Annotated in this window: 104 protein-coding genes, 1 tRNA gene and 1 pseudogene; 51 read left to right on the plus strand and 55 right to left on the minus strand. The window is 70.2% G+C overall.

Annotated elements, in window-relative coordinates; genetic code table 11:
* Positions 1 to 105: 105 nt before the first annotated feature.
* The 4 genes from RTL41_RS02920 to RTL41_RS02935 form a co-directional block, all read right to left on the minus strand.
* Positions 106 to 195: transfer RNA gene (locus RTL41_RS02920), tRNA-Ser, on the minus strand.
* Positions 196 to 296: 101 nt separating this feature from the next.
* Positions 297 to 737 carry a PaaI family thioesterase gene (locus tag RTL41_RS02925; RefSeq protein ID WP_312161150.1) on the minus strand — a complete coding sequence of 147 codons (441 nt, stop codon included), beginning with the start codon at positions 735 to 737 and terminating at the stop codon, positions 297 to 299.
* An 11-nt stretch (positions 738 to 748) separates the two neighbouring features.
* Positions 749 to 1,231, minus strand: a complete 483-nt coding sequence (gene rraA / locus RTL41_RS02930; protein ID WP_312161152.1) for a ribonuclease E activity regulator RraA — start codon at positions 1,229 to 1,231, stop codon at positions 749 to 751.
* Positions 1,228 to 2,775, minus strand: a complete 1,548-nt coding sequence (locus RTL41_RS02935) for a class I adenylate-forming enzyme family protein (protein ID WP_312161154.1) — start codon at positions 2,773 to 2,775, stop codon at positions 1,228 to 1,230. The genes rraA and RTL41_RS02935 overlap by 4 nt, the downstream gene beginning before the upstream one ends.
* Before the next feature lie 190 nt (positions 2,776 to 2,965).
* Between RTL41_RS02935 and RTL41_RS02940 the strand changes: the two genes are divergently transcribed.
* The 3 genes from RTL41_RS02940 (at position 2,966) to RTL41_RS02950 (ending at position 6,273) form a co-directional block, all read left to right on the plus strand.
* Positions 2,966 to 4,441 carry an AMP-binding protein gene (locus tag RTL41_RS02940; protein WP_312161156.1) on the plus strand — a complete coding sequence of 492 codons (1,476 nt, stop codon included), beginning with the start codon at positions 2,966 to 2,968 and terminating at the stop codon, positions 4,439 to 4,441.
* A gap of 228 nt (positions 4,442 to 4,669) precedes the next feature.
* Positions 4,670 to 5,854, plus strand: a complete 1,185-nt coding sequence (locus RTL41_RS02945; RefSeq protein WP_312161158.1) for a thiolase domain-containing protein — start codon at positions 4,670 to 4,672, stop codon at positions 5,852 to 5,854.
* A 2-nt stretch (positions 5,855 to 5,856) separates the two neighbouring features.
* A complete protein-coding gene (locus RTL41_RS02950; RefSeq protein ID WP_312161161.1) occupies positions 5,857 to 6,273 on the plus strand; it encodes a Zn-ribbon domain-containing OB-fold protein in 417 nt (138 codons plus the stop codon).
* A gap of 234 nt (positions 6,274 to 6,507) precedes the next feature.
* Here RTL41_RS02950 and RTL41_RS02955 read toward each other — a convergent pair whose 3' ends face one another.
* Together RTL41_RS02955 and RTL41_RS02960 are read right to left on the minus strand one after the other, a co-directional pair.
* Complete coding sequence (locus tag RTL41_RS02955; protein ID WP_312161163.1) at positions 6,508 to 7,044, minus strand: hypothetical protein; 537 nt, start codon at positions 7,042 to 7,044, stop codon at positions 6,508 to 6,510.
* Positions 7,044 to 8,258: a CoA transferase gene (locus RTL41_RS02960; protein WP_312161164.1), complete on the minus strand. Its 1,215-nt coding sequence runs from the start codon at positions 8,256 to 8,258 to the stop codon at positions 7,044 to 7,046. The genes RTL41_RS02955 and RTL41_RS02960 overlap by 1 nt, the downstream gene beginning before the upstream one ends.
* A 74-nt stretch (positions 8,259 to 8,332) precedes the next feature.
* Here RTL41_RS02960 and RTL41_RS02965 point away from each other — a divergent pair, with 74 nt between their 5' ends.
* Both RTL41_RS02965 and RTL41_RS02970 read left to right on the plus strand, forming a co-directional pair.
* Positions 8,333 to 9,499, plus strand: a complete 1,167-nt coding sequence (locus RTL41_RS02965; RefSeq protein ID WP_312161166.1) for an acyl-CoA dehydrogenase family protein — start codon at positions 8,333 to 8,335, stop codon at positions 9,497 to 9,499.
* Positions 9,496 to 10,278, plus strand: a complete 783-nt coding sequence (locus tag RTL41_RS02970) for an enoyl-CoA hydratase/isomerase family protein (protein ID WP_312161168.1) — start codon at positions 9,496 to 9,498, stop codon at positions 10,276 to 10,278. The genes RTL41_RS02965 and RTL41_RS02970 overlap by 4 nt, the downstream gene beginning before the upstream one ends.
* Before the next feature lie 83 nt (positions 10,279 to 10,361).
* On the opposite strand, the gene eda is transcribed toward RTL41_RS02970, so the two are convergent.
* From eda to pgl, 4 genes are read right to left on the minus strand one after another with little or no spacing between them, the layout of a single operon-like run.
* The gene (gene eda, locus RTL41_RS02975) at positions 10,362 to 10,976 is read right to left on the minus strand and encodes a bifunctional 4-hydroxy-2-oxoglutarate aldolase/2-dehydro-3-deoxy-phosphogluconate aldolase (RefSeq protein WP_312161170.1); all 615 of its coding nucleotides are present in this window, start codon (positions 10,974 to 10,976) and stop codon (positions 10,362 to 10,364) included.
* Entirely contained in the window at positions 10,973 to 11,950 is a 978-nt protein-coding gene (glk, locus tag RTL41_RS02980; RefSeq protein ID WP_312161173.1) for a glucokinase, read from the minus strand. Before glk ends, eda begins: the two co-directional genes overlap by 4 nt.
* Positions 11,947 to 13,761 (minus strand): phosphogluconate dehydratase, encoded by a 1,815-nt coding sequence (edd, locus tag RTL41_RS02985; protein ID WP_409418301.1) that lies wholly within the window; start codon positions 13,759 to 13,761, stop codon positions 11,947 to 11,949. Before edd ends, glk begins: the two co-directional genes overlap by 4 nt.
* 28 nt (positions 13,762 to 13,789) lie before the next feature.
* Positions 13,790 to 14,467, minus strand: a complete 678-nt coding sequence (gene pgl / locus RTL41_RS02990; RefSeq protein WP_312161178.1) for a 6-phosphogluconolactonase — start codon at positions 14,465 to 14,467, stop codon at positions 13,790 to 13,792.
* A gap of 173 nt (positions 14,468 to 14,640) precedes the next feature.
* Here pgl and RTL41_RS02995 point away from each other — a divergent pair, with 173 nt between their 5' ends.
* The 3 genes from RTL41_RS02995 (at position 14,641) to RTL41_RS03005 (ending at position 18,694) form a co-directional block, all read left to right on the plus strand.
* Positions 14,641 to 15,708, plus strand: a complete 1,068-nt coding sequence (locus RTL41_RS02995; RefSeq protein WP_312161180.1) for a glycosyltransferase family 4 protein — start codon at positions 14,641 to 14,643, stop codon at positions 15,706 to 15,708.
* Positions 15,709 to 15,719: 11 nt separating this feature from the next.
* A complete protein-coding gene (locus tag RTL41_RS03000) occupies positions 15,720 to 17,870 on the plus strand; it encodes an amylo-alpha-1,6-glucosidase (RefSeq protein WP_312161182.1) in 2,151 nt (716 codons plus the stop codon).
* A 65-nt stretch (positions 17,871 to 17,935) separates the two neighbouring features.
* Positions 17,936 to 18,694, plus strand: coding sequence for a carbon-nitrogen hydrolase family protein (locus RTL41_RS03005; protein ID WP_312161184.1), 759 nt, complete (start codon positions 17,936 to 17,938; stop codon positions 18,692 to 18,694).
* Positions 18,695 to 18,962: 268 nt separating this feature from the next.
* On the opposite strand, the gene pyk is transcribed toward RTL41_RS03005, so the two are convergent.
* On the minus strand, positions 18,963 to 20,381 hold the full coding sequence (gene pyk / locus RTL41_RS03010) for a pyruvate kinase (protein ID WP_312161186.1): 1,419 nt from the start codon (positions 20,379 to 20,381) through the stop codon (positions 18,963 to 18,965).
* Between the two features lie 123 nt (positions 20,382 to 20,504).
* Here pyk and RTL41_RS03015 point away from each other — a divergent pair, with 123 nt between their 5' ends.
* The gene (locus tag RTL41_RS03015; protein ID WP_312161188.1) at positions 20,505 to 22,301 is read left to right on the plus strand and encodes a glycoside hydrolase family 15 protein; all 1,797 of its coding nucleotides are present in this window, start codon (positions 20,505 to 20,507) and stop codon (positions 22,299 to 22,301) included.
* Between the two features lie 46 nt (positions 22,302 to 22,347).
* Positions 22,348 to 22,536: a DUF5961 family protein gene (locus RTL41_RS03020; RefSeq protein WP_312161190.1), complete on the plus strand. Its 189-nt coding sequence runs from the start codon at positions 22,348 to 22,350 to the stop codon at positions 22,534 to 22,536.
* Here the strand turns inward: RTL41_RS03020 and zwf are convergent.
* On the minus strand, positions 22,533 to 24,002 hold the full coding sequence (gene zwf, locus RTL41_RS03025; protein ID WP_312161191.1) for a glucose-6-phosphate dehydrogenase: 1,470 nt from the start codon (positions 24,000 to 24,002) through the stop codon (positions 22,533 to 22,535). The two genes, RTL41_RS03020 and zwf, sit on opposite strands and share 4 nt — an antisense overlap.
* A gap of 177 nt (positions 24,003 to 24,179) precedes the next feature.
* Here zwf and otsB point away from each other — a divergent pair, with 177 nt between their 5' ends.
* From otsB to RTL41_RS03045, 4 genes and pseudogenes are all read left to right on the plus strand, one after another.
* A complete protein-coding gene (gene otsB / locus RTL41_RS03030; RefSeq protein ID WP_312161194.1) occupies positions 24,180 to 24,932 on the plus strand; it encodes a trehalose-phosphatase in 753 nt (250 codons plus the stop codon).
* Positions 24,929 to 26,296, plus strand: a pseudogene (gene otsA, locus RTL41_RS03035) (alpha,alpha-trehalose-phosphate synthase (UDP-forming)); the annotation flags it as partial. The gene otsB and the pseudogene otsA, both read left to right, overlap by 4 nt.
* A 43-nt stretch (positions 26,297 to 26,339) precedes the next feature.
* On the plus strand, positions 26,340 to 28,910 hold the full coding sequence (gene ligD / locus RTL41_RS03040; RefSeq protein WP_312161196.1) for a DNA ligase D: 2,571 nt from the start codon (positions 26,340 to 26,342) through the stop codon (positions 28,908 to 28,910).
* A gap of 112 nt (positions 28,911 to 29,022) precedes the next feature.
* Positions 29,023 to 29,433, plus strand: coding sequence for an RcnB family protein (locus tag RTL41_RS03045; protein ID WP_312161199.1), 411 nt, complete (start codon positions 29,023 to 29,025; stop codon positions 29,431 to 29,433).
* A 4-nt stretch (positions 29,434 to 29,437) separates the two neighbouring features.
* On the opposite strand, the gene RTL41_RS03050 is transcribed toward RTL41_RS03045, so the two are convergent.
* Together RTL41_RS03050 and RTL41_RS03055 are read right to left on the minus strand one after the other, a co-directional pair.
* Positions 29,438 to 30,295, minus strand: coding sequence for a Ku protein (locus tag RTL41_RS03050; protein ID WP_312161201.1), 858 nt, complete (start codon positions 30,293 to 30,295; stop codon positions 29,438 to 29,440).
* Positions 30,296 to 30,343: 48 nt separating this feature from the next.
* Positions 30,344 to 31,834: a carboxylesterase family protein gene (locus RTL41_RS03055; protein ID WP_312161203.1), complete on the minus strand. Its 1,491-nt coding sequence runs from the start codon at positions 31,832 to 31,834 to the stop codon at positions 30,344 to 30,346.
* Between the two features lie 130 nt (positions 31,835 to 31,964).
* On the opposite strand from RTL41_RS03055, the gene RTL41_RS03060 reads away from it, so the two are divergent.
* The 3 genes from RTL41_RS03060 to RTL41_RS03070 are packed head-to-tail and all read left to right on the plus strand — an operon-like array spanning position 31,965 to position 37,415.
* The gene (locus RTL41_RS03060) at positions 31,965 to 32,741 is read left to right on the plus strand and encodes a protein imuA (protein ID WP_312161205.1); all 777 of its coding nucleotides are present in this window, start codon (positions 31,965 to 31,967) and stop codon (positions 32,739 to 32,741) included.
* Positions 32,665 to 34,206: a DUF6504 family protein gene (locus tag RTL41_RS03065; protein ID WP_409418296.1), complete on the plus strand. Its 1,542-nt coding sequence runs from the start codon at positions 32,665 to 32,667 to the stop codon at positions 34,204 to 34,206. Before RTL41_RS03060 ends, RTL41_RS03065 begins: the two co-directional genes overlap by 77 nt.
* Positions 34,203 to 37,415 (plus strand): error-prone DNA polymerase, encoded by a 3,213-nt coding sequence (locus RTL41_RS03070; protein WP_312161208.1) that lies wholly within the window; start codon positions 34,203 to 34,205, stop codon positions 37,413 to 37,415. Before RTL41_RS03065 ends, RTL41_RS03070 begins: the two co-directional genes overlap by 4 nt.
* Positions 37,416 to 37,421: 6 nt before the next feature.
* Here RTL41_RS03070 and RTL41_RS03075 read toward each other — a convergent pair whose 3' ends face one another.
* The 5 genes from RTL41_RS03075 to RTL41_RS03095 form a co-directional block, all read right to left on the minus strand.
* Positions 37,422 to 37,805 carry an MmcQ/YjbR family DNA-binding protein gene (locus RTL41_RS03075; protein ID WP_312161210.1) on the minus strand — a complete coding sequence of 128 codons (384 nt, stop codon included), beginning with the start codon at positions 37,803 to 37,805 and terminating at the stop codon, positions 37,422 to 37,424.
* A gap of 94 nt (positions 37,806 to 37,899) precedes the next feature.
* Positions 37,900 to 39,480: a phosphoglycerate dehydrogenase gene (serA, locus tag RTL41_RS03080; RefSeq protein ID WP_312161369.1), complete on the minus strand. Its 1,581-nt coding sequence runs from the start codon at positions 39,478 to 39,480 to the stop codon at positions 37,900 to 37,902.
* 78 nt (positions 39,481 to 39,558) lie between these two features.
* On the minus strand, positions 39,559 to 40,728 hold the full coding sequence (locus RTL41_RS03085) for a phosphoserine transaminase (RefSeq protein ID WP_312161211.1): 1,170 nt from the start codon (positions 40,726 to 40,728) through the stop codon (positions 39,559 to 39,561).
* A gap of 132 nt (positions 40,729 to 40,860) precedes the next feature.
* Positions 40,861 to 41,286, minus strand: coding sequence for a hypothetical protein (locus RTL41_RS03090; protein ID WP_312161212.1), 426 nt, complete (start codon positions 41,284 to 41,286; stop codon positions 40,861 to 40,863).
* Positions 41,287 to 41,351: 65 nt separating this feature from the next.
* Positions 41,352 to 41,687: a hypothetical protein gene (locus tag RTL41_RS03095; protein WP_312161214.1), complete on the minus strand. Its 336-nt coding sequence runs from the start codon at positions 41,685 to 41,687 to the stop codon at positions 41,352 to 41,354.
* Positions 41,688 to 41,901: 214 nt separating this feature from the next.
* Here RTL41_RS03095 and RTL41_RS03100 point away from each other — a divergent pair, with 214 nt between their 5' ends.
* The 3 genes from RTL41_RS03100 to RTL41_RS03110 all read left to right on the plus strand — a co-directional run bounded on the left by RTL41_RS03100 (position 41,902) and on the right by RTL41_RS03110 (position 44,806).
* Positions 41,902 to 43,803: an ATP-binding protein gene (locus RTL41_RS03100; protein WP_312161216.1), complete on the plus strand. Its 1,902-nt coding sequence runs from the start codon at positions 41,902 to 41,904 to the stop codon at positions 43,801 to 43,803.
* A 110-nt stretch (positions 43,804 to 43,913) separates the two neighbouring features.
* Complete coding sequence (locus RTL41_RS03105; protein WP_312161217.1) at positions 43,914 to 44,270, plus strand: hypothetical protein; 357 nt, start codon at positions 43,914 to 43,916, stop codon at positions 44,268 to 44,270.
* Positions 44,271 to 44,362: 92 nt separating this feature from the next.
* Entirely contained in the window at positions 44,363 to 44,806 is a 444-nt protein-coding gene (locus RTL41_RS03110; protein WP_312161219.1) for a GNAT family N-acetyltransferase, read from the plus strand.
* On the opposite strand, the gene RTL41_RS03115 is transcribed toward RTL41_RS03110, so the two are convergent.
* Both RTL41_RS03115 and thiD read right to left on the minus strand, forming a co-directional pair.
* Positions 44,803 to 45,378: a nucleotidyltransferase family protein gene (locus RTL41_RS03115; protein ID WP_312161221.1), complete on the minus strand. Its 576-nt coding sequence runs from the start codon at positions 45,376 to 45,378 to the stop codon at positions 44,803 to 44,805. The two genes, RTL41_RS03110 and RTL41_RS03115, sit on opposite strands and share 4 nt — an antisense overlap.
* Positions 45,375 to 46,178: a bifunctional hydroxymethylpyrimidine kinase/phosphomethylpyrimidine kinase gene (gene thiD / locus RTL41_RS03120; RefSeq protein WP_312161223.1), complete on the minus strand. Its 804-nt coding sequence runs from the start codon at positions 46,176 to 46,178 to the stop codon at positions 45,375 to 45,377. The genes RTL41_RS03115 and thiD overlap by 4 nt, the downstream gene beginning before the upstream one ends.
* A gap of 100 nt (positions 46,179 to 46,278) precedes the next feature.
* Between thiD and RTL41_RS03125 the strand changes: the two genes are divergently transcribed.
* On the plus strand, positions 46,279 to 47,013 hold the full coding sequence (locus RTL41_RS03125) for an SDR family oxidoreductase (protein ID WP_312161225.1): 735 nt from the start codon (positions 46,279 to 46,281) through the stop codon (positions 47,011 to 47,013).
* On the opposite strand, the gene folP is transcribed toward RTL41_RS03125, so the two are convergent.
* The 3 genes from folP to rpsU all read right to left on the minus strand — a co-directional run bounded on the left by folP (position 47,010) and on the right by rpsU (position 50,203).
* Entirely contained in the window at positions 47,010 to 47,822 is an 813-nt protein-coding gene (gene folP / locus RTL41_RS03130) for a dihydropteroate synthase (RefSeq protein WP_312161227.1), read from the minus strand. The two genes, RTL41_RS03125 and folP, sit on opposite strands and share 4 nt — an antisense overlap.
* 85 nt (positions 47,823 to 47,907) lie before the next feature.
* A complete protein-coding gene (gene ftsH / locus RTL41_RS03135) occupies positions 47,908 to 49,788 on the minus strand; it encodes an ATP-dependent zinc metalloprotease FtsH (protein WP_312161229.1) in 1,881 nt (626 codons plus the stop codon).
* A gap of 181 nt (positions 49,789 to 49,969) precedes the next feature.
* A complete protein-coding gene (gene rpsU / locus RTL41_RS03140) occupies positions 49,970 to 50,203 on the minus strand; it encodes a 30S ribosomal protein S21 (protein ID WP_111275467.1) in 234 nt (77 codons plus the stop codon).
* A gap of 179 nt (positions 50,204 to 50,382) precedes the next feature.
* Between rpsU and RTL41_RS03145 the strand changes: the two genes are divergently transcribed.
* The gene (locus RTL41_RS03145; RefSeq protein WP_312161231.1) at positions 50,383 to 51,015 is read left to right on the plus strand and encodes a COQ9 family protein; all 633 of its coding nucleotides are present in this window, start codon (positions 50,383 to 50,385) and stop codon (positions 51,013 to 51,015) included.
* Between the two features lie 35 nt (positions 51,016 to 51,050).
* On the opposite strand, the gene RTL41_RS03150 is transcribed toward RTL41_RS03145, so the two are convergent.
* The 4 genes from RTL41_RS03150 to RTL41_RS03165 form a co-directional block, all read right to left on the minus strand.
* Positions 51,051 to 52,262 carry a pentapeptide repeat-containing protein gene (locus RTL41_RS03150; RefSeq protein WP_312161233.1) on the minus strand — a complete coding sequence of 404 codons (1,212 nt, stop codon included), beginning with the start codon at positions 52,260 to 52,262 and terminating at the stop codon, positions 51,051 to 51,053.
* A gap of 439 nt (positions 52,263 to 52,701) precedes the next feature.
* Positions 52,702 to 53,385 carry a CHAP domain-containing protein gene (locus RTL41_RS03155; RefSeq protein WP_312161235.1) on the minus strand — a complete coding sequence of 228 codons (684 nt, stop codon included), beginning with the start codon at positions 53,383 to 53,385 and terminating at the stop codon, positions 52,702 to 52,704.
* A 67-nt stretch (positions 53,386 to 53,452) separates the two neighbouring features.
* Entirely contained in the window at positions 53,453 to 54,553 is a 1,101-nt protein-coding gene (locus tag RTL41_RS03160) for an acyltransferase (protein ID WP_312161237.1), read from the minus strand.
* 317 nt (positions 54,554 to 54,870) lie between these two features.
* Positions 54,871 to 55,284, minus strand: coding sequence for a VOC family protein (locus RTL41_RS03165; RefSeq protein WP_312161239.1), 414 nt, complete (start codon positions 55,282 to 55,284; stop codon positions 54,871 to 54,873).
* Positions 55,285 to 55,357: 73 nt separating this feature from the next.
* Here RTL41_RS03165 and RTL41_RS03170 point away from each other — a divergent pair, with 73 nt between their 5' ends.
* Together RTL41_RS03170 and RTL41_RS03175 are read left to right on the plus strand one after the other, a co-directional pair.
* Entirely contained in the window at positions 55,358 to 55,936 is a 579-nt protein-coding gene (locus tag RTL41_RS03170; RefSeq protein WP_312161241.1) for a TetR/AcrR family transcriptional regulator, read from the plus strand.
* A gap of 61 nt (positions 55,937 to 55,997) precedes the next feature.
* Positions 55,998 to 56,804, plus strand: coding sequence for a TerC family protein (locus RTL41_RS03175; protein WP_312161243.1), 807 nt, complete (start codon positions 55,998 to 56,000; stop codon positions 56,802 to 56,804).
* Positions 56,805 to 56,905: 101 nt separating this feature from the next.
* On the opposite strand, the gene RTL41_RS03180 is transcribed toward RTL41_RS03175, so the two are convergent.
* On the minus strand, positions 56,906 to 59,068 hold the full coding sequence (locus RTL41_RS03180; protein WP_312161245.1) for a primosomal protein N': 2,163 nt from the start codon (positions 59,066 to 59,068) through the stop codon (positions 56,906 to 56,908).
* A gap of 78 nt (positions 59,069 to 59,146) precedes the next feature.
* Here RTL41_RS03180 and fsa point away from each other — a divergent pair, with 78 nt between their 5' ends.
* Genes fsa through RTL41_RS03195 form a run of 3 tightly spaced genes read left to right on the plus strand, consistent with a single transcriptional unit; the run spans position 59,147 to position 61,410 of the window.
* Complete coding sequence (gene fsa, locus RTL41_RS03185; RefSeq protein ID WP_312161247.1) at positions 59,147 to 59,800, plus strand: fructose-6-phosphate aldolase; 654 nt, start codon at positions 59,147 to 59,149, stop codon at positions 59,798 to 59,800.
* An 18-nt stretch (positions 59,801 to 59,818) separates the two neighbouring features.
* On the plus strand, positions 59,819 to 60,496 hold the full coding sequence (locus tag RTL41_RS03190) for a DUF484 family protein (RefSeq protein WP_312161248.1): 678 nt from the start codon (positions 59,819 to 59,821) through the stop codon (positions 60,494 to 60,496).
* Positions 60,481 to 61,410, plus strand: coding sequence for a tyrosine recombinase XerC (locus tag RTL41_RS03195; protein WP_312161250.1), 930 nt, complete (start codon positions 60,481 to 60,483; stop codon positions 61,408 to 61,410). The genes RTL41_RS03190 and RTL41_RS03195 overlap by 16 nt, the downstream gene beginning before the upstream one ends.
* A 418-nt stretch (positions 61,411 to 61,828) precedes the next feature.
* On the opposite strand, the gene RTL41_RS03200 is transcribed toward RTL41_RS03195, so the two are convergent.
* The 6 genes from RTL41_RS03200 to sucC all read right to left on the minus strand — a co-directional run bounded on the left by RTL41_RS03200 (position 61,829) and on the right by sucC (position 70,153).
* The gene (locus tag RTL41_RS03200) at positions 61,829 to 62,245 is read right to left on the minus strand and encodes a GNAT family N-acetyltransferase (protein ID WP_312161253.1); all 417 of its coding nucleotides are present in this window, start codon (positions 62,243 to 62,245) and stop codon (positions 61,829 to 61,831) included.
* Positions 62,245 to 63,705 carry a dihydrolipoyl dehydrogenase gene (gene lpdA / locus RTL41_RS03205; RefSeq protein WP_312161374.1) on the minus strand — a complete coding sequence of 487 codons (1,461 nt, stop codon included), beginning with the start codon at positions 63,703 to 63,705 and terminating at the stop codon, positions 62,245 to 62,247. Before lpdA ends, RTL41_RS03200 begins: the two co-directional genes overlap by 1 nt.
* A 23-nt stretch (positions 63,706 to 63,728) precedes the next feature.
* On the minus strand, positions 63,729 to 64,946 hold the full coding sequence (gene odhB, locus RTL41_RS03210; protein WP_312161254.1) for a 2-oxoglutarate dehydrogenase complex dihydrolipoyllysine-residue succinyltransferase: 1,218 nt from the start codon (positions 64,944 to 64,946) through the stop codon (positions 63,729 to 63,731).
* Positions 64,947 to 65,007: 61 nt separating this feature from the next.
* Positions 65,008 to 67,962 (minus strand): 2-oxoglutarate dehydrogenase E1 component, encoded by a 2,955-nt coding sequence (locus RTL41_RS03215; RefSeq protein ID WP_312161256.1) that lies wholly within the window; start codon positions 67,960 to 67,962, stop codon positions 65,008 to 65,010.
* 113 nt (positions 67,963 to 68,075) lie between these two features.
* Positions 68,076 to 68,954 (minus strand): succinate--CoA ligase subunit alpha, encoded by an 879-nt coding sequence (gene sucD / locus RTL41_RS03220; RefSeq protein ID WP_312161257.1) that lies wholly within the window; start codon positions 68,952 to 68,954, stop codon positions 68,076 to 68,078.
* On the minus strand, positions 68,954 to 70,153 hold the full coding sequence (gene sucC, locus RTL41_RS03225) for an ADP-forming succinate--CoA ligase subunit beta (protein WP_312161259.1): 1,200 nt from the start codon (positions 70,151 to 70,153) through the stop codon (positions 68,954 to 68,956). The genes sucD and sucC overlap by 1 nt, the downstream gene beginning before the upstream one ends.
* 237 nt (positions 70,154 to 70,390) lie before the next feature.
* Between sucC and RTL41_RS03230 the strand changes: the two genes are divergently transcribed.
* Complete coding sequence (locus tag RTL41_RS03230) at positions 70,391 to 71,164, plus strand: LytTR family DNA-binding domain-containing protein (RefSeq protein WP_312161261.1); 774 nt, start codon at positions 70,391 to 70,393, stop codon at positions 71,162 to 71,164.
* Here the strand turns inward: RTL41_RS03230 and RTL41_RS03235 are convergent.
* Complete coding sequence (locus RTL41_RS03235) at positions 71,161 to 71,697, minus strand: GNAT family N-acetyltransferase (RefSeq protein WP_312161263.1); 537 nt, start codon at positions 71,695 to 71,697, stop codon at positions 71,161 to 71,163. The genes RTL41_RS03230 and RTL41_RS03235 overlap by 4 nt on opposite strands.
* A gap of 77 nt (positions 71,698 to 71,774) precedes the next feature.
* Here RTL41_RS03235 and RTL41_RS03240 point away from each other — a divergent pair, with 77 nt between their 5' ends.
* Complete coding sequence (locus RTL41_RS03240; protein ID WP_312161265.1) at positions 71,775 to 72,482, plus strand: lysozyme inhibitor LprI family protein; 708 nt, start codon at positions 71,775 to 71,777, stop codon at positions 72,480 to 72,482.
* A 73-nt stretch (positions 72,483 to 72,555) separates the two neighbouring features.
* On the opposite strand, the gene RTL41_RS03245 is transcribed toward RTL41_RS03240, so the two are convergent.
* Positions 72,556 to 73,542, minus strand: coding sequence for a malate dehydrogenase (locus RTL41_RS03245; RefSeq protein WP_312161267.1), 987 nt, complete (start codon positions 73,540 to 73,542; stop codon positions 72,556 to 72,558).
* Positions 73,543 to 73,650: 108 nt separating this feature from the next.
* Here RTL41_RS03245 and RTL41_RS03250 point away from each other — a divergent pair, with 108 nt between their 5' ends.
* On the plus strand, positions 73,651 to 74,058 hold the full coding sequence (locus RTL41_RS03250; protein WP_312161268.1) for an HIT domain-containing protein: 408 nt from the start codon (positions 73,651 to 73,653) through the stop codon (positions 74,056 to 74,058).
* Here the strand turns inward: RTL41_RS03250 and RTL41_RS03255 are convergent.
* A complete protein-coding gene (locus RTL41_RS03255; protein WP_312161269.1) occupies positions 74,055 to 74,777 on the minus strand; it encodes a hypothetical protein in 723 nt (240 codons plus the stop codon). The genes RTL41_RS03250 and RTL41_RS03255 overlap by 4 nt on opposite strands.
* Before the next feature lie 8 nt (positions 74,778 to 74,785).
* A complete protein-coding gene (locus RTL41_RS03260; protein ID WP_312161271.1) occupies positions 74,786 to 75,637 on the minus strand; it encodes a CoA ester lyase in 852 nt (283 codons plus the stop codon).
* 57 nt (positions 75,638 to 75,694) lie between these two features.
* Here RTL41_RS03260 and RTL41_RS03265 point away from each other — a divergent pair, with 57 nt between their 5' ends.
* Positions 75,695 to 76,078, plus strand: a complete 384-nt coding sequence (locus tag RTL41_RS03265; protein WP_312161273.1) for a DUF2237 domain-containing protein — start codon at positions 75,695 to 75,697, stop codon at positions 76,076 to 76,078.
* Positions 76,079 to 76,229: 151 nt separating this feature from the next.
* Here the strand turns inward: RTL41_RS03265 and thpR are convergent, their stop codons facing one another.
* Entirely contained in the window at positions 76,230 to 76,766 is a 537-nt protein-coding gene (gene thpR, locus RTL41_RS03270; protein WP_312161275.1) for an RNA 2',3'-cyclic phosphodiesterase, read from the minus strand.
* A 129-nt stretch (positions 76,767 to 76,895) separates the two neighbouring features.
* Here thpR and RTL41_RS03275 point away from each other — a divergent pair, with 129 nt between their 5' ends.
* Positions 76,896 to 77,645, plus strand: coding sequence for a Bax inhibitor-1/YccA family protein (locus tag RTL41_RS03275; RefSeq protein ID WP_312161276.1), 750 nt, complete (start codon positions 76,896 to 76,898; stop codon positions 77,643 to 77,645).
* Between the two features lie 233 nt (positions 77,646 to 77,878).
* Here the strand turns inward: RTL41_RS03275 and RTL41_RS03280 are convergent, their stop codons facing one another.
* From RTL41_RS03280 to acnA, 3 genes are all read right to left on the minus strand, one after another.
* Positions 77,879 to 78,214, minus strand: coding sequence for a DUF2794 domain-containing protein (locus RTL41_RS03280; RefSeq protein WP_312161376.1), 336 nt, complete (start codon positions 78,212 to 78,214; stop codon positions 77,879 to 77,881).
* Between the two features lie 334 nt (positions 78,215 to 78,548).
* Positions 78,549 to 79,241, minus strand: coding sequence for a DUF1223 domain-containing protein (locus tag RTL41_RS03285; RefSeq protein ID WP_312161277.1), 693 nt, complete (start codon positions 79,239 to 79,241; stop codon positions 78,549 to 78,551).
* Positions 79,242 to 79,413: 172 nt separating this feature from the next.
* Positions 79,414 to 82,104, minus strand: coding sequence for an aconitate hydratase AcnA (gene acnA, locus RTL41_RS03290; RefSeq protein ID WP_312161279.1), 2,691 nt, complete (start codon positions 82,102 to 82,104; stop codon positions 79,414 to 79,416).
* A 210-nt stretch (positions 82,105 to 82,314) separates the two neighbouring features.
* On the opposite strand from acnA, the gene ccmA reads away from it, so the two are divergent.
* The 8 genes from ccmA (at position 82,315) to RTL41_RS03330 (ending at position 86,628) form a co-directional block, all read left to right on the plus strand.
* The gene (gene ccmA / locus RTL41_RS03295; protein ID WP_312161280.1) at positions 82,315 to 82,926 is read left to right on the plus strand and encodes a heme ABC exporter ATP-binding protein CcmA; all 612 of its coding nucleotides are present in this window, start codon (positions 82,315 to 82,317) and stop codon (positions 82,924 to 82,926) included.
* The gene (gene ccmB, locus RTL41_RS03300; RefSeq protein WP_312161282.1) at positions 82,923 to 83,588 is read left to right on the plus strand and encodes a heme exporter protein CcmB; all 666 of its coding nucleotides are present in this window, start codon (positions 82,923 to 82,925) and stop codon (positions 83,586 to 83,588) included. The genes ccmA and ccmB overlap by 4 nt, the downstream gene beginning before the upstream one ends.
* A gap of 225 nt (positions 83,589 to 83,813) precedes the next feature.
* Entirely contained in the window at positions 83,814 to 84,314 is a 501-nt protein-coding gene (locus tag RTL41_RS03305) for a Spy/CpxP family protein refolding chaperone (protein ID WP_312161284.1), read from the plus strand.
* Between the two features lie 26 nt (positions 84,315 to 84,340).
* On the plus strand, positions 84,341 to 84,931 hold the full coding sequence (locus tag RTL41_RS03310; RefSeq protein WP_312161286.1) for a hypothetical protein: 591 nt from the start codon (positions 84,341 to 84,343) through the stop codon (positions 84,929 to 84,931).
* Between the two features lie 38 nt (positions 84,932 to 84,969).
* Positions 84,970 to 85,656: a heme ABC transporter permease CcmC gene (gene ccmC / locus RTL41_RS03315; RefSeq protein ID WP_409418297.1), complete on the plus strand. Its 687-nt coding sequence runs from the start codon at positions 84,970 to 84,972 to the stop codon at positions 85,654 to 85,656.
* Between the two features lie 4 nt (positions 85,657 to 85,660).
* Positions 85,661 to 85,804 (plus strand): heme exporter protein CcmD, encoded by a 144-nt coding sequence (ccmD, locus tag RTL41_RS03320; RefSeq protein ID WP_312161291.1) that lies wholly within the window; start codon positions 85,661 to 85,663, stop codon positions 85,802 to 85,804.
* The gene (locus RTL41_RS03325) at positions 85,801 to 86,319 is read left to right on the plus strand and encodes a DsbE family thiol:disulfide interchange protein (protein WP_312161294.1); all 519 of its coding nucleotides are present in this window, start codon (positions 85,801 to 85,803) and stop codon (positions 86,317 to 86,319) included. Before ccmD ends, RTL41_RS03325 begins: the two co-directional genes overlap by 4 nt.
* 63 nt (positions 86,320 to 86,382) lie before the next feature.
* Positions 86,383 to 86,628, plus strand: a complete 246-nt coding sequence (locus tag RTL41_RS03330; protein WP_312161296.1) for a hypothetical protein — start codon at positions 86,383 to 86,385, stop codon at positions 86,626 to 86,628.
* 9 nt (positions 86,629 to 86,637) lie between these two features.
* On the opposite strand, the gene RTL41_RS03335 is transcribed toward RTL41_RS03330, so the two are convergent.
* The 3 genes from RTL41_RS03335 to ftsY all read right to left on the minus strand — a co-directional run bounded on the left by RTL41_RS03335 (position 86,638) and on the right by ftsY (position 88,857).
* A complete protein-coding gene (locus tag RTL41_RS03335; RefSeq protein ID WP_312161298.1) occupies positions 86,638 to 87,219 on the minus strand; it encodes a MarR family transcriptional regulator in 582 nt (193 codons plus the stop codon).
* A gap of 121 nt (positions 87,220 to 87,340) precedes the next feature.
* Positions 87,341 to 87,925, minus strand: coding sequence for an inner membrane-spanning protein YciB (locus tag RTL41_RS03340; RefSeq protein ID WP_312161301.1), 585 nt, complete (start codon positions 87,923 to 87,925; stop codon positions 87,341 to 87,343).
* Positions 87,922 to 88,857: a signal recognition particle-docking protein FtsY gene (gene ftsY / locus RTL41_RS03345; protein WP_312161303.1), complete on the minus strand. Its 936-nt coding sequence runs from the start codon at positions 88,855 to 88,857 to the stop codon at positions 87,922 to 87,924. The genes RTL41_RS03340 and ftsY overlap by 4 nt, the downstream gene beginning before the upstream one ends.
* Before the next feature lie 47 nt (positions 88,858 to 88,904).
* On the opposite strand from ftsY, the gene RTL41_RS03350 reads away from it, so the two are divergent.
* A complete protein-coding gene (locus RTL41_RS03350) occupies positions 88,905 to 89,531 on the plus strand; it encodes a trimeric intracellular cation channel family protein (protein WP_312161305.1) in 627 nt (208 codons plus the stop codon).
* 150 nt (positions 89,532 to 89,681) lie between these two features.
* On the opposite strand, the gene mtaB is transcribed toward RTL41_RS03350, so the two are convergent.
* Together mtaB and dapF are read right to left on the minus strand one after the other, a co-directional pair.
* The gene (gene mtaB, locus RTL41_RS03355; protein WP_312161307.1) at positions 89,682 to 90,998 is read right to left on the minus strand and encodes a tRNA (N(6)-L-threonylcarbamoyladenosine(37)-C(2))-methylthiotransferase MtaB; all 1,317 of its coding nucleotides are present in this window, start codon (positions 90,996 to 90,998) and stop codon (positions 89,682 to 89,684) included.
* On the minus strand, positions 90,995 to 91,822 hold the full coding sequence (dapF, locus tag RTL41_RS03360) for a diaminopimelate epimerase (RefSeq protein ID WP_312161309.1): 828 nt from the start codon (positions 91,820 to 91,822) through the stop codon (positions 90,995 to 90,997). The genes mtaB and dapF overlap by 4 nt, the downstream gene beginning before the upstream one ends.
* A 136-nt stretch (positions 91,823 to 91,958) precedes the next feature.
* Between dapF and RTL41_RS03365 the strand changes: the two genes are divergently transcribed.
* The gene (locus tag RTL41_RS03365; protein ID WP_312161310.1) at positions 91,959 to 93,965 is read left to right on the plus strand and encodes a prolyl oligopeptidase family serine peptidase; all 2,007 of its coding nucleotides are present in this window, start codon (positions 91,959 to 91,961) and stop codon (positions 93,963 to 93,965) included.
* Between the two features lie 56 nt (positions 93,966 to 94,021).
* Here RTL41_RS03365 and RTL41_RS03370 read toward each other — a convergent pair whose 3' ends face one another.
* Positions 94,022 to 96,235: a TonB-dependent receptor gene (locus RTL41_RS03370; RefSeq protein WP_312161311.1), complete on the minus strand. Its 2,214-nt coding sequence runs from the start codon at positions 96,233 to 96,235 to the stop codon at positions 94,022 to 94,024.
* Between the two features lie 122 nt (positions 96,236 to 96,357).
* Here RTL41_RS03370 and RTL41_RS03375 point away from each other — a divergent pair, with 122 nt between their 5' ends.
* Positions 96,358 to 97,431, plus strand: coding sequence for a phytase (locus tag RTL41_RS03375; RefSeq protein ID WP_312161313.1), 1,074 nt, complete (start codon positions 96,358 to 96,360; stop codon positions 97,429 to 97,431).
* 28 nt (positions 97,432 to 97,459) lie between these two features.
* On the opposite strand, the gene RTL41_RS03380 is transcribed toward RTL41_RS03375, so the two are convergent.
* The 3 genes from RTL41_RS03380 to RTL41_RS03390 all read right to left on the minus strand — a co-directional run bounded on the left by RTL41_RS03380 (position 97,460) and on the right by RTL41_RS03390 (position 99,329).
* Positions 97,460 to 97,747: a DUF2218 domain-containing protein gene (locus tag RTL41_RS03380; RefSeq protein WP_312161315.1), complete on the minus strand. Its 288-nt coding sequence runs from the start codon at positions 97,745 to 97,747 to the stop codon at positions 97,460 to 97,462.
* A 14-nt stretch (positions 97,748 to 97,761) separates the two neighbouring features.
* A complete protein-coding gene (locus tag RTL41_RS03385) occupies positions 97,762 to 98,343 on the minus strand; it encodes a PadR family transcriptional regulator (RefSeq protein WP_312161316.1) in 582 nt (193 codons plus the stop codon).
* Positions 98,344 to 98,429: 86 nt separating this feature from the next.
* Positions 98,430 to 99,329: a hydrogen peroxide-inducible genes activator gene (locus tag RTL41_RS03390; protein ID WP_312161318.1), complete on the minus strand. Its 900-nt coding sequence runs from the start codon at positions 99,327 to 99,329 to the stop codon at positions 98,430 to 98,432.
* Positions 99,330 to 99,450: 121 nt separating this feature from the next.
* Here RTL41_RS03390 and RTL41_RS03395 point away from each other — a divergent pair, with 121 nt between their 5' ends.
* From RTL41_RS03395 to RTL41_RS03405, 3 genes are all read left to right on the plus strand, one after another.
* A complete protein-coding gene (locus RTL41_RS03395) occupies positions 99,451 to 100,005 on the plus strand; it encodes a peroxiredoxin (RefSeq protein ID WP_267233706.1) in 555 nt (184 codons plus the stop codon).
* 187 nt (positions 100,006 to 100,192) lie between these two features.
* Positions 100,193 to 100,729 (plus strand): carboxymuconolactone decarboxylase family protein, encoded by a 537-nt coding sequence (locus RTL41_RS03400; RefSeq protein WP_312161321.1) that lies wholly within the window; start codon positions 100,193 to 100,195, stop codon positions 100,727 to 100,729.
* Between the two features lie 85 nt (positions 100,730 to 100,814).
* Positions 100,815 to 101,399, plus strand: a complete 585-nt coding sequence (locus RTL41_RS03405) for an NUDIX domain-containing protein (RefSeq protein ID WP_312161323.1) — start codon at positions 100,815 to 100,817, stop codon at positions 101,397 to 101,399.
* Positions 101,400 to 101,411: 12 nt separating this feature from the next.
* On the opposite strand, the gene RTL41_RS03410 is transcribed toward RTL41_RS03405, so the two are convergent.
* A complete protein-coding gene (locus tag RTL41_RS03410; RefSeq protein ID WP_312161325.1) occupies positions 101,412 to 102,863 on the minus strand; it encodes a PLP-dependent aminotransferase family protein in 1,452 nt (483 codons plus the stop codon).
* A 97-nt stretch (positions 102,864 to 102,960) separates the two neighbouring features.
* Here RTL41_RS03410 and RTL41_RS03415 point away from each other — a divergent pair, with 97 nt between their 5' ends.
* Positions 102,961 to 103,656 (plus strand): pyridoxamine 5'-phosphate oxidase family protein, encoded by a 696-nt coding sequence (locus tag RTL41_RS03415; protein ID WP_312161327.1) that lies wholly within the window; start codon positions 102,961 to 102,963, stop codon positions 103,654 to 103,656.
* A 3-nt stretch (positions 103,657 to 103,659) separates the two neighbouring features.
* Here the strand turns inward: RTL41_RS03415 and RTL41_RS03420 are convergent, their stop codons facing one another.
* Positions 103,660 to 104,184, minus strand: a complete 525-nt coding sequence (locus tag RTL41_RS03420) for an ATPase (RefSeq protein WP_312161328.1) — start codon at positions 104,182 to 104,184, stop codon at positions 103,660 to 103,662.
* Positions 104,185 to 104,197: 13 nt separating this feature from the next.
* The gene (locus RTL41_RS03425) at positions 104,198 to 105,049 is read right to left on the minus strand and encodes an aspartate/glutamate racemase family protein (protein WP_312161379.1); all 852 of its coding nucleotides are present in this window, start codon (positions 105,047 to 105,049) and stop codon (positions 104,198 to 104,200) included.
* Between the two features lie 222 nt (positions 105,050 to 105,271).
* Between RTL41_RS03425 and RTL41_RS03430 the strand changes: the two genes are divergently transcribed.
* The 4 genes from RTL41_RS03430 to RTL41_RS03445 all read left to right on the plus strand — a co-directional run bounded on the left by RTL41_RS03430 (position 105,272) and on the right by RTL41_RS03445 (position 109,507).
* On the plus strand, positions 105,272 to 105,535 hold the full coding sequence (locus RTL41_RS03430) for a hypothetical protein (protein WP_312161330.1): 264 nt from the start codon (positions 105,272 to 105,274) through the stop codon (positions 105,533 to 105,535).
* Between the two features lie 14 nt (positions 105,536 to 105,549).
* Positions 105,550 to 106,209, plus strand: a complete 660-nt coding sequence (locus RTL41_RS03435) for a TetR/AcrR family transcriptional regulator (RefSeq protein ID WP_312161333.1) — start codon at positions 105,550 to 105,552, stop codon at positions 106,207 to 106,209.
* 84 nt (positions 106,210 to 106,293) lie between these two features.
* The gene (locus RTL41_RS03440) at positions 106,294 to 108,414 is read left to right on the plus strand and encodes a M3 family metallopeptidase (RefSeq protein WP_312161335.1); all 2,121 of its coding nucleotides are present in this window, start codon (positions 106,294 to 106,296) and stop codon (positions 108,412 to 108,414) included.
* A gap of 433 nt (positions 108,415 to 108,847) precedes the next feature.
* Positions 108,848 to 109,507 (plus strand): glycine zipper 2TM domain-containing protein, encoded by a 660-nt coding sequence (locus RTL41_RS03445; RefSeq protein WP_312161336.1) that lies wholly within the window; start codon positions 108,848 to 108,850, stop codon positions 109,505 to 109,507.
* Positions 109,508 to 109,567 lie beyond the last annotated feature (60 nt).

A 109,567-nucleotide genomic window follows, 5' to 3' on the forward strand; every position in this document is an offset into this window, starting at 1 on the left:
GCGGCTGGAGAACGGCGAACCGAGAGGGAAGGTCTTAGCTAAGCGCCTGAAGTTACGCTGCTATTTGGGCGGCTAACGAACCGCGCGGCATCCACGCATTATGCATGGCGGAGAGGGTGGGATTCGAACCCACGGTACCCGTAAAGGTACGCCGCATTTCGAGTGCGGTGCTTTCGACCACTCAGCCACCTCTCCGGAGACGTCGTTCGGGCCTCGAAGAAAGAGAACCCGCTGAGCGCGAGGCGCGGAACCTACTCATCCGGCCTGCCGAGATCAAGCGGGCGTTTTGCGATCTTTCAACGCGGGTAGAGGATCATCTGCGTGCAGCGGAAAAGCGCGATGGCCTTGCCGGTCTGCGCGTGGGTCGCGACGGCGTCCCAGACCTGGGTCATGCGGCCGCCATGGACCAGCCTGGCTTCGCAGGTCACGCTCTCGCCCGCCTTGGCCGTGCCGAGGAAATTGCTCTTCAGCTCGATGGTGGTGAAGCCGCTCGCGCCGTCCGGCAACGAGATCCGGCAGCCGTAGCCGGCGGCCGAATCCAGCAGGGCGATGACGCTGGCCGCGTGCATGAAGCCGTTGGGCGCCATGTGCTTCTGCTCGACCCTCACCTGGCTGCGCAGATAGCCCTCGCGCGCCTCCAGCACCTCCAGCCCCAGCTCGCCCGGCAGGAAGCCCTGCTGCATCGTGTTGAGGTCTTCCGGCGTGCGGGCGTCCAGGTTGGTGAAGGCGTCGGCCATGGAAGGCTCCCCTACTCCTCGTCGGCCGGCAGGACGGCGATCCCGTCCTCGTCGGCGTACAGCATGTCTCCGGGCACGAAGACCACGCCGCCGAACGCCACCGGGGTGTCGACCACCCCTTCGCCGCGCTTGACGCTGCGCATGGGGTTGGTCCCCAGCGCCTTGATCCCGATGTCGAGGGTCCCCAGCACCACGGCGTCACGCACCGCGCCGAAGACCACGACGCCGGCCCAGCCGTTCTTGACCCCGTCGGCGGCCAGCATGTCGCCGACCAGCGCCCGGTGCAGCGAGCCGCCGCCGTCGACCACCAGCACGCAGCCCTCGCCCGGTTCGGCCAGGGTGGCCTTCACCAGCGAGTTGTCCTCGTGGCAGCGGACCGTGCGGATCGGCCCGGCGAAGGCGGCCTTGCCGCCGAGGTCGCGGAACTGGGTCTCGCAGACCTCGATGGTTCCCTCATGTTCGTCGCAGAGGTCGGCGACCGAGATCTGGCTCACGCGAGCGCCTTTCCCTTGTAGCCGTCGCGCAGTTCGCGCTTCAGCACCTTGCCGATATGGCTGCGCGGCAGGCTCTCGACCAGGATCAGGTCGGCCAGCCGCTGGGTCTTGCCGAGCTTGGCGTTGACCCATTCGCGCAGGGTCTCGGCCTCGACGCCCTGGCCGGGCTTCAGCGCCACGAACGCCACCGGCGTCTCGCCCCACTTGTCCGACGCCACCCCGACCACGGCGGCCTCCAGCACCGCCTCGTGCAGCACGATCTCGGCCTCGAGGTCGGAGGGATAGATGTTGAAGCCGCCCGAGATGATCATGTCCTTCTTGCGGTCCATGAGCGTCAGGAAGCCGTCCTCGTCGAACCGGCCGACGTCGCCGGTGCGGATGTAGCGCAGGCCCTCGGGGCTGTACCACTCGGCCTCGGAGGTCTTGCCCGGCTGGTTGTGGTAGCCGACCATCATCGCGCCCGAGCGGCCGACGACCTCGCCGATCTGCCCTTGCGCCACCTCGACCCCGTCCTCGCCGATCAGCCGGATGTCGTGGCCCGGCAGCGGCCGTCCGACCGTGTGCAGCTTGTCCGGATGCTCGTGGGCCAGCAGGCCGCAGGAGCCGCCGCCCTCGGTCATGCCGTAGTACTCGATCAGCCCGCCCGGCCAGCGCTTGAGCACGTCGGCCTTGATCTCCGGCGAGAACGGCGCGCTGGTCGAGAACTTCATCACGTAGGACGACAGGTCGTAGCTGTCGAAGTCGGGCCGCTCCATCAGCCGGCGGTACTGCACCGGCACCAGCATGGCGTGGGTGGCGCGGTGCTTCTCCGACAGCTTCAGGAACTGCTCGGCGTCGAACTTGGGCATCAGCACCGCCGTGCCGCCGTTGGAGATGGTCGGCAGGTAGGAGACCAGGGTGGTGTTCGAATAGAGCGGCGTCGAGATCATGGTCACCGCCTGGGCCGGATAGACCCCGCGGCGGATCTGGCCCCAGCGCATGCGGTGCGGCTGGACGATGCCCTTGGGCGCGCCGGTCGTGCCCGACGAATAGATGATGTTGAAGCCCTGGTCGGGCTCGACCTCGACCGGCTCAGGCTTGCTCCCCTTGGGGGCCAGCCAGGCCTCGAAGGCGACGCCGGCGTCCGAACCGTCCAGCGCCACGCGCTTGGCGGCGATCTGGTCGGCCACGCCCTCCAGTTGCCTGGAGACCCCGGCGTCGAGGAAGAACACCTTGGCCCCGGAGTCGTTGAGCATCATCACCAGGCTTTCCGGCGTCGACGACGGGGCCAGGGGCGCGACGATCGCGCCGGCCCGCAGGATGCCGAAGAAGGTCGCGCCGTACTCGACCGAGGTCGTCGCGCAGACCGCCGCCACCTCGGCCTTGCCGACCCCGTCGCGCTGGAGGGCGACCGCGATGCGGTCCATCAGCTCGTCCAGCTCGGCATAGGAGATGGTCCGCTGGGCGTCGACGAGGGCCGGCTTGTCCTTCAGCTCGACCGCCTGCGCGCGGATGACGTCGGCCAGGGTTCCGAATTCCTGGGTCAGCAGTTCTTCCACGGACATCGCCGTCTCCCTCTCAAACACTTGTACGAACCCCTAAAGCCCGAAACGGCGACATCCGCAATCGGCGCTTGCGTCACGAGGCTTCCGCAAAGGAAACTATCGGCGCCGGCCATCGCATTGCGGCGCGGCACGCATTCTTCGCTCAACGGGCCGTCAGAGCCCGATCCATTTCCAGGGGACGGAACCGACCATGTCCGATGAGATGATTTCGCTCGGCGCCAAGCTGAAGCTGCTGGCGCAGCTCAAGCCCGACGCCCCCGCCGTGAGCTGCGGCGACGTCACGCTGACCTACGACCAGTTTCACAGGCTCTCCAACCGCGCCGCCCGCGGCCTGGCCGCCAAGGGCGTGAAGTTCGGCGACCTGGTCACCCTGGGCCTGCCCAACTCCACCGATTTCGCCGTCGCCTGCTGGGCGATCTGGAAGCTGGGCGCGACGCCGCAGCCGATCTCCTTCCGCCTGCCCAAGGGCGAGCTGGAGGCGATCATGGAGCTGGCCAACACGCCGGTCGTGATCGCGCAGTTCGACCACCAGATCGACCGGCCGCTGCTGTCGATCCCCGACCTGCTGGCCCTGTCGGACGACGACGGCGACCTGCCCGACGTGACCGCGCCGGTCTCCAAGGCCCCGACCAGCGGCGGCTCCACCGGCCGGCCCAAGCTGATCCTGTCGGGCCAGCCGGGCGAGACCACCAGGGACATCCCCGAGGTCGGCGGCTGGCGGCTCAAGCCCTCGTCCGTCGCCCTGCTGCCGGCGCCGCTCTACCACAACGCCGGCTTCGGCATGATGATGTCGGCCTTCAGCGTCGGCTGCCACATGGTGCTGCTGCCGCGCTTCGACGCCGAGGCGACCCTGGCCGCGATCGAGAAGCACAAGGCCACCTGGGTCTATCTCGTCCCCACCATGATGAACCGCATCTGGCATCTGCCCGAGGAGGTGCGCGGCAAGTACGACCTCTCCTCGCTGGAGACGCTCTGGCACCTGGCCGCGCCCTGCCCGGCCTGGCTCAAGGAGGCGTTCATCCACTGGGTCGGGCCCGAGACGGTGATGGAGCTCTATGCCGGCACCGAGGCCCAGGCCGTCACCACCATCTCCGGCGCCGAGTGGCTGGAGCACCGCGGCTCGGTCGGCAAGGTCACGGTCGGCGAGATGGTCGCCGTCGGCGAGGACGGATCGTTCCTGCCCCCGCGCGAGGTCGGCGAGATCTACATGCGCCGGCCCGAGGGCGCCCCGCCGTCCTACAAGTACATCGGCGCCACGGCCAAGGTGCTCCCCGGCGGCTGGGAGAGCCTGGGCGACATCGGCTGGTTCGACGAGGACGGCTATCTCTACCTGGCCGACCGCCGCACCGACATGATCCTGGTCGGCGGCTCCAACGTCTATCCGGCCGAGATCGAGGCGGCGCTGGAGGAGCATCCCGACGTGCAGTCCTGCGCGGTGATCGGCTTCCCCGACGACGACCTGGGCGCCAAGATCCACGCCATCGTCCAGACCAAGGGCGCGCGCGACGAGGCCTCGCTGCGCGCGCACCTGGCGGCCAGGCTGGTCACCTACAAGCAGCCGCGCAGCTACGAGTTCGTCGACGAACCCCTGCGCGACGACGCCGGCAAGGTCCGCCGCACCGCCCTGCGCGACGAGCGCCTGGCGGCGATGAAGCAGCCGGCCTAGCCGCTTGGCCGGTGTCGTCCCGCAAGCCGCGCAGCGGCTGTCCGGGGCCCATGAACACCAGATCGCGCAAGCTATGGGCGAGGCCGCGCCGCGTCCTGCACCGCGGCGCGAATGGGTCCCGGTCCTGCTTCGCAAACCGGGATGACGCCTCGGGCTTCCGAGGTTGCCGCCCATGCTGCGCTGCGATAAGCCACATCCATTCTTCAAAGATAATTTCCGGGGAAACGCATGACCATAAAAGGCAAGGCCTACATCATGGGGGCGTACGAGCATCCGCTCCGCGACGCGCCCGACAAGTCCACGCCGCAACTCCACGCCGAATGCGCCAAGGGCGCGCTGGAGGATGCGGGCCTGACCAAGGACGACATCGACGGCTATTTCTGCGCCGGCGACGCCCCCGGCTTCGGCGCCATGTCGATGATCGACTACATGGGCCTGCGCAACGTCCGCCACATGGACTCCACCGAGACCGGCGGCTCGTCCTACCTGCTGCATGTCGGCCACGCGGCCCAGGCGATCGCCGAGGGCAAGTGCAAGGTGGCCCTGGTCACCCTCGCCGGCCGTCCGCGCCAGAACAAGTTCTTCGGCGGCGGCGCCGGCAAGCCCGGCCAGTTGACCGACGGCCCGCCCGAGGCCGGCTATGAGAACATCTACGGCGGCTCGACCCACAACACCTACGGCATGTGCGCCATGCGCCACATGTACGAGTACGGCACCACCAGCGAGCAGCTCGCCTGGATCAAGGTCGCCGCCAGCCACCACGCCCAGTACAACCCCAACGCCTTCCTCAAGGACGTCGTGACGGTCGAGCAGGTGGTGAACTCGCGGATGATCTCCGACCCGCTGCACCTGCTGGACTGCTGCGTCGTCACCGACGGCGGCGGCGCCCTGATCGTCACCAGCCCCGAGATCGCGAAAAGCCTCAACCGTCCGAAGGTCAAGGTGATGGGCGCCGGCGAGTCGCCCAAGGGCCCGCAGGGCGGCCGCGGCCTCGACCTGACCCATTCGGGCGCGGTCTGGTCCGGCCCGATCGCCTTCGAAGAAGCCGGCGTCACGCCCGCCGACATCAAGTACGCCTCGATCTACGACAGCTTCACCATCACGGTGCTGATGCAGCTCGAGGACCTCGGCTTCTGCGAGAAGGGCCAGGGCGGCAAGTTCGTCGCCGACGGCAACCTGATCTCGGGCGTCGGCAAGCTGCCCTTCAACACCGACGGCGGCGGGCTCTGCAACAACCACCCGACCAACCGCGGCGGCATCACCAAGGTCATCGAGGCGGTGCGCCAGCTCCGCGGCGAGGCCCACCCCAAGGTGCAGGTGCCGGGCTGCGACATCGCGCTGGCCCACGGCACGGGCGGCTCGCTCGGCACGCGCCACGGCGCGGCGACCCTCATCATGGAACGGGAGGCCTAAGAATGACCGACGTCCAAGACCGCCCCGCCCTCATGACCCGCCAGATCCCGGCCCCGGCCGTGACGATCGAGAGCAAGCCCTTCTGGGACGCCGCCGCCGAAGGCCGCTTCCTGATCAAGCGCTGCAACGATTGCGGCCAGGCCCACTGGTATCCGCGCGCCCTCTGCCCGTTCTGCTTCTCGGACAAGACCGTCTGGGAAGAGAGCCCCGGCGAAGGCGTGATCTACACCTACAGCGTCATGCACCGCTCGCCGTCCGGCCCCTACGCCATCGGCTACGTGACCCTGAACGAGGGCCCCGCCGTGCTGACCAACTTCGTCGACGTGGCGCCCGACGGGCTCTCCATCGGCCAGAAGGTCAAGGTGAAGTTCCAGCCGACCGAGAACGGCCCGCCGGTCCCGGTGTTCTCGCCGGTCTAGGGGCCGACAATCCCTCCCCCTCGCGGGGAGGGTAATCGCATACGGAGGGCGCTTTTTTCCTCCCCCATTCATGGGGGAGGGGGACCGGCGCAGCCGGTGGAGGGGGCGGCGGCTGGCAATGAGCTTGCGGCTCGCCCCCTCCACCACGCTGGCGCGTGGTCCCCCTCCCCCGCTTCGCAGGGGAGGAAAGGAGCATCCTTCCATATGCGATCCTCCCTCCCGTTCATGGGGATCCTAGGCGCCCAGCCGCCCCGCCAGCCCCTCCGCCTCGCGCGGATGGCGCAGGCGGTGGACCTGCAGGTGCGCGAACCTCGGGTCCAGGGTCCGCGCCCCGTATTCCGCCCGCCGCCGCGCCCAGGTGTCCCAGGCCCAGCGGATCGGGTGGTCCTTCTTCAGCCACATCCGCCAGTCCTCGCGGTTGCCGGTGCCGGGCCACAGCTCGGTGCGGTCGACCGCCCGCAGCACCGAGCGCCTGATCACCCGCGGCATGATCACGCTGCGCTCGTAGTCGAGCCAGACCAGGTGCGTGGCCCGGCCCCAGACCAGGTCGCGGACGAGGCCGTAGTTGCCGTCGCTGACCCAGGCGTCCTGGCCGACCGCCTCGCTCACCCGGCGCACGAACTCGTCCGGATCGTGGGTGTTGAGGTCCTTCCAGCCGGCCTGCCAGTTGATGGCGTCCAGCTCGATATGCGGCAGGCTGAGGGTCGCGGCCAGCCGCCGCGCCAGGGTCGACTTCCCCGACCCCGAACTGCCGACGACCGCGATACGCATCAGGCCTCCTGAGACACCTCCGCCAGCACCTCGTCGGTGTGCTCGCCCAGCCGCGGCGGGTGCCTGCGGATGTTCGACGGCGTCCCGGCGAACTTCACCGGCGGCTTCATCGCCACATAGGTCCCGGCCTGCGGATGGTCGTACTTCTCGAAGAAGCCGACCGCCTTCAGGTGCGGGTCCTCGGGCAGGTCGTCCAGCCGGTTGGTCCGCGTCACCGGGATCGACAGCGGCTTGAGCAGGTCCAGCCACTCGTCGGTGGTCTTGGTCACCGTCACCGTCTCGACCAGGGCGTAGAGTTCGTGGATGTGCTTGCCGCGCTCCAGGCCCTGGAAGCGCGGATCCTTGCCGAAGGTGTCGCCCCAGCCGGCGACGTCGAAGAAGATGTCCCACTGCTTGTCGGTATAGGGCAGCAGGCCGATGTAGCCGTCCTTGGTCTGGAAGGGCTTGCGGTGCGGATTGACCACTCGCTGATAGCCCCACTGTCCGGTCGGCGGGTCGAAGGCGTGGTCGTAGAGGTGCTCGACCAGGTTGAAGCTGGTCACGCATTCCAGCATCGGCACCTCGATGAACTGGCCCTCGCCGGTCCGCTCGCGGCTCAGCAGGCCCGCGGTGATCGCCTGGCACATGAACAGGCCCGAGACCTTGTCGGCGATCAGGCTCGGCAGGATGCGCGGCGTCGGATTCCCATCGGTGCGCGGCAGCACGTCGGCCAGGCCCGAGGCCGACTGGATCAGGTCGTCATAGGCCGGCTCGCCCGCATAGGGCCCCTCCGAGCCGTAGCCGGCGGCGTGCACATAGACCACGTCCGGCCGCAGCGCCTTGACCTCCTCGTAGGACAGGCCCAGCCGCTTTAGCCCCTCGTAGCGGATCGAGGTGGCGAACACGTCGCAGCTCCTGATCAACGCCTCCAGGCTTCTGCGCGACTTCGGGTCGGCCAGGTTGAACACCACCGAGCGCTTGTTGCGGTTGATGGTCAGGAAGATCGGCCCCAGGTCGCGCGGCCAGTCCTTCGGCGTGTGGCCGGGCCAGCGCATGATGTCGCCGCCGCCGGCGCCGCGGCCCGAACCCGGGTCCTCCAGCTTGATCACTTCGGCGCCCTGGTCGCCCAGCATCTGGGTCGCATAGGCCCCGAACACCACGCTGGTCAGGTCGAGGATGCGGATGCCCTTCAGCGGTCCCGTGGCTTCGCTCGCCAGCTGCTTTACTTCCGCCACGTCAGGCCTCCCCTCTGCAAACCGCCTCGTTATGATTGGGGCCGAACATCGCGCATTGACGCGGGGGAGGGCTAGTGGACTTCGCGCTTTCCGACGAACACAGGATGCTGAAGGAACTGGTCGCCCGGTTCGTTCGCGACGAGCTCATGCCGCTGGAGGCCGGGGTCCTGGCCCGCGAGGCGGACGGCGAGGGCCTGGGCATCGGCGCGGCCGAGCACGCCCGGCTCGACGAGGTCTCCAGGTCGCTCGGCCTCTGGGGGCTGGACGCGCCCGAGGACGTCGGCGGCGTCGACCTGCCGGCCGTGGCCATGGTCGGGGTCAACGAGGAGCTGGGCAGGACCATCACGCCCTACACCCTGCCGCCGGACAGCCCGAACCTGCGCATGCTGGCCGCCACCGTGAACGAGCGCCAGCGCGAGGCCTACCTGGCCCCCTATGTCCGCGGCGAGACGATCAGCGCCATCGGCATCTCCGAACCGGGCGCCGGCGCCGATCCCGCCGGCATGCTCACCCGCGCCGACCGCGACGGCGAGGACTGGGTGATCAACGGCCGGAAGACCTGGATCAGCCGGGCCGCGGAAGCCGACTTCACCATCCTGATGGCGGTGACCGACAGGGAGAAGGGCGCCCGCGGCGGCATGTCCGCCTTCCTGGTCGACAAGGGGACACCCGGCTTCAACGTCCTGCGCAGGATCCCGATGATCGGCGGCCAGGCGACCTACGAGGTGGCGCTGGAGGACTGCCGGGTCGAGGGCTGGAAACTGCTCGGCGAGGAGGGGAACGGCTTCGCCCCCATGCAGCTTCGCCTGGGCACGCGCCGCATCGAGATGGCGTCGTGGTCGATCGGCATGGCCCAGCGGGCGCTGGACATGATCTGCGAGTACGCGCCCCAGCGGAAGACCTTCGGCCTGCCGCTCAGCGAGCGCCAGGCGATCCAGTGGTGGGTGGCCGACGCCGCCACCCGTATCCACGCCGCCCGGCTGATGACCTACGACTGCGCCTGGAAACTGGACCAGGGCCGCGACGTGCGGGTGGAAATCTCGATGATCAAGGCCTACGCCACCGAAATGGCCTGGGAGGTCGTCGACCGCGCGATGCAGACCTTCGGGGCCATGGGCATGACCAAGGAGCTGCCGCTGCAACTGATGGCCAGCCGCCTGCGCACCATGCGAATTTACGACGGCCCCACCGAAGTCCACAAATGGGTGGTGGCCCGCAACCTGATGGGATCGAGACGATGAAGACCGCTTACGGCGACCACCTGACGCTCACCACCGAAGGCCACGTGGCCACGGTGGTCATCGATCGTCCGCCGAACAACCACGTCTCGGTCGACCTGATGCGCGACCTCGCCGACGCCCTGGAGGCGCTGGACCGCGACAACCATGTGCGCGCCATCGTCCTGGCCTCGGCCGGCAGGGCGTTCTGCGCCGGGGCCGACCTCGTCTCGCCGACCGGCATCGGCGGATCGGGCATGAGCGGCATCGACCATCTCTATGACCAGGCCGTGCGGCTGTTCGCCGTCGAGACCCCGATCGTCGCCGCCGTCCAGGGCGCCGCGGTCGGCGCGGGCCTGGGCCTGGCCCTGGTCGCCGACTTCCGCGTCGTCGCGCCCGAGGCGCGGTTCTCGGCCAACTTCGTCAAGCTGGGCTTCCATCCCGGCTTCGGCCTGACCCACACCCTGCCGCGCCTGATCGGCGTGCAGCGCGCCAACCTGATGTTCCTGACCGGCCGCCGCATCAAGGGCGAGGAGGCCCTGGCCTGGGGCCTGGCCGACGAACTGGTCCCGCTGCACGAGCTGCTGCCGGCCGCCCAGGCGCTGGCCGCCGAGATCGCCGAGAACGCCCCCCTGGCGGTGATCGCCACCCGCAAGACCCTGCGCAGCGACCTCGCCGCCGCCGTCCGCGCCCAGACCGCCCACGAGCACGCCGAACAGACCATCCTGCGCGCCACCGAAGACTTCGCCGAAGGCGTCCGCGCCGTCCAGGAACGCCGCCCGGGCGTGTTCAAGGGGCGCTGATCCGCCACCGAGCGTCATCCCGGTTTGCGCAGCAAGACCAGGATGACGCCGTCAGTCGCTCCCCAGGAAGGGAGGACCCGATCCTACTTCCCCAGCGCCGAGGCCGCGCGCGCCAGCTCGGTGATCCGGCCCCAGTCGCCGGCCCGGACCGCGTCGGCCGGGGCCACCCAGCTACCGCCGACGCAGATCACGTTGGGCAGGGCCAGGTAGTCGGGCGCGTTGTTCGCGTCGACCCCGCCGGTCGGGCAGAAGGTCGCCTGCGGGAACGGGCTGGCGAAGGCCTTCAGCGCCCCTACCCCGCCGACCACATTGGCCGGGAACAGCTTGAAGTGGGTGAAGCCCGCGCGCAGGCCGCTCATCAGTTCGGTGGCGGTGGCCACGCCCGGCAGCAGCGGCAGCGGCCCGTCGACGCCCTCGCCCTCGATCAGGCCGGGGCTGACCCCGAACCGGGCGCCGGCGTCCGCCGCCGCCTGCCGCGCCTGGGTGGTGGTGATGGTGCCGGCGCCGACCACCGCGTCCTCGACCTCGCCGGCGATCCGGCGGATGCAGTCCAGGGCCGCCGGCGTGCGCAGGGTGACCTCCAGCGCATGGAGCCCGCCGGCCGTCAGCGCCCTGGCCAGCGGCACGGCGTGGGCCTCGTCCTCGATGATCAGGACCGGCACCACCGGGGCGAGCTTGAGGATCTCGGCGAGGGTCAAAGCAGGCTTCCTTCCAGTTGCTCGAGCACGCGCGCGGCCCCGACCAGGGCCGCATAGGGATGCACGATCAGATAGGTGGGGATGTCGCGGGTGTAGTCGGACAGCCGGCCCTTGTCCTCGAACCGGCGGCGGAAGCCCCCCGACGCCAGCCGGTCGGCCAGCCGCGGGGCGATGCCGCCCGAGACATAGACCCCGCCGCGGGCGCCGCAGGTCAGGGCGAGGTCGCCGGCCACGGAGCCGAGCATCTCGCAGAAGCGCTCGAGGGTCTCCTCGGCCAGCAGGTCGTCGCCCTTCTGGCCGGCCGCCAGCACCGCCTTCTCGTCCGTCAGGTCGGCGGCGACGCCGCGCACGTCGGCCAGGCCGCGATAAAGCGCATAGAGCCCCGGCCCCGACAGCAGCCGCTCGATCGAGACCCGGCCGTGAGTCCGCCGCAGCGAAGCCCAGATCGCCGCCTCGACCCCGTCATAGGGCGCGAAGGCCGCGTGGCCGCCCTCGCTGGCCACGGCGATGTCGCCGCGGTCGGTGCGCACCACCATCGAGACGCCGAAGCCCGTGCCGGCCCCCAGCACCAGCATCGGCGCGCCCTGCGCCCCGCGCATCGCCGGACCGATCGTGCGCAGGTCGTCGGGGTCCAGCACCGGCGCGGCCAGGGCCTGGGCGGCGAAGTCGTTGATCAGCCGGGCCGAGTGGAACTCGAACGTGCCGATCAGCTCGCCCTCGGACACCCGCCAGTCGAGGTTGGTGAACTCGATCTCGCCGTCGACCACCGGGCCGGCCACGGCGATCGCCGCCGTGTGCAGCTTCTGGCGGCCGACCGTGGTCTCGAGGTACTCGCCGATCACCTCGGTCAGCGCCCCGTACTCGGCGGCCGGATAGGTCTTCGGATTGCGGATGCGGCCGGTGGAATCGACCACGGCGAGGCGGGCGTTGGTGCCGCCGATGTCGCCGACCAGGCCGGTGTAGATGGTCTTCACGCAACATCTCCGAAAAGGGCGCCGCCGCCCTGCTCCGCGGGCGCGGCGGCCCGGCGCATCCAGCCGAACAGCTCGCGGCCATAGCCGAATCCGGGCTGGGCGACGCTCAGCTTCTCCCGCGCCGCGAACTGCGCCGGGTCGAGCTTGATCTCCAGCGTCCCGGCATGGGCGTCCAGCCGAATCACGTCGCCCTCGCGCACCTGCGACAGCGGGCCGCCGTGGGCCGCCTCGGGGCTGACGTGGATCGCCGCCGGCACCTTGCCCGAGGCGCCGCTCATCCGCCCGTCGGTGACCAGCGCGACCTTGAAGCCCTTGTCCTGCAGCACGCCCAGCACCGGGGTCAGGCTGTGCAGCTCGGGCATGCCGTTGGCGCTCGGGCCCTGGAAGCGGACCACCGCGATGAAGTCGCGGTTGAGCTCCCCGCGCTTGTGCGCCTCCAGCAGGTCGTCCTGGTCCTCGAACACCAGGGCCGGCGCCTCGACCACCAGGTTGGCCTCCTTGACCGCCGAGGTCTTGATCACCGCGCGGCCAAGCGGGCCGGTCAGCAGCCGGATGCCGCCCTCCGCCTGGAACGGGTCGGAGGCGGGGCGCAGGATGTCGAGGTTGAGGCTCTCCCTGGCGCCCTCGCGCCAGACCAGCTTGCCGTCCTCCAGGAACGGCTCGGTCTGGTAGTGGCGCAGGCCCGCGCCGGCCACCGTCACCACGTCCTCGTGCGCCAGGCCCGCGTCCAGCAGTTCGCGCACCACGAAGGCCATGCCGCCGGCGGCGTGGAAGGCGTTCACGTCCTCGCTGCCGTTCGGATAGACCCGGGCCAGCAGCGGCGTGACCTTGGAAAGCTCGTCGAAGTCCGACCAGTCGACCACGATGCCCGCCGCCCGCGCCATGGCGACGATGTGCAGGGTGTGGTTGGTCGAGCCGCCGGTGGCCAGCAGCCCGGCGATGGCGTTGACGATCGCCTTCTCGTCGACCACCTGGGCCATCGGCGTATAGGCGTTGGTTCCGCGGCCGATCTCGATGGCCCGCCGGGGCGCGGCCGCCACCAGGGCGTCGCGCAGCGGGGTGTTGGGATGCACGAAGGCCGAGCCCGGCAGGTGCAGCCCCATCATCTCCATCATCATCTGGTTGGAGTTGGCGGTGCCGTAGAAGGTGCAGGTGCCGGGCCCGTGATAGGACTTCATCTCGCTGTCGAGCAGTTCGTCGCGGGTCGCCTTGCCCTCGGCGAACAGGCCGCGCACCCGCGCCTTCTCGGCGTTGGACAGGCCCGAGGTCATCGGGCCGGCGGGCACGAAGATGGTCGGCAGGTGGCCGAAGGCCAGGGCCCCGATCACCAGCCCCGGCACGATCTTGTCGCAGACCCCCAGCATCAGGGCGCCGTCGAAGGCGTCATGGGTCAGGGCCACGCCCGTGGCCATGGCGATCACGTCGCGCGAGAACAGCGACAGCTCCATGCCGGGCCGTCCCTGGGTGACGCCGTCGCACATGGCCGGCACCCCGCCGGCGAACTGGGCGGTGCCGCCGACCTCCTCGGCCGCGGCCTTGATGATGGCGGGAAAACGCTCCAGCGGCTGGTGGGCGCTGAGCATGTCGTTATAGGCCGAGACGATGGCGATGTTCGGCGCGCTCGGATTGCGCATCCGCTGCTTCACCCCGTCCGGCTCGGCCGCGAAGGCGTGGGCCCAGTTGGCGCAGGACAGCTTGGCCCGGCCCGGGCCGTCGTGCTGGGCCGCCTCGATCCGCCGCAGATAGTCCGCGCGGGACTGGCGGCTGCGCTCGACGATGCGGGCGGTGACGGCGGCAGTGACGGGATGCAACGCGACAGGCATGTGACTCGCTCCGACTCTATTGAAGGGTCCAGAGAACGCGCACCGGCGCTTTAGCCTGTTCCAGCAGCGCGTGCACGGGCAGACCGTTCCCCTTCTCCACGATGTCGCGCTTCTTCGCGCCGGAGATCAGCACCAGGATCAGCCGGGCTTGCAGGAGGGCCGGCATGGTCATGGTCACCCGCGCGAGCGGCGGCGAGCCGACCCCGGCGGGTATTCCCAGGCAGAAGCGCGTTCCGGCCGGATCCATGCCCAGATCCAGCACCGGCGATCCGGGAATCAGCGAGGCGACGTGTCCGTCCTCGCCCATGCCCAGAAGCATGACGTCATAGGGCGCCATCGCGCGCACGTCAGCCTCCACCTTGTCGGCGGCCTCCTCGACGCTGGCGGCCTCGACGCTGATCGGCACGAACCGCGCCGCCGCGGCCGCGCCGGTCAGCAGCCGCTCGCGCACCAGCCGCGCGTTGGAATCGGGCGAGGTGATCGGCACGAAGCGGTCGTCCGACAGGGTGACGGCGACGCGGCTCCAGTCCAGGGCGGTCTGCGCCAGCAGGTCGTAGACCGGCGCGGGCGAGCGTCCGCCGGTGCCGACCAGGCTGGCGGCGCCGCGCTCGGCCAGGGCCTGGCCCAAAGCCTGGGCGGTCGCCTCGGCGGCGGCCCGGGCCAGGTCGGCCGGTGTTGCATAGCTCTCGATCATTCCCCGCCCTTAACGCAGCACCGCGCCGAACGCGCCAAGGATTCGCGCGCCGGGCGACGAAAAGCGGCCCTCGACCGGAACCAGACCGGCCGGTCGCGAGCTTCCCCTGCGGCCACATCGGCGCGTCCAGGCGCCGCGCACAGCCGCTCGTTCCACAGACAGGAGGCCGCGCCATGAGGATCGCTCAAGTTCCACCGCTTTATGAGGCCGTGCCGCCCCGCTTCTATGGTGGAACCGAGCGGGTGGTGTCCCACCTCACCGACGCCCTGGTCGAGCTTGGCCATCACGTCACCCTGTTCGCCAGCGCCGAGGCCCAGACCCGCGCCCATCTGGTCAAGGTGCGCGACCAGGCCATCCGGCTCGATCCGGTGCTGCTGAAGTCGGACCTGGCCGCCCACATGTCGATGCTGTGGGACGTGCGCCGCCGCGCCCACGAGTTCGACGTCATCCACTTCCACACCGACATGATCCACTTCCCGTTCTTCGAGGACCTGGCGGGCAAGACCCTCACCACCCTGCACGGGCGGCTGGACCTCAAGGACCTGCCCGGCGCCTACTGGCGCTGGCAGCAGTTCCCGCTGGTCTCGATCTCCGATTCCCAGCGCGCGCCGCTGGCCTTCGCCAACTGGGCCGGCACCGTGCATCACGGCATGCAGGCCGACATCTACAAGCCGAGCTACGAGCCGGGCGACTACCTGGCCTTCCTCGGCCGGATCTCGCCGGAGAAGCGCCCCGACCGGGCCATCGCCCTGGCCAAGCGGACCGGCATCCCGCTGAAGATCGCCGCCAAGGTCGACGCCGCCGACCTCCGCTACTTCCAGGAGAAGATCGAGCCGCTGCTGATCGGCCAGAAGCTGGTCGAGTTCGTCGGCGAGATCGGCGACGACCAGAAGTCCGCCTTCCTGGGCGGGGCGCGGGCGCTGCTGTTCCCGATCGACTGGCCCGAGCCCTTCGGACTGGTGATGATCGAGGCCATGGCCTGCGGCACGCCGGTGATCGCCTATGGCTGTGGCTCGGTGCCCGAGGTGGTCGAGGAGGGCCTGACCGGATTCATCGTCAGCAACGACGACGAGGCGGCCTGCGCCATCGGCAGGATCCCCAGCTTGAACCGCCGCAGCGTAAGGCGCAGATTCGACGAGCGTTTCTCGGGCGTAGCCATGGCCAGGCGCTATCTGGAGCTCTATTCCGGCCTGGTCGGCGCCCGCCCCGAACGCGGCGTCGCATTGGCGGCGAACGCCTGAGGTAAGGGCTCATGGACGATCTCGCGCCGGCCCCCGATGCGGCGATCGAAACCGGCGACACCGGCGAACCGCGGGTTCCGCATCGGCTGTTCGCGCTGAAGGACAAGGACACCTTCGTGGTCGCCGACGCCTTCGGCGACATCCAGGGCGCGGGCGACGGGCTGTTCCACAACGACACCCGCATCCTCTCGCACTTCCGCCTGCTGCTGGGCGGACGCCCGCCCTCGCTGCTGTCGGCGGCGATCGCCCAGGACAACGTCTTCTTCACCTCGCACGGCGCCAACCAGGCCCTGCCCTATCCCGGCGGCCCGGTCGGCCCGCCCGGCGTGCTGCACGTCGAGCGCAAGCGGTTCCTCTGGGAGGAGCGGCTCTACGAGCGCATCTGCTGCGTCAACTACAGCCGCGACGTGGTGCTGATCCCGCTGTCGATCGAGTTCGGCGCCGACTTCCGCGACATGTTCGAGGTCCGCGGCCTGCACCGCGAGCGCCGCGGCCGCCTGCACCCGCCGACCACCGACGGCCGCAGCGTGCGCTTCCGCTATGACGGCCTCGACAAGGTCGAACGCACCAGCCTGATCTCGTTCTCCGACCCGCCGGCCCGCATCAACGGCCAGCGCGCCGACTACATGTACTCCCTCCAGCCCGAGGGCCGGCTGGAGCTCTACATGGAGATCGGCGCCTCCAGCGCCCCAACGCCCGACCGCCATCGCTTCCGCTACGCCGCCGCCCGCGCCCGCTGGGACATGCGGGCCCGCCGCCGCCACGGCGCGCGGATCAAGAGCTCGGGCCGGCTGTTCAACGAGTGGCTGGAGAAGTCGCGCGCCGACCTGGCCCTGCTGACCACCCGCATGGAGACCGGCCCCTATCCCTATGCGGGCATTCCCTGGTTCTCCACCGCCTTCGGGCGCGACGCGGTGATCACCGCCTGGCAGATCCTCTGGTTCGACCCGTCCCTGGCGCGCGGGGTGCTGACCTACCTGGCCGCGCACCAGGCCGAGGAGGTGTCGGCCTTCCGCGACTCCGCCCCCGGCAAGATCATGCACGAGACCCGCAAGGGCGAGATGCCGGCCTTGGGCGAGGTGCCCTTCGCCCGCTACTACGGCGGGGTCGACACCACGCCGCTGTTCGTCGCCCTGGCCGGCGCCTATGCCGAGCGGACCGGCGACCTGGCGCTGATCGACGACCTGTGGCCGGCCCTCACCGGCGCCATCCGCTGGATCGAGCAGTTCGGCGACGCCGACGGCGACGGCCTGATCGACTACAAGCGCGGCCAGGATTCCGGCCTCGCCAACCAGGGCTGGAAGGACAGCGAGGACAGCGTCTTCCACGCCGACGGCCGCTTCCCCGACGGCCCCATCGCCCTGGTCGAGGTGCAGGGCTACGCCTTCGCCGCCTACCGGGCCATGGCCAAGCTGGCGCATCATCGCGGCGACCAGGACCACGCCGCCCGCTGGGCCGCCCGCGCCGAACAGATCCGCGAGGCCGTCGAGCGCCGGTTCTGGATGGACGACCATCAGTTCTACGGCATCGCCATCGACGGCAAGGGCGACCTCTGCCGGGTGCTGACCAGCAATCCGGGCCACCTGCTGTTCTCGGGCCTGCCCAGCCCGGCCCGCGGCTGCAAGGTGGCGCAGCGGCTGATGTCGGCCGACTTCGACAGCGGCTGGGGCGTGCGGACCCTGGCCACCGGCGAGCCGCGCTTCAACCCGATGAGCTATCACAACGGCTCGGTCTGGCCGCACGACACCGCCATGTGCGCCATGGGCCTGGCCAATTACGGCGAGCGCGAGGGGGTGGTCAGCCTGACCTCGGGCCTGTTTGAGACCGCCAACACCTTCGAGATGCGGCTGCCCGAACTGTTCTGCGGCTTCCCCCGCATGGCCGGCGAGCCGCCCGTCGCCTATCCGGTCGCCTGCCTGCCCCAGGCCTGGGCGGCGGGGTCGGTGTTCATGGCGCTGCAGGCGGTGCTGGGGGTCTCGATCGACGGCTGGAACCGCGAGGTCCGGGTCGCCGAGCCGCGCCTGCCGATCGGCATCGACCGCATCGAGATCGACGGCCTGCGCATCGGCGAGGACAAGGTCGACCTGCTGTTCGAACGCACCGGCCGCCGCATCGACGTCCAGGGCCGCAGCCACACCGGCATTCCGGTGCGCGTGCGTTAGGCGGCCCGCCGCCCCCGAGCACCGGCTCGGATGGCCAAACCGTCCCGACGGCCTAACCTGATGTGATGACCGACTCAGGCCGGACCGTTCGGATCGCAGCCGCCCAGACGCCCGAGTTCCGCGAGGACGTGGCCGGGGCGCTCGCCTGGCTGGCCAAGGTCGCCGGCGAAGCGCGGGCCGCGGGCGCCCGGCTGCTGTGCTTCCCCGAGGGCTTCCTGCAGGGCTATCTGACGGAGGAACGGGCCGCCCGGCGCCAGGCGCTCGATCTGTCCTCGCCGCAGTTCGCCGCGCTGCTGGCGCAGCTCCCGAAGGACGCCCCGATGATCGTCGCCGGCCTTATCGAGGCCCAGGGGGACGACCTCTACAACACCGCCGTCGTCTTGCACGACCGCGCCCTGGTCGGGCGCTATCGCAAGAGACATCTGCTGGCGCGGGAGCGCTGCTTTCGACCTGGCGGCGACGTCCACACCTTCGATGTCGACGGTCTGCGGTTCGGGGTGAACATCTGCTTCGACACCAACTTCGCCGACGCCGCCATGAGCGTGGCGCGCCAGGGGGCCTCGCTGCTGCTCTGCCCGGCCAACAACATGCTTCCCAGGCCGGCCGCGTCCGAATGGAAGGACAGGCACAATGCGGTGCGCGGCGAGCGCTGCCGCGAGACCGGCCTCTGGCTGATGTCGGCGGACGTGACCGGCGCGCGCGACGGCTGCGTCGCCTGGGGGCCGACGGCCGTCCTCAACCCGGCGGGCGAGGTGGCGGCGCAGGCGCCGCTCGACGCCCCCGGCCTGCTCGTCTTCGACCTGCCGGCGCCCGGGCCTGCCTAGGGCGCCTTCCGCCGAAGCTCCCCCAGCGGGGAGCATCTGGATTCCGCAGCCCTTTCCTCCCCTGCGCAGCGGGGGAGGAAAAGAGATGGCTTCCTTCTCCCCATTCGTCATGGCCGGGCCGGCAGGTCCCGGCCATCCATAGACGCCGAGGTCCGCCCGCAATCCCAGGCGCGTATGGATCCCCGGCACGCCTACGCGGCCGGGGATGACGATCCTAAGATAGCGCCACATGCGATCCACCCTCCCCAAGAAGCAAAGCAGGCGAGGATCAGCGCCGCGGGGCGTGGGCGATGCGCAGGATGTTGGCCGCGCCGGGCGAGCCCATCGGCAGGCCGGCCAGGATGATCACCCGCTGGTTGGGCTGGGCCAGGCCGATGCTCATCGCTTCGTCGACGGCGACGCGCGCCAGTTCCTCCGGGTCGCTGAGCTGCGGCACGACCCGCGGCTCCACGCCCCAGACCAGGGCCAGGCGGCGCGCGGCCTTCAGGTCCGGCGTCAGGGCCAGGGTCGGCTGCAGCGGACGCTCGCGCGCCAGGCGCAGGGCGGTGCGGCCGGTGGTGGTGAAGGCGGCGATGCAGGCGGTCGAGGCGGTCTCGGCCGCGCGGCTGGCGGCGGCGACCAGGGCGTCGGCGTCGGCGTCCTCGACCGGGTATTCCGCGCGCATCAGCTCGGGCCAGCGCGGGTCCTGCTCCACCCGGGTCAGGATGCGGTTCATGATCGTCACCGCCTCGACGGGGTATTCGCCGGCCGCGGTCTCGGCCGAGAGCATCACCGCGTCGGCCCCCTCATAGACCGCGCCGGCCACGTCGGAGGCCTCGGCCCGGGTCGGGGTCGGCGCGTGGATCATCGATTCCAGCATCTGGGTGGCGACGATCACCGGGATGCCGCGGGTGCGGGCCGCGCGGACCAGCGCCTTCTGGACCACCGGCACGTCCTCGGGATTGAGCTCGACCCCCAGGTCGCCGCGCGCCACCATCACCCCGTCGCAGAGGTCGAGGATCTCGTCCAGCGCCTCGATGGCGGCGGGCTTTTCGATCTTGGCCAGCACCGCGGCGCGGCCCTGGACGATCTGGCGCAGCTCGGCCATGTCCGAGGCGCGCTGCACGAAGCTGAGCGCCACCCAGTCGACGTTCTGCTGGAGCGCGAAGGCCAGGTCCTCGCGGTCCTTGGCGGTCAGGGCCGGGATCGGGATGGCGTGGCCCGGCAGGTTCAGGCCCTTGTGGTTGGAGAGCGCGTCGCCCGACAGCACCTCGGTCTCGGCGAAGCCCGGGCCGTTGCTGCGCACCCGCAGCCGCACCTTGCCGTCGTCCAGCAGGATGTCCGAACCCGGGCGCAGCACGCTGAACACCTCGGCCAGCGGCACCCCGACCCGGCTGGCGTCGCCCGGCTCGTCCGAGACGTCGAGCCGGAAGCTCTGGCCGACCTTCAGCCGCACCGCGCGGTCGGCGAACTCGCCCAGCCGGATCTTCGGGCCCTGCAGGTCGGCCAGCACCGCCAGCGGCCGGCCGACGGCCGCTTCGGCGGCGCGGACGTTGGCGATGGTCCGGGCGTGGTCCTCATGGCCGCCGTGGCTGAAGTTCACCCGGAACACGTCGGCGCCGGCGATCGCCAGTTGGACGACCTTGCCGGCCTCGCGGCTGGCGGGGCCGAGGGTCGCGACAATGCGGGCGCGGCGGGCGCGGATCATCGGGCCTCCATCTGTTGAGCGGCGAGGGCGCACTATGGCCCAAGCCGGCGGCGAGGGGAGTCTTTCCTTGCGCTGGAGGCCGAATGGGCACGAACCTGGAAGCCCCTCGCGAATTCCTGACGAATGACCCAGACACTCGACCTCTTCCCGATCGGCAATTGCGCGGCCAGCGGCCTCATCGACCGGGCCGGGCGCCTGGTGTGGGCCTGCGCCCCGCGGGTCGACGGCGACCCGATGTTCTGCGCCCTGCTGGGCGAGGATCCGGCCACGAACCCTGACGCGCATGGGTTTTGGGACATCGAGGTCGAGAACCAGGCGCAGGTGGTCCAGGGCTATCTGCGCAACACCCCGATCCTCTCGACCCAGATCACCGACGCCGACGGGGCGGTGGCGCAGGTCATCGACTTCTGCCCGCGCTATCGGCAGTTCGGCAGGATATTCCGCCCCCTTGCCGTTATCCGCCTGGTGCGTCCGCTGGTCGGCACGCCCAAGATCAGGATCCGCGCCAGGCCCATGGTCAATTGGGGCGAGCGCCCCGCCGATCGCACCACCGGCTCCAACCACATCCGCTTCGTCGGCGGCGCCACCACCCTGCGCCTGACCACCGACGCCCCCGTCTCCCACATCGCCGCCGAACGCCTGTTCCGCCTGGAAAAGCCGGTGACCATGTTCCTCGGCCCCGACGAAGGCTTCGACGCCGACATCGCCGCGACCTGCGAGCGGATGCTGAGCGAAACCACCGCCTACTGGCGCGGCTGGGTGCGCACCCTGGCCGTGCCGCTGGAGTGGCAGGAGGCGGTGATCCGCGCGGCCATCACCCTCAAGCTCTGCGCCCACGAGGAGACCGGCGCCATCGTCGCGGCCCTGACCACCTCGATCCCCGAGCACGCCGAGAGCGGCCGCAACTGGGACTACCGCTACTGCTGGCTGCGCGACGCCTACTACGTGGTCCAGGCCCTGAACCGGCTGGGCGCGACGGACATGCTGGAGAACTATCTCGGCTACCTGCGCAACCTGGTCGACCACACCCGCGGCGGCCACGTCCAGCCCCTCTACGGCGTGGGCATGGAGCCCTCGCTGACCGAGCACTTCGCCGAGCACCTGCCCGGCTATCGCGGCATGGGCCCGGTGCGGATCGGCAACCAGGCGCACGAGCACCTGCAGCACGACGTCTACGGCCAGATCATCCTGTCGACCGTCCAGGCGTTCTTCGACGAGCGGCTGCTGCGCCCGGCCACGGTCGACGACTTCCACGCGCTCGAACCGGTCGGCGAGCGGGCGTTCGAGATGCACGACAAGCCCGACGCCAGCCTCTGGGAATTCCGCGGCCGCGAGAGCATCCACACCTATTCGGCGGTGATGTGCTGGGCCGCCTGCGACCGGCTGGGCAACGCCGCGGCCAAGCTCGGCCTGGCCGACCGCGCCGACTACTGGAACGCCCGCGCCGCCCAAGTCCGCGCCACCCTGGAGTCCCGCGCCTGGAACGCCAAGCTCGGCCGCTTCGCCGCCACCTTCGAGGGCGACGAGCTGGACGCCAGCCTGCTGCAACTGGTCGACGTGCGCTTCGTCAGCCCCGAAGATCCCCGCATGGCCGCCACCATCGCCGCGGTCGAGAAGGGCCTGCGCCGCGGCCCCTACATGCTGCGCTACGCCATCCCCGACGACTTCGGCGAGCCGAAGACGGCGTTCAACTTCTGCACCTTCTGGCTCATCGAGGCGCTGCATCTCTCCGGCCGCGCCGAGGAGGCCCGGCAACTGTTCGAGGAGATGCTGCAACGGCGCACGGCGGCCGGCCTGCTGTCGGAGGACATCGCCTTCGACGGCGCCGAGCTATGGGGCAACTACCCGCAGACCTACTCCCTGGTCGGGCTGATCAACTGTGCGACGATGTTGTCGCGGCCCTGGGCGTCCGTCCGCTAGCCGAATCAGCCGATGATCATGGGGCGACGCTGAAAAGGGCGGCCCCATGTTTCACGCCACAGAAACCCTGCACCGCTTCGAGGCCCGCGCCGCGGGCGGCGCGACCTACGAGATCATCGGCGCCAGCTTCGAGGACGCGGCGCTGGAGTTCGCCGACCTGGTCCATGAAGGCGAGGTCGAGCTGACCGATTGCGAAAGCGGCGAGCGCCGCCGCTTCCACGTCGACATCGCCTAGTCGTACCAGGCGCGGCCCGAACGCTCGATCAGGGCGAAGGCGCCGGCCGGGCCCCAGCTACCGGCCGCGTAGGGCTTGGGCGCCATCGAGGATTCGCGCCAGGCGTCGGCGACGCCGTCGATCCACTCCCAGGCGCGCTCGACCTCGTCGCGGCGGACGAACAGCGTGCTGTTGTTCTGGATGACGTCGAGGATCAGCCGCTCATAGGCGATGCGGCGGCGCGAGTTCGGTCCCGAATAGGCCTTGGCCAGCGACAGCGACAGCGGCAGCGACTGCAGGCGCATGCCGCGCTCCGACAGGCCCGGCGCCTTGTTCATCAGCAGCAGCTCGATGTCCTCGTCCGGCTGCAGGTCGATGACCAGCCGGTTGGCGGCCAGGTCGGCCTTGGCCGCGCCCTCGAAGATCGAGTGCGGCACCGGCTTGAACTGGATGGCGATCTGGGTGCGCCGCTCGGGCAGCCGCTTGCCGGTGCGCAGGAAGAACGGCACGCCGGCCCAGCGCCAGTTGTCGATGTCGGCGCGCAGGGCGACGAAGGTCTCGGTTCCGGTCGGCTGGCCGCGCTCGGCCTCGTAGCCCGAGGTGGCCTGGCCGGCGACGACGCCGGGCGTGTACTGGCCGCGGACGCTGACCGTCTGCACCTCGGCGCGGGTCACCGGGCGCAGCGAGCGCAGCACCTTGACCTTCTCGTTGCGGACGCTGTCCGGCTCCATGTCCGACGGCGGCTCCATGGCCACCAGGCAGAGCAACTGGAGCATGTGGTTCTGCACCATGTCGCGCAGCGCGCCGTACTCGTCGTAGTACGGCCAGCGGTCGCCGACGCCCTCGGTCTCGGCCACGGTGATCTGCACGTGGTCGATGGTCAGGTTGTTCCAGAGCGGCTCGAACAGGGTGTTGGCGAAGCGCAGGGCCAGCAGGTTCTGGACCGTCTCCTTGCCCAGGTAGTGGTCGATACGGAAGATGCTGTCCTCGGGGAAGACCTCGGCCACCGCGCCGTTGATCACCTTGGAGCTTTCGAGGTCGCGGCCGATCGGCTTCTCCAGCACGATGCGGGTGCCGGGCCCGGCCAGGCCCGCGCCGGCCAGGGCCGCGCAGACGCGGCCATAGATGCTGGGCGACAGGGCCAGGTAGTAGATCGGGGTCCTGGCCTCGCCGATGGCGGCCTTCAGCTCGGCGGCGCCGGCCGGCGTGGTCGCATCGGCGCCCACATACTGCAGCCGCTTCTCGAAGCGCGCCCAGACCGTGGGCTCCAGCCCGCCGCCGCCGACGCGGGCGGCGACCGCCTCGCGGATCTGGTCGACGAAGGCCTCGCGGGACATCTCGGCGCGGGCGGTGGCGATGATCCCGAAACCCTCGGCCAGGAAGCCGTCGGCGTCGAGATTGTAGAGGGACGGGAAGAGCATTTTCTGGGCGAGATCGCCCGTTCCGCCGAAGAGCACGATCACGTCGGCGAGGGGCTGCTCCGCCATCAGATGTCACCTTTTCGCGAGTAAACGTCTTCGTGTGCGCATAGCGGTGTTCGCACGTGCGACGTCAAGTCCTTCTGACAGGCGTCCGCCCGCCGAGGGGCGGATTTTCGACGGCTTCGGCGCCGGATCGAACAGCCCGGTGGGGCGTTGTCGTTCGGCGGTGGGGCGAAGGCGCGCATGAGTATCGACGAACTGAGCATTGGATTGGATCGACCCCCGACGCGGCTGGCGCTGGAGGGCGCGGCCCTGTTCCTGGACCTGGACGGAACCCTGGCGCCGATCGCCGAGCGCCCCGAGGACGTGGTTCCCGATCGCCGCCGCAACGACCTGCTGAGCCAGCTCGCCGTGCGGATGCATGGACGGCTGGCCGTCGTCAGCGGCCGCTCGCTGGACGACATCGACCGCATCCTGGAGCGCCGGGTCGGCTGCGTGGCGGCGATCCACGGCCTGGTGCGCCGCGACGCCCGCGGCGTGGTCGGCGAGGCGCCGCCGCACCCGGGCCTGGCCTCGGCCCGTGCGACCTTGAGCGACTTCGCCGCCGGCGACCCGCGCCTGCTGATCGAGGACAAGTCCCTGAGCCTGACCCTGCACTACCGGCAGGCGCCCGACCGCGCGCAGGAGGCGATCGACCTGGCCGAGCGGCTGGCCACGGTCACCGGCCTGACCCTGCAGCCCGGCGACATGGTCGTCGAGCTTCGCACCCCCGGCGCCAGCAAGGGCGACGCCATCCGCGCCTTCATGACCGAAGCGCCGTTCAGGGGCGCGCAGCCGATCTTCCTGGGCGACGACCTCACCGACGAGCACGGCTTCTTCGCCGTGCGGCAGCTCGGCGGCTACGGCGTCCTGGTCGGCCCGCAGCGGCGCACCACCGCCATCTACCGCATGGACGGCGTCGAGGACGCGCTCTCCTGGCTGGAGGCCGCGCAATGAGCCGCCTGATCGTCGTCTCCAATCGCGTGACCCCGCCCGCCGGCAAGGGCGAGGAGACGGTCGGCGGCCTGGCCATGGCCCTGGCCGCGGCGCTGCGCGAGTATTCCGGCCTCTGGTTCGGCTGGAGCGGCAAGACCACCCCGGAGTTCACCGGCCAGCTCAACCTGCAGCGGGTCGAGGGGGTGACGGTCGCCACCGTCGACCTCGAGGAGACCGACCTCCACGAGTACTACAACGGCTACGCCAACAAGACGCTGTGGCCGCTGTTCCATTACCGCCAGGACCTGACCGCCTACGACCGCTCGTTCGACGAGGGCTATCAGCGGGTCAACCGGCGCTTCGCCGAGACCCTGGCCCCGCTGATCGAGCCGGACGACCTGATCTGGGTGCACGACTACCACCTGATCCCGCTGGCCCGGGAACTGCGCGAGCTGGGGGTGAAGAACCGGATCGGCTTCTTCCTGCACATCCCCTGGCCGGCGCACCAGTTGCTGACCACCCTGCCGCGCCATCGCCAGTTGGTGGAGGCGCTGTTCGCCTATGACCTCGTAGGCTTCCAGACGCCGGAATACCGCCAGGCCTTCGAGGAGTACGTGCTCAACGAGGCGCGCGGCGTGCTGACGGGGGAAGGCCAGTTGCGGGCCTTCGGCCGCGCGGTGGCGGTGGACGCCTTTCCGATCGGCATCGACGCCGGCGACTTCGCCGAACTGACCCAGAGCGCCACGGCGCGGCGCACCTATGACGTGATGACCGCCCACACCGCGTTCCGGAAGATGGTCATCGGGGTGGACCGCCTCGACTATTCCAAGGGCGTGGAGGAGCGCTTCCTCGGCTTCGAGCGGCTGCTGGCCACCCATCCCGACCTGCGCCGCGAAGTGCTGTTCCTGCAGATCGCGCCGATCAGCCGCGAAGGGGTCGAGGCCTATCGCGAGATCCGCGCCCGGCTGGACGCCCTGTCGGGCCGCATCAACGGCGAGTATGCCGACATCGACTGGAACCCGGTCCGCTACGTGAACCGCAACTACCGGCGCGACGAGCTGGCCGGCATCTACCGGGCCGCCAAGGTCGCCCTGGTCACCCCCTTGCGCGACGGCATGAACCTGGTGGCCAAGGAATTCGTCGCCGCCCAGGACCCGGCCGATCCCGGCGTGCTGGTGCTGTCGCGGTTCGCCGGCGCGGCCAACCAGCTCAAGAGCGCCCTGATCGTCAATCCCAACAGCCCCGAGGACATCGCCGAGGCTTTGCACCAGGCGCTGTCCATGGACCTGATGGAGCGAATCGAGCGCTGGCGCGCTCTCTTCGACAACGTCCAGCGCGAGGACGTCACCGCCTGGCGCGACGCCTTCGTGCACGCGCTCGCCGCCACGCGGGGACCGGACCGCGCACGCAGCGCCGAGGGACCGTTCTATGGCGAACAAGCTCGCCCGCTATCAGTCCATGCGGGACTTCTCCCGGACGGCCGAGCCCAGCGGCCGGGAGACGGTCAAGCCGGCGACGCACCTGCGCTACGTGATCCAGAAGCACGCGGCGACGCGGCTGCACTACGACTTCCGCCTGGAACTGGACGGGGTCTTCAAATCCTGGGCGGTGACGAAGGGCCCCTCCCTAGACCCCCACGAACGTAGGCTGGCCGTCGAGGTCGAGGACCATCCCCTCGACTATGGCGACTTCGAGGGCACGATTCCCAAGGACCAGTACGGCGGCGGCAGCGTCATGCTGTGGGACCGCGGCTACTGGGCGCCCGAGCCCGGGACCGATCCGCACAAGGGCCTGGAGAAGGGCGACCTGAAGATCGTGCTGGAGGGCGAACGCCTGCACGGCGGCTTCGTCCTGGTGCGGATGAAGCGCGACCGCAACGGCGGCGAGCGGAACAACTGGCTGCTGATCAAGCACCGCGACCAGTTCGCCCGCGAGGGCGACGACGACGCCCTGCTGAAGGAGAACAACGCCTCCGTGGCCTCGGGCCGGACCATGGCCGACATCGCCGCCGGCAAGGGCAAGGCGCCGACCCCGTTCATCACCACCGCCAAGGGCAAGGCGGACGGCGTCTGGCAGTCCAAGCCCCGCGACCGCGACAAGGCCGAGAAGGCCCCCGCCCCCAAGCGCGCCGTGAAGGCCGCCGCAGCGCCGGACTTCATCGAGCCGCAGCTCTGCCGGTCGGTGGATCGCCCGCCCCCCGGAAGCGGCTGGGCGCACGAGGTCAAGTTCGACGGCTACCGCCTGCAGGTCCGCGTCGAAGGCGGCCGCGTCACAATCCGCACCCGCAAGGGCCTGGACTGGACCGAGCGCTTCGCCGGCGTCGCGCAAGCCGCCGCGAAACTGCCCGACTGCATTCTCGACGGCGAGGCCGTGGCCTTGAACGGCGACGCGCCCAGCTTCTCGGCCTTGCAGGCGGCGCTGTCGGAGGGGCGCAGCGAGAAGCTGGTCTATTTCGCCTTCGACCTGCTGTTCGCAGGCGGCGAGGACCTGCGCGACCTGCCGCTGAGCGAGCGCAAGGCGAGGCTGAAGGCACTGCTCGGCGGGAACGACGCTCGCCTGCGCTATGTCGAGCACTTCGACGCCTCCGGCGAGGCGGTCTGGCGCTCGGCCCAGCGGCTGGAGCTGGAGGGCGTCGTCTCCAAGCGGCTGGCCGCGCCCTACCGCTCCGGGCGAAGCGAGACCTGGACAAAGGCCAAGCTGCGCGCCGGCGAGGAGGTGGTGATCGGCGGCTGGACCGGCAAGAAGGGCCGCCTGCGCTCCCTGCTGGTCGGCGTCCATCGCGACGGCGCCCTGGCCTATGCCGGGCGGGTCGGCACGGGGTTGGGCGGCGAGGTGGTTCGCATCCTGCTGCCGCGGCTGGAAGCCCTGGCCACCAGCCGGAACCCGTTCACCGGCCCGGACGCGCCGCGCAAGGAAGGCGACGTCAACTGGGCCCGGCCCGAACTGGTGGCCGAGATCGAATTCGCCGGCTTCACCGACGGCGGCAATGTCCGGCAAGGTGCGTTCAAGGGCCTGCGCGAGGACAAGCCCGCCAGCGAAGTGACGGGCCAGGATCTCATCGCCGCGCCCAGGGCCGGCCAGCCGACACAGGCGAGGAAACGCATGGGCGACCCCACCGTGATGGGCGTGACCATCTCCAGTCCCGACAAGGTTCTCTGGCCCGGTTCGTCCGACAGCGCCGAACCGGTGACCAAGCTGGACCTGGCGACCTATCTGGAGGCGGTCGGCCCGTGGATGATGCCCCACATCGAGGACCGGCCCTGTTCGATCATCCGCATGCCCGACGGCCTGGGCGGCGAGCAGTTCTTTCAGCGGCATGCGGGCAAGGGCGCCTCGCCGCTGATCTCGGAGATCGAGGTGTCCGGGGCCGCCTATCTGCAGGTCGACCGCATCGAGGCGCTGGCCGCGCTGGCCCAGATCGGCGCGGCCGAATATCACCCCTCGAACTGCCGCCCCCACGCGCCCGAGACCCCGGGCCGGCTGGTCTTCGACCTCGACCCCGGCCCGGACGTGGATTTCGACGCCGTGGTCGCCGCCGCCCGGGACGTGCGCGACCGGCTGGAGGAGCTCGGCCTGATCGCCTTCTGCAGGACCACCGGCGGCAAGGGCCTGCATGTGGTGACGCCGCTGGCGCCGCCGAAGGGAGACCTCGACTGGCCGACGGCCAAGGCCTTCGCCAGGCGGCTGTGCGAGCGCATGGCCGCCGACGAACCCGATCGCTACGTGGCCAACATGGCCAAGAAGCTGCGCCAGGGGCGGATCTTCCTGGACTATCTGCGCAACGACCGGCTCTCCACCGCCGTGGCCCCGCTCTCGCCGCGGGCCCGCGAGGGGGCGACGGTCTCGTTCCCGCTCACCTGGAGCCAGGTCCGCGCCGGCCTCGATCCGCATCGCTATACGATCCGCACCGCGCCGGGGCTGCTGGCCAAGACCAGCGCCTGGGCCGACTACGCGCAGAGCGAACGGCCGCTGGAGACCGCAATCAAGCGTCTGGCCTGACACATCGCGCCACAGCGCCGCCGTGAAGATGAACCTGAGCCGACCAGGACGGTTCAGGTCAGGCTCAAGCGCGGCCCCTCATGATGGCTCTCAGTTCGATAGGAGAGAACTCATGAGAAAGTTTCTGACCGCCGCCGTCGCCCTGTCCGTCCTGGCCAGCGCGGGCGTCGCCTCCGCCCAGCCGTACCGCGGCGACGACCGCCGCGACCACGCCGAGCGCCACTATGACCGGCGCATGGACAAGGCCGAGCGCAAGTACGATCGCAACGTGCGCAAGGCCGAGCACAGGTATCGCGCCGCCGCCTACCACCGCCCGCCGGGCTACCAGTACCGCTACTGGAACCGCGGCGACCGGCTGCCGCCGGCCTACCGGGCCGAGCGCTACCGGATCGCCAACTACAGCTACTACCGCCTGCCCCCGCCACCGCGCGGCTACTACTACACCCGCGTCGACAACGACGTGGTGCTGACCGCCGCGGCCACCGGCCTCATCGCCTCGGTGATCGTGGGGATGTTCCAGTAGGCCCTCAGGACGCCCGCTTCCGGGCGGGCGTCTTGCGCGGGGCGGCCTTCCCGCCGCCGCCGCGGGGCTCGCTCTTGCGCCGTGGCCCGCCCTCCCCGAGGCTGCGGCGCAGAGCTTCCATGAGGTCGATGACTTCGGCCTCCTGCGGTTCGGGCGCCGGGGCCGTGGCCCCATGGCTGGCCTCCTTCTCGGCGATCAGCTTGCGCAGCGCCTCCTCGTAGCGGTCGGTGAACTCGCTGGGGTCGAAGGGGCCTTCGAGCTGCTCGATGATCTTCTCGGCGATGGCCACCATCTTCGGGTCGGCCTTGACGTCCGGGATGCGGCCGAAGAACTCCGCCGGGTCGCGCACCTCGTTGTTGTTGCGCAGGGTGTAGGCGAGGATGCCCTGGTCCCGCGGCTCCAGCGCCATCAGCCGCTCGCGCTGGTGCATCACCACCCTGGCCAGGGCCAGCTTGCCCGCCCCCTCCATCGCCTCGCGGATCACCCCGAAGGCCTCGGCCGCCATGTCGCCGTCGGGGGTCAGGAAATAGGGGTCGTTCCAGTAGAGCCGGTCGATCTCGGCCGCGTCGACGAAGCGCTCGATGTCGATGGTGCGCGTCGTCTCCAGCCGGACGTTCCGGATCTCCTCGTCGGTGACCACGACGTAGCGGCCCTTCTCGATCTCGTAGCCCTTGACGATGTCGGCCCGGTCGACCGGCCCGGTTTCCGGGTCCGTGGGGATCATGCGGATGCGGTTGTGCGTCTCCTTGTGCAGCATGTTGAAGGAGACGTCGGCGCTGCGCGAGGTCGCCGTGTAGAGCGCCACGGGGCAACTGACGAGCGACAGGCGCAGATACCCCTGCCAGGTGGGACGCGCGGCCATGATCGGACTCCCCTGCGGCCAGAGTCTGAGAACGCCGGGCCCGGCGATTCAGTTCTCGGGCAGGGCCAGGCCAGGCAGGACCAGCGCCTGCTGGGCGTCGAGCTGGGGTTTGCGGAAGCCGGCGCGCAGGCCGCTCTGCGCCCCGAACTCCACCAGTTCGTCGCGGGCCCGATCATAGGCCGGCCAGGCGATGTCGCACTTCGGCGCGCCGGTCCTGGCGAAGGCGACCCAGCAGCCGTGCATCAGGCCGGCCATCGCCCGGTCGTCGGCGGCGACCATGCTCTCGGGCGTGCGGCGGCCCCAGTACTCGAACACGTACTGGATCTCGGCGGCGTGGGCGGCGGTGGTCACGCCCAGCGGCCGGAACCGCGAACCGACATAGGAGAAGTGATAGAGCCAGGCCGGCTTTCCGCCCGCCGCCTGCGCCGCCAGCCAGCGGGCCGGGGCGACCATGTAACGGTCGCCGAAGGCCGCGCGGACCAGGGCCTCGTCGCCCTTCGCCGCTTCGTCGGGATAGGCCGCCTTCACCGACCCCGGAATGGCCGCGGCCATCGTGTCGGCGTCCGGCAGGCGGCGCCCGAGCAGCGAGTCCTCGCCGGAATTGGCCCCGACGATCAGCGGCACGTCGGCCGCGCGGCCGGCGGCGAAGGCCTGGGCCGGCGTCTCCTTGAGCCAGCGCCCGTCGACGAACGGGCCGTAGTCGGCCTGCGCGCCCTCGTCGGCGAGCGCCTGGGCCGGCAGGGCGCGCAGTTGCGCCAGGTCCGTCGCGCCCAGCTTGCTGGCCAGGGCCGCGCCCTCGGCCTCCTTCGCAGCCAGGGTGACGGGACGGCTCCAGCCGCCGCCCGACTGCACGGCGGCCTTGTGGAACAGGCCCCTGGCGCCGGGCGCGGCCAGGATGGCGAGCGTGCTGGCCCCGCCGGCGCTCTCGCCGAAGACCGTGACATTGGCCGGATCGCCCCCGAAGGCGGCGATGTTGCGCTTCACCCATTGCAGGGCCGCGACCTGGTCCATCAGGCCGTAATTGCCGCCCTGGTCCTTTCCCAGGGCCGGATGGGCGAAATAGCCGAGCGGGCCCAGCCGGTAGTTGATCGCCACCAGCACCACCCCGTCGCGGGCGAAGTTCTGGCCGTCATAGATCCAGCCCGCGCCGGTCTTGTGGCCGCCGCCGTGCAGCCAGACCATCACCGGCGCCTTCTTCGCCTCGAGCGGCGCGAAGACGTTGAGCTGCAGGCAGTCCTCGCTGACCGGCCCGTTGGCGCTGCCCTCGTTGGGCGAGCCGTCGGCGTTCATCTTCTGAGGGCAGGAGGGCCCGTTCTGATCGGCGTCGCGCTCGCCTTTCCAGGCGAGGGGCCTTTTCGGCGGCGCCCAGCGCAGCTCGCCGACCGGCGGGGCGGCGTAGGGGACGTTGCGGAAGATCCTGGCCCGGTCGGTCTGCGCGCCGACCAGCACGCCGCTCTCGACCTTGACCCTGGGCGCGTCGGCGTGGGCGGCGCCCGCCAGCGCCAGGCTTCCCATTATGATCGCAGCCAGACGCAGCATGGCGTTCCCCCTCGAGCGGCGCAGGAGGATTCGGCGGACGCGGCCCCAGGTCAAGCTCGGCGCCACCATGAGGTGCTTGACTCTTTCATCGCCAAAACTAGAACAAAAGCAGAACTTGGAGACGAGGAGCATGGTGCCCGATGGCCGCCTGGCGGCGCTCAAGGCCAAGATCGCCGCCATCGAGGCCGGCGGGCGGGCGAACTGCCCGTCCCTGCCGTTCGGCGCCGCCGCCCTGGACGACTGCCTGCCGGGGCGCGGCCTGCCGCTCGGCCAATGGCACGAGTTCGCCGGTCCCGGGATGGAGACGGAACTTGGCGCCTGCCCGGCCGCCTTCGCCGCCCTGGCCGCGGCCCCGCTCGCGCGGCGGGGCGAAGCGGTCTGGATCCTGCGGCGCGACGACCTGTTCGCCCCGGGCCTGGCCGGCCTCGGCTTCCCGATCGAACGCCTCATCCAGGTCTGCGCCCGCGACGAGACCGAGGCCCTGGCGGCGGCCGAGGACGCCTTGGCCACCCAGGGCGTCGCCGCGGTCTTCGCCGAGGTCGAGAGCGTCGACCTCACCGCCGGACGACGGCTGCAACTCGCCTGCGAAAGACATGGGGCCACCGGCTTCGTGATCCGCCGCCGGCCCTATGGCGGCCAGGCCCGCAAGGAGGCCTCGGGCTCGGCCGCCGCCACCCGCTGGAAGATCTCCCCCGCGGCCAGCGAGCCGGAACCCGGGGAATTCGGGCTGGGCCCGCCGCGCTGGCGGGTCGAACTGGAGCGCTGCCGGGGCGGCCGGACCGGCGGCTGGCTCATGGAGGCTGAGGCCGCATACACCTGGGAGGCCGAACATGGCCCGCATCCTCTGCGCCTGGTCGCCGAACTGGGCGATCGCCAACTGGCGCCGGCGCAACGCCTCGCAAGCTGAGACGCTGTTTGGCGGCGATCCCCGTCCCTTCGCCCTGATCGAGACCGTCAAGGGCGCGCGGCGGCTGGCGGCGGTGGACAAGGCCGGCCGGACGCTGGGCCTGTTCGCCGGCCAGAAGGCGACGGACGCCATGGCCCTGGTCCCGAACCTGGTCACCGCCGAGAGCGAGCCGGAGGCCGACGCCGCGGCCCTGGTCGCCCTGGCCGACTGGTCGGTGCGCTTCTCCCACGCCGTGGCCGAGGATCCGCCGGACGGGCTGTTCCTGGACATCAGCGGCGTCGCCCATCTGTGGGGCGGCGAGGCGGAGCTGATGGCCGACTACCGCGCGCGGCTGGCGGCCAACGGCGTCTTCGTCCGCTGCGCGATCGCCGACACGCCCGGCGCGGCCTGGGCTCTGGCCCACCACGGCAAGGGGGCCGAGATCATCGCCCCGCCGAACGGCCAGGCCGACATGCTGGCCTATCTGCCGCCCGCCGCCCTGCGCCTGGAGCCGACCGCCGCGGGCCAGATGGAGCGGCTGGGCCTGCGCTTGCTGTTCCAGATCCTGGGCCTGCCGCGCGCGCCCCTGGCCCGGCGGTTCGGCCAGCAGACCCTGGTGCGGATCGACCAGGCCATGGGGCGGGCGGAGGAGGCCCTGACCTATCGCCGCCCGCCCCATCCCTGGTTCGCGCGCCTGGCCTTCTTCGAGCCGATCAGCGCCCTGGAGGACCTGCAAAGGGTCGCCTTCGACGTCGCCGCCAAGCTGTGCGAGCGCCTGGAACGGGAGGGCCAGGGGGCGCGCCGCTTCCGCATCGCCTTCCACCGGGTCGACGGACGCGCCCTGCCGCTCGAGGTCGGCCTGGCCCTGGCCGCCCGCGATCCCGCCCGGATCGCCAGGCTGTTCGCCCCCAAGCTGGAGGCCATCGACCCCGGTTTCGGCATCGACGTGGTCACCCTGGAGGCCGAAGCCGTGGAGCCGGTCTCCGGCCGCCAGATCCGCCTGGACGCGCGGGCCGAGCCGGCGCGGGAGGATGGCCTGGTTCCCCTGGTCGACCGCCTGACCAACCGCCTGGGCGAAACGCGGATCTGGAAGAGCACGCCGGTGGCGACCCACGTGCCGGAACTCTCGGCCCGGCCCGGCGCGCCTCTGGGCTCCACCGGGCAGGGCTGGAACCCGGAGGCCCCGCGGCCGCTGCGCCTGTTTCGCCAGCCCGAGCCGCTGGACCTGGTCATGGCCCTCACCCCCGACGACCCGCCGCGCCAGTTCCAGTGGCGCAAGCGCCTGCACCGCGTCGCCCGCGCCGAGGGTCCCGAGCGCATCGGCGAGGAATGGTGGCGCGGCGACATCGACGCGGTCAGCGTCGGTCACCTCCGCGACTACTACCGGGTCGAGGACCAGGACGGCGTCCGCTTCTGGGTCTACCGCGAAGGCCTCTACGAAGACGGCGTCCCGGCCCGCTGGTGGCTGCACGGGGTGTTCGGATGACCCGCTACGCCGAACTCCAGACCACCACCAACTTCTCGTTCCTGCGCGGCGCCTCGCATCCGGACGAACTGGTCAGCACGGCGGCCATGCTGGGGCTCGAGGCGATCGGCATCTGCGACCGCAATTCCCTGGCCGGGGTGGTGCGGGCCTGGTCGCAGGTCAAGTTCCTCAAGGAGAACAAAGGTCCGGAGGTCCGCGCCCTGACCGGTTGCCGGCTGGATTTCTCGGACGGGTCGCCTTCGCTTCTCTGCTACCCCTCCGACCGGGAGGCCTATGGCCGCCTGACGCGCCTGCTGACCGTCGGCCAGCTCCGGGCGGAAAAGGGCGCGTGCGAACTCCGCTGGGACGATTTCCTCGATCATGCTGAGGGCCAGCTTGCGCTGGTGGTTCCGCCGGATCGATTGGACGAGCGGTTCGAGGCGGACCTGAAGCGGATCGCCGGCGAGTTGCGCGGCGATGTCTGGCTGGCGGCGACCCGCGGTTACGGCCCTCGGGATCTGCACCGGCTCTCCCGGCTGGCCGTCTTGGCCGAGCGCTCCGGCGCGCGCCTGGTCGCCACCAACGACGTCCTCTATCACGGTCCAGAACGGCGGCCCCTGCAGGACGTGGTCACCTGCATCCGCGAAACCTGCACCATCCACGAAGCGGGCCTGCGGCTGGAAGCCAACGCCGAACGTCACCTGAAGTCGCCCGCCGAGATGGCGCGGCTGTTCGCGCGTTTCCCCGGCGCGGTCGAACGCACGGTGGAGATCGCCGACCGCGTGAAGTTCGACCTCTCCCAGCTTCACTACGAATATCCGGACGAGCCGGTGCCCCCCGGCAAGACTGCGATCCAGCACCTAAGCAAACTGGCCTGGGACGGCGCCAAGACGCGCTATCCGGGCGGGGCGCCGGAAGAGGTGAAGGATCTGCTCCGGATGGAGCTGAGGCTCATCAAGAAGCTGAATTATCCGAACTACTTCCTGACCGTGCACGACATCGTGGTGGAGGCGCGACGGCTAGGCATTCTCTGCCAGGGACGCGGCTCGGCGGCCAATTCCGTCGTCTGCTTCTGCCTGCACGTCACCGCGGTGGACCCGACCAAGCCCGGTCAGGAACTGCTGTTTTCGCGCTTCATCTCGGACGAGCGGCGCGAGCCTCCCGACATCGATGTCGATTTCGAGCACGCGCGCCGCGAGGAGGTGATGCAGTACGTCTACAAGCGCTATGGGCGCGAGCGCGCAGCCATCGTGGCGACGGTGATTCACTATCGCCCCCGTATGGCGATCCGTCAGGTCGGCAAGGCGCTGGGCCTGACCGAGGACATCACCGCCGCCCTGGCGGGCACCATTTGGGGAAGCTGGGGCGACGAGGTGCCGGACAACTATATCGTCCAGGCCGGGCTCGATCCGGAGAACGCCGAGATTCGTCGGGCGGTGAAACTGGCGACGGAACTGCTTCGCTTCCCGCGCCACCTGTCCCAGCACGTCGGCGGCTATGTGCTGACCAAGCGGCGGCTGGACGAGACCGTGCCGATCGGCAACGCCGCCATGAAGGACCGCACCTTCATCGAGTGGGACAAGAACGACATCGACGCGCTGCGCCTGATGAAGGTCGACGTGCTGGCGCTGGGGATGCTGACGGCGCTCAAGAAGAGCTTCGATATGATCCCCGAGAGCGCGCTCGGGAAAAAGGTCACCGATGTCGCTGACCTGCCCCAGGAGGATGCTGAGGTCTACGAGATGCTCAGCCGGGCGGACTCGATCGGCGTCTTCCAGGTCGAGAGCCGAGCGCAGATGTCGATGCTGCCGCGCCTGAAGCCCCAGACGTTCTACGATCTGGTGATCGAGGTTGCGATCGTAAGGCCGGGGCCCATCCAGGGGGACATGGTCCATCCCTATCTGCGTCGACGTGAGAAGAAGGAAGAGGTCGACTATCCTTCGCCCAAGGCGCCGCACGACAAGGATGAACTCAAGGGCATTCTCAAAAAGACCCTCGGCGTGCCGCTCTTCCAGGAGCAGGCCATGCGCCTGGCGATCACGGCGGCCGATTTCAGCGACGCCGACGCCAACAAGCTGCGGCGGTCCATGGCGACCTTCAAGAACCTGGGCAATGTCACGGACTTCAAGGCGAAGTTCGTCGGCGGAATGGTCGAGCGCGGCTATGACGAGGCGTTCGCCGAGCGCTGCTTCAAGCAGATCGAGGGCTTCGGGTCCTATGGCTTTCCGGAGAGCCATGCGATCAGCTTCGCCCTGCTGGTCTACGCCTCGGCCTGGGTGAAATGGCATTGGCCCGACGCCTTCCTGGCCTCGCTGCTCAACAGCCAGCCGATGGGGTTCTATCAGCCGGCGCAACTGGTGCGCGACGCACGCGAGCATGGGGTGGAGGTGCGCGGGCCCGACGTGCTGGCCAGCGACTGGGACTGCACGCTGGAAACAGCGACCGCGCCGGGACGGCTGCGGGCCGTGCGCCTGGGCCTGCGCCAGGTGAAGGGTTTCAATAAGGACGAAGCCGATCGCCTGGTCGCCGCGCGCGCGGCCGGCGTGCGCTCGGTGGAGGATTTCGCGGTCCAGGCCGGGCTCTCCCGCCGCTCGCTGGAACTGCTGGCCGAGGCCGACGCCTTCGCCCCCCTTAGTCTGACCCGCCGCCAGGCGCTCTGGGCGGTGAAGGGGCTGGCCGACGAGACCGGCAGCCTGAAGACCGCGCCGCTGCTGGCGGCCATGGGCGTCAAGGAACACCAGGTCGAGTTGCCGCTGATGAACCTGCCCCAGGAGGTGCAGGAGGACTACCGCACCACCAGCCTGTCGCTGCGCGCCCACCCGGTCAGCTTCTTCCGCGAGAGCCTGGACAGCCTGGGGGCGGTGAAGGCCCGCGAGCTGATGAAGATGGGCGACCGGCGACTGGTCACGGTCGGCGGGCTGGTGCTGGTGCGCCAGCGGCCGGGCACGGCCAAGGGCGTCACCTTCCTGACCCTGGAGGACGAAACCGGCGTGGCCAATATCGTGGTCTGGCAGGACGCCTTCACCGCCAACCGGCGCCTGGTGATGACCTCGTCCTTCCTGGTGGTCCACGGCCAGATCCAGAGCGAGAGCAACGTCGTCCACGTGGTCGCCCGGCGGTTCACCGACCTCTCGCACCGGCTGGCGGAAATGAAGGACGAGGACGGCCCCGCCCCGCGCATCCGCAACAAGGTCGCCGGCGGCCTGATCCGCAGCCGCGACTTCCACTGAGCCCGGCTAAGGCGGCCCCTCCCCCATCAGCCGGCTCAGCCTCTTGGGCGCGATGGCGACATAGCTCTGCCGCAGCCAGGCCTTCAGCGTGTCGAGTTCGGCGAGGATGTCGTCCTCTGGGCCGAAGTCGGCGATGACCCAGTCGTGCTGCTTGTACCAGCCCTTGGCCGGCCGCACGAAGGGCAGGTGCGCGACCATCTCGGCGGAGATCGGCAGCTTGACGGTGATGGTGAGGGCGTCCACCGGCTGGGCCTTGTCGCCGAAAATGGCGAACGTCTTGCCGTTCACGTTCAGCGCGCGCGTCGGCGTCCAGCCCGGAGCTTCTTCCGCGCCCGGCAGGGTGAGGCCATAGGCCGTCAGCTCGGCTTCGGCTTGCTGGTGGGGGGTCATGGCGCCTCCGCAAGGGAGGCAGCGTGCGCGCGGCGCCGGCCGCGGGCAAGAGCCGCCCCTCGCCGGCCATGACCGGCGAGGGGCGCTCCGGAGCTTAGAACCGCAGGGTGCGGGCTTCCTTGACGTGCGGCAGGGCGCGGATCTTGGTCACCAGGTCGTCGCCCGGATCCTGGTCGACGCCGACCAGGGCGATGGCGTCCTCGCCGGCCGAGACGCGGCCGAGGTTGAAGGTGGCGATGTTCACCTCCGCCTGCGCCAGCAGCGCGCCCAGGGCGCCGATGAAGCCCGGCTTATCCTGGTTGTTGACGTAGAGCATGGTCGGCGCGAACGGGGCGTCCAGGTCCATGCCCTTGACCTCGATCACGCGCGGCGCGCCGGCCATCACCGTGCCGGCGAACGAACGCTTGCCCAGCGCCGTGGTGACGGTGATCCGCACCAGGCTGTCATAGATCGGCGAGTCGTCCTGCTTGCTCTCCGAGACGGTGATGCCGCGGTCCTTGGCCACGGCCGGGGCCGAGACCATGTTCACCTCGGCCAGCATCGGGCGCAGCACGCCGGCCAGGGCGGCGGCGGTCAGCGGGCGGGTGTTGAGGTTGGCGACCTCGCCCTCGTAGGCGATGTCCACGGCCTTGACCTCGACGTCGACCATCTGGCCGGCGAAGGCGCCCAGGCGCTCGGCCAGGGCCACGAACGGCTTCAGCTTCGGGGCTTCGTCGGCGGTGACCGACGGGCTGTTGAGGGCGTTGGAGACCGCGCCGGTGAGCAGGTAGTCGCTCATCTGCTCGGCCACCTGCAGGGCGACGTTCTCCTGGGCTTCCAGGGTCGAGGCGCCCAGGTGCGGGGTGGCGATGAAGTTCTCCGCGCCGAACAGCACGTTCTCCTTGGCCGGCTCCTCGACGAACACGTCGAAGGCCGCGCCGCCGATGTGGCCCTCGTCCAGGCCCTTGCGCAGGGCCGCCTCGTCGACCAGGCCGCCGCGGGCGCAGTTGACGATCAGCACGCCCTTCTTGGTCTTGGCCAGGTTCTCGGCCGACAGGATGTTGCGGGTCTTCTCGGTCAGCGGGGTGTGCAGGGTGATGACGTCGGCGCGGGCCAGCAGCTCGTCCAGCTCGACCTTCTCGACGCCGATCTCGACGGCGCGCTCAGCCGACAGGAAGGGGTCGTAGGCGACGACCTTCATCTTCAGGCCGTTGGCGCGGTCGGCGACGATGCCGCCGATGTTGCCGGCCCCGATCAGGCCCAGGGTCTTGGCGTAGAGTTCCACGCCCATGAAGCGATTCTTCTCCCACTTGCCGGCCTGGGTCGAGACGTCGGCGGCGGGGAGCTGGCGGGCCAGGGCGAACATCATGGCGATGGCGTGCTCGGCGGTGGTGATCGAGTTGCCGAACGGGGTGTTCATCACCACGATCCCCTTGGAGGTCGCGGCGGGGATGTCGACATTGTCCACGCCGATGCCGGCGCGGCCGATGACCTTCAGGTTGCCGGCGGCGGCGATGACGTCCTTGTCGGCCTTGGTGGCCGAGCGGACGGCCAGGCCGTCATAGTCGTTGATGATCTTGAGCAGCTCTTCCTTCGACAGGCCGGTCTTCACGTCGGCGTTGACGCCGCGCTGCTTGAAGATCTCGATGGCGGCCGGGCTCAGTTTGTCGGCGATCAGGACGCGGGGCATGGGAATTTCCTTGCGGATAAGGGGATAGGCGTCCTCGGCTCCACGCGGTTTGCGGGCGTGGAGTCGCGAGGACGCGATAAGGGCTTAGGCGGCTTGGAGCTGCTCGAGGGTCGAGGCGAAGGCCCAGTCGAGCCAGGGCGTGAGCGCCTCCAGGTCGGAGGTCTCCACCGTGGCGCCGCACCAGATCCGAAGACCGGCCGGGGCGTCGCGATAGCCGCCGATGTCCAGGGCCGCGCCTTCCTTTTCCAGCACCGAGGCCAGCTTCTTGGCGAAGTCGGCCTGGGCGTCCGCGCTCAGGGCGGTGATGCGCGGATCGACGACCTTCAGGCAGACCGAGGTGTTCGAGCGGGTCGCGGGGTCCGCGGCCAGGAAGTCCACCCAGTCGGTCTTCTCGACCCAGGCGGCCAGGGCCGCCAGGTTGGCGTCGGCGCGGCGCTGCATCTCGGCCAGGCCGCCGATCTGGGCGCCCCACTTCAGGGCGTCGATGGCGTCTTCCACGCAGAGCATCGAGGGCGTGTTGATGGTCGCGCCTTCGAAGATGTCCTTGGCCAGCTTGCCGGCCTTGGTCATGCGGAACAGCTTGGGCATCGGCCAGGCCGGGACGTAGCTCTCCAGCCGCTCGACCGCGCGGGGCGACAGGATCAGGATCCCGTGCGCGCCCTCGCCGCCCAGCGCCTTCTGCCAGGAGAAGGTCACGACATCGAGCTTGGCCCAGTCGAGGTCCTGGGCGAAGGCGGCGCTGGTGGCGTCGCAGATGGTGACGCCTTCACGGTCGGCGGCGATGAAGTCGGCGTTCGGGACGCGGACGCCCGAGGTGGTGCCGTTCCAGGTGAAGACCAGGTCGGCGTCCTTGCGGACCTTGGTCAGGTCGGGCAGCTCGCCATAGGGCGCGTCCAGCACCTCGGCCGGCAGCTTGAGCTGCTTGGTCACGTCGGTGACCCAGTCCTTGCCGAAGCTCTCGAAGGCCAGCAGTTGCACCGGGCGGGCGCCCAGCATCGACCACATCGCCATTTCCACGGCGCCGGTGTCCGATCCGGGCACGATGCCGATCAGGAAGTCGTCCGGAACCTCCAGCACCTGGCGGGTGCGGTCGATCGCTTCCTGCAGGCGCGCCTTGCCCAGCTTGGAGCGGTGCGAGCGGCCGAGGACGGCGTTCTGGAGATTTCCGGGGGTCCAGCCGGGGCGCTTGGCGCACGGGCCGGAAGAAAACTCGGGGCGAGCCGGGCGCATGGCCGGCTTGGCGAGGGTCGTCATATCGATGTCTCCCATCCTTACAGATGAGCAGCACCCCGTTGGGGGGGTGTGGCCCGCGGCGGAGAAACCCGAGATCGCGGCGCAGCGCAAGCGAAAGTTTTCGAAATCGGATTTCGCGGCCGGCGGACGCGCCTAGGCGGACCGGCTAAGCCTCTGGCGCCAGCCGACGATCGAACCGACCAGCAGGCAGATGACGATCCCCAGGAAATTCAAGTTGTTGATCCAGGCGTAGAGGACGTCGACCGGCCGCGAGGTGACCATGTAGAAGGCGTGCAGGCTGAACTGTACGGCGTAGAGCAGCATCACCCCGCCCAGCCAGAAGCTGGCGAAGCTGACGGTGATGACGAGAAGGCAGATGGCGGTCAGGCCGTCCAGGGTCAGGCGCGCGAGGGCCTGCGCCGATTCCGGCAGCAGCAATCCGCTCAGGATGGACAGCAGGACGTTGGCGCCGACGACGGCACCGCCGATGCGCTCGGCTGGGCCGCCCTTCCAGAGGGCGAGAAGCGAGATCCCCAGGGTTAGGGCGATCAGGCCAAGAACGATCGGTGATGTCGGCATAGCACTGCGCCCCTAACTCGCATTAGGGGCGCAGCACCAGTTAATCTATTGCAACCAAACTCGGCTCAGCCGACCTGACGCATGACCGTGGAGGTCTCGCGCTTGCGCATTTCCGGCTTGTCCATGTAGCCAAGCTTGGTGCGGATGCCGAGGCGAAGCTGGGCTTCCGCCAGCTCGCTGTGCGCACCGACCATGGCGCTCCGGGCTTCTCCCAGGGCCTTGATGGCTTCCACCATCTTCACCTGCACTTCGTCGGCGAAGACGAGCGAGGCGTTAACTTCCGAGCGGGCCTTCAGCAGATCCGCCAGCAGTTCCGTGGCTTCGACCATGGCTTGGTCAACCGCCGCTTCCGTCGAGAACAACTTGGTCGCGACACGCTGCGCGACAAACGCCTTTTCCATGGGGAACCCCTCCGAGGAAATTAACCAACTCCGTCAAGGTAAACCGGAGGTTAAATTCTACCTAGGAGATTCATGTTCCGTTAACCACGATTTTATCGCTCGACGGTTGTGATCGTGTCTTTGGCGCCACAGTTCGCGCCTGGCGCGAGGCTCCTGGAAGCGAACCGTTAGGAGAATTCGCCTAAATCGGGAGCTCGGATGAAGCTTGGGCTCCATGACTGACCAGCCTCGCACCAACGGTTCCCGGCCGCAGATGACCTTCCACGCGCGCGTGGCGGGGGTGGCCCTGATCACGACCGTCGTGGTGCTGGTCGCCGCGTGCCTGACCTTCATGCTCCAGCAATGGGCCGTGGCCCGCGAGCAGAACCACCAGGCCCACCGCGCCCTGTCGGAGGTCGTCGCCCGCGCCGCCGGCCCGGCCCTGGCCGTTAAGGATTTAGACCGCGCAAGGGTCTCCATTGCTACGCTCGACAGCGACGGCAGCGTCGCCCAGGCGATCCTGAAGGATGACGCCGGGCGCTCGGTCGCCGCCTTCCGGCGGCCGGCGCCGGCCGCCTCGCAGACCTACGAGGTCATTCGCACCCCGGTGGTCGCCGACGGGCGCCGGGTCGGCGAACTGACCCTGACCTTCGAGACCCCGGCGCTCACCGCGCTGCTGCCGCAGTTCGTGGCCCTGACCCTGGCCCTGCTGTTCGGCGGCATCGGCGTGGCGCTGTTCCTGGCCCGCGGACTCGCCTCTCGGGTGATTGCGCCCGTGCTTAAACTGTCCGAGGCGATGCGCGGCGTCGCCGCCAGCGGCCGCTTCACGCCCGTCGAGGTTGAAGCCGACGACGCCCTGTTCCGCAGTCTGACCGACAGCTTCAACCACCTATTGGCGAAGCTCGACGAACGCGAGCAGGCCCTGCAGCGCACCCTGCGCGAGCTGGTCGAGGCGCGCGACGCGGCCAACGCCGCCAACGTGCTGAAGTCGCAGTTCCTGGCCAATATGAGCCACGAGATCCGCACGCCGCTGAACGGCGTCCTGGCCATGGCCGAGGTCATGTCGATGGGCGAGCTGGGCCCCGTCCAGCGCGAGCGCCTGGACGTGATCCGCCAGTCCGGCGGCCTGCTGCTGGCGGTCCTGAACGACGTGCTGGACCTGTCGAAGATCGAGGCCGGCAAGCTGGCCCTGCTGGTCGACGACTTCGACCTGGAGGCGGCCATCGCCCCGACCCGCGACTCCTTCTCGGTGATCGCCCAGGGCAAGGGGCTCGACTTCTCGGTCGAGGTTTCCGAGGCGGCCCGCGGCGCCTGGCGCGGCGACGCCGACCGCATCCGCCAGATCGTCGGCAACCTGCTGTCCAACGCCGTGAAGTTCACGCTCCAGGGCGAAGTCGGGGCGCGGTTCGACATCAGTCCGCAGACCGGCGCCCTGCGGCTGGTGGTGCGCGACACCGGGGTCGGCATCGCCACCGAGAAGCAGGCCAGCCTGTTCGAGAAGTTCACCCAGGCCGACAACTCCGCCACGCGCCGCTTCGGCGGCACGGGCCTGGGCCTGGCCATCTGCCGCGAGCTGACCCAGATGATGGGCGGCGTGATCAGCGTCGAAAGCCGCGAGAGCCAGGGTTCGATGTTCACCGTCGAGCTGCCGCTGGAACGCGGCGAGCTGGCCGTCGAGGCCGCCCCCGCCCCGCAGCCCGCCGAGGAAACCGACGAGGGGGCGCTGCGCCTGCTGGCGGCCGAGGACAACCCGACCAACCAGCAGGTCCTGGCCGCGGTCATGGGCTCGCTGGGCATCGAGATCGACATCGTCGCCAACGGCCGCGCCGCGTTCGAGGCTTGGCGCGACGGGTCCTACGACCTGATCCTCATGGACATCCAGATGCCGGTCATGGACGGCATCGATTCCGCGCGCGCCATCCGCGCCGCCGAACGCGAGACCGAGCGTCCCCGCACCCCGATCGTCGCCCTCACCGCCAATGCGCTGTCGCACCAGGTCGAGGAATACCTGGCCGCCGGCATGGACGGCCACGTGGCCAAGCCGATCGAGATCGCCAAGCTCTATGACGCCATCAGCCGCGCCCTGACCGAGGCCGCGGCCGGCAGCGCGAGCGCCGGCGCGACCGCCGCCGCCTAAGCCGAACCTGAACGCCAGGCAACGGCGGCCTCAGGACCGTTTCAGGTCGGCCATGGTCATCTTGGCTCAACGTCGCTCTCCCGCGACGCGGATGTCCAAGGAGGACCGTCATGAAAAAGCTCGTTCTGGCCCTGGCCGCGGCGTCCGCCCTGGCCGCCGTCGCCGCACCCGCCGCCGCCCAGCCCCATGGCGGCCGCTACGATCGCCACGAGCGCTACGACCGCGCCGACCAGCTTATGTGGCGGATCGAGCAGGCCGAGCGCCGCGGGGCCCTCAACGCCGGCGCCGCGTCCTGGCTGCGCCGCGAGGTGAGCAACACCCAACGCCTGGCCTGGCGCTATGGCCGCGACGGCTTCAGCCAGTGGGAGCGCCAGGACATCGACCGCCGCTACGACCAGTTGGCGCGCCGGGTCGACCGCGACGACCGCCGCTACGGATACGGCTACGGCAACGGCTACCGCCGCTGAGGCGGCGGTAGCGGGCGGAAAGGGGCGGTTCTCCGGAGCCGCCCCTTTTCTCATGCGCCCGGCCGCGCCAGACTGCCGGGGCGGAGGGCGGCATGGCGCATGAGATCACCCACGAGGACGGCCGGGTCGTCAGCGACGACCCGGCGCGGTTCGATCTTCGCCGCGCCCATGGCTGGATCTCCACCGAAAGCTATTGGGGCCAGGGCATTCCGTTCGAGACCTTCGAACGCGCGGTGACGGGCAGCCTGACGATCGGCCTCTATGACCCGGGCGGCCGGATGGCGGCCATGGCCCGGGTGGTCACGGACCGGGCGACCTTCGGCTGGATCTGCGACGTCTTCGTCGACCAGTCCCGGCGCGGCGAGGGCTTGGGCAAGCGGCTGATGGCCTTCATCAAGAGCCATCCGGACCTGCAGGGCTTGCGCCGCATGCACCTGGCCACCCGCGACGCCCACGGGCTCTACGGCCGGTTCGGCTTTTCCCCGCTCACCGGCGTGGACCGCTGGATGGAGATCCGCGGCCCCGGCTACCTCTAGGCGCCCAGGATCGCCAGCTCGGGCCAGCGCCGCTGCGCGGCCTGGGCGGTGCGCAGGAAGCCGCCCGTCGCGCGGCTGGGATTGGGCCGCAGCCGCATGGCGAACAGGTCCTCCAGGCCGAACGGCGCGTGGATGGTCAGCGCATCGTCCGGCTCCAGCCGCACCCCGACCGCGAACACCGTCGAGGTGAACCGCGACAGCGCCTGGGAACTGGAAGTCAGGGGCTCGTAGGGCTCGCCGAACTTCTGCTCGAACCACAGGTGCACCCGCGCCTGGTTGCGCACCTCGACCATCTCCCTGAACGGCGGCTCGAACATCGCGGCGACCTGGCGGATCACCACGTCCTCGGCCTCGTAGGAGGTGTCGGATGCGTCGAAATAGCCAAGGTCGTAGTCCTTGATCCCATAGTCGGGATCGCGGCCGGTCAGGTGGTTCAGCACCGGCTGGTAGACGGCGCCGGAGAACACCAGCCAGTCGGGCAGGGCCAGCCCCCGCACCGTGGTCAGCACATGCATCAGGCTGGGCGTCGCGCGGACGACGGCCTCCAGCCGACGGGTCAGCTCGCCGCTCATTTCGCCGCCCGCAGCGGCCAGCCGTGATCGAGCGGGCCATGGCCGGCGCCGAGGCCCGGCGCGGCGCGCATCGCCTCGTGCACATAGGCCCAGGCCCGCGCCACCGCCTGCGTCAGCGGCAGGCCCTGGGCCAGGCCCGTCGCGCAGGCCGAGGCCAGGGTGCAGCCGGTGCCATGGGTGTGGCGGGTGTGCAGGCGCTCGCCCTCGTAGGTCGTCTCGCCGTCCGGGGTCAGCAGCAGGTCGGTCACCGTCTCGCCGGGGACATGGCCGCCCTTCATCAGCACCGCGCGGGCGCCCAGCTTCAGCAGCGCCTCGCCCGCCCGCCGCTGGTCATCGAGGCTCTCCACGGCCAGGCCGGTCAGCGCCTGGGCCTCGGGGGCGTTGGGGGTCAGCAGGCCCGCGCGCGGGATCAGCAGCACGCGCACGGCGTCCACCGCCTCGGGCGCCAGCAGGTTGGAGCCGCCCTTGGCGACCATGACCGGGTCGACCACCGCCGGAACCGGCGCGCCGCCCAGGATGCGGGCCACGGTCTCGACCATGGCCACGTCGCCCAGCATGCCGGTCTTCACCGCATCGGCGCCGATGTCGTCCAGCACGGCGCGGGCCTGGGCCTCGACCACCTGCGGCGGGATCGGATGGACGCCGGTGACGCCCAACGTGTTCTGGACGGTGACGGCGGTGATCGCGGTCGCCGCATAGCCGCCCAGCATCGTCACGGTCTTGATGTCGGCCTGGATTCCCGCTCCGCCGCCGGAGTCGGAACCGGCGATGATCAGCACTCGGCCCAGTGTCTTGCCCATGCCTTGGAGGTAGCGCGCCGCCGCGCCAAATGCATCGGGATTTACGCAGCCATCCACTGCGGCGCTTCTCGCGGGCGGGGAGCCTGCTAACCTGGACCGCATGAAAGTCGCCCTCGTCACCGGAGCCGGATCCGGGATCGGCCGCGCCAGCGCGCTCGCCCTCAGTGAAGCCGGATACGCCGTCGTCCTGGTCGGACGCCGCGCCGACCGGCTGGAGGAAACCGCCGCGGCGGCGGCCGGCGAGACCCTGGTCCAGGCCGCCGACATCGCCGACGAAGCCCAGGTGGAGGCGCTGTTCGCCGCGACGCGCGAAAGGTTCGGGCGGCTCGACCTGCTGTTCAACAACGCCGGAGCCGGGGCGGGCGGCCGGCTGGAGGACCTGTCGCTGGACGCCTGGCGCAAGGTCGTGGACGTCAACCTGACCGGCGCCTTCCTCTGCACCCGCGAGGCCTTCAGGCTGATGAAGGCGCAGGCGCCGCGCGGCGGGCGGATCATCAACAACGGCTCGATCTCGGCCCACGCGCCGCGGCCCTATTCCGTCGCCTACACCGCCACCAAGCATGCGATCACCGGCCTGACCCGCTCGACCTCGCTGGAGGGCCGCGCCTACGACATCGCCTGCGGCCAGATCGACATCGGCAACGCCGCCACCGAGATGACCCAGGCCATGGCCAAGGGCGTGCCCCAGGCGGACGGCTCCTTCGCGCCCGAGCCGCTGATGGACGTCAAGGCCGTGGCCGACGCGGTGGTGTTCATGGCCGGCCTGCCGCTGGACGCCAACGTCCAGTTCATGACCGTCATGGCGACCAAGATGCCGTTCATCGGCCGCGGCTAGCGCGCGGCCGCGATCGCGCCCCAGACCTTCAGCGCCTGCACGGTCTCGGCGACGTCGTGGACCCGCAGGATGCCGGCCCCCTTCTCCACCCCGGCCAGCGCCGCGGCCAGGGAGCCGGCCAGGCGTCCGTCCAGGGCCGCCCCGCCCACGGGGTCGAGGGCGGCGATGAAGCGCTTGCGGCTCACCCCCAGCAGCACCGGGAAGCCCAGCGCCGCGACCTCGCCCAGGCGGGCGATCAGGGCCAGGTTGTGCTCGGGCCGCTTGCCGAAGCCGATGCCCGGATCGAGGACGATCCTGTCGCGCGCGACGCCGGCGGCCAGCGCCGCCTGCGCCCGCGCGGCCAGGAAGGCGCAGACCTCGCCGACCACGTCGTCATAGTGCGGGCTGGCCTGCATGGTGCGCGGCTCGCCCTGCATGTGCATCAGCACCACCTGGCAGCCCAGCTCGGCGGCGACCGCCGGGGCGTCGGGCGCAAAGCCGAGGGCGGCGACGTCGTTCCAGATGTCGGCCCCGGCGGCGATCGCGGCGCGGGCGACCTGCGGCTTCATGGTGTCGATCGAGATGGCGATGTCGCTCTCGGCCCGGATCGCCGCGATCAGCGGAACCGCGCGGGCGATCTCCGCCTCGGCCGGGACCGGGTCGGAGCCGGGCCTGGTGGACTCCGCCCCGATGTCGAGGATGTCCGCGCCCTCGGCGATCAGCCGCCGGGCGTGGGCCAGGGCCGCGTCGGGCGCCAGGAACCGCCCGCCGTCGGAGAAGCTGTCGGGCGTGACGTTCACGATTCCCATGACCTTCACCTGGCCGGGCATGGACGGAACTCCTCTGGCGCAAACAGCAAGACGCCCTCCTGGCGCGGGGCCGGGAGGGCGTCAAGTTGGTCGGTCGCGGGCCGCCTCAGGCCGGCTCGGGCCGGGGCGGCGAGATCGGCACCGCCACCGAGGGGCCCGAGGGCCGCCGGGCGTCGGCGTCGTCGCGCACCGGGGGCACCCCCTTCAGCGCGTTGATGATCTCGTCGCCGCTCAGGGTCTCGTATTCGAGCAGCGCCTTGGCCAGGGTGTGCAGGTCGTCGATCTTCTCGGTCAGGATCCGGCGGGCCTCGTCGAAGCCGCCCTGGACCAGACGCTTCACCTCGGCGTCGATCAGGTTGGCGGTCTCTTCCGAGACCGACTGGGTGCGCGACACCGAGTGGCCGAGGAAGACCTCGTCCTGGTTTTCGCCGTAGGACACCACGCCGAGCTTGTCGGAGAAGCCCCACTTGGTGACCATGGCGCGGGCCAGCTTGGTCGCCTGATCGATGTCGGACGAGGCGCCCGAGGTGATCTTGTCCTTGCCGAAGATCAGCTCCTCGGCGATCCGGCCGCCCATCAATACGGCCAGACGCGAGGTCATCTGCTCATAGGTCATCGAGAGCTGGTCGCGTTCCGGAAGCTGCATGACCATGCCCAGGGCTCGGCCGCGCGGGATGATCGTGGCCTTGTGCACCGGGTCGGTGGCCGGGACGTTGAGCACCACCAGGGCGTGGCCGCCCTCGTGATACGCGGTCAGGCGCTTTTCGTCCTCGGTCATGGCCATGGACTTGCGCTCGGCGCCCATCATGACCTTGTCCTTGGCGTCCTCGAAGTCGCGCTGGGTGACCATGCGGCGGTTCTTGCGCGCGGCCGTCAGGGCCGCTTCGTTGACCAGGTTGGCCAGGTCCGCGCCGGAGAAGCCCGGGGTGCCGCGGGCGATGGTCTTGACCTCGACGTCGGCGGCCAGGGGCACGTTCTTCATGTGGACGCGCAGGATGCGTTCGCGGCCGCCGATGTCCGGGTTCGGCACCACGACCTGGCGGTCGAAGCGGCCGGGACGCAGCAGGGCCGGGTCCAGGACGTCGGGGCGGTTGGTCGAGGCGATGACGATGATCGCTTCCGACGGGTCGAAGCCGTCCATCTCGACCAGCAACTGGTTGAGGGTCTGCTCGCGCTCGTCGTTGCCGCCGCCCAGGCCCGCGCCGCGATGGCGGCCGACGGCGTCGATTTCGTCGATGAAGATGATGCAGGGGCTGTTCTTCTTGGCCTGCTCGAACATGTCGCGCACGCGGCTGGCGCCGACGCCGACGAACATTTCGACGAAGTCGGAACCGGAGATGTAGAAGAACGGCACGCCGGCCTCGCCCGCGACGGCGCGGCCCAGCAGGGTCTTACCGGTGCCGGGAGGGCCGACCATCAGGGCGCCCTTCGGGATCTTGCCTCCCAGGCGCTGGAACTTCTGCGGGTCCTTCAGGAAGTCGACGATCTCCGTCAGCTCTTCCTTGGCCTCGTCGACGCCGGCGACGTCGTCGAAGGTGACGCGGTTCTTGTTCTCGGTCAGCATCTTGGCCTTGGACTTGCCAAAGCCCATGGCGCCGCGGGCGCCGCCCTGCATCTGACGCATGAAGAAGATCCACACGCCGATCAGCAGCAGGATCGGCAGGCTGTTCAGGAACAGGCCCAGCAGGCCGCCGCCGGCCGACTTCACGTTGATGTCGGCGCCGCCGGATTCGAGGCGCTTGATCAGGTCGTCCTGATTGTTCGGGGTCAGCGCCGTGAACGACTTGCCGCTCGTATCTTTGACCTCGATCGCCGTGCCGCGGAAGGTGGCGGCCTTCACTTCGCCGGAGTTCACCTTGCTCAGCAGTTGCGAGTAGGAGATCTGCCCCGAAGCGCCGGCCGCCTGGCTGCCGCCGGTCATCATGCTGTAGAGGCCGATAAGAACGACGACGATGACGCCCCAGATGGCGAGATTACGCAGGTTCATGACACGCCTTCGTGAAAAGTGTCTCTCAAAGTCCACAATAGGTGGGACTGGCCTGCGGCACTAGCAAGCCTCGTGCCGCGCGACGGAACATCGCGGTTCGGTGAACAGGCTTCAGCCAGACATGCAAAGGGCCGCGCAGTCGCCCGCGCGGCCCCCAACATCAGGCTCAAAGCCTTGATTCTTAACGGCTCGGCTTCTTCGGCGCGGCGATCAGGCCTTCGCGCTGAGCGCGCTTGCGGGCCAGCTTGCGCGCGCGGCGCACGGCTTCGGCCTTCTGGCGAGCGCGCTTCTCGCTCGGCTTCTCATAGTGCACGTGCCGCTTCATTTCGCGGAACGAGCCCTCGCGCTGCATCTTCTTCTTCAGCGCCTTGAGGGCCTGATCGACGTTGTTGTCGCGGACGAAAATCTGAACCAGAGGTCTCTCTCCTATTACCCGTTCCCGCTCGGCCCTCCCGACATCGGGCGGCGGCGAACGGACAAAAGCCTAGCAACCCGCAGGCGCACGACCCTCGGGTTAGAGCGCGGCGGGATAGCAGAAGCGGCGGGCGATGTCCACGGCGGACAGGCGGAAAAACGATCGCTAAGATGCCCCGCATGGCGAATGTAGATGATTGGGCGCAGGACGCCGAACGGCAGGTTTTGGACGCCGCCTTGCAGATTGCCGCCGATCGCGGCTGGACCTGGCCGACGGTGAAGGCCGCCGGCGCGGCCGCCGGGCTGTCGGCGGCGGACGTCGAGCTGCTGCTGCCGCACGGCCCGCGCGACCTCGCCGCCTTGCTGGCAAGGCGTCACGACGCCCTGACCCTGGCCGCCCTGCCCGACCCCGCGGGCTTGAAGATCCGCGAGCGCATCCGCCTGGCGGCCCTGACCCGGATCGACGTCGCGGCCCAGGACGAGGCCGCCGTCCGGCGATGGGCAGGTTTCCTGGCGTTGCCGATGCACCTGCCGCTGGCGCTGCGGCTGCTGTGGGACAGCGCCGACCAGCTATGGCGCTGGGCCGGCGACACCGCCACCGACGAGAACCACTATTCCAAGCGCGCCATCCTCGCGGGCGTCCTGGCCAGCGCCCTGGCCATCCGGCTCTCGTCCGGCCGCGACGCGGCCGTCGCCTTCGTCGAGGCCCGGATCGAGAACGTCATGGCCTTCGAGAAGTGGAAGGCCGGCCTCAAGCCCGCCCAACTGCTGTCCGACGTGGCCGGCGCCCTGGGCAGGATGCGCTACGGCTGAGGCCCCCTCCCCGCTACGCAGGGGAGGAAAAGGTTCTAAATCTCCAGCTCGGCCTCGCTGAGGACGCAGCCTTCGAGCTTGGCGTCGGAGAGGTCGGCTTCCAGGAAGCGGGCGCGCAGGGCGAAGGCGCGGCGCAGGTCGGCCGCTCGCAGGTTGGCGCGGGAGAGGTCGGCGCGCACGAAGCGGCCCTGGCCGATCTCCAGCGGCCCCAGCATCGCCCCGCGCAGGTCGGCCCGCGTGAGCTGGGCCTCGATCAGCCGCGCGCCGCGCAGGTCGGCCATCCGCAGGTTCGCCCCGCGCAGGTCGCAGCGCGACAGGTCCGCGCCCTGCAGCTCGACGCCCTCGAGGTTCATGCCGAACAGGATCGAGCCTGGCGCAATGAGGCCGGTAAGCTTGGCGCGCTTGAGGGACGCCACCGGCCGGAAGTCGATCGCCGAGAGCCGCGCGGCCGCGCCGTTGCGGCCGGCGCTCTGGCAATAGGCCTCGTGCGCGGCCAGCACCTGGGCGAGCGGGCGCTCGTCCACATAGACCACGGCCGGCGGCGCGCGCAGCACGTCGGAGAGGTCGGCGCCCTCGACGGTGGCGAAGCTGAAGTCGACGCGGATCAGGATCGCGCGCCGCAGCGAGGCGCCCGAGAGGTCGGCGCCGGCCACCTGGGCCCCGGTGAGGTCGGCGCCGTCCAGCCGGGCCTTGATCAGCCGCGCCCCGCCGAGCTGGGCGTCGGTGAGGTTGGCGTCGGTGAAGTCGGTGGCCAGGGCCGAGGCGCCGGTCATCTGGGCGCCGGTCAGGTCGGCCCCGGTCAGCACCGCGAAGTTCAGCTCGCCCGGCCCGCCGGCATGGTCGAGGTAGCGGAAGCCCTCGGTGCGGTCCTGCAGGGCGATGCGGCCCTCGCGCAGGTCGCAGCCGGCCAGATTGGCCCCCGCCAGGTTGGCCCCGCGCAGCGAGGCGCCGCGCAGGTCGGCCTTGGAGAGGTTGGCGCGCCGCAGGTCGGTGTCGCGCAGGTCGGCGCCGAACAGGATGGCGCGTTCGAGCTTCACCCCGGCCATCATCGCGCCCGAGAGCCGCGCGCCGGTCAGGTCGGCGTCGCTGAGGTCCAGCCCCTCGAGCTTGAAGCAGGACAGGTCCGCATAGGCGAGGTTCGCCCGCCGCCCGCCGGTCCGGCGGGCGAGATAGCGGCGATGGGCCTCCAGGACGCGCTTGAGCGCCTGGGGTTCCAGCGGCCGATAGAGGTTGGCGACTGCGGACATGCACACCAGCGTAAGTTGAAGCTGGCAGGATCGCGCAACGCGCTTAAGGAACGGTTGCCCGATTGTGATTTCGTCGGGGCGATTTCTGGGCGAGACCGGCGATCTACAGCCAACCCATCCGCCTGAAACAGATAAACGGGGTAATCCCCACGATAACCATAAATAGAATAGCCAATGTATACCCGATAGAACCATGTAATTCGGGCGGCGCGCCGAAGTTCATCCAGGGATAGACGCGACCAGGGACGGCTGCTGGAAGACGACAACCGCCGCCGGGCAGGACTTGTTGAAGACGTCCTCGCCGTGAGCGGAGGGCGATCGCAGATGGCTTTCCTCTCCCCTTGCGGGAGAAGACGGCGCCGCGAAGCGGGGGCTCTCAGGCGCGACGTCGCTCGCCTGACACCTTCTCCCGCAAGGGGAGAAGGACGGGGGCCGCGCCTCAGTTGGACTCGGCCGGGGGGGTCATCTGGGTGGCGGCCTGGATCAGGGCGGCGATCCGGTCGGTGGAGTCGGCGGCCTGGCTCAGCATCTGCAGCGGGCCGGCGCCCGGGCGGACGACCGAGGCGACCTGGCTGGCCGCGCCCTGGGCCACGGCGATGGCGGTGTTCTGGGCGTCGTTGAGGCGGTTGCTGGCCATGCGGACGGCGTTGGCGTCCTGATAGATGAAGCCGTGGGTCGGATAGGTCGACGAGCCGAGATCGCGCACCGGGTCGTACCAGACCTTGACCTGCGACCAGTCGCCGGCCGGCGAGACGTCGATGACGGTGACGTCCTTTTCGATCTGCCCGCGCGTGCCGCCGATGCGCGACCAGTTGGCGTGGGTGATCTGGATGACGCGGTCGGTGAGCACCTGGCTGACCACGGCGACGTGGCCCAGGCGCATGTTGCCCGTGGGCTTGAAGCAGAGGACCGCGCCCGCCTTGGGGCTGAAGCCGGTTTCGTACTTGCCGACCGCCTGACGCCACCAGGTCCAGGCGTCGCCATAGATCTGGACGCCGGAAATCAGCCGCGCGAACGGCACGCACTGCCAATAGGTGTCGGCCATCGCACCGGAGATCGGGGCAAAGAACATAACCGCCGCGGCGGCCAGGGAGCCGATCACGGCCCTCGGTCGTTTAAGCATGCTACGGGTACTCCCCCACGCGAACGGCGTAAGGGGTAACCATCCTATGGCCCGATGAAAAGAGTCTTTACGCGCCTGCGGTGGAAGGTCGCCGAGCCTTCCAGGCGGCGGCCCACAGCTTCATGCGGGACCGGGCAGGTCTTTCGATGAGATGATATGACGCAGCCGCCAGTGGAACCACGCCGGCCAGGAAAACTAACCACAGCCAGAGGGGCAGGCGCTCGTCGCTAAGCTCAAATAGTTTGTCGGCGGCGTTCACGAATACAATCTTCCATGGCACGCAAACCATGTAGACCGAGTAGCTGATCTCGCCCAGATAAACGAGCTGTGCGTTACCAAATGTTTCAGACCCTGTTTGCGCCATGCGCGCCAGGAAGAAGATCATCGCACCCAGCCCGATCACAATTACGGCATCTGGAGCGGCGATCGCCGCCGAAATGAGCACGGCGAGGGTGGAAACGGCGGCCCCGGCCAGGGCCACGCGGCGATTCTGCGAGGGCCGGGCGCGCCAGAGGGCGTGCAGGGCGCAGCCATAGGCGAAGCAGGGCACGATCCGCAGCGCCCCCCACTGGATGGTCGCCTGGGTGAGCGGGAAACCGGCCAGGTGCTGGAAGACGGCGTAGAGCCCGGCCAGGAAGCCGATCGCCAGGCCGAGCGCGACCAGCGGCCGGTTCTTCAGCGCCAGGGCGGCCCAGGCGAACAGCGGGAAGGACAGGTAGGCGAACCACTCGGCCGAGATCGACCAGGACGGATGGTTGAAGGCCGCCTGCGGGGCCAGGCCCCAGGCCTGGAGCAGCAGCAGGTTGGCCGGCAGGGATTCCCAGGAGAGGATGTTGGCGTCGACGCCCAGGCCCGCCGCCTGCGCCCCCAGCGCCAGGGCGATCATGGCGACCAGGGTGGCCAGGTGCAGCGGGTAGACCCGCGCCAGCCGGTTCCAGAGGAACGGCCCGTAGCGAAAGCGCCCCTCCTCCAGGCTGGTCCGGTAGACGTGGCAGAGGATGAAGCCCGAGAGGACGAAGAACAGCTCCACCCCGAGGTAGCCCTTCTGCACGAACAGCGGGATCGCCGCCTCGAGGTCCAGCTTGGGCCAGTAGTGGAACAGCACCACCCAGAAGGCGGCGAAGAACCGCAGCGAGGTGAGCTGGCGGATGTTCGAGGCGTCGTTCATCGCGGCTTCGTCCCGTTCCGGCGCCGTTCTCGGGCCAAGGTCGGGGCGGAGCATGGGCCGGCAAGCCTGACCATTCGGTTACGGGGGCGGCCGCATATGGCCCGGGCTCCCTTTCCTCCCCTGCGTCAGCGGGGGAGGGGGACCGCCCGAAGGGTGGTGGAGGGGGCGAGCGGCTTGCTCGGTGGGCGGGGCCGCCCCCTCCACCGGCTGCGCCGGTCCCCCTCCCCCATGAATGGGGGAGGAAAAATACGGCGACCGAGCCTTGCCGAAGACCCCCGGGGGGAGCGCGCTCGTCCTTCTGCCCTTGCGGGAGAAGGCTAGGCGGCCCCGGTCATGTAGCGGTCCCAGTAGCCTTCCGCCGGCTCGACCTGTTCGACGACGTCGACCCAGAGGCCGGAGGGGTCGAAGAAGCCGAAGCGCAGTTGGCCGAACGGCTCCTGGGCCAGGGCGTAGTCGACGCGCAGGCCGGCGGCCCGGAAGGTCTCGTAGGCCAGGGTCGCGTCCTCGACCTGCAGCTCGAAGCACATGCCCTTGCCGGAAAACGCCTCCGGCCCCGGCGGGGCGGAGGGGTGGCTCGGGTGCATGAAGGCCAGGCTGGCGCCCTCGGCGGCCAGCAGGATGAACCAGTCGGCCTCGAAGGCGACCTCGAAGCCCAGGCAGGCGACCCAGAGGTCGCGGCACTCGCGCAGCCGGGGGGTGACGATGATGGGATAGCGGTCGACGAACTTCATGGCGTTTGCCCTTGATCAGTCCTGGCCGCGAGTTAAGATACAGACAGTCTGTATGTCAAACAGGAAATCGCCGATGGGCGTGAAGGCGGAAAAGGCGATGGCCACCCGGGCCCGGCTGCTGGCCGCGGCGCGCGAGCTGTTCGCGACCCAGGGCTATGCGGCGACCGGCACCGAGGCGATCCTGGCGGCGGCCGGGGTGACGCGCGGGGCGCTCTATCACCACTTCGCCGACAAGCAGGCGCTGTTCGCCCAGGTCTGCGAGGACCTGCACGGCGAGGCCGAGCGGGTGATCGAGACCGACGCCGATGCGCAGGGGTCGGCCTTCGACGGGCTGATCGCCGGCTGCCTGGGCTTCCTCGACTTCATGGCCGCCCCCGACGTGCGCCGCATCCTGATCCTGGACGCCCCCAGCGTGCTGGGCTGGGAGGCCTGGAACGAGATGGACCGGCGCCATGGGTTCGGGCTGCTGATCGAGGGCGTGGAGGCCGCCGTGGCCGAGGGCTCGCTGCGCGGCGACCCGCAGATGCTGGCGGTGATGATCAACGGGGCGCTGAACTATGGCGTGGTCTGGGCCGGCCAGTCGGAGACGCCGGAGGCGCTGGCGCGGCTGAAATCGAGCTTCGTCGAGATGGCGGGCCGCTTGCGGCGCTGAAACGCCACCTTATCTGTCGCGGTTGGCTCGATAGAATTTCCACCCGACCGAAAGGACCCCGATGGACACCCTGATGACCCTGGCTGCTGATCCGGCCGTGTGGGCGGCGCTGATCACGCTCATCGTCATGGAGGTCGTCCTGGGGATCGACAACCTCGTCTTCATATCGATCCTGTCGAACAAGCTGCCGCCGGAGCACCGCACCAAGGCCCGCCGCGTGGGGATCGGCCTGGCGCTGGTCATGCGGCTGGCGCTGCTCTCCACCCTGGCCTTCATCGTCGGCCTGACCGCGCCGGTGTTCGAGCTGCCCTGGCAAGGGGCGCTGGACGAGCACGGCAAGCCGGCCTGGGAGATGGTGTTCTCGTGGCGCGACCTGATCCTGATCGTGGGTGGCCTGTTCCTGGTCTGGAAGGCGACCACCGAGATCCACCACTCGGTCGACCCGACCCCGAACGACGACGTGTTCGACACCAAGACCGCGGCGGCCAAGAACTTCGGCGCGGCCATCGTGCAGATCATCATGCTGGACCTGGTGTTCTCGATCGACTCGATCCTGACCGCCGTGGGCATGACCGAGCACCTGCCGGTGATGGTGATCGCGGTGATCGTGGCGGTGGCGGTGATGATGATCGCCGCCGACCCGCTGGCCGACTTCATCCACAACAACCCGACCGTGGTGATGCTGGCCCTGGGCTTCCTGCTGATGATCGGCGCGGTGCTGATCGCCGACGGCTTCGGCGTGCACGTGCCCAAGGGCTACATCTATGCGGCCATGGCGTTCTCGGGCCTGGTCGAGGGGCTGAACATGTGGAGCCGCAACGCCGCCAAGAAGCGCGCGGCCTTGGGCCAGGACGCCACCAAGCACTAGGCTGGGCCGCCGAGGCTCCCCCTCTCCCCGGGGGGAGCCTCGGCGAAGCCGTCTCGATGCTGCGCATCGAGCCGCCTCCCCCAGGAGGGGAGGACCTATCTTCAGAGAAAGCTGTAGGGATCGACGTCGATGGCCACCCGGATCGCGCCGGGCGGGCGCACGCGGGCGCGCCAGGTGGCGAGGTAGGCCGAGAGGTCGACATTGCGGTCGGCGCGGATCAGGAAGCGCTTGCGCCGCCGGCCGCGCACCAGGCTGAGCGGGGCGTCGGCGGGGCCGTAGACCTCCACCCCCTCGGCGTTGGGCGCGACCTTGGCCATCTCGCGGGCGAAGGCCTCCAGGGCCGCGGCGTCGGGGCCGGAGACCACGATCGCCCCCAGCCGCCCGAACGGCGGCAGCTTCATGATCTCGCGCTCGGCCATCTCGGCCTCGACGAAGGCGTCGCGGTCCTGGGCCTTCAGCGCCTGCATCACCGAATGCTCGGGGGCGTAGGTCTGCAGCAGGGCGCGGCCGGGACGCTCGCGCCGCCCGGCCCGGCCGGTGGCCTGGGCCAGGAGCTGGTAGGTGCGCTCGGCCGCGCGCAGGTCGCCGCCGCGCAGGCCAAGGTCGGCGTCGACCACCCCGACCAGGGTCAGCTTGGGGAAGTTGTGGCCCTTGGCGGCGGCCTGGGTGGCGACCAGGATGTCGATCTCGCCCTGGGCCATGGAGTCGACCAGGCGGCGGGCCTCCTTGGCGTCCCAGACGGTGTCGGACGAGAACACCGCCACGCGTGCGCCTGGGAACAGGTGACGGGCCTCCTCCTCCACCCGCTCGACCCCCGGGCCGATGGAGGTCAGGCTGTCCCTGGCCCCGCAGTGCGGGCACTTGTCGGGCTTGACCATCGAAAAGCCGGTCAGGTGGCAGACCAGGCGGCCGCTGTAGCGGTGCTCGACCAGCCAGGAGTCGGTGTCGGGCGAGGTCAGCTTCTCGCCGCAGGCCTTGCAGAGCACCAGCGGGGCGTAGCCGCGACGGTTGAGGAACAGCAGGGTCTGCTCGCCGGCGGCCAGCGTTTCGCCCATGGCGTCGACCAGCGGCGGCGAGAGCCAGCGGCCGGGCGGCGGCGGGGTGTCCTTCAGGTCGATCAGGGTGATGTCCGGCAGTTGCGCGGTCCCGTGGCGGCTGGTCAGCTTCAGCCAGCGGTAGCGGCCGGTCTCGGCGTTGCGCAGGGTCTCCAGCGAGGGGGTGGCCGAGGCCAGGACCACGGCCGCGCCCTCGATCTTGCCGCGCATCACCGAGAGGTCGCGGGCCTGGTAGATGAAGCCCTCGTCCTGCTTGTAGGAGCCGTCGTGCTCCTCGTCGACGACGATGAGGCCGAGCCGGGCGAAGGGCAGGAACAGGGCCGAGCGGGCGCCGATGACGATGCGGGCGCGGCCGGTGGCGACGGCGTCCCAGACCCGGCGGCGCATCGGCGGGGCGACGTCGGAGTGCCATTCGGCCGGTTCGACGCCGAAGCGCTCCACGAACCTGGCGATCACCGCCTGGGTCAGGGCGATCTCGGGCAGCATGACCAGCACCTGGGCGGCCGGGTCGCGGGCCAGGGCGGCGGCGGCGGCCTCCAGATAGACCTCGGTCTTGCCCGAGCCGGTGACCCCGTCGAGCAGGGCGACGTTGAAGCCGCCCTCGCCGACCATCCCGACCAGGGCCTGGGCGGCGGCGGCCTGGCTGGGGTTCAGCGCATGGCCGGCGCGGGCGAGGTCGGGCTCGGGAAAGCTAGCCTCGGCCTCGATCAGCCGCAGGGCCAGGGCGCCCTCGTCGACCAGGCCCTTGACGACGCCGGCCGAGACCCCGGCGGCGCGGGCGAGGTCGGCCGGGGCCTGCGGCCCGGCGGCGGCGGCCTGCAGCACCTTGAGGCGCGCGGGCGTGGCGCGGGCGGGCAGGACGCCGGTGGCCTCCAGCACCTTCTCGGGCCGGGCCTTGGGCGCGCGGGCGCCGCGGATGGCGATGGCCAGCGGCTGGCCCGGCGCGTCGACCGAATAGCGCGCCGCCCACTGCACGAACTCGATCGCGCCCGGCGGCAGCGGCGGGGAGTCGAGCTTGCTGTCCAGGAGCTTGAGCGGCCGGTTGCCGCCGGCGGCCTCGCGCAGGGCGACCACCACGCCGCGCAGCAGCCGCGGCCCCAGCGGCGCGGCCACCTGGTCGCCGACGACGAGCTCCATCCCCTCCGGCTCGGCGTAGTCGAACGCCTCGGGCAGGGGCATGGGCAGGAGGACGGAGGCGATGCGGCTCATGGCCCGGTCCACATAGGCTGGTCCGAGAGGGCTGCAACCGGTAAAGAGCGCGCGAAACCCCGCGCCAGAAGGTCACCCATGCAGCTCTTTCTCGACACCACCGACATCGGCCTGCTCAAGGAGCTCACCGCCACCGGCCTGGTGGACGGGGTGACCACCAACCCCACGCTGATCGCCAAGTCCGGACGGCCCATGCTGGAGGTCATCGCCGAGATTTGCGAGCTCGTCGAGGGGCCGGTCAGCGCCGAGGTCGCCGCGACCACCGCCGAGGGCATGCTGGCCGAGGGCGCCAGGCTCTCGCAGATCGCCCCGAACGTGGTGGTGAAGGTCCCGCTGACCCGCGAGGGCCTGATCGCCACCGCCGAGTTCGCGGTGCAGGGCATCGCGACGAACGTCACGCTCTGCTTCTCGGCCGCCCAGGCCCTGCTCGCCGCCAAGGCCGGCGCCAGCTACATCTCGCCGTTCATCGGCCGCCTGGACGACTACGGCGCCGAGGGCATGGGCCTGATCCAGGAGATCCGGGCGATCTACGACAACTACGGCTTCGACACCGAGATCCTGGCCGCCTCGATCCGCACCCCGGCCCACGTCACCGCCGCAGCCCTGGCCGGGGCCGACTGCGCGACCATTCCGCCCACGGTCTTCGCCGACCTCTTCAAGCACCCGTTAACCGAAAAGGGTCTTGAACAGTTCCTCAGCGACTGGGCCAAGACGGGCCAGTCCATCCTGTAGAACGCTGGGGGCGGGCATATGGAAGGCGGGGCGAAGGCGAAGGAACACGGTCTGGAGCCCCGCGAAGTCCGCGCCTTCCTGGCCGACAATCCCGACTTCCTGCGCGGCGACACCGCGCTGCTGGCCGAGCTCGGCCTGCGCGCCGACGCCGCCAACGTGATCGACTTCGGCCCCGCGGCCCTGGCCCGCGTGCACGAGGCCCACAAGCGCGAATCGAGCGCGCGCAAGCACCTGGAAGCCACCGCCCGCGCCAACTTCGCCGCCCAGGCCCAGACCCACGGCGCGGTCGTGGACATGCTGGAATCGCGCAACCACGCCGACCTGGCCCGCCGGGTCGACGAGCTGGCCCAGTTGCGCTTCGGCCTGGTCAGCGGCGTGGTCGCCCTGGAAGGGCCCGAGCGCACCCCGGCCGGCTGGCGGATGCTGGTCGACGGCCAGATCGACATGATCATCGGCCACGACCGCGTGGCGCTGATGGGCTTCGAGCCCGTCGCGCTGGGCCTGTTCGGCGAGCGTGCGCCGCAGGTCCGCTCGATGGCCATGGTCCGCATGGCGATCTGGGAGCCCTCGCGCGAGGGCCTGCTGGCCTTCGGCTCGGCCGACGAGCACGGCTTCACCGAAGACATGGGCGCCGAACTGGTCGCCTTCCTCGCCCGCGTGGTCGAGCGGACGGCGGAGCGGTGGCCGGTCCTGTGACCAGCGCCCGCCAGGCTCTGGCCCAATGGCTGGAGCACCTGGCCAAGGAACGCCGCGCCTCGCCGCGCACGGTCGAGGCCTACGCCTTCGCCGGCGGCCGCTACATCAGCTTCCTCGAACGCCATCGCGGCGAGGCCCTGAGCCTCTCCGACATGGGGACCCTGGCCGCCAGCGAGATCCGCGCCTGGCTGGCGCACCTGCGCCAGGGCGACCACCCGCTGTCGCCGCGCTCGCTGTCGCAGTCGCTGTCGGCGATCCGCACCTTCCACCGCTTCCTCGACCGGCGGCTGGACACCCCTAACGCCGCCATCGCCCTGGTGCGTGGACCCCGCGTCGTCCCCTCCGCCCCGCGCCCGGTCAGCGAGGACCAGGCCGTCGGCCTGATCGCCGAGCCGGCCTTCGACCCCGATCGCGACGACTGGGAGGTCAGCCGCGACCAGGCGGTGCTGACCCTGCTCTACGGCTGCGGCCTGCGCATCTCCGAGGCGCTGTCGCTGAAGCGCTCGGACGCGCCGGTCCCCGAGACGCTGCGCATCCTCGGCAAGGGCGGCAAGACCCGGATCGTGCCGGTGCTGCCGGCGGTGCGGGAGGCGGTCGACGCCTATCTGGCCGACCTGCCGTTCGGGCTGGAGCCCGACGCGCCGCTGTTCCGCGCCAAGCGCGGCGGCCCCTTAAGCCCGCGCCACGTGCAGGCGACGGTGCAGAAGCTGCGCGGGCGCCTGGGCCTGCCCGACAGCGCCACGCCGCACGCCCTGCGCCACTCGTTCGCCACCCACCTGCTGGGGGCCGGCGCGGACCTGCGCTCGATCCAGGAACTGCTGGGCCACGCCTCGCTCTCGACGACGCAGCGCTACACCGAGGTCGACGCGGCCTCCCTGCTCAGCGCCTACGCCAAGGCGCATCCGCACGCTTGAGGGACGGAGCCCGCCACCCTCGCCTGACGATCAGGCCTCCGCCTTCACCAGCGACGGCAGGCGGTCGGCCAGGCCGGATGTGGCGAGGCGGCGCCTGTTCCTTGAACTCAGGCGCGAATGGGTCCCGGTCTTGCTTCGCAAACCGGGATGACACCTGTTTTTTCCTCCGGTGGCGTTTGGCGCAAGCTGCTCGGCGGATTTTGAAACACCAAGACCACGAAGGACACGAAGAGCACGAAGGCGCCGTGGGGGTGGATGGCGTGGCGCGAGGGGTGGAGCGCGCCTTTGGCGCCGTGCTTCCCGTGTCATCCCGGAAAGCCCGGAGGGCTTGTCCGGGACCCATTCGCGCCGGGCCCGACGAATGAGGCTCGGCCCCGCCGCAAAAGCTCAACGGACTTGATGACAATTGGCGTTGCGCTCAGCGGCTCATCCGCAGCCAGGTGAAGGGCGCGCCGGGGTCGCGGCCGATGTCGACGATGCGGAAGCCTTCGCGCAGGTAGAAGTCCAGGGCGCGCAGGTTGGGCGACTGGCACTTGAGCGACAGCGGCCCGTCGGCCAGGGCCGCGACGTGGTCGAGCAGCGCCTTGCCGACGCCTTCGCCGCGGGTCTCGACATAGAGGGAATGCAGGAAATTGCCGGGCCGGTGGAAGCCGGCGATCCCCAGCAGGCGATCACCGTCCCTGGCCAGATAGACCTCTTCCTCCTGGGCGTGGCCCAGGAAGTCGGCGGCCTGATGCTGCTGCGGCGGCGTCCAGGTGAAGGTCTCGCGCAGGACGCGCTCGTAAAGCGCCGCGCAGGCCGCGATCTCCGAGGCCTGCGCGCGCCTTATGATCATCAGGCCTGCATGGTCCAGCCTTCGACGCCCATGGCGGCCTGGCGGCCGGCTTCCGAGCGGGTCGGGTGCGGGTGGCAGACGCGGGCGATGTCCTCGCTGGCGGCCTTGAAGGCCATGGCCACGCAGTATTCGCCGATCATCTCGCCGGCCTGCGGGCCGACGATGTGGACGCCGAGGATCTCGTCGGTCCTGGCGTCGGCCAGCACCTTGGCGAAGCCTTCGGTCTCATGGTTGATCTTGGCGCGGCTGTTGGCGCTGAACGGGAACTTGCCGACCTTGTAGGCGACGCCCGCCTCCTTGAGCTGCTCCTCGGTCTGCCCGACCCAGGCCACTTCCGGGTAGGTGTAGACCACGCTGGGGACCAGGTTGTAGTCCACGTGGCCGTACTTGCCGGCGATGGTCTCGATGCAGGCGACCGAGTCCTCCTCGGCCTTGTGGGCCAGCATCGGGCCGTGGATGGCGTCGCCGATGGCCCAGACGCCCGGCGCCGAGGTCTTGAAGTGGTCGGTCTCGATGAAGCCGCGCTTGTCCGGGGTGATCCCGACGTTCTCCAGGCCCAGCCCCTCGGTGTAGGGACGCCGGCCGATGGCGACCAGCACGTAGTCGGCTTCCAAGGTCTCGGCGTCGCCGCCGGCCACCGGCTCCACGGTGAGCGAGACGCCCTTCTTGGAGGCGGTCGCGCCGGTGACCTTGGCGCCCAGCTTGAACTCCACGCCCTGCTTGGTCAGCGAGCGCTGGAAGGTCTTGGCGGTCTCGGCGTCCATGCCCGGCGTGATGCGGTCGAGGAACTCGACGACGGTGACCTTCGAACCCAGGCGGCGCCACACCGAGCCGAGCTCCAGCCCGATGATGCCGGCGCCGATGACGATCAGGCTCTTGGGAACTTCCGGCAGCGACAGGGCGCCGGTGGAGTCGACGATGCGTTCCTGGTCGATGGTCACGCCCGGCAGCGGGGTCGGTTCGGAGCCGGTGGCGATGACGATGTTCCTGGCTTCCAGGGTGGTGACCGAGCCGTCCTCGGCGGTGACCTCGACCTTGCCGGCCGCGACGATCTTGCCCGCGCCCTTCACCCAGTCGACCTTGTTCTTCTTGAACAGGAACTCGATGCCCTTGGTCAGGGCGGTCACCGAGTCGGCCTTCTGCTTCATCATCTGCACGAGGTTCAGCTTGGGCTTCACCTCGATGCCGAGGGTGGCGAACTCGCCGCCGGCGGCCTCATAGAGTTCCGAGGCGTGCAGCAGCGCCTTGGACGGCATGCAGCCGACGTTCAGGCAGGTGCCGCCGAGGGTGACGCGCTTTTCCACCACGGCGGCCTTCAGGCCGAGCTGGCCCGCGCGGATGCCGGCGTTGTAGCCGCCAGGGCCGCCGCCGATGATGATGACGTCGTATTGAGCCATTGCTCTCTTCCAGTCCTTAGCAAAACGGCGAGGCGTGAAAGCCCCGCCGCCATGAAATGCGATCTACTGCCCGTCCCGGGCGGAGCTTAGACGTCCAGCAGCAGGCGCTGCGGATCTTCGATGGCTTCCTTGACGCGGACCAGGAAGGTCACCGCGCCCTGGCCGTCGACGATGCGGTGGTCGTAGCTGAGCGCCAGGTACATCATCGGGCGGATCACCACCTGGCCGTTCACGGCCATCGGGCGTTCCTGGATCTTGTGCATGCCCAGGATGCCCGATTGCGGGGCGTTGAGGATCGGGGTCGACATCAGCGAACCGTAGACGCCGCCGTTCGAGATCGTGAACGTGCCGCCCTGCAGGTCTTCCAGGGCGAGCTGGCCGTCGCGGGCCTTCTTGCCCAGGGCGCCGATGCCCTTTTCGATGCCGGCCAGCGACAGGGCGTCGGCGTCGCGCAGCACCGGAACCACCAGGCCCTTGTCGGTGCCGACGGCGACGCCGATGTCGTAGTGGTTCTTGTAGATGACGTCCGTGCCGTCGATCTCGGCGTTGACGTCCGGCACGTGCTTGAGGCCGTGGATCACCGCCTTCACGAAGAAGCTCATGAAGCCGAGCTTCACGCCGTGGCTCTTCTCGAAGCCGTCCTTGTACTGGTTGCGCAGGGCCATGACCGCGCTCATGTCGACCTCGTTGAAGGTCGTCAGCATGGCCGCGGCGTTCTGGGCTTCCTTCAGGCGGCGCGCGATGGTCTGGCGCAGGCGGGTCATGCGGACCCGCTCCTCGCGCTCGTGGATCTCACGCGGCGCGGCCGGGGCGGCGGGGGCCGCCGGGGCGTTGGCGCGGGCTTCCAGAGCGGCCAGGGCGTCGCCCTTGGTCACGCGGCCGCCCTTGCCCGAACCGGCGATCGAACCGGCGTCGAGGCTGTTTTCGGCGACGATGCGCTGGGCCGAGGGGGCCAGCGGCGCGGCGGCGGCCGGGGCGGCGGCGGGCGCAGGGGCCGGCGCCGGCGCCGGGGCGGGCTTGGGCGCTTCGGCCTTGGGAGCCGGGGCGGCGGCCGGGGCCGAGGCCGCGGCGCCTTCGGCCAGGCGGCCGAGCACGGCCCCCGGCTCGACGGTCGCGCCTTCTTCGGCGGCGATGAATTCGAGCACGCCGTCCGCGGGGGCGGCGACCTCGAGGCTCACCTTGTCCGTTTCCAGTTCGACCAGGATCTCGTCCTTCCGAACGGCGTCGCCCGCCTTCTTCGTCCAGCGCGCGACCGTCGCCTCGGTGACGGACTCGCCCAGGGCGGGGGTCATGATGTCGGCCATTGGAAGTACCTGTCTCTCTTTTCGCTCTGTTCTTTTTTGGAAGTCTGTCGGCTCGCGGACCTTAAGCGAAGGCGTCCGCGAGGAAGTTCTGCAGTTCGCGCATGTGGCGGCTCATCAGGCCCGCGGCGGTGGAGGCCGAGGCCGGCCGGCCGACATAGCGGGCGCGCTTGGCCTTGATCTTCAGGCGCTCGAGGGTCAGCTCCAGCCACGGGTCGACGAAGGTCCAGCCGCCCATGTTCTTCGGCTCTTCCTGGCACCAGACCAGCTCAGCGTTCGGGAAGCGCGACAGTTCCGCCGACAGCGACTTCACCGGCCACGGATAGAACTGCTCCAGGCGCATGATGTAGACGTCGTCGACGCCCTTCTCCTCGCGCGCGTCCAGCAGGTCGTAATAGACCTTGCCCGAGCACAGCACGACGCGGCGGATCTTGTCCGGTTCGACCAGCTTGACCGAGGTGCCGACGCCGCGTTCGGCGTCGTCGTGCAGCACGCGGTGGAACGACGAGCCCTCGGCCATGTCGGCCAGGCTGGAGGTCGCCTTCTTATGGCGCAGCAGCGACTTGGGGGTCATCACGATCAGCGGCTTGCGGAACTCGCGGCGCTGCTGGCGGCGCAGGGCGTGGAAGTAGTTGGCCGGGGTCGAGCAGTTGACCACCTGCATGTTGTCTTCGGCGCAGAGCTGCAGGAAGCGCTCGAGGCGGGCCGAGGAGTGCTCGGGACCCTGGCCCTCGTAGCCGTGCGGCAGCAGCATGACCAGGCCGCTCATCCGCAGCCACTTGCGTTCGCCCGAGGAGATGAACTGGTCGATGACCACCTGGGCGCCGTTGGCAAAGTCGCCGAACTGGGCCTCCCACAGGGTCAGGGTCTTGGGGTCGGCCAGCGAGAAGCCGTACTCGAAGCCCAGCACCGCCTCTTCCGACAGGGCCGAGTCGATGACCTCGAAGTGGGCCTGGCCCGGGCGCAGGTGCGAGAGCGGGGTGTAGTGCTCCTCGGTCTTCTGGTCGATCAGGTCGCAGTGGCGCTGCACGAAGGTGCCGCGCACGCTGTCCTGGCCGGCCAGGCGGACGGGGAAGCCTTCGTCGAGCAGGCTGGCGAAGGCCAGGTGCTCGCCGGTCGCCCAGTCGAGGCCCTGGCCGGCCTCGATGGCGGCGCGGCGGTTCTCGATGGCGCGGCGGACGGTCTTGTGGACGTCCAGGCGCTCGGGGATGGCGGTGATCTTCTGGCCGAGCTCGACCAGCTTCTGCATCGGCACGCTGGTGTCGCCGCGGCGGTCGTCGCCCTCGGGCAGGGCCAGGCCCGCCCACTTGCCGTCCAGCCAGTCGGCCTTGTTGGCCTTGTAGGTCTTGCCGGACTCGAACTCGGCGTCGAGGAAGGCGTCGAATTCCGACACCCAGCCGGCGACTTCGTCCTGCGTGGCCACGCCCTCGGCGATCAGCTTGCGGGCGTAGAGCTCGCGGGTCGGCGGGTGCTCCTTGATCTTGGCGTACATCAAGGGCGAGGTCATCGTCGGGTCGTCGCCCTCGTTGTGACCGAACCGCCGGTAGCAGAACATGTCGATGACGACGTCCTTGCCGAACTGCTGGCGGAACTCGATGGCCACCTTGGCCACGAAGGTCACGGCTTCGGGGTCGTCGCCGTTCACGTGGAAGATCGGCGCCTCGACCATCAGCGCCACGTCCGAGGGATAGGGCGAGGAGCGGCTGTACTGCGGCGCCGTCGTGAACCCGATCTGGTTGTTGACGATGAAGTGGATGGCCCCGCCGGTGCGGTAGCCCTTGGTGCCCGAGATCGCGAAGCACTCGGCGACCACGCCCTGGCCGGCGAACGCGGCGTCGCCGTGCATCAGCAGCGGCAGCACGTGGTTGCGGCCGGAGTCCGGGGCTTCGCGCAGGGTGAAGGCCTGCTTGGCGCGCGCCTTGCCCAGCACCACCGGGTTGACGATCTCCAGGTGCGAGGGGTTGGCGGTCAGCGACAGGTGGACGCTGTTGCCGTCGAACGCGCGGTCCGACGAGGCGCCCATGTGGTACTTCACGTCGCCCGAGCCCTCGATGTCCGAGGGCACCGACGAGCCGCCCTGGAACTCGTGGAAGATCACGTGATAGGGCTTGGCCATCACGGCGGCCAGCACGTTGAGGCGGCCGCGGTGGGGCATGCCCACGACGATGTCGCGCACGCCCAGGGCGCCGCCGCGCTTGATGATCTGCTCCAGCGCCGGGACCATGGCCTCGCCGCCGTCCAGGCCGAAGCGCTTGGTGCCGGGATAGCGCTTGTGCAGGAAGCGCTCGAAGCCTTCGGCCTCGATCAGCTTCTTGAGGATGGCGATCTTGCCTTCCTTGGTGAAGTTGATCTCCTTGTCGCGGCCCTCGATGCGCTCCTGCAGCCAGGCCTTCTGGGCCGGGTCGGAGATGTGCATGTACTGCACGCCGATGTCGGCGCAGTAGGTGCGCTTGAGGATCGCCAGGATCTCGCGGATCGTGCCGGTCTCGAGGCCGAGCACGAAGTCGAGGAAGATCGGGCGGTCGTAGTCGGCCTCGGTGAAGCCGTAGGTGGCCGGGTCGAGCTCGGAGGCGTCGCCATCCGGAACCGTGATCCCCAGCGGGTCGAGATTGGCGCGCAGGTGGCCGCGCATCCGGTAGGCGCGGATCATCATGATCGCGCGCAGGGAGTCGAGGGTGGCGGCGCGGACCGATTCCGGGGAGGCGCTGGGGGCGGCGCGCTCGGCCACCTTGGCGCCGACCTTGGCCTCGACCGCCGGCCAGAGGCCATCGATGGCCGAGAGCCAGTCGGGACGGGCGGCCGGGGCGCCCGGCTTGGTCCAGGCCCGCTTGCCGGCGGCGGCCTTCACCTCGTCGGCGCGGTCGTTCAGCGAGGCGAAGAACGCCTGCCACGAGGCGTCGACCGAGGCGGGGTCGGCCGCCCATCTCGCATAGAGATCCTCCACGAAGGCGGCGTTGCCGCCGTAGAGGAAGGAGGTCTCCGCGAGAACCTCGTTGATCAGACTGCCGTCGTCCGCCATGTCGTCCGTTTTCCCGGGGTCCGTCGCGCGGACTTCAGGAAGAAGGAGCCGAGCGCGGACCGCCCATACTACTTAGGTTGTCGCCGAGCGCCTTCCAGGCGCCCGGCTCGCCGTCAGGCGCCTTTCAGCACCTGCAGAAGTGTTTCGCCCAGCGCCGCCGGCGACGGGGAGACGCGGATGCCCGCGGCTTCCATCGCAGCGATCTTGTCTTCCGCACCGCCCTTGCCGCCGGAGATGATCGCGCCGGCGTGGCCCATGCGGCGGCCCGGAGGCGCCGTACGACCCGCAATGAAGCCCACCATAGGCTTCTTGATCGGCGAATTTTTGATGAATTCCGCGGCGTCTTCTTCGGCCGAGCCGCCGATTTCGCCGATCATGATGATGGATTCCGTTTCCGGGTCCTTCAGGAACATGTCGAGGACGTCGATGAACTCGGTGCCCTTGACCGGGTCGCCGCCGATGCCGACCGCCGTCGTCTGGCCAAGGCCGACATTGGTGGTCTGGAACACCGCCTCGTAGGTCAGGGTGCCGGAGCGCGAGACCACGCCGACCGAGCCCTTCTTGAAGATGTTGCCCGGCATGATGCCGATCTTGCAGGCTTCCGGGGTCAGGACGCCGGGGCAGTTCGGGCCGATCAGGCGCGACTTCGAGCCGGCCAGCGCCTTCTTCACCTTGATCATGTCGACCACCGGGATGCCTTCGGTGATGCAGATGATCAGCGGGATCTCGGCGTCGATGGCTTCCAGGATCGAGTCGGCCGCGAAGGGCGGCGGGACGTAGATCACGCTGGCGTCGGCGCCGGTCTGCTTGACCGCCTCGCCCACGGTGTCGAACACCGGCAGGCCGATGTGGGTCTGGCCGCCCTTGCCGGGGGTCACGCCGCCGACCATCCTGGTGCCGTAGGCGATGGCCTGCTCGGTGTGGAAGGTGCCCTGGGCGCCGGTGATGCCCTGGCAGATGACGCGGGTGTCTTTACCGACGAGGATGGACATCAGTTCGCCTCCCGCACGGCTTTGACAATCTTTTCAGCGCCGTCCGAAAGGTCGTTCGCCGCGATCACGTTCAGACCGCTTTCGTTGATGATCTGCTTGCCGAGCTCGGCGTTGGTGCCTTCGAGGCGAACCACCAGCGGAACCGTCAGGCCGACCTGCTTCACCGCGTTGACCACGCCGTTGGCGAGGATGTCGCAGCGGGCGATGCCGCCGAAGATGTTGACCAGGATTCCCTTCACGTTCGGGTCGGCCATGATGATCTTGAAGGCCGCGGTCACCTTGGGCTCGTCGGCGCCGCCGCCGACGTCCAGGAAGTTGGCCGGCTCGGCCCCGTAGAGCTTGATGATGTCCATGGTCGCCATGGCCAGGCCCGCGCCGTTGACCATGCAGCCGATCTCGCCGTCGAGGGCGATGTAGCTGAGGTCGAACTTCGAGGCCTCGATCTCCTTCGGGTCCTCTTCGCTCTCGTCGCGCAGGGCGACGATGTCCGGGTGACGGAACAGGGCGTTCGAGTCGAAGCTGACCTTGGCGTCCAGCACCCGCAGGTGATCGTCGGCGGTGACGATCAGCGGGTTGATCTCCAGCATGCTCATGTCCTTGGCGAGGAACGCCGTGTAGAGCTGCGACAGGAGCGTGGCCGCCTCCTTGGCCAGGCCGCCGCTCAGGCCCAGCGCCTTGGAGAGCGCGCGGGCGTGGTGCGGGAAGACGCCGGTGGCTGGGTCGATGGAGAAGGTGATGATCTTCTCGGGGGTCGAGTGGGCGACCTCCTCGATGTCCATGCCGCCTTCGGTGGAGGCGACGACCGAAACCCGGCTCGTCTCGCGGTCCACCAGCAGGGACAGGTAGAATTCCTTGGCGATCGCCGCGCCTTCTTCGATGTAGAGGCGGTTGACCTGTTTGCCCTTGGGGCCGGTCTGGTGGGTCACCAGCACGCGGCCGAGCATCTCCTCGGCGTTGGCCTTGACCTCGTCGACCGACTTGACGACGCGCACGCCGCCCTTGGCGTCGGGACCGAGGCCCTCGAAGCGGCCCTTGCCGCGTCCGCCGGCGTGGATCTGGGACTTCACGACGAAGACCGGACCACCGAGGTCCTGGGCGGCCTTGACCGCTTCGTCGACGGAGAAGGCGGCATAGCCGCGCGGGACCGCCACGCCGAACTCGGAGAGGACGGACTTGGCTTGATGCTCGTGGATGTTCATGAGGCCGCGTAACGCGTGATCGGGAAACCCGCCGGGCTCGGCGGACGGCCGGGGTTATAGGCGCCAAGCATCAATGTGGCAACCGCGCCAGCCCAAGAAAACCGCGGATTTTCGTCTACTGTATACAATCGTGACGCCGGCGTCATTGAAGAAAGACCAATCACAACAATCCCCAACCTAGATAGACGCCGCGCAGCGCCGCTTCCGCATCCGCGCCAATCATGTTTTCTCGCAATCATGCGATCGGCGAAGGCGAAGTGGTTCGACTACGGCCCCATGGGCGGGCTGGCCGGATGGCGGCGCGGCTTCGCCATCGCGGCCGTCGCGGCGGTGTTCCTGGCGGTCTCGGGCGCCTTCGGCATGGGCCGGCTGAGCCTCATGGAGCGACTGGCCTATTGGGTGGGCCTGCTGAGCGCCGGTACGGTCTGGGGCGGGCTGATGTCGCGCTTCGCGTTCCCGGGCGGCGACGCGAACGCCCGCCCGTGGCTGCGCACCCTGCTCTACGCCCTGGTGATCGCCGGCCCGATCACCCTGCTGGTCTGGGCGGTGAACAGCCGTCTGCTCCATGCGCCGATCCCGGCCCGGGCCCTGGCCTCGCTGTTCGTCAGCGTGGCGCTGGTCACGCTGGTGATGACCGCGGTCAACGTGCTGGCCGCCCGCGCCCGCGCCGAGGCCCTGGCCGCCCCGGCCGCGCCGCCGCCGCGGTTCCTGGAGCGCCTGCCGCTGAAGCTGCGCGGGGCCGAGGTCTGGGCGGTGGAGGCCGAGGACCATTACCTGCGCCTGCACACCTCCAAGGGGCAGGACCTGATCCTGCTGCGCCTGGCCGACGCGGTGGCCGAGCTGGAAGGGATCGAGGGCGCGCAGGTGCACCGCTCCTGGTGGGTGGCGCGCGAGGCCATCGCCGACGCCCGCCGCGGCGACGGGCGTGCCACCCTGACCCTGAAGGACGGCTCGCAGGTTCCGGTCAGCCGCACCTACGCCAGGCTGCTGCGCGACCGCGGCTGGATCTAGGACCGCCGCGCCCGCCACTGGTCGCGGGTCTGGCCCCAGACGTCGACGCTCTCGCTGATCGGCGGCGGCAGCAGCGCGTGGCGCAGGATCGAGGAGCCGAGCTTGCGCGCCACGCCCTGGGAATTGGTGTTGCCCGGGTCGATGCAGTGGATGACCTCGGTCCAGCCCAGGTGGTCGAACGCCCAGTCGATGGCCGCCGCCGCGCCCTCGGGCGCATAGCCCTTGCCCCAGAACTCGCGGGCGATCCCCCAGCCGACCTCGGTCCCGGGCCAGCCCTCCGGCTGCCAGGGGCCCAGCCGGCCGACCCAGCGGCCGCTGTCCTTCTCGATCACCGAGAACATCCCGAAGCCGCGCACCACCCAGGAGCCGGCCATGGTGCACATCATGCGCCAGGCGGTTTCGCGCGGCTGCGGCCCGCCCAGGAAGCGCGAGGCCTCTTCGTCGGCCGAGAAGGCGGCCCAGGGTTCGAAATCCTCGCCCGAGGTGGGGCGCAGGATCAGGCGGGCGGTTTGCAGGGTCGGTCCAAGGCTCATGGCGCGACCATCGTCCGGTTTTCGAGGCCGCGCCAGCGGTTCAGCCGCTGTTCAGGCCGCGACGCTAGGGTCGGGGCATGGATCACGATGGCGAACCGCCCCTGACCCTGGAGCCGCGCGAGCCCGCGCCCGCGCCGCGCCGCCTGGGCCGCAAGGCGCTGCTGGGCGGCGTCGCCGCCGCCTGCGTGCTGGGGCTGGGGCTTGGCCTGCTGGCCCGCCCGCAACTGATCACCGGCGGCGCCAGGCCCGCGCCCATGCAGCCGGCCGCACAGGCGCCCGAGCGGCAGATGGACATCGTCATGGCCGATCCGGCCCCGGAGCCGCGCCCGCCGCTGGACACCCTGCCCCCGGACTTGGCCCCAGACCTGGCCGGCCAGCCGCCGCCCGCGCCCCTGCCGCCGCCGGCCCCGATCGCCCGGCCGGCGCCACAGGCCCCGATCGCGCCGGAAGCGCCCTGGGCGCCGGAGCCCCCGGTCGCCCTCGACTCCGCCTGGCGCGAGCCGATCCGCGCCGAGCGCCCCAGCTTCGATTGCCGCCAGGCCCAGTCGCTGGCCGAGGAGATGGTTTGCGCCGACGCGGTGCTGGCGGCCGCCGACCGCCACATGGCCAGGGCCTACCGGCGGGCCGAGCAGTCAGGCGCGCCCTATGAGCAACTGCGGGCCGACCAGGACGCCTGGCTGGCCTATCGCGAGGAGGCGGCGCTGCGCTCGCCGCGCGCGGTGGCGATCGCCTACGACCGCCGCATCGCCGAGCTGGAGGCCATCGCCCAGGGCCGCCGGCGATAGCCCAAAAAGGCCGCCGCCGCCTTCCTCCCCTGCTTCAGCGGAGGAGGAAGACGAGGGGCTTATGCGGAAATGCTTAGCCCAGCATGTCCTTCACGGTGTCGCGTTCGCTGATCAGCTCGTCGTTGGTGATGGCGATCTTGGACTTGGCGAAGTCGTCCATCTCGTAGGAGGTGATCACGTCGTAGCCGGTGGCGGTGGTCTTCACCGGCATGCCGGCCCAGACGCCTTCGGCGAAGCCGTAGCGGCCCTCGCTGGCGATGGCGACCGAGTGGACGGCGCCGACGGTGGTCAGGTCGCGCACATGGTCGATCAGGGCGTTGGCGGCCGAGGCGGCCGAGGACAGGCCACGGGCCTCGATGATCGCCGCGCCGCGCTTGCCGACGGTCGGCAGGTAGTCGTTCTTCAGCCAGGCTTCGTCGCCGATGACCTCGGCGGCCGGCTTGCCGCCGATCTTGGCGTGGGTGAAGTCGGCGAACATGGTCGGGCTGTGGTTGCCGTAGATGAACAGCTCGCTGACCTCGTTGATCGAAACGCCGGCCTTCTTGGCCAGTTGGGCGCGGCCGCGGTTCTCGTCCAGGCGCACCATGGCGGTGAAGCGGTCGGCGGTCAGGCGCTTGGCCTGGGCGGCGGCGATCATGACGTTGGTGTTGCAGGGGTTGCCGACCACGGCGACGCGGGCGTCGTCAGCGGCGACGGCGTCGATGGCCTTGCCCTGGGCGATGAAGATCTTGCCGTTGTCCTTCAGCAGGTCGGCGCGCTCCATGCCCGGACCGCGCGGCTTGGAGCCGACCAGCAGGTTCCAGTTCGCGTCCTTGAAGGCGACGTTGGCGTCGTCGGTCAGCACCATGTCCTGGAGCAGCGGGAAGGCGCAGTCTTCCAGCTCCATGGCCACGCCCTTCAGCGCCTTCTGGGCGCCTTCGGTCGGGATTTCGAGCAGTTGCAGGATGACCGGCTGGTCCTTGCCCAGCATCTCGCCCGAGGCGATGCGGAAGAGGAGGGCGTAACCGATATTGCCGGCGGCGCCGGTGACAGCGACGCGGATCGGCTTCTTCGTGGTCATGGAACTGTCCCGTTGGTTGCAGTGCGAAATCCGCGCGCGGTCTAGACCCGCAAAAGCGTTGCGGCAAGCGCAAGTGACAGGGCCGGGCGCGGCGTCTACCTAGCGGGCATGTTCGAAATCGACCCGGCCTTCCTGGCCACCTCCCACGCCCTGGGCGATCTGCGCCTCAGCCACGCGCGCCTGCAGGACGATGCGCGCTATCCCTGGATCGTGCTGATCCCGCGCGTTTCGGCCGCACGCGAGCTGGAGGATCTGGCCCGCGGGGACCTGGCCGCGCTCACCGACGAGATCCTGGCGGCGGGCCGCGCGGTGCGGGCGCTGGGCGCGCAGGTCGACAAGCTGAACGTCGGGGCGCTGGGCAACGTCACGCCGCAACTGCACGTCCACGTGATCGGCCGCCGGGTCGGCGACCCCGCCTGGCCCGGGCCGGTCTGGGGCCACAGCGCCGCGGAAGCCTATGGCGCGGGCGAGTTGGCGCAGAGACTGGCGGCGGCGAAGGCGGCCCTTGGCCTTTAGTCCCGGCGCAGGGTCACGGACGTGCGCTCGCGGCCCTCGATCAGCTCGCCCGACCATTGGCCGGCCCCGGCGGAGGTCAGGGCGATGCTGACCAGGCCGGCGCCCGGCCGCGGATAGAAGCTGGCGGTGACCTGCGAGCCGGTCCGCTGGATGTCGGCCAGGAAGCCGGAGGAGTCGCGCGCGCCGCGCCGACGCGGATCGCGCCAGGCGCCCTCGAGCACGCCGTTGCCCTTGTCGACCAGCAGCAGCGAATAGAGCGGTTCGCCGGCGCGCGAGCGCAGCATCCAGGCGCCGTCCAGCGGCCCCTGCATCCCCTGGGCCGAGGCGAAGGACGAGCGCAGGCGGCTCTCATAGCCGAGCTCGACGGCGTTGAGCGGCGCCTCGGGGGTCTTGTCGTACTCGTCGATGGTCACCGGCGCGGTCAGCAGCGGCCGGCGCGGCGCAGGCGGCGTATAGGCCGGCGGCGGAGTGTAGGCCGGCGGGGGCGGGGAATAGGGGAAGGCCGGGGCGGCGGCCGGCGGCGAGGCCGGCGCGCTGGCTGGATAGGACGTGGGCGTCGGCGCGGGCTGCGGCGCGGGCGCGGCGCCGAGCGTCTCGGCCGTTTCCTCGTCGACCTGGTCGAGGATGGAGCCGATCGGATCGACGACGTCCTGCGCCTGGGCGGCGGACGCGGCGGCCAGGGCCAGAAGGCCGATCGAAGACCTCAGAAGATAGTTCAAATCACGCCTCACGCCGCGGCGATGGCGTCGGCTACGGCGATCACCCGCCGCGCCTGCGCCAGGTGCAACCGCTCAACCATGCGCCCCTCGACTTTAAGAACACCCTTACCGGCGTTTTCCGGCGAATCGAAGGCTGCAACCACCACCCGCGACCATGCGACCTCCTCCGCCGACGGACTGAAGGCGGCGTTGGCGATTTCCACCTGCCGCGGATGGATCAGGGTCTTGCCGTCGAAGCCGAACTCCACCCCCTGAGCGCACTGGGCCGCCAGGCCGGCGTCGTCCTCGATCTCGTTGAACACCCCGTCCAGCACGCTCAGGCCGTGGGCGCGGCCGGCCGCCACGATCAGCGACAGCGGCCCGGCCAGGGCGGCGCGCTCGACGGTCAGGCGGCAGCGCATCTCCTTGGCCAGGTCGTTGGTCCCGACCACCAGGGCGCCCAGCCCCGCCCCCGCGCCGGCGATCTCGCCCAGGGCGAACAGGGCCGCGCAGGTCTCGACCATGGCCCACAGCGCCACGCCGCCGGCCTCGACGGCGCCGTAGGCCCGCACGTCATGGGCGCTGGACACCTTGGGAGCCAGGATCGCGTCGGGGCGCGCGTCGATGGCCGCGGCCAGGTCCTCCAGGCCCCAGGGGGTGTCCAGGCCGTTGACCCTGATCACCACCTCGCGCCGGCCGAAACCGCCGGCCTTCACCGCGGCGACCGCCTGGTCGCGGGCCAGGTCCTTGGCGTCGGGGGCGACCGCGTCCTCCAGGTCCAGGATCACCACGTCGCAGGGCAGATCGCGGGCCTTTTCGATCGCGCGGGCGTTGGCGGCGGGCATGTAGAGGGCGCTGCGGCGCGGACGGGCGACGATCAAGACCTGCGGGCTCCGGCGGGATGGCTATGGCCCAGTCATAAGGGTTAGGATGGCGCCATGACCACCCGCTACGACGCCGGCGCCAAGAACGTGTTGGGAGGCGAGCTTCTCGTGTGCTCGCTCGACCCCGTGACCGGATTCTTCCGCAACGGCTGTTGCGAGACCGGGCCGCACGATCTTGGCCTGCACACGGTCTGCGCGGTGATGACGGCGGAGTTCCTGGCCTACTCGAAGATGATCGGCAACGACCTGTCGACGCCGATGCCGGAGTACGGGTTCGAGGGCCTCAAGCCCGGCGACCGCTGGTGCCTCTGCGCCCCGCGCTGGAAGGAGGCGCTGGACGCCGGCGCCGCGCCGCAGGTGGTGCTGGAGGCGACCCACGAGGAGACCCTGGCGATCGTCCCCCTCGGCGTCCTCAAGGACCACGCGGTCGAGGCCTAGGAGCGTCCATGGATGTCATCCCGGTTTCGGCGCAGCCGAAGACCGGGACCCATTCGCGCCGGGCCTGGCGAATGAGGCGCGGCCCCGCCGCAAAAGCTCAACGGACTTGATGACACTTGAGGAGATGTTTCCGGATCTCGCCCGCTCGATCTCAGTAGAGCGGATACTCCCGCTCGGCCCAGTACCAGGAGCCCTGGTCCGACTGCCAACTGGAATAGAGCCCGAAGCTGGTCACCCGGAAGGGCTCGCTGCGCAGCAGGTTGTTCTCCTGGATCCAGGCCGCGACCTCGGCGGGGTTGGGCCGGCGCAGATAGGCCAGGGTGACGTGGGGCTTGTAGGCGCGGGTGTCGGGCTTGAGGCCGGCGCGGCGGGCGGCCACCTCGCAGGCGCGGGCCAGGCGGCGCAGGCCCTCGTTCTCCTCGACCCCAGCCCAGACCGCATGGATGTCGGCCCCCTCGCCGAACGCCCCGACCCCTTGCAGGGACAGCTCCAGCGGCCCGCCGCCGACGGTGGTGAGCTCGGCGTCGAGGTCGGCGGCGACGTTCTCGGCCACGTCGCCGATGAACCTCAGGGTGATGTGGAACGCCTCCGGCGGGCGCCAGCGCGCGCCGGGCAGGCGGTCCTGGCGGGCGACGAGGTCGGCGCCGATGTCCTCGGGAATGGCGAGCGCGGCGAAGAGACGGATCATGGGAAGACTGCCTGGGGTGTGACCTGCTGACGCAATCGTAATCGGCAAAGCCTTGCACGGAAGGGCCTGGACCACGATATTCGGCAATGCGCGCCCACCTGGGGCGTTTCTAATAGGGCCTTGTCACTGATGAGCGACTTCAACCGCGGCTACGCGCGCACGGTCCCCGCAGATCGCGCCGACATGTCGGTGGACGCGGGTCTGCGCAGTTTCATGCTCGGCGTCTACAACAAGGTGGCGCTGGGACTTCTGCTCTCCGCCGCTCTGGCATTCCTGACCGGATCGTTCCCGCCGGTGCGCGACCTGATGTTCACCGTCGCCGCCAATGGCCGGGTCGGCTACACGCCGCTCGGCATGATCGTGGCCTTCGCGCCGCTGGCGGTGATGCTGTTCGGCGCGTTTGCGATGCGCAACCCCACCCCCCGCTCGGCGGGCGTTCTCTACTGGACCATCGTCAGCCTGATCGGCGCGGGTCTGGGCGTGCTGACCTTCGTCTATACGGGCGCGTCGATCTTCTCGACCTTCCTGATCACGGCGGCGGCGTTCGGCGGCCTGTCGCTGTTCGGCTACACGACCAAGAGGGACCTGACCGGCTTCGGCAGCTTCCTGATCATCGGCGTGATCGGCCTGGTGGTCGCCATGATCGTCAACATGTTCCTGCAAAGCTCGGCGATGGCCTTCATCATCAGCATCCTGGGCGTGTTCATCTTCGCGGGCCTGATCGCCTACGACACCCAGCGCCTGAAGATGAGCTACTACCAGATGGGCGGCGACGAGGCGGCGATGAGCGTCGCGACCAACTACGGCGCGCTGAGCCTCTACATCAACTTCATCAACCTCTTCCAATTCCTGCTCAGCATCTTCGGCGACCGCCGCTAGGATCTGATCTCGGATGAGAACTGCGAACCCCGGCGGGCGACCGCCGGGGTTTTCGTTTGGGCGACGCCCTCTCTGTCATCAAGTCAGTTGAGCTTTTGGGGCGGGGCCGCGCCCATTCGTCAGGCTCGGCACGAATGGATCCCGGACAAGCCCTCCGGGCTTTCCGGGATGACACGGGAAGCACGCCCGCGACAAACGCTACCGGAGAAAAAGCAGGATGACGCGCCTGGCGCCTAGTCCACGACCTTGAAGCGGCCCTTGTCGAAGAAGCGCAGCACCTGCTCCAGCTCGTGGCCGCGGCGCAGGACCATGCCGCCCTGGCCGATCACCGCCCAGGCGCCCTGGCGGCGGGCCAGGGCCGGGCGCTTCTCGATGCGGTAGAGCGGCGCCTCGGAGGTGCGGCGGAACACCGAGAACACACAGGCGTCGGCCAGCGCGCCGATGCCGTAGTCGCGCCACTCGCCGGCGGCGACCATGCGTCCGTAGAGGGCGAGAAGGCGGTCGAGCTCGCGACGCTCGAAGAAGACCTGGGCGGTCCGGGCGGGCTGCTGTTGCGGATCGAGCGCCATCGGGGCCAAGCGTGCCTCAATTTCCGGCGCGCGACAAATCCTCTGTGTGCGGCGCCCGTTGCGCCGGCGACACGCCCCGCGGCGAAACTAAATCAACGGTAATCTTGCGCCACGGAAAGACCTTATTTCGGTCGTTCGCGCGCCTGATCCGACCCCGATAGTTTCATTGTCGGTTGGTCGGAACCTGGTGGTCCCGGATCCTGAACAGCCCCCCCAGCCCCCCTGGATCATGGGCTTCGGTCAGCCGACGCTTCTTCATAGAGCACCCCAATGCAAGCCCGCGCGGATCCTCCCCCCACCGCGCGGGCTTCGCTCTGTCCGGATCCTCCGAAAATCAGTCCCTGACCGCCGCGGTCAGGATGCGGCCGCCGTCGGTCGCCTGGACCAGCACGGCGGTCACCAGGCCGTCCTCGTCCGCGGCCGGCAGCCGGTAGGCGGTGGGACGGCCGCGCCAGGGGCCCAGGCGCTTGATCTCGCGCACCACGTTGCGGTGGGCGACGGTCTGGCCGCGGTTGTCGCCCTTGCGGACCACCACGTCATGCTCGCGCGGGTCGTAGCGGACCAGCCAGACCTCGGCGCCGCCGCGCGGCGGCCGGCCCGAACCGACGTCGACCCGGCGCGGGCCGATGAAAGCCATGTCGGGCGGATCGCGCTCGGCCTTGGCGGCCTGGGCCAGCAGGCGGTCGACCTTCTCGGTCTGCAGCCCCCCGGCCTGGGTCTGGCCGTCGACCACCACCTGCGGGGTATAGGGCTCGCGCAGCTCCAGCCGCGCGACATAGGCCTTCTGGCGGGCGGTGAACTCGGGCTTGGCGAAGGTGTCGGACCAGCCGAGATAGTCCCAGTAGTCGACCGGGAAGGTCAGGGCGAGCACGCCCTCACGCTGGGCCAGCTTGGCCAGGTTGGCGTTGGCCTCGCCGCAGGACGCGCAGCCCTGGGCGGTGAACAGCTCGACGACCACCGGCGGCTTGGCGGCCGCGGCGAGGGGCGTGACGCAGAGGATGAGGCTGAAAAGCGCGGCCTTACGCATCGTGGCGCAATTAAGCGGACTTCCCTGAGCTTTGGATGTCAACAAGGCGTGAGCAGCTTCGACGGTCGCGAAAACGAAAGGGCGCGAAAACGAAAGAAGGGGCCTGCACGGGCGGCAGACCCCCTCCAACGCGATGATCTACCCCTCTGCGGCAGAGAGGCAAACCAAGACTTTAGGCCGCCGAACCGCCGGCCAGGTTGCGCAGCACGTAGTTCAGCACGCCCCCGTTCTTGAAGTATTCGAGCTCGGTCGGCGTATCGATGCGGCAGCGGACCGGGAAGCGGGCGATGCGGCCGTCCGACGGGCGGTACATCTCGACCGTCAACTGCTTGCGGGGCGCGAGCTCCGTCAGGCCGCGGATGGTGACGATCTCCTCGCCGGTCAGGCCCAGCTTCTGCCAGCCGTCCTGGGTGAACTGCAGCGGCAGCACGCCCATGCCGACCAGGTTCGAGCGGTGGATGCGCTCGAAGCTCTCGGCGATCACCGCGCGAACGCCCAGCAGCTTGGTGCCCTTGGCCGCCCAGTCGCGCGACGAGCCGGTGCCGTATTCCTTGCCCGCGAACACCACCGCCGGGCGGCCTTCGCTCTGGTAGCGCATCGCCGCGTCGTAGATCGACATGACGTCGCCCGACGGGAAGTGCTTGGTCACGCCGCCTTCGATCTCCGGCGTGATCTTGTTGCGGATGCGGATGTTGGCGAAGGTGCCGCGCATCATGATCTCGTGGTTGCCGCGGCGCGCGCCGTAGGAGTTGAACTCCGTGGCCGGCACCTGGCGTTCACGCAGATAGACGCCGGCCGGCGAGGTCGCCTTGATCGAACCGGCCGGGCTGATGTGGTCGGTGGTGATCGAGTCGCCGAACACGCCGAGGATGCGGGCCTCGACGATGTCGGTGACCGGCGCCGGCTCCATCTTCATGTCCTGGAAGTAGGGCGGGTTCTGCACGTAGGTCGAACCCATGTCCCAGGCGTAGGTCTGGCCGCCGGACACCTTGATGCCCTGCCAGTTCTTGTCGCCCTTGAACACGTCGGCGTAGCGGGTCGCGAACATCTTCTGGGTGACGTGCTTGCGCTGCAGGACGGCGATCTCTTCCGAGGTCGGCCAGATGTCCCGCAGGAACACCGGATTGCCGTCCTTGCCCTCGCCCAGCGACTCGGTGGCCAGGTCGATGTTCATGTTGCCGGCCAGGGCGTAGGCGACCACCAGCGGCGGCGAGGCCAGGTAGTTGGCGCGGACGTCCTGGTTCACGCGGCCCTCGAAGTTACGGTTGCCCGAGAGCACCGAGCAGGCGACCAAGTCGTTGGCGTTGACCGCCTCGGCGATGGCTTCCGGCAGCGGGCCGGAGTTGCCGATGCAGGTGGTGCAGCCGTAGCCGACCAGGTTGAAGCCCAGCGCGTCGAGCGACTTGGTCAGGCCGGCGGCCTTCAGGTAGTCGGTGACCACCTGCGAGCCGGGGGCCAGCGAGGTCTTCACCCACGGCTTCACCTTCAGGCCCTTTTCGACCGCCTTCTTGGCGACCAGGCCCGCGGCGATCAGCACCGAGGGGTTCGAGGTGTTGGTGCAGGAGGTGATGGCCGCGATCACCACGTCGCCGTTGCCGACGTCGAACTTCTCGCCGGCGACCGGCACGCGGGGCTCCTCGCCGCTCTTGCCGAAGTCCTTGGCGAGGGCCGCCTTGAACTCGGCGGCCGCATCGGACAGCAGCACGCGGTCCTGCGGGCGCTTAGGGCCGGCCAGCGAGGGCAGCACCGAGCCGAGGTCGAGCTCCAGGGTGTCGGTGAAGACGGGGTCCGGATCGCCGGCCTCGACCCACATGCCCTGTTCCTTGGCGTAGGCCTCGACCAGGTCGGCGCGGGCGGCGTCACGGCCGGTGGCGCGCAGATAGTCGATGGTCGCCCGGGTGACCGGGAAGAAGCCGCAGGTGGCGCCGTATTCCGGGGCCATGTTGGCGATGGTCGCCTGGTCTTCCAGGGTCAGGCCCGCGAGGCCCGGGCCGAAGAACTCGACGAACTTGCCGACCACGCCCTTCTTGCGGAGCATCTGGGTGACGGTCAGCACCAGGTCGGTGGCGGTCGCGCCGTCCGGCAGCGAACCGGTCAGCTTGAAGCCGATGACTTCCGGGATCAGCATCGGGATCGGCTGGCCCAGCATGGCCGCCTCGGCCTCGATGCCGCCCACGCCCCAGCCCAGCACCGCCAGGCCGTTGATCATGGTGGTGTGGCTGTCGGTGCCGACCACGGTGTCGGGATAGGCGACCGAGGCGCCGTCCTCTTCGTTCAGCCACACGGTCTGGGCCAGGTATTCCAGGTTCACCTGGTGGCAGATGCCGGTGCCGGGCGGCACGACGCGGAAGTTGTTGAAGGCCGAGGAGCCCCAGCGCAGGAAGCGGTAGCGCTCGATGTTGCGCTCGTACTCGCGCTCGACGTTCTCGCCGAAGGCCTTGGCGGTGCCGAAGTGGTCGACCATGACCGAGTGGTCGATGACCAGGTCGACGGGGTTCAGCGGGTTGATCTTCTCGGGGTCGGCGCCGAGGCTGGTCATGGCGTCGCGCATGGCGGCCAGGTCGACCACGGCCGGAACGCCGGTGAAGTCCTGCATCAGCACGCGGGCCGGGCGGAAGCTGATCTCGTGCTCGACCGAGCCCTTGTTGTCGATCCAGGCGGCCAGCGCCTTGAGGTCGTCGGCGCCCACGGTCGTGCCGTCTTCGTTGCGCAGCAGGTTCTCGAGCAGCACCTTCATCGAGACGGGCAGGCGCGCCACGTTCGAAAGACCGGCTTCCTCTGCGGCGCGAAGGCTGTAGTAGACGTAGGTCTTGTCGCCGACGACCAGTTCGCGGCGGGTCTTCAGGCTGTCGTTAGACGCCATATCAGGGATCCTTCCTCTGTTCTCGGCCGCTCTTGGACCACATCGGGGATCGCGCGCTTTTCGGGGCGGACACACAGCGTTCGCCCCAGCGCCGCGTTCGCCCCCCAAGGTGGCGACGGCCGCGCGCGTCATAGCCCCTACTTCCCTAACCGTCCATGCAGGCGAAGGTATTTCCTCGCTACCTGAGAATCACCCGCAAGGAGCTGCGGTTTGATCGGGCGCCTGGCGATTGAAAATCTGACTCTGAGCCGCGGCGGACGGCGGCTGTTTTCGGGGCTGAACCTCGATCTTCCGGCCGGCCAGGCGGCCGCGCTGACGGGCCGCAACGGGGCCGGCAAGACCAGCCTGCTGCGCGCCATCGCCGGCCTCGCGCCGCTGGAGGCCGGGCGGATCGTCTTTGCGGGCCTCGACCCGGAGGACGCCCGCGCCGACCACATCCACCTGGCCGGACACCAGGACGGCCAGAAGCCGGCCCGCACCGCCTGGGAGGAGCTGTCGTTCTGGGCGCGCTGGAGCGGCGCCTCCGAGGCGGCCGCCCGCGAGGCGGCCGCGCGCCTGGAGCTGACCCGCCTGCTGGAGCTGGAGGTGCGCCGCCTGTCGGCCGGCCAGCGCCGGCGGCTGTCGCTGGCCCGGCTGCTGGCCGCGCCGCGTTCGCTGTGGCTGCTGGACGAACCGCTGAGCCCGCTGGACGCCGACTGGCGCGTCCGCTTCGGCGAGATCATGGCCGCGCACCTGGCCGGCGGCGGGCTGATCGTCGCAGCCGTGCACGACCCGCTGCCGATCCCGGCGCTCGCCGTCGAGATCGGGGAGACCGCGTCGTGAGCCGCGTCATCGCCCTGCTCTCGCGCGAGGCGGCCCTGGCCTGGGGCCGCGGCGGCGGGCCGATGGTCTCGCTGGCCTTCTATGCCGGGGTGGCGACCCTGCTGCCGCTGGCGACCGGGCCCGAGCCGGCGCGGCTGGCGGCGATCGCGCCCGGCGCGGCCTGGGTGGCGCTGGCCCTGGCCGCCCTGCTCTCGCTCGACCGGCTGTTCGAGCGCGACTACGAGGACGGTGCCCTGGACCTGCTGACGCTCTCGCCCGTGCCGCTGGAGATCGCCTGCGCCGTCAAGTGCCTGGGACAGTGGCTGGCCACCGCCGCGCCGCTGGCCTTCGCCGCGCCGCTGGCGGCCATCGCCCTGGGGGCGGGGCCGCACCTGGCCCCGCTGATCTTCGCCTGCGCCCTGATGGGCGGGCTGGCCTTCGCCTTCGTCGGCGGCATCGGGGCGGCGCTGAGCCTGGGAGCCCGGCGCGGCGGGCTGCTGACCGCGGTGATCGTGCTGCCGCTGTTCGTGCCGCCGGTGATCTTCGGCGGCGGGGCGCTGGACGCCTTCGCCGGCGGCCTGCCCTGGAAGGCCGGCTTCGCCCTGCTGGCGGCCTATGCGGCCGGGGCGGTGGCGCTTGGCCCCGTCGCCATGGCGGCGGCCTGCCGCAACGCGCTGAGCTAGCCGCCGGCGCTCGGATCAGAGTCCCCCCGCCTGCTCATCTCGCCGGGATGAGCGGTATTGCTGCGGACCTTAGTCGGTGACCGCCGGCGACCCGCGCCGCGTCGCCTTCCAACTGACCGCCCACATGGTCGTAGGCGCCCGCCGACGAAAACGACCGGGCCAGCGACGGACTCCGCGAACCGCGCCGTTCAATGGTCGAGGGGCAGATACTGGAGCTACAGACCTATGACCTTCAACAAGTTCGCGCCGCTGGCGCTCGGCGGCGTCCTGCTGACCGGCCTGATGACCACCGCCGCCGCGGCCCAGCAACCGCCGCCCGCGGCCGCCCCCGGCCAGCCGCGCGGCGAATGGCGCCGCCCCGATCCCGAGGCCATGGCCGCCCGCCGCGCCGAGCACCTGCGCGCGGCCCTGCAGCTTCGCCCCGACCAGGAGCCGGCCCTGAAGGCGTTCCTGGACGCCGGCCGCCCCGCCCAGCCCCCGGCCCGCGCCGACCGCGAGGCGATCGCCAAGCTGCCCACGCCCCAGCGCCTCGACGCCCAGCGGGCGCGGATGACCGAGCGCCTGGCCCGCTTCGACCAGCGCGCGGCGGCCACCAAGCGCTTCTACGCCCAGCTCAATCCCGCCCAGCAGAAGGCGTTCGACGCCCTGGCCCCGCGCGGCCACGGCAAGGGCATGGGCAAGGGCGGGCATCGCGGCATGGGCGGCCCGATGGGCCGCGGCGGGTAGGCCGCCTCCGTGCTAAAAGAGGGGCGATGCTGTTCAAGGCGCCCGTCCTGAAGGCGATCGCGGAGGGCGAGGTCGACCTCGCCTTCCGCCGCTGGCGCAAGCCGACCGTCAAGGCCGGCGGGACCCTGCACACCCCCGCCGGCCTGCTGGCCATCGACGCGGTCGAGATCATCGCGGCCGAAGCGGTCACCGCGCAGGACGCCGCCCGCGCCGGCTACGCCTCGGCCGCCGCCGTGCTCGCCGACCTGGCGGGCGAGGCCCCGATCCATCGCATCGCCTTTCGCCGGCTCGGCGAGGACCCGCGCGAGGCCCTGCGGCGCGACGTCTCGGACGGCGCCCTGGACGAGGTCGAGGCCCGCCTGGCCCGGCTCGACGCCAAGGCGGCCTGGACCGGAGCGGTGCTGGAGCTGATCGCCGCCCATCCCGGCGTCCGCGCCCCGGACCTGGCCGCGCGCCTGGGCCGCGAGACGCTCGCCTTCAAGACCGACGTGCGCAAGCTCAAGGCGCTGGGCCTGACCGAGAGCCTGGAGGTCGGCTATCGGCTCTCGCCCCGCGGCCAGGCTCTGCGCACGCGCCGCTTGCAGGCCGGTGCGCCCGACGCTAAGCCGCAGGCATGATCCCGGCGCCGGCCTTTCTGTCGAATCCCGAGCGGTTCATGGCCTTCTCCCGCTGGGCCGCGCCGATGTTCGGCGTCATCGCCGTGGTCCTGGCCCTGGCCGGCCTCTGGCTGGGCTTCACCGCGCCCGAGGACTACCAGCAGGGCGACACCGTCCGGCTGATGTTCATCCACGTGCCGGCCTCCTGGATGAGCATGTTCGTCTATGCCTGCCTGGCGGTGGCGAGCTTCCTGGCCCTGGTCTTCCGCCACGCCCTGGCCGACGCGGCCGCGCGCGCCGCCGCCCCGCTGGGCGCGGCCTACACCTTCATGGCGCTGCTCACCGGCTCGCTCTGGGGCCGGCCGATGTGGGGCACCTGGTGGCAGTGGGACGCGCGGATGACCTCGGTGCTGGTGCTGTTCCTGGTCTATCTGGCCTACATGGCCCTGCGCGCCTCGCTGGACGACGAGACCAAAGCCGCCCGCGCCTGCGCCATCCTGGCCCTGGTCGGGGCGGTGAACCTGCCGGTGATCAAGTTCTCGGTCGACTGGTGGAACACCCTGCACCAGGGCGCCTCGGTGTTCCGCGCCGAGGGCCCGGCCATGACCAGCGACTATCTCTGGCCGCTGCTGCTGATGGGCCTGGCCTACATGGCCTCGTTCGGGTCGCTGTGGCTGGTCGGCATCCGCGCCCAGGTCTGGCGCCGCCGGGCCGAGGCCGCGGCCCTGCGCGCGGCGAGAGGATAACCCGATGCTCGATCTCGACGCCGGCAAGTACGCGCTGTTCGTCTGGCCGGCCTACGGCCTGACCGCCCTGACCTTCCTTGGCATGATCGTCTTCACCCTGCGCCAGTCGCGCATCTGGCGGCGGCGCGCCGAACAGGACGGCAAGTGAACCGCTGGCTGGCGATCCTGCCGCTGGCCGCCCTGCTGGCGCTGGGCCTGCTGTTCGGCCTCTTCGCCCTCAAGCGCGACCCGCAGGTGAAGCCCGACGCCCTGGTCGGCAAGCCGCTGCCCGAGCTGATGCTGCCGACGCTGGACACCGGCCGGCCCATGCGCCTGCACGACGCGGCCCGGCCGGCCCCGGTGCTGGTCAACATCTTCGCCTCCTGGTGCGCCCCCTGCGAGATCGAGCATCCGGTGCTGGTCGACCTGAAGAAGCAGGGCGTGCGGATCGTCGGCGTCGCCTACAAGGACGCGCCCGACAACACCAAGGCCTTCATCGGCCGGCTGGGCGACCCCTATGCCGAGCGGCTGGTCGACCGTGACGGGCGCGCGGGCATCGACCTGGGCGTCACCGGGGTGCCGGAGACCTATCTGGTCGGGGCCGGCGGCGAGATCCTGGCCAAGCACACCGGGCCGCTGACGGCGGACAAGGCCCGGGAGCTGCTGGCCAAGGCGCCGCGTTAACCATTCCTTGAGGCGGCGCGACGAAACCTCGCCAAGGTTCCGTTAACCATAGTTGCGCCGCCCGTGAGCACGATCCGCCCGCCGATCTTCCCGACGCCCCAGCCGCAGGCCCAGGCCGCGGCCCCGGTCCGCAATCCGGCCCAGCGGGCGTTCTTCGAGGCGGCCATGGGCCGGCCCGCCGCCCCGGCCCAGCAGGCTCAAGCCCCGGCCCAACCCGCGGCCACGGCGCAACGCATGCCGGCCTCGCTGCCGGCCGAACCGCCGCAGAAGATCCTGCGCCCCGGCTCGATCCTCGACATCCGGGTCTAGGCTGCGGCCTCAAGCCGCCTTCTTGAGCTTTTTCTTCTTGGGCTTGTCGGCCTTCTCGGCCTTGGTCTTCTTCGGCTTGTCCGCCTTGGGCTTCTTGACGCTGGCGATCGGCGTCGGGGCGCTGGCCGCCTCGTCGCCGGCGCGGATCAGGTCGCGCAGGGCCGTGGTCAGCGCCTCGCGCTTGGCGGTCGAGAGCAGCCGCAGCAGCCGCGTGTCGGCGGCGGCCATGCGCGGCTTGGCCTCGGCCAGGGCCAGGCGCCCGGCGTCGGTCAGGCTGACGGCGTTGGCGCGGGCGTCGGAGACCGAGCGCTGCCGCTCCAGCAGGCCCTTGGCGATCATCCGCGCGACCATGTCGGCCAGGGTCGAGCGGTCGATGCCGGTGATCTTCACCAGGTCGGTCTGGGTCAGGCCCTCATAGGCCTCCACCGCCGCCAGCACCGCGTACTGGCGCTGGGTGACGCCGCCCTCGCCCTGCTCGGCGGCGTAGATGTCGAGCGCCAGTTGCAGCGCCCGATGCAGCAGGTGGCTGGGCGACTTGTCGAGGGCCGGCAGCCCCTTCTTCACCTTGTCGTGAGACTTCGACTTGGCCATTCGGTTCCACCCCCGCCTGTCGACACGGCCGGACGCTAGCGGCGTACGGTGTCGGTTTGAAGACAGATGGTCAGTGGGCGGCGCGGGCGCCAGGGGCGCCGGGAAATCATCGGCCCGCGGCCTATTCGACGTGCGGCGGGGGCGGCTCGTCGGTCTTGGCGTACTTCATCATCAGCGGCACCTGGGCGAACGAGAACAGCACCGAGAGGATCAGCAGGCCGGGGAAGCGGAACACCACCCAGATGTCGTCCGGCTGGGTGCGCCACACCGCCTCGTTCAGCCCGGCCAGCACCAGGAAGAACAGGCCGTAGTTGAGGGTCAGCCTACGCCAGCCCTCGTCCGGCATCTTCACGGCGTCGCCCAGCAGCAGCTTGAGCGGGTTCTTGCGCATCACCAGCCCGCCGAGCAGGACGGCGCCGAAGATGGTGTTCATCACCGTCGGCTTCATCTTCACGAAGCGGACGTCGTGGAAGAACAGGGTCAGGCCGCCGAACACCAGGGCCGCGCCGCCGGCGATCAGCGGGAACGGCGCGATCCGCCGCTCGAAGACCAGGCCGACGACCAGGGCCAGGGCCGAGCCGCCGACCAGCCACCAGGTCGCCTGGACCATGTCGCGGCTCGTGAAATAGCCGGCCACGAACGCCGCCAGCCCGCCGTAGTCGACGATGCCGCGCACCCACTTGCGAGCGGTAGGGGAGAGCTTCATGCGTCTTCCAGGCCAACGAGGGTGCGGGCGAAGGCGCGGGCCTTGAAGGGCTGGAGATCCTCGATCCCCTCGCCGACGCCGATGAGCTTGATCGGGCTGTCCGAAGCCTGGGCCACCGGCACCAGCACGCCGCCGCGGGCGGTGCCGTCCAGCTTGGTCATGACGATGCCCGAGACGCCGATCTGGTTGCCGAAGATGTTCTCCTGGGCCAGGGCGTTGCGGCCCACCGTGGCGTCGAGCACCAGCAGGGTTTCGTGCGGGGCGTCGGGCTCGACCTTCTTGACCACGCGGATGACTTTCAGGAGCTCGTCCATCAGGCCCTGCTTGTTCTGCAGACGGCCGGCGGTGTCGATCAGCACCACGTCATAGTCCTCGGCCTTCGCACGCTCGATCGCGTCGAAGGCCAGGCCCGCCGCGTCCGACCCGGTCGGCCGCGACATGAAGTCGGCGCCCGAGCGCTCGGCCCAGACCTTGAGCTGCTCCACCGCCGCTGCGCGGAAGGTGTCGCCGGCGACGACCAGCACCTTGGCCCCGCGCCCGACCAGGTCGGCGGCGATCTTGCCCAGGGTCGTGGTCTTGCCCGAGCCGTTGACGCCGATGAACATCACCACGTAGGGCCGCGGCCCGGCCAGCGGCGCGAACTCGCCCTCGCGGCTCTCCAGCTCGGCCCCGATCGCCTCGGCCAGGGCTTCCTTGATTTCCTGCTCATCGACGCTCTTGCCGAACTTCCCGTCGGAGAAGCGCTTGGTGATGCGCGCAGCCGAATGCGGGCCGAGGTCGGCCTCGATCAGCATCTCTTCCAGCTCGTCGAGCTTGGCTTGGTCCAGCGGCTGCTTGGTGAAGGTGGAGACCACCTGTTCCGTCATCTGCTTCGACGAGCGCGACAGCCCGGCGGTCAGACGTTGGAACCAGCCCTTCTTCGGTTCGGTCATGGGCCGCTTCTAGCTCGGGAAAGGGTTGCGCGATAGAGGATGCAGGCATGGACGCCCTCGCCGCCGCCTTCGTCTGGCTCGACTACGCCGCCGTCGCCGTTTTCGGCGCGACCGGCGCCCTGGCCGCCGCCCAGCGCAGGCACGACATCGTCACCTTCGCCTTCTTCGCCGCGGTCACCGGCGTCGGCGGCGGGACCCTGCGCGACCTGCTGCTGGACGCGCCGGTGTTCTGGGTCGGGCGGCCCGACTACCTGATCATCTGCGTCGCCACCGCGCTTGCGGTGTGGGTGTTCGGGACCGGCAGCGCGCGGATGAAGGTGCTGCTGTGGTTCGACGCCCTGGGCATGGCCGCCTACAGCGTCGTCGGCGCGGCCAAGGCGCTGTCGCTGGGCGCGCCGCCGTTCTCGGCCCTGGTCATGGGGGTGCTGACCGCCTGCTTCGGCGGCGTCCTCCGCGACGTGCTGGCGGGCGAGCCCTCGGTTCTGCTGCGGCGCGAGATCTATGTGAGCTGCGCCCTGATCGGGGCGGCGGTCTATGTGGTGCTGGACGCGCTGGGCCTGCGCGACCTCTGGACCGGCGTGGCCGGCTTCGCCGCCGCCTTCGCCGTCCGCGCCGGCGCCATCCGCTATGGCTGGACCCTGCCGGCCTTCCCCGGACGCGGCAAGGCGGAGTAGCCCGCATTTCCTCCCGCTATGGCGCCGTCGCAGCCCACGTCCTGCGATCGTCATCCCCGGCCGCGCAGGCGTGCCGGGGATCCATGCGCGCCTGGGATCGCCGGCGGACCTCGGCGTCTATGGATGGCCGGGCGGCCCGGCCATGACGATCTAGGCGGGGGTCCGGGCCAGCGCCCTCATCCCATCGTGGCCGTGGACGCGCAGCGCCGCCACCGACCCGACCGGCGCCTCGCCCTCGAAGGCGATCTCGGTGAAGTCCTCGGCCCGCGCCACGCCCGGGCGCTCGACCAGGCCCGCCAGCGTGCGGCCGACCTGGCGCTCCAGGTGGCGGGTCAGGGCCGCCTCGCCGGCCGCGCGCAGGCGCGCGGCGCGCTCCTTGATCACCGGGCGCTGCAACTGCGGCATCCGCGCCGCCGGGGTGCCCGGCCGAGGGCTGAACGGAAAGACGTGCAGGAACGAGAGCTGCGCCTGCTCGACCAGCGCCAGGGTGTTCTCGAACATTTCCTCGGTCTCGGTCGGGAAGCCGGCGATCAGGTCGGCGCCGAAGGCGACGTCGGGGCGCACGGCGCGCACCTCGGCGACCAGCTTCAGGGCGTCGGCGCGGCTGTGGCGGCGCTTCATGCGCTTGAGGATCATGTCGTCGCCGGCCTGCAGCGACAGGTGCAGATAGGGCATCAGCCGCGGGTCCTCGGCCAGCACCCGCATCAGGTCCGGGTCGATCTCGGCCGCGTCGATCGACGACAGCCGCAGGCGCGGCAGGCCCGGGACCAGCTTCAGGATCCGCGCGACAAGCTGGCCCAGGGTCGGCTGGCCGGGCAGGTCGGCGCCCCAACTGGTGACGTCGACGCCGGTCAGCACCACTTCCTGATAGCCCTGGGCCGCCAGCTTGCGGACCTGCTCGACCACCTCGCCGGCGGCGGCCGACCGCGAGTTCCCGCGGCCATAGGGGATGATGCAGAAGGTGCAGCGGTGGTCGCAGCCGTTCTGGACCTCGACATAGGCCCTGGCGCGATCCTTCAGCCCGTCGATCAGGTGGCCGGCGGTCTCGCGCACGCTCATGATGTCGTTGACGCGGACCTTGCCCTCGGGAAGCCGCTCGGCATAGGCGCCGGCCTGGGACTTCTCGGCGTTGCCCAGCACCAGGTCCACCTCGGCCATGGCGGCGAAGGCGGCCGGATCGATCTGGGCCGCGCAGCCGGTGACGATCAGCTTGGCGCCGGGGTTCTCGCGCCGCGCCTTGCGGATCGCCTGGCGGGCCTGGCGCACGGCCTCGTTGGTGACCGCGCAGGTGTTGAAGACGATGGCGTTCTCCAGCCCGTCCTCCGCCGCGCGCGCGCGGATGACCTCGCTCTCATAGGCGTTGAGGCGGCAGCCGAAGGTGACGATGTCGACCCCGCGCGCATCGGCCGGCGCCGTCCGCGGGACGACCGCGAAGCCGTCTTCGGCGATGTCGCGCCCGGCGCTCATGGCAGGGTCCCGGTGAAGTCCACCTGGGCGGGGCCGGTCATGATCACGTGGCCGTCGCGCTCGCGCCATTCGATGACCAGCTCGCCGCCGTCCAGCACCAGGGTCGCCTTGCGCTCGACCAGGCCGCGCCGGTATGCGGCGACCAGCGCCGCGCAGGCGCCCGTGCCGCAGGCGCGGGTCAGGCCCGCCCCGCGCTCCCAGACCTTCAGCCGGATGCGGTCGCGGCCGACGATCTGGGCGAAGCCGACATTGACGCCCTCGGGGAACAGGCGGTGATGCTCGATCATCGGCCCGACCTGGACAACCGGCGCGGTCTCGGCGTCGGCCACGAAGAACACCACGTGCGGATTGCCCATCGAGACGCAGCCCGGCGTGTGCAGGATCGGATCGTCGATGGGGCCGACCTGCAGCTCTATGCCGCGGGTGTCCATCTCCTCTTCCAGCGGGATCTGCCGCCAGTCGAGGCCAGGTTCGCCCATGTCGACGCTGACGACCTTGTCGCCGGCGCGGGCGGCGGTCAGCAGGCCGCCTCTCGTCTCGATCACCGCCTGGTCGCGGCCCGAGGCCTCCATCAGCAGCCAGCCGACGCAGCGGCTGGCGTTGCCGCAGGCCCCGACCTCCTCGCCGTCGGCGTTCCAGAAGCGGACCTTGGCGTCGGCCTGGCTGGAGGGCTCGATCGAGACAAGCTGGTCGCAGCCGATCCCGCGCTCGCGGCTGGCGATCGCGCGCACCTCCTCCGCGGTGGGCGCGAAGGGGGCGGTGCGGGCCTCGACCACGACGAAGTCGTTGCCGAGCCCGTTCATCTTCAGGAACGGACGGCTCATGGCCGGGGCTATATAGGCGAGAATTGCAGCGCGATCACCTTGCGCGAGACAGCACCCGGCCCGGACGCTATGCGTAACGCCCATGAAACTTGTTACGGCGGCGCTCGCAGGCGCCCTTCTTTCCGCGCCGGCGGCCATGGCTGAGAGCCCCGCCGCCGATCCCTTCATCTGGCTCGAAGACATCGACAGCCCCCGGGCGATCACCTGGGTCGAGGCGCAGAACGCCAGGACCACGGCGCGGCTGGAGGGCGACGGCCGCTACCAGACCTTCCTGGCCGAGGGCCGCGCGATCTTCACCGCCACCGACCGGATTGCGAAGCCGGCCTTCCGGGCCGGCGGCGTCGACAACTTCTGGCAGGACGCGACCAACACCCACGGCGTCTGGCGCCATGCCAGCCTGGCCTCCTACCGCACGGCCGCGCCGGCCTGGGAGGTCGTCCTCGACATCGACAAACTCGCCAGTGACGAGGGCCGCAACTGGTTCTGGAAGGGCGCCGCCTGCCTGAAGCCGGACGAGACCCTGTGCCTGGTGCGCCTGTCGAACGGCGGCGGCGACGCGGTCGAGCTGCGCGAGTTCGACACCGCGACCAGGACCTTCGTCGAGGGCGGCTTCCGCTCGCCCGAGGGCAAGCAGGGGGCCGAGTGGATCGACCGCGACACCCTGGTCGCCTGGCGCGAATGGACGCCCGGCGAGGTCACCGCCTCCGGCTACGCCAACGTGGTCAAGATCCTGAAGCGCTCGGGCGAGGCGACCGAGATCTTCCGCGGCCAGAAGTCCGACGTCTGGGCCAACGCCGCCGTGCTGCGCGGCGAGGGCGGCAAGGCCGAGGGCGTGCTGATCCAGCGCGGCGTCAGCTTCTTCGAGTCCGAATACAGCCTCTATGTCGAGGGCAAGCTGACCCCGGTCGCCCTGCCGAAGAAGGCCCAGTTCCAGGCCTATGTCGCCGGCCGGATGATCTTCACCCTGCAGGAGGCCTGGAACGGCTTCGACTCCGGGGCGCTGATCGCCTACGATCCGCGGGACCTGGCCGCCAGGCCCGCCCTGGTCTTCCAGCCCGGCCCGAGCCAGGCGATCCAGAGCATCGCCGACACCCGCGGCCTGCTGGCGGTCGAGCTGCTGGAGGACGTCAAGGGCGCGGTCGACGTCTACGGCCTCAGGAACGGCCAGTGGACCGCGCGGCGCCTGGCCCTGCCGAAGGGCGAGACCCTGAGCATCGTCTCGACCTCCGGCAAGGACGACCAGTTGTTCGTCGGGGCCGAGGGCTTCCTGACGCCCTCGAGCCTGTGGCTGGCCGACGGCGCCACCGGCAAGGCCCGGAAGCTCAAGTCGCTGCCGGCCCGCTTCGACGCCGGCCAGGACCAGGTGGACCAGTTCTGGGCGACCTCGTCCGACGGGACCCCGATCCCCTATTTCGTGGTCCGCCCGAAGGCGGCCAGACTGGACGGCTCGATCCCGACGATCATGTACGGCTATGGCGGCTTCGAAGTCGCCAAGCCGCCGGTCTACATCCCCGAGATGGGCAAGATCTGGCTGGAGCGCGGCGGCGCCTACGTCATCGCCAACATCCGCGGCGGCGGCGAGTTCGGGCCGGCCTGGCACCAGTCGGTGCTGCGCGAGAAGCGCCAGCTCGCCTTCGACGACTTCGCCGCGGTGGCCCGCGACCTGGAGGCGCGCAAGATCACCTCGGCCCGGCGCCTGGGCATCTACGGCCGCTCCAACGGCGGAGTGCTGACCACCGTCTCGATGACCCAGCATCCGGAGCTCTGGAACGCCGTGGTGGTCGAGAGCCCGCTGGTCGACATGCTGCGCTACCACAAGCTCTCGGCCGGGGCCTCGTGGATCGGCGAGTACGGCGACCCCGACGTAGCCGAGGACCACGCCTTCATCGCCCGCTACGACGGCTACCTGAACCTCAAGCCCGGCCAGGCCTATCCCGAGCCCTACGTCACCACGAACACCCGCGACGACCGCGTGCACCCCGGCCACGCCCGCAAGTTCGCGGCCAAGCTGGAAGCGCTCGGCTACCCCTACCTCTATTTCGAGAACACCTTCGGCGGCCACTCCAACGACGCCGACCCGGAGATGAACGCCAGGCGCTGGGCCCGGCACTATGTCTACCTGGCCCAGAAGCTGATGGACTGAGACGCTTTAGATGCTCCCCCCTCTGGGCGGGAGCATCTAAAGCCGATCCGCCGGCGTCAGAACGCCGCGCGGAAGGTGATCTGGTAGAGCACGCCCGAGCGCTCGCGCTCCCGCTCGCTCTCGGCCACGTCGCGGGCGAGGCGGTTGGCGAGGATCTCGTCGACCGAGTCGCCGTCGAAGCTGCGGAAGGTCTCGCGCTTTTCCTTGTCCAGCAGGTTCATCGCCGCCAGGCGCACCACGTAGCGGTCGCCGAAGCGCTTCTCGACGAAGGCCTCGAGGTCGGCGCCGTAGTCCACCGTGACCTCCTCGTCGAGGCCCGACTCATAGCCCATGTCGCGGTCGTAGAGGCTGGCGCCGAAGCTGGCGTTCCAGCTCGGCACGGTATGCACGAAGCCGACGTTGTAGACATAGCTCGGCTGGTTGGTGAACGGGCGGTCCTGGCCGGTGAAGGGGTCCGTCACCTCGCTCTCCAGCCAGGTGTAGTTGAAGAACACGCCCGTGTTGGGCAGGCCGATAACATCCAGCGGCGTCGAGAGGTCGATCTCGACGCCGTAGGTCTTGCCCGAGCCGATGTTGCGCGGCTCATAGATGCGGCCGAGCCCCGAGGACGACACCTCGCTGGTGGCGACCAGGTCGATCAGGTCCTTCACGTCGCGATAGAAGAAATTGATCCCGACGACGCCGCGGGCGCCGAGACGGCGCTCGTAGCCGATGTCGACGCCCCAGGCGGTCTCGTTGTCGAGGTTGGGATTGCCGCGCAGGTCGTCGTCGTCGGCCGGCTCCTCCTCGGCCACATAGGGAGCCAGCAGGCCGTAGTCGGGCCGCCGCACGGTGCGCGCGATCGAGGCGCGGAACTGGTCGACGTCCGTCGGCCGGAAGGTGGCGTGCAGCGAGGGATTGAGCTCCTTGGCGTCGTTCGACACCGAGCCCAGGTCGCTCTCGACCTCGCGCCGGGTGGTCTCGTAGCGGAGGCCCGCGTCGAAGGTCCACCGGGCGGAAGGCTGGAAGGTCAGCCGCACATAGGGATCGATCCGGCGTTCCTTGATCCTGTAGACCGCGCCGGGTTCCGGATCGGGATCGCCGACCACGCCGTCGTCGATGTCGAACTCGATCTCCGAGCCGTCGCGGGTCTTCTTCAGCCAGTCGAGGCCGGCCTTCAGCTCCACGAAGTCCGACTTCCACTTGTAATAGGCGCCGGCGCCCCATTCCTGGTCGTCGATGTCGAGCTCGACATACTCGTCCAGCTCGCGGTCGGAGAAGTCCTCCTCGCCGCCGACGTCGACGCTCCCGCGGGTCTTCTCGTCGTAGCGCGACCAGCCGAGGTCGAAGCCCAGCTTGCCCGGCCCGACCTCGAACTCGCCGTCCAGGTCGAGGGCGTAGGTGCGCTGCCGGATGCGTTCGGCCTGGATCTCGAACTCGTCGAAGTCGCCGCGCGGCAGCGCCTCATAGACCAGCGAGGTCTCGTCCTCGTCGCGGTCGGTGTCGACGACCAGGCCCGAGAGCCGCAGCCGGCCGGTCGCGAACCGGTGGGCGATCTCGCCATTGGCCGAGATGTCGACGCCGTCGCGGGTGTCGGACTGGTATTCGACATTGTCGAAGTCCGCGAACTCGCCCTCGTAGCGATAGCTGACCTTCTTCTTCGGGTTGCGGCGGCCCTGGTAGTTGAGCCCCGCCCAGTAGGTGGTGTCGCCGCTGGCCGTGGCGCCGGCATAGGCGATGGCGCCGGAGGGGCGGGCCTTGCCGTCCTCGTTGATCAGCGCCCCGGCCTTCACGAAGCCGCCCGTGAGGGTCGCGCCCTCCTTCAGCACCACGTTCAGCGAGCCGGCCATGCCGTCGCTCGGCTGGTCGGCGCGGGGGCTGCGGATGATCTCGATCCGCTCCACCAGCTCGGCCGGGATGCGGTCGACGAAAAAGCTGCGGTCGCCCTCCCCGCCCGGCGCGCGCCGCCCGTTGATCAGCACCTGGGTGTAGCCAGGCGGCAGGCCGCGCATGGAGACGCCGTCGAACTCCAGGACGTCGGAGGTGAAGGTCACGCCCGGCACGCGCTTGAGCATCTCGCCCACGGACACCGGCTCGAACCGCTGGAAGTAGTCGAGGTCGTAGGCGAGGGTGGGGTTCACGTCGTCGGTGCGGTCGCGGAAGGCGATCTCGCCGGTGACGATCAGTTCGGCCACCGACGTGGCCTCGGCCGCGTCGTCGGCCAAGGCGGGCGCGGCGGCCAGCGCAAGCGGCGCCGCCGCCGCGCAAGCAAGCAGAGTGAGTCGCGTCATGGGGTCCCCCGACAGGCGGGACGGTTGACCGGCCCCGCGCAGCATGATTTGCAGCGCAGGGGATATATCTTGCGCGCGGAGCGGGGCTAGTGACGGTTTCTAAGCAGAATATTTTCAGTTTTGTGACGATCGTCGCAATTTCATCCCTGGCCATCGGATGCGCCGCCCTCGACCCCGAGAGCGTCTCGGACTCGGCCGGCATGGCCCTGGGGACCGGGACGCCCGTACCCGCCGCGGGCGAGACCGCCGCGGTCGGCACCAAGGTCCGCGACGCCGCCGACGATCCGGAGATCTGGGCCGATCCGCGCGATCCCTCGCGCGGCGTGATCCTCGGCACCGACAAGCAGGCCGGGCTCTATGTCTACGACCTGGCGGGCGGGGACCTTCAGTTCCTGGCCGAGGGGCCGCTGAACAATGTCGACCTGCGCGACGGCTTCGCCGTGGGCGGCAAGGCCCAGGTGCTGATCGGGGCCAGCGACCGCGGCCGCAGCGCCATCGCCTTCTTCCTGCTCGATCCCGACAGCCTGAACGTCACGCCCTGGGGCCGCACGCCGGTCAAGGTCAGCGAGCCCTACGGCTTCTGCATGGGCCGCCTGGGCGGCGACACCGTCGCGGTGATGGTCGGCAAGGACGGCGACGTCGCCCAGTTCACGGTCACCGACCAGGGCGGCCAGCCCGCCGCCCGGCTCACTCGCAGCTTTGCGGTGGGCTCGCAGTCGGAAGGCTGCGTCGTCGATGACGCCGCCGGCGTGCTCTACGTAGCCGAGGAGGCCAAGGGGATCTGGCGCTACGGCCTGGACCCGGCGGCCGGGGCGGACCGGACCCTGCTGGCCGGCGCCCCGTCGGAAATCCTCAAGCCCGACGTCGAGGGGCTGACCCTGCTGCGCGAGGGCGCGGCCACCTACCTGCTGGCCTCCAGCCAGGGCGACAGCGCCTTCGCCGTCTGGCGGGTGGACGGGGCCGAGCCAGCCTATGCCGGCCGCTTCTCGGTGGTTCCGGGGGCCGGGGCCGACGCGGTCACCGGCACCGACGGCCTGGCGGCGCTGGGCGGCCGGGTCGGGGCGTTTCCCGAGGGCCTGATCGTGGTGCAGGACGACTCCGACACCGACGGCGAAACCACCGCCGGCGCCCGCGCGCGCCAGAACTTCAAGCTGGTCGACTGGCGCGCGGTGAAGGCGGCGTTGGAGCTGAACTGACCTTGGGTCCCCGGGGGCTCAGCTCGCCTCACGCCCCGCGCCGCCACTCCACGGCCATGTCCGGCTCGCGGAAGGCGAAGCGCTTCAGGTGGCTGTCCATCACCTTTTCCAGGCGGCTGAGGCTTTCCAGATCGCCCGCCTGGGCGACCAGCATCAAGGTCTCGGGGGCGGCCCGCAGCGCGGCCTCGCCCATCTCGAAGGTGATCTTGCCCTCGTGGTCGTTCCACTCGGCCGGGACCTTGTGCCCGAAGTGCTTGCAGAGCTGCACCATGTAGCGACCGGCGTTGGCGGTCGGGACCGTAGCGCTCGATTTCATGACGGCCTCCATGTTCAGGCCTTCTCGATCTTGGCGACGGCTTCGTCGATGGCCGCGACGATCGCGTCCACCTGAGAGTCGGTCGGCTTTTCGCCCGAGAGCTTGACCCGCAGGGCCATGGCCAGGTTCTGCATGGCCCGGGCCACCCGGGGCGAAGACCGCGGCGAGGATTCCGCCGCCTCGTCCAGCCGAGCAAAAACGGCGTCGACCGCCGGCTTGTTCCGCTCCAGGGCTTCCAGGCCGGTCTCGGTGATCTCATAGGCCTTGCGGCCGCCCTCGGCGCCGGTCTGGCGGGCGAAACCTTCGTCTTCCAGCAGGCTGAGGGTCGGATAGATCACCCCGGGGCTCGGGCGGTACGATCCGCCGGTGCGCTCCTCGAGGGCGCGGATCAGTTCGTAGCCGTGGCTCGGCTTGTCCTTCAGCAGCGCCAGGATGACGAAGCGCAGGTCGCCGTGCTCCAGCAGGCGTCCGATGCGCGGGCCGCCGCCATGACGGCCGCGGCCGCCCCAGTGTTCGCCGCCACGGCCGAAGCCGGCGCCGAAGGGACCGCGGCCTCGATGCTCGCGATGAGCCTTCCAGTTATGATGTCGATGCATTTTAGATCCTATTCAGATATGTCTATTTCGCAGATATATCGCGGCTGGATCGAAGTTCAAGATATATCTTAGATGTTTTTAGCGGCTCAGGCGCCGCGCAGGGTCTCGGCCAGCAGCCGGCCTTCGGCCGCGCGGCTGGATCCGGCCCGCCAGGCGACGACGATCTCGCGGCTGGGGTGGTCGGCCTTCAGCGGCATCACAGCCACGTCGGCCGCATCGGTCAGGCCCGCCGCCACCGCCATGGCCGGCAGGAAGGTCACCCCCAGGCCCGAGCCGACCATCTGCACCAGGGTCGGCAGCGAGGTGGCGGCGAAGGCCTCCTCCTCGCCGGTGGCCTTGGGCGGCTTGAGCCCGCAGGCCGCCAGGGCGTGGTCGCGCAGGCAGTGGCCGTCCTCCAGCAGGATCAGGTCGTCGGTCTCCAGGGCCGATGGCGGGGCCTCCAGCTCATGCGCCAGCGGATGGCTGCCGGGCAGGGCGGCCAGCAGCTCGTCATTGGCGACATGGGCGTGGGCCAGGCCGGCCATGTCGTAGGGCAGGGCGATCAGCGCCGCGTCGAGTTGGCCGGCCTTGAGCAGCCCGATCAGCCGGTGGGTCAGGTCCTCGCGCAGATAGAGCCGCAGCTTGGGAAAGCGCGTGCGCAGCAGCGGCAGCGCCTTGGGCAGCAGGAACGGCGCCACCGTCGGGATCACCCCCAGCCGGAAACGCCCGGTCAGCGGCTGGCCGGCGTTGCGGGCCGACTGCACCATTTCCTCGGCCTCGTTGAGGATGGTGGTGGCCTTGCTCAGCGCCACCTCGCCGACCGCGGTCAGGATCACGCCCGAGCGCGCGCGGTCCACCACCGGGCCGCCGAGGATCTTCTCCAGCTCCTGCACTCCGGCCGACAGGGTCGGCTGGGTCACGTGGGCGGCGTCGGCGGCGCGGCCGAAGGATCCATGCTCGGCGAGGAGCTTGAGATATTGCAGTTGTCGGAGGGTCGGGAGGCTCATGGATCAATGATAGGAATTATCTATCCAAAATCCAGAAACTATCGATTGGCCTTTTGTGCAGCGCAGCACTATCCCATCGGCACGGCTTCGGCCGACCAGTTCAAATCACTTGGAGAGATCTATGCTCGGCGTTGGTGAAAAGCTTCCGGAATTCAAGGTCGTCGGCGTGAAGCCGAAGTTCAACCGTCACGAAGAAAACGGCGAAAGCGCGTTCGAAACCGTCACCAACGAATCGTTCCCCGGCAAGTGGAAGGTCATCTTCTTCTACCCGAAGGACTTCACCTTCGTCTGCCCGACCGAGATCGCCGAGTTCGCCCGCCTGAACCCGCAGTTCGAAGAGCGCGACGCCGTCGTGCTCGGCGGTTCGACCGACAACGAGCACTCCAAGCTCGGCTGGCGCCGTGAGCACCCGGACCTGAACAGCCTGGCCATCTGGAACTTCGCCGACAACAGCGGCAAGTTCGCCCGCGCCCTCGGCGTCCTCAACGAAGACGAAGGCGTGGCCCTGCGCGCCACCTTCGTGGTCGACCCGCACAACGTCGTCCAGCACGTCTACGTGACCAACCTGAACGTGGGCCGCGCCCCGGCCGACACCCTGCGCGTCCTCGACGCGCTGCAAACCGACGAACTCTGCCCGTGCAACCGCGCGGTCGGCGGCGAGACCCTGGCGGCGTAAAGTCTCTCCAGCGATCGGGCGGGTCGCAGCATCCGCCCCTTTGCGCCGTCATTGTCCGGGAGCGCGCGATCTCCCCGCGCCTCCCGGACGCCTCTTTCCCCTTTATCTGAGCCTGCCCCCTTTATCTGAGCGTGGGCGTCGCCGAGACTGGCGGACGCTTCCGTGCGCCTGAAGTTTGGAGATTGCCATGTCGCTCGACGCCCTGCGCGAGACGCTGCCCGCCTACGCCAAGGACCTCAGCCTCAACCTGTCGAGCCTGGCCGCCGAGACCCTGCTGAGCGACCAGCAGAAGTGGGGGACCTTCGTCGCCTCGGCCCACGCCGTCGGCACGCCGGCCGTGATCAAGGCGGTCGACGCCGCCGCCGCCGCCGCCGGCCTCTCGGCCGAGGCCGCGACCGCCGCCAAGGCCGCCGCCGCGATCATGGGCATGAACAATGTCTACTACCGCTCGCTGCACCTGCTCACCAACCCCGAGTACAAGACCCTGCCGGCCAAGCTGCGGATGAACATCCTGGCCAATCCGGGCGTCGAGAAGGTCGATTTCGAGCTGTGGTCCACCGCCGTCTCGGCCATCAACGGCTGCGGCATGTGCCTGGACGCCCACGAGTCCGAGCTGAAGAAGCACGGCGTTCCGAACACCGCGATCCAGGCCGCCCTGCGCATCGGCGCGGTGGTCAACGCGGTCAGCCGCGTGGTCGCCGCCGAGGCCGCCGCGGCGTCCTAGGACCAATAGGACCTTCCGCCCGCCCGGCCCATAGCCAGGCGGGCGGAATCGTCTCCGAATGCCGCCTCCGACCCAGGAGGCGCCCATGTCCGTGTCAGATCGCATCCGCGTGCGCGACGTGCGCCTGCTGTCCGACAACTGGTACGTGCTGAAGGTCACGACCTTCGACTGGCGCCGGGCGGACGGGACCTGGCAGACCCAGAGCCGCGAGACCTACGACCGCGGCAACGGCGCGGCCCTGCTGCCCTACAACCTGGCCGCCCGCACCGTCATCCTGACCCGGCAGTTCCGCTATCCCGCCTATGTGAACGGCTGCGACGACCTGCTGGTCGAGGCCCCCGCCGGCCTGCTCGACGACGCCTCCCCCGAGCAGCGCATCCGCGCCGAGGTCGAGGAGGAGACCGGCTACCGGCTGGGCGAGATCCGCAAGATCTTCGAGTGCTTCATGAGCCCCGGCTCGGTGACCGAGAAGCTGCACTTCTTCGTGGCCGAGTACGACGCGGCCATGCGGGTCGGCGCCGGCGGCGGGCTGGAGACCGAGGGCGAGGAGATCGAGGTGCTGGAGCTGCCCTTCGACCAGGCCATGGCCATGATCGAGAGCGGCGCCGTCGCCGACGCCAAGACCATCATCCTGCTGCAGTACGCGGCGCTGAACATCTTCGGGCGCTAGGCTCAGCATCGGTCATCCCAGCGCCCGCGCCAGCCGCGCCACGCCGCCGGCCATCATCCGCTCCGGGAAGCCGGAGAAGCCCAGCATCAGCCCCTGCCTTGGCTCGGCTTGGCGATAGAGCCGGCTGATCGCCCGCACGCTGATCCCGCCGCGGGCGGCGGCGTCCTCGGCCTCCAGGTCGGACGCCTCGCCTTTCAGATAGGCGATCAGGGTCATGCCCTGGTCGGGAACGTCGACCTCCAGCAGGTGGCCGAGCTGCGCCTCCAGCGCCGCGGCCAGGGCGTCGCGCTGGGCCTTGTAGGCCAGGCGCCGGCGGCGGATGTGGGCGGCGAACTGCCCCTCGCGGATGAAGTCCAGCACGATCGCCTGGGTCAGGGTCGGCGGCTGGCGGTCCATGAGCTGTCGGGCGTTGACGAGGGCCGAGGCCAGCGGCCGCGGCGCCACCAGATAGCCCATGCGCAGGCCCGGAAAGAGCGCCTTGTTGAGGGTGCCGACATAGATCACCCGCTCGCCGCCATCGAGGCCCTGCAGGGATTCCAGCGGCGGGCCGGAATAGCGGAACTCCGAGGCGTAGTCGTCCTCGACGATCCACGCCCCGGCGGCCCGCGCCCAGGCCAGCAGCTCCATCCGCCGGCCCATCGAGAGCGTCATGCCGAGCGGATACTGATGCGAGGGGGTGACGAAGGCCACGCGCGCGTCCGCCGCCGCCTCCACCCCGGCGGCGACCACGATCCCCGAGCGGTCCACCGGCGCATGGAAGATGTCGGCGCCCATCGCCGCCAGGGCGTGGCGGGTGGCCGGATAGCCGGGGTCCTCCATCCAGACCCGGTCGCCCTGCTTGAGCAGCACCCGGGCGGCGATGTCGACCGCGTGCTGGGCGCCGGCGGTGACGATCACCTGGTCGGGCTCGCAGATCACCCCGCGGGCGGCCCGCAGGTAGTCGCAGATCGCCGCCCGCAGCTCTGTATCTCCGCGCGGGTCGGAATAGCCGAAGTGCACGGGCCCCAGGGTCCGCAGCGCCCGCCGCGTCGAGCGCGCCCAGGCGTCCATCGCCCGGGCGTCCAGCAGGGTGCGGCCGGAGGTGAACAGCCGCTGGTCGGCCTGCGGCGGCGGCAACACCACCTCGTCCAGGTCGCGCACGCGCTCGGGCAGCACCGACGGCGAGCGCGGGGCCGCGTCCGCCACCGGCTTCAACTCGGCGACGCCGGAGAGGTCGGTCGAGACATAGGTGCCCGATCCGGGCCGCCCGACCGCATAGCCCTCGGCCAGCAGCAGGTCGTAGGCCGCCACCACCGAGGCCCGCGCCACCCCCAGCCGGCGAGCGAAGTCGCGGCTGGACGGCAGCCGGTCGCCCGGCTTCAGGGCGCTCTGCATGATCGCCCCGCGCACCTGGTCGTAGATCTGGCGGATCACCGGCTCGCCCGCCTGCGGCCCGCGCCACGGATAGATTTCGGCCCAGCTCATCCTTGGCTCCGCCCGCAAGTGGTCTGGCCATCTATCGCATAGCGGACCTTCAGCACAGACCAGATCGGCTCTAGTCAGGGGACGAAAGGACCCTTCGATGACCGACGCCTTCACCCCGACGCCCCGGTCCCGCGCCCGGCGCAAGCCCGACCGCGCCGCCTATGACGAGGCCGAGGTCTTCGCCGTCCTCGACGCCGGCCTGCTCTGCCACGTCGGCTACGTCATCGACGGCCAGCCCTTCGTCACCCCGACCACCTACTGGCGCGAGGGGCGCAAGCTCTACTGGCACGGCTCGGCGGCCAGCCGGGTGATCAAGGCCCAGGCCGGCGGCCTGCCGGTCTGCGTCACGGTCAGCCACATGGACGGCCTGGTCCTGGCCCGCTCGGGCATCGCCCACTCGATGAACTACCGCTCGGCGATGGTCTTCGGCCGCGCCCGGCTGATCGAGGGGCTGGCCGCCCGGCGCGCGGCGATGGAGGCCTTCATCGACCGGCTCTATCCCGGGCGCTCGGCCGAGCTGCGGCCGGCCAGCGACCAGGAGGTCCTGCAGATCGGCCTGGTCGAGATGACCATCGAGGAGGCCAGCGCCAAGCAGCGCGACGCCGGGGTCAACCGCCTGCCGGGCGACGAGGACTGGGGCGCCTGGAGCGGGGTGATCCCGATCGAGACCCGGCTGGGCGCGCCGATGGCCGACGCGGTGCAGAGCGCCGGCGCAGCGCTCTCGCCCAGCCTGCGCCTCTACGCGCCGGGCGCCCGGCTGGACGCGGTGCTGGCGCAGGCGGCGCGGGAATAGCGGCTATGGCGCCTTGCCGGTCTCGACATGGGCCTTCAGCCGCGCGACCTGTTCGCCCAGGACGCCGTCGACCGGCCCGGCCCAGGTCTGGGCCAGCCCGCCCCTGGCGTAGCCGCCGACGTCGTAGGTGAGGGTCAGCAGGGTCCTGTCCGGATCGGCCGCCTTGCCGAACGCAAGGCCCAGATGTCCGGACGCGCCGGTCGTCGCCAGCGGGCCGAGCCCGCCGGCCATGCGCAGGGCGTCCGGCGCGGAGTAGACGACGCTCATGTGCCGCACCAGGCCGTCGGGCAGCGTCTCGCAGAAGCAGCCCGACGCGTCGATCGACAGGTTCTTCGCGTCGCCCGAATAGGTGTGGCTGCTGCTCCACCACTTGCCGATGTCCAGCGCGGCGGCGCGGACCCTGGCCGGCGGCGCGGCGATCTCGACGACGTGGCGGATCTGGAACCCGGCCGGCCCCTGGTCGGCGACCTCGGCGCGCGCGGCCCCCGCCACCAGCGTCGCCGCGACGATGATCCCAAGCCTTTTCATGACCTTGGCCTCCCTAAGCCTTTTCGAAGCTTAGCGGGCCTCCCCAAAAAGTCTCAACCAGCATGTTCTGCGCCCCGGGCTCGCCGGTGGTGATGAACCGCCGCCCGCCGTCCTCGCCCGTGCGGTATTCCGGGTGCTTGGCGAGGTAGGTTTCCAGCGCGTCGGCGGCGGCCTGCGGCTGGTGGATCAGCGGCGTGCCGGGCTTCAGCGCCGTCCGGAAGATGTCGGCGATGATCTCGTAGTGGGTGCAGCCGAGGATCGCGCGGTCGGGCGCGCGGCCCACCCGCGTCGTCACCGCCGCCACGTGCGCCTCGACCGCCTTGGCCAGCTCGACCGCGCCGGCGCCGTTCTCGATCATCCGCGCCAGGTCGGGGCAGGGCTCGGCGAACACCGCCACGTCCTGTCGGCGCTTGTCGATCTCGATCTCGTAGACGCGGGAGCGGGCGGTGGCGGGGGTGCAGAACACCGCCAGCACGTCCAGCTTCTCGACCTTGTCGCCGCGGCGCTCGGCCTCGTGCTCCCAGGGCATGCCGGTCGCCGCCTCGATGGTCGGGACGATGATGCCCAGCACGTTGACCGGCCGGCCCAGGGCCTGGCGATAGCCGGGCAGCCAGGTCTGCTGCAGCCGCCGCAGCGCGATCGCCGAGGCGGTGTTGCAGGCCAGCACCACCAGGTCGCAGCCCAGGTCGAACAACTGCTCGCAGCCGGCGCGGGTCAGGTCGACGATCTCCTCGCCGGTGCGCCCGCCATAGGGCGCGTTGGCCTGGTCGCCCAGATAGATGAAGTCGGCCTGCGGCAGCCGCTGCACGAGCGCGCGGTGCACGGAGAGCCCGCCCACGCCTGAATCGAAGACGCCAATGGCCATGCCCAGGATGTAGCCGCGCCCGCGGCCGGCGTCCATGCGGGCGGGTGTTCGCCGAACTTCGGAATTTCAAATTGACATTATTGTCAGGCTGACATATCTGTCAGTCCAAGCGTTGCAGTTGTGGTGTGTATTTCCAGCGGACGGCCCGAGACGCAGGCCGGCCGTGGGTTTTTCTTTTTCCTCAGCGTCGCCGCCAACCTGGATCCGAAAAAACCGAAAGCCATGGCCCTCCCCGCCCGCGCCCCCGACCCGAACAAGCCCGACGTCCCGTCGCCGACCTGGCAGATCGGCGTCGACGTCGACCTCGCCACCGCGCTCGCCCTGTCGCGCGCCGCCACCCGTGCGTTGCTCGAACTCTCGCCCCTCGCCCACCGCGAGATCACCGCCGCCCTGGAGCACGAGATCGACGTGCTGGAACGCCAGAGCGATCCCCTCTCCCTCGCCGCCGCCAATGCGGTGCGCCAGTACCTCCCCGAGGCCGCCTGACCCCCCGGCGTCCCATGCGGGTCAATCTCGAGGCCCGGGCCGCGGCGGCCGAGCAGCGCAAGGCGCAGACGCGCGAACGCCTGCTCGACGCCGCGATCGCGGTCATCGGCGAGAAGGGCCCCGACGCCTGCTCGATCGAGGACTTCGTGGCCGCCGCCCAGGTCTCCCGCGGGACCTTCTACAACTACTTCCCCACCGCCGAGGACCTGCTGCGGGCGGTGAGCCGCAAGATCATCTCGGCCCTGACCGAGGTCCTCGACGCCCGGCTGCCGGCCAGCATGTCGGTGTCGCTGCGGCTGGCCACCCGCCTGCACAGCTACCTGCTGTCGGTCAGCCGCGACCCGGCCTGGGGCTGGATGATGCTGCGCCTGGACGGCTCGCGCGTGGAGCGCACGCCGATGCTGGAGGCCAATCTCGACCTGATGTTCTACGAGGGCGTCTCGCAGGGCGAGTTCCGCGACATGGACCCGGCCGCGGTCCGCACCCTGGTGTTCGGCGCCAGCCGCATGGTCCAGCGCGACATCCTGATGGGCCTTTCCAGCCCCGAGCACGCCGTCCAGGTGGTCGCCCTGGTGCTGACCGCCTGCGGCCTGCGCTACGAGACCGCGCTGGCCACGAGCCGCGAGGCCGCCGGCGTCGCCCTGGAGATCCAGGCCGTCCTCGACGCGGCCTGACGTCACATTACAAGCCCGTCATGTGACGGCCCGGGAACTTGACCCTAAGGTGCCGGCCTCGGGTCAAGCTTCACTGGAGTTCTCATGCAACGGCGCACGTTCCTGGCCGCTTCCGGCGCGATCGCCGCCGCCTCGGCCCTCCCGGCCGCCGCCGTTGCGCAGGGCGCGGCCGCCAACGCCCTGACCGCCGCCTGGACCGGCCCGTTCGGCGGCGTCCCGGCCTTCGACAAGGTCAAGGTCGCCGACTTCCCGGCCGCCTTCGACCTGGCCATGAAGACCGAGCGCAGCGAGATCGACGCGATCGCGAACAACCCCACGCCGCCCGATTTCGACAACACCATCGCGGCGCTGGAACGCTCCGGCGACCTGATGAACCGGGTCGGCATGTTCGGCGGCGTCTGGTCCTCGACCCTCTCCGACCCCGAGCTGCGCGCCCAGGAAAAGGTGCTGAACCCCAAGCTCGCCGCCCACGGCGACGAGACCCTGCAGAACGAGAAGCTCTTCAAGCGCATCGAGGCCGTCTACAACGACCGCGCCGGGCTGACGCCTGAGCAGCAGCGCCTGACCTGGCTCTACTGGAACCGCTTCGTGCGCGCCGGCGCCAAGCTGTCGCCGACCGCCAAGAAGCGCGTCGCCCAGATCAACCAGGAGCTGGCCGGCCTGTTCACCAGCTTCAGCCAGAACCTGCTGGCCGACGAGACCGACTACGTCCTCTACCTGCGCACCGAGAGCGAGCTGGCCGGCCTGCCCGACGACATCCGCGCCGCCGCCGCGGCCGCAGCCGAGAGCCGCGGCAAGCCGGGCGAATGGGCGATCCTCAACACCCGCTCGTCGATGGACCCGTTCCTGACCTATTCGAACCGCCGCGACCTGCGCGAGAAGGTCTGGCGCACCTATTACAGCCGCGGCGACAACGGCGACGCCAAGGACAACAACGCCACCATCCGCAAGATCCTGAAGCTGCGCTTCGAGCGCGCCCAGCTTCTGGGCTATCCGACCCACGCCCACTGGCGGCTCGAGAACGCCATGGCCAAGACGCCGGACGCGGCCATGGAGCTGATGACCCGCGTGTGGCCCTCGGCGGTCGCGCGGGTCAAGGAAGAGGTCGCCGAGATGCAGGCGATCGCCGACAGGGAAAAGGCCGGCATCCGGATCGAGCCCTGGGACTACCGCTACTACGCCGAGAAGGTCCGCGCCGCCCGCTACGACCTCGATATGAACCAGATCAAGCCGTACATGCAGCTCGAGAAGCTGCGCGAGGGCATGTTCTGGGCCGCCGGCCAGGTCTACGGCTTCGAGTTCGTGCAGGTCGCCGACATCCCCGTCGCCCACCCCGACATCCGCGTCTGGGAGGTCAGGAAGGGCGGCCAGCACGTCGGCCTCTGGTACTTCGATCCCTATGCCCGCCAGGGCAAGCGCTCGGGCGCCTGGATGAACGCCTACCGGACCCAGGAGAAGTTCGCCGGGCCGGTCACCACGATCGTCTCGAACAACTCCAACTTCGTGCAGGGCGCGCCGGGCGAGCCGGTGCTGCTGTCCTGGGACGACGCCGAGACCATGTTCCACGAGTTCGGCCACGCCATCCACGGCCTGAACTCCGACGTGAACTATCCCTCGCTGGCCGGCACCGCCGTGCCGCGCGACTATGTCGAGTTCCCCAGCCAGATCAACGAGCACTGGCTGCCGACCAAGGAGGTGCTGAGCCGCTTCGCCCTGCACCACAGGACCGGCGCCCCGATCCCGCAGGACCTGGTCGACAAGCTGGAAAAGGCCAAGACCTTCCGCCAGGGCTTCGACGTCACCGAATACCTGTCCTCGGCCCTGATCGACATGAAGCTGCACCTGGCCGGCGGTGCCGACATCGACCCCGACGCCTTCGAGCGCGACGAACTGGCCAAGCTCGGCATGCCCAGCGAGGTGGTGATGCGCCACCGCACCCCGCAGTTCGGCCACGTCTTCGCCTCCGACGGCTATTCGGCCGGCTACTACAGCTACCTGTGGTCGGAGACCCTGGCCCTCGACGTCGTCGACGCCTTCCAGCATTCGCCCGGCGGCATGTACGACAAGGCCATGGCGAAGAAGCTGCACGACAACGTCATGAGCGTCGGCAACTCCATCGACCCGGCCATCGCCTATCGCAACCTGATGGGCCGCGACGTCGACGTGACGGCCTACCTCCGCGACAAGGGCTTCCCGACGACGTGACGCTGATCAGCTCCTCCCCCGCTGGGGGAGGGTGGATCGCACATGGATTTTCCCCATGGCTCGTCATGGCCGGGCCGTCAGGTCCCGGCCATCCATGGACACCGAGTTCAGCCGAAGACCCTCGGCGTGTATGGATCCCCGACACGCATGCGCGGCCGGGGATGACGATCAAAGGATAGGGGCAAGCCCGCAAGCGCCATATGCGCCCACCCTCCCCTTCATGGGAGGTGGATCGCCGCGAAGCGGCGAGACGGGTGGGGGTCTGTTGAGTCAGCAAGTCCCGCCTTCGGCCGACAGCTCCCCCAGCGGGGGAGCAACTATTCAGCCGATACAATTGTTGATGGCGCCCGGGGATGGAACGGAACCGGCAGCGCGCGCATTTTTCCGGCGCAGCTTGTTCGCCCCGCTCCAGGGGCCGCGCCAGGAAAACATCATGCGTCCCTCGCAAGTCACCGCGGCCGTCGTGGCCGTCGCTCTCGCCCTTCCCGCCGCCGCCGGCGCCCAGCCGACCCTGCGCCAGGGCAGCCCGCTCTCCTCGATCTTCGGCTGCGACGCCGGCGGCGACAAACAGGCCGGCGGCGCCGTCATCGGCGGCCTGGTCGGCGGCGTGGTCGGCAGCAACCTCGCCAAGAACGAACGCACGCTGGGCGCCGTGCTCGGCGCCGCCGCCGGCGCGGCGGCCGGCTCCTACATCGGCTGCCGCATGCAGCGCAGCGACCAGCAGAAGGCCCAGGCCGCGGCCGAATACGCCCTCGATCGCGGCGGCTCGCAATCCTGGTCCAACCCCGAGACCGGCGCCTCCGGCGACGTCCGCGTGGTCTCGACCTCGAACGGCGGGGGCGGCGGCGGCCAGGGGTTCGACGCCCTGGCCCGGGTCAGCGGCACGCCCTGGCTGCTGGCCGGCCGCGACGGCATGGCGATCGGCTATGTCTCCGACACCGTCGTGCGCCCCTCGGGCGGCGATCAGTACGCCGGCGGCAATTCGGTCTGCCGCACCTTCGACCAGACCATCCGCACCCAGGGCGGCGCCCCGGAAACCTCCCGCCACACCGCCTGCAAGGGCGCGGACGGGCAATGGGTGGTGCAGAGCTGATCGGAGTGTCATCAAGTCAGTTGAGTTTTTGGGGCTGTTAGGTCTCTGAGGACGGCGTTT

It is taken from the genome of Phenylobacterium sp., assembly GCF_031984885.1.
Taxonomy (GTDB): domain Bacteria; phylum Pseudomonadota; class Alphaproteobacteria; order Caulobacterales; family Caulobacteraceae; genus Phenylobacterium.

Coding starts and splice junctions, on each gene's coding strand:
- RTL41_RS03435 (WP_312161333.1), top strand. CDS start 105,550: ATGCGGGTCAATCTCGAGGCCCGGGCCGCGGCGGCCGAGCAGCGCAAG.
- RTL41_RS02970 (WP_312161168.1), top strand. CDS start 9,496: ATGAAGACCGCTTACGGCGACCACCTGACGCTCACCACCGAAGGCCAC.
- RTL41_RS03430 (WP_312161330.1), top strand. CDS start 105,272: ATGGCCCTCCCCGCCCGCGCCCCCGACCCGAACAAGCCCGACGTCCCG.
- RTL41_RS03050 (WP_312161201.1), bottom strand. CDS start 30,295: ATGGCCGCGCGTCCCACCTGGCAGGGGTATCTGCGCCTGTCGCTCGTC.
- RTL41_RS03285 (WP_312161277.1), bottom strand. CDS start 79,241: ATGCGTAAGGCCGCGCTTTTCAGCCTCATCCTCTGCGTCACGCCCCTC.
- RTL41_RS03060 (WP_312161205.1), top strand. CDS start 31,965: ATGGTGCCCGATGGCCGCCTGGCGGCGCTCAAGGCCAAGATCGCCGCC.
- RTL41_RS03145 (WP_312161231.1), top strand. CDS start 50,383: ATGGCGAATGTAGATGATTGGGCGCAGGACGCCGAACGGCAGGTTTTG.
- RTL41_RS02945 (WP_312161158.1), top strand. CDS start 4,670: ATGACCATAAAAGGCAAGGCCTACATCATGGGGGCGTACGAGCATCCG.
- acnA (WP_312161279.1), bottom strand. CDS start 82,104: ATGGCGTCTAACGACAGCCTGAAGACCCGCCGCGAACTGGTCGTCGGC.
- RTL41_RS02925 (WP_312161150.1), bottom strand. CDS start 737: ATGGCCGACGCCTTCACCAACCTGGACGCCCGCACGCCGGAAGACCTC.
- RTL41_RS03365 (WP_312161310.1), top strand. CDS start 91,959: ATGGCTGAGAGCCCCGCCGCCGATCCCTTCATCTGGCTCGAAGACATC.
- RTL41_RS03280 (WP_312161376.1), bottom strand. CDS start 78,214: ATGGCGCTCGATCCGCAACAGCAGCCCGCCCGGACCGCCCAGGTCTTC.
- otsB (WP_312161194.1), top strand. CDS start 24,180: ATGAGTATCGACGAACTGAGCATTGGATTGGATCGACCCCCGACGCGG.
- RTL41_RS03340 (WP_312161301.1), bottom strand. CDS start 87,925: ATGAAGCTCTCCCCTACCGCTCGCAAGTGGGTGCGCGGCATCGTCGAC.
- RTL41_RS03095 (WP_312161214.1), bottom strand. CDS start 41,687: ATGGAAAAGGCGTTTGTCGCGCAGCGTGTCGCGACCAAGTTGTTCTCG.
- RTL41_RS03215 (WP_312161256.1), bottom strand. CDS start 67,962: ATGGCGGACGACGGCAGTCTGATCAACGAGGTTCTCGCGGAGACCTCC.
- RTL41_RS03400 (WP_312161321.1), top strand. CDS start 100,193: ATGTCGCTCGACGCCCTGCGCGAGACGCTGCCCGCCTACGCCAAGGAC.
- RTL41_RS03085 (WP_312161211.1), bottom strand. CDS start 40,728: ATGACGACCCTCGCCAAGCCGGCCATGCGCCCGGCTCGCCCCGAGTTT.
- RTL41_RS03350 (WP_312161305.1), top strand. CDS start 88,905: ATGGACGCCCTCGCCGCCGCCTTCGTCTGGCTCGACTACGCCGCCGTC.
- RTL41_RS03440 (WP_312161335.1), top strand. CDS start 106,294: ATGCAACGGCGCACGTTCCTGGCCGCTTCCGGCGCGATCGCCGCCGCC.
- RTL41_RS03180 (WP_312161245.1), bottom strand. CDS start 59,068: ATGAGCCGCATCGCCTCCGTCCTCCTGCCCATGCCCCTGCCCGAGGCG.
- RTL41_RS03385 (WP_312161316.1), bottom strand. CDS start 98,343: ATGCATCGACATCATAACTGGAAGGCTCATCGCGAGCATCGAGGCCGC.
- RTL41_RS03045 (WP_312161199.1), top strand. CDS start 29,023: ATGAGAAAGTTTCTGACCGCCGCCGTCGCCCTGTCCGTCCTGGCCAGC.
- RTL41_RS03115 (WP_312161221.1), bottom strand. CDS start 45,378: ATGAGCGGCGAGCTGACCCGTCGGCTGGAGGCCGTCGTCCGCGCGACG.
- RTL41_RS03265 (WP_312161273.1), top strand. CDS start 75,695: ATGACCACCCGCTACGACGCCGGCGCCAAGAACGTGTTGGGAGGCGAG.
- RTL41_RS03235 (WP_312161263.1), bottom strand. CDS start 71,697: ATGAGCCTTGGACCGACCCTGCAAACCGCCCGCCTGATCCTGCGCCCC.
- RTL41_RS03425 (WP_312161379.1), bottom strand. CDS start 105,049: ATGGCCATTGGCGTCTTCGATTCAGGCGTGGGCGGGCTCTCCGTGCAC.
- RTL41_RS03125 (WP_312161225.1), top strand. CDS start 46,279: ATGAAAGTCGCCCTCGTCACCGGAGCCGGATCCGGGATCGGCCGCGCC.
- RTL41_RS03175 (WP_312161243.1), top strand. CDS start 55,998: ATGGACACCCTGATGACCCTGGCTGCTGATCCGGCCGTGTGGGCGGCG.
- RTL41_RS02935 (WP_312161154.1), bottom strand. CDS start 2,775: ATGTCCGTGGAAGAACTGCTGACCCAGGAATTCGGAACCCTGGCCGAC.
- RTL41_RS03020 (WP_312161190.1), top strand. CDS start 22,348: ATGTTTCACGCCACAGAAACCCTGCACCGCTTCGAGGCCCGCGCCGCG.
- RTL41_RS03065 (WP_409418296.1), top strand. CDS start 32,665: ATGGCCCGCATCCTCTGCGCCTGGTCGCCGAACTGGGCGATCGCCAAC.
- RTL41_RS03310 (WP_312161286.1), top strand. CDS start 84,341: ATGCTGTTCAAGGCGCCCGTCCTGAAGGCGATCGCGGAGGGCGAGGTC.
- ccmD (WP_312161291.1), top strand. CDS start 85,661: ATGCTCGATCTCGACGCCGGCAAGTACGCGCTGTTCGTCTGGCCGGCC.
- ccmC (WP_409418297.1), top strand. CDS start 84,970: ATGGCCTTCTCCCGCTGGGCCGCGCCGATGTTCGGCGTCATCGCCGTG.
- RTL41_RS03370 (WP_312161311.1), bottom strand. CDS start 96,235: ATGACGCGACTCACTCTGCTTGCTTGCGCGGCGGCGGCGCCGCTTGCG.
- zwf (WP_312161191.1), bottom strand. CDS start 24,002: ATGGCGGAGCAGCCCCTCGCCGACGTGATCGTGCTCTTCGGCGGAACG.
- RTL41_RS03100 (WP_312161216.1), top strand. CDS start 41,902: ATGACTGACCAGCCTCGCACCAACGGTTCCCGGCCGCAGATGACCTTC.
- dapF (WP_312161309.1), bottom strand. CDS start 91,822: ATGAGCCGTCCGTTCCTGAAGATGAACGGGCTCGGCAACGACTTCGTC.
- RTL41_RS03105 (WP_312161217.1), top strand. CDS start 43,914: ATGAAAAAGCTCGTTCTGGCCCTGGCCGCGGCGTCCGCCCTGGCCGCC.
- RTL41_RS03160 (WP_312161237.1), bottom strand. CDS start 54,553: ATGAACGACGCCTCGAACATCCGCCAGCTCACCTCGCTGCGGTTCTTC.
- odhB (WP_312161254.1), bottom strand. CDS start 64,946: ATGGCCGACATCATGACCCCCGCCCTGGGCGAGTCCGTCACCGAGGCG.
- RTL41_RS03305 (WP_312161284.1), top strand. CDS start 83,814: ATGACCTTCAACAAGTTCGCGCCGCTGGCGCTCGGCGGCGTCCTGCTG.
- RTL41_RS03380 (WP_312161315.1), bottom strand. CDS start 97,747: ATGAAATCGAGCGCTACGGTCCCGACCGCCAACGCCGGTCGCTACATG.
- RTL41_RS03415 (WP_312161327.1), top strand. CDS start 102,961: ATGACCGACGCCTTCACCCCGACGCCCCGGTCCCGCGCCCGGCGCAAG.
- RTL41_RS03420 (WP_312161328.1), bottom strand. CDS start 104,184: ATGAAAAGGCTTGGGATCATCGTCGCGGCGACGCTGGTGGCGGGGGCC.
- sucC (WP_312161259.1), bottom strand. CDS start 70,153: ATGAACATCCACGAGCATCAAGCCAAGTCCGTCCTCTCCGAGTTCGGC.
- ftsY (WP_312161303.1), bottom strand. CDS start 88,857: ATGACCGAACCGAAGAAGGGCTGGTTCCAACGTCTGACCGCCGGGCTG.
- RTL41_RS03390 (WP_312161318.1), bottom strand. CDS start 99,329: ATGAGCCTCCCGACCCTCCGACAACTGCAATATCTCAAGCTCCTCGCC.
- ligD (WP_312161196.1), top strand. CDS start 26,340: ATGGCGAACAAGCTCGCCCGCTATCAGTCCATGCGGGACTTCTCCCGG.
- RTL41_RS03110 (WP_312161219.1), top strand. CDS start 44,363: ATGGCGCATGAGATCACCCACGAGGACGGCCGGGTCGTCAGCGACGAC.
- RTL41_RS03410 (WP_312161325.1), bottom strand. CDS start 102,863: ATGAGCTGGGCCGAAATCTATCCGTGGCGCGGGCCGCAGGCGGGCGAG.
- RTL41_RS02950 (WP_312161161.1), top strand. CDS start 5,857: ATGACCGACGTCCAAGACCGCCCCGCCCTCATGACCCGCCAGATCCCG.
- fsa (WP_312161247.1), top strand. CDS start 59,147: ATGCAGCTCTTTCTCGACACCACCGACATCGGCCTGCTCAAGGAGCTC.
- RTL41_RS03055 (WP_312161203.1), bottom strand. CDS start 31,834: ATGCTGCGTCTGGCTGCGATCATAATGGGAAGCCTGGCGCTGGCGGGC.
- RTL41_RS03190 (WP_312161248.1), top strand. CDS start 59,819: ATGGAAGGCGGGGCGAAGGCGAAGGAACACGGTCTGGAGCCCCGCGAA.
- RTL41_RS03275 (WP_312161276.1), top strand. CDS start 76,896: ATGAGCGACTTCAACCGCGGCTACGCGCGCACGGTCCCCGCAGATCGC.
- sucD (WP_312161257.1), bottom strand. CDS start 68,954: ATGTCCATCCTCGTCGGTAAAGACACCCGCGTCATCTGCCAGGGCATC.
- ftsH (WP_312161229.1), bottom strand. CDS start 49,788: ATGAACCTGCGTAATCTCGCCATCTGGGGCGTCATCGTCGTCGTTCTT.
- RTL41_RS03070 (WP_312161208.1), top strand. CDS start 34,203: ATGACCCGCTACGCCGAACTCCAGACCACCACCAACTTCTCGTTCCTG.
- RTL41_RS03155 (WP_312161235.1), bottom strand. CDS start 53,385: ATGCTTAAACGACCGAGGGCCGTGATCGGCTCCCTGGCCGCCGCGGCG.
- RTL41_RS03335 (WP_312161298.1), bottom strand. CDS start 87,219: ATGGCCAAGTCGAAGTCTCACGACAAGGTGAAGAAGGGGCTGCCGGCC.
- RTL41_RS03230 (WP_312161261.1), top strand. CDS start 70,391: ATGCGATCGGCGAAGGCGAAGTGGTTCGACTACGGCCCCATGGGCGGG.
- pyk (WP_312161186.1), bottom strand. CDS start 20,381: ATGATCCGCGCCCGCCGCGCCCGCATTGTCGCGACCCTCGGCCCCGCC.
- RTL41_RS03445 (WP_312161336.1), top strand. CDS start 108,848: ATGCGTCCCTCGCAAGTCACCGCGGCCGTCGTGGCCGTCGCTCTCGCC.
- RTL41_RS03000 (WP_312161182.1), top strand. CDS start 15,720: ATGGACGATCTCGCGCCGGCCCCCGATGCGGCGATCGAAACCGGCGAC.
- RTL41_RS03015 (WP_312161188.1), top strand. CDS start 20,505: ATGACCCAGACACTCGACCTCTTCCCGATCGGCAATTGCGCGGCCAGC.
- pgl (WP_312161178.1), bottom strand. CDS start 14,467: ATGATCGAGAGCTATGCAACACCGGCCGACCTGGCCCGGGCCGCCGCC.
- RTL41_RS03245 (WP_312161267.1), bottom strand. CDS start 73,542: ATGACCACGAAGAAGCCGATCCGCGTCGCTGTCACCGGCGCCGCCGGC.
- RTL41_RS03150 (WP_312161233.1), bottom strand. CDS start 52,262: ATGTCCGCAGTCGCCAACCTCTATCGGCCGCTGGAACCCCAGGCGCTC.
- folP (WP_312161227.1), bottom strand. CDS start 47,822: ATGCCCGGCCAGGTGAAGGTCATGGGAATCGTGAACGTCACGCCCGAC.
- RTL41_RS03405 (WP_312161323.1), top strand. CDS start 100,815: ATGTCCGTGTCAGATCGCATCCGCGTGCGCGACGTGCGCCTGCTGTCC.
- RTL41_RS02955 (WP_312161163.1), bottom strand. CDS start 7,044: ATGCGTATCGCGGTCGTCGGCAGTTCGGGGTCGGGGAAGTCGACCCTG.
- RTL41_RS03240 (WP_312161265.1), top strand. CDS start 71,775: ATGGATCACGATGGCGAACCGCCCCTGACCCTGGAGCCGCGCGAGCCC.
- RTL41_RS02995 (WP_312161180.1), top strand. CDS start 14,641: ATGAGGATCGCTCAAGTTCCACCGCTTTATGAGGCCGTGCCGCCCCGC.
- thpR (WP_312161275.1), bottom strand. CDS start 76,766: ATGATCCGTCTCTTCGCCGCGCTCGCCATTCCCGAGGACATCGGCGCC.
- RTL41_RS03250 (WP_312161268.1), top strand. CDS start 73,651: ATGTTCGAAATCGACCCGGCCTTCCTGGCCACCTCCCACGCCCTGGGC.
- RTL41_RS03395 (WP_267233706.1), top strand. CDS start 99,451: ATGCTCGGCGTTGGTGAAAAGCTTCCGGAATTCAAGGTCGTCGGCGTG.
- thiD (WP_312161223.1), bottom strand. CDS start 46,178: ATGGGCAAGACACTGGGCCGAGTGCTGATCATCGCCGGTTCCGACTCC.
- RTL41_RS03090 (WP_312161212.1), bottom strand. CDS start 41,286: ATGCCGACATCACCGATCGTTCTTGGCCTGATCGCCCTAACCCTGGGG.
- RTL41_RS03075 (WP_312161210.1), bottom strand. CDS start 37,805: ATGACCCCCCACCAGCAAGCCGAAGCCGAGCTGACGGCCTATGGCCTC.
- RTL41_RS03170 (WP_312161241.1), top strand. CDS start 55,358: ATGGGCGTGAAGGCGGAAAAGGCGATGGCCACCCGGGCCCGGCTGCTG.
- RTL41_RS02940 (WP_312161156.1), top strand. CDS start 2,966: ATGTCCGATGAGATGATTTCGCTCGGCGCCAAGCTGAAGCTGCTGGCG.
- RTL41_RS03165 (WP_312161239.1), bottom strand. CDS start 55,284: ATGAAGTTCGTCGACCGCTATCCCATCATCGTCACCCCCCGGCTGCGC.
- RTL41_RS03005 (WP_312161184.1), top strand. CDS start 17,936: ATGACCGACTCAGGCCGGACCGTTCGGATCGCAGCCGCCCAGACGCCC.
- mtaB (WP_312161307.1), bottom strand. CDS start 90,998: ATGAGCGCCGGGCGCGACATCGCCGAAGACGGCTTCGCGGTCGTCCCG.
- RTL41_RS03200 (WP_312161253.1), bottom strand. CDS start 62,245: ATGATCATAAGGCGCGCGCAGGCCTCGGAGATCGCGGCCTGCGCGGCG.